General features: G+C 65.7%; 97 protein-coding genes and 2 pseudogenes (2 of these 99 running past the window's edge). 52 read left to right on the top strand and 47 right to left on the bottom strand.

Annotated elements, in window-relative coordinates:
* The 8 genes from murB to ACPXYO_RS15705 form a co-directional block, all read left to right on the top strand.
* On the top strand, window positions 1–194 hold the 3' portion of the coding sequence (murB, locus tag ACPXYO_RS15740) for a UDP-N-acetylmuramate dehydrogenase (RefSeq protein ID WP_423922488.1). It extends 766 nt beyond the left edge of the window; only the last 194 of its 960 coding nucleotides appear in the window; its start codon lies off the left edge, out of view; the stop codon is at window positions 192–194.
* Between the two features lie 2 nt (window positions 195–196).
* Window positions 197–949, top strand: coding sequence for a cell division protein FtsQ/DivIB (locus ACPXYO_RS15735; protein ID WP_423922486.1), 753 nt, complete (start codon window positions 197–199; stop codon window positions 947–949).
* Between the two features lie 140 nt (window positions 950–1,089).
* A complete protein-coding gene (gene ftsZ / locus ACPXYO_RS15730; protein WP_423922483.1) occupies window positions 1,090–2,166 on the top strand; it encodes a cell division protein FtsZ in 1,077 nt (358 codons plus the stop codon).
* A gap of 108 nt (window positions 2,167–2,274) precedes the next feature.
* Window positions 2,275–2,961: a polyphenol oxidase family protein gene (locus tag ACPXYO_RS15725; RefSeq protein WP_423922481.1), complete on the top strand. Its 687-nt coding sequence runs from the start codon at window positions 2,275–2,277 to the stop codon at window positions 2,959–2,961.
* The gene (locus ACPXYO_RS15720) at window positions 2,954–3,637 is read left to right on the top strand and encodes a YggS family pyridoxal phosphate-dependent enzyme (protein ID WP_423922478.1); all 684 of its coding nucleotides are present in this window, start codon (window positions 2,954–2,956) and stop codon (window positions 3,635–3,637) included. The genes ACPXYO_RS15725 and ACPXYO_RS15720 overlap by 8 nt, the downstream gene beginning before the upstream one ends.
* Before the next feature lie 74 nt (window positions 3,638–3,711).
* Complete coding sequence (locus ACPXYO_RS15715) at window positions 3,712–4,209, top strand: cell division protein SepF (protein ID WP_423922475.1); 498 nt, start codon at window positions 3,712–3,714, stop codon at window positions 4,207–4,209.
* 31 nt (window positions 4,210–4,240) lie between these two features.
* The gene (locus ACPXYO_RS15710; protein ID WP_423922472.1) at window positions 4,241–4,504 is read left to right on the top strand and encodes a YggT family protein; all 264 of its coding nucleotides are present in this window, start codon (window positions 4,241–4,243) and stop codon (window positions 4,502–4,504) included.
* A gap of 21 nt (window positions 4,505–4,525) precedes the next feature.
* Window positions 4,526–5,287, top strand: coding sequence for a hypothetical protein (locus ACPXYO_RS15705; RefSeq protein WP_423922469.1), 762 nt, complete (start codon window positions 4,526–4,528; stop codon window positions 5,285–5,287).
* A 41-nt stretch (window positions 5,288–5,328) separates the two neighbouring features.
* Here ACPXYO_RS15705 and ileS read toward each other — a convergent pair whose 3' ends face one another.
* Window positions 5,329–8,562: an isoleucine--tRNA ligase gene (gene ileS, locus ACPXYO_RS15700; RefSeq protein WP_423922466.1), complete on the bottom strand. Its 3,234-nt coding sequence runs from the start codon at window positions 8,560–8,562 to the stop codon at window positions 5,329–5,331.
* A 166-nt stretch (window positions 8,563–8,728) separates the two neighbouring features.
* Here ileS and ACPXYO_RS15695 point away from each other — a divergent pair, with 166 nt between their 5' ends.
* From ACPXYO_RS15695 to ACPXYO_RS15685, 3 genes are read left to right on the top strand one after another with little or no spacing between them, the layout of a single operon-like run.
* Window positions 8,729–9,412 carry a histone H1-like repetitive region-containing protein gene (locus ACPXYO_RS15695; protein WP_423922464.1) on the top strand — a complete coding sequence of 228 codons (684 nt, stop codon included), beginning with the start codon at window positions 8,729–8,731 and terminating at the stop codon, window positions 9,410–9,412.
* Window positions 9,413–9,423: 11 nt separating this feature from the next.
* Window positions 9,424–9,945 carry a signal peptidase II gene (gene lspA, locus ACPXYO_RS15690; RefSeq protein WP_423922461.1) on the top strand — a complete coding sequence of 174 codons (522 nt, stop codon included), beginning with the start codon at window positions 9,424–9,426 and terminating at the stop codon, window positions 9,943–9,945.
* Window positions 9,942–10,892, top strand: a complete 951-nt coding sequence (locus ACPXYO_RS15685) for an RluA family pseudouridine synthase (protein WP_423922458.1) — start codon at window positions 9,942–9,944, stop codon at window positions 10,890–10,892. Before lspA ends, ACPXYO_RS15685 begins: the two co-directional genes overlap by 4 nt.
* Before the next feature lie 69 nt (window positions 10,893–10,961).
* On the opposite strand, the gene ACPXYO_RS15680 is transcribed toward ACPXYO_RS15685, so the two are convergent.
* Window positions 10,962–11,414, bottom strand: a complete 453-nt coding sequence (locus ACPXYO_RS15680; protein ID WP_419553195.1) for an RrF2 family transcriptional regulator — start codon at window positions 11,412–11,414, stop codon at window positions 10,962–10,964.
* Window positions 11,415–11,461: 47 nt separating this feature from the next.
* Between ACPXYO_RS15680 and ACPXYO_RS15675 the strand changes: the two genes are divergently transcribed.
* The 6 genes from ACPXYO_RS15675 (at window position 11,462) to ACPXYO_RS15650 (ending at window position 16,656) form a co-directional block, all read left to right on the top strand.
* Window positions 11,462–12,595, top strand: coding sequence for an alkaline phosphatase family protein (locus ACPXYO_RS15675; RefSeq protein WP_423922454.1), 1,134 nt, complete (start codon window positions 11,462–11,464; stop codon window positions 12,593–12,595).
* 112 nt (window positions 12,596–12,707) lie between these two features.
* On the top strand, window positions 12,708–13,202 hold the full coding sequence (locus ACPXYO_RS15670; RefSeq protein ID WP_420623800.1) for a proteasome activator: 495 nt from the start codon (window positions 12,708–12,710) through the stop codon (window positions 13,200–13,202).
* 147 nt (window positions 13,203–13,349) lie between these two features.
* Window positions 13,350–14,015 (top strand): hypothetical protein, encoded by a 666-nt coding sequence (locus tag ACPXYO_RS15665; protein WP_423922450.1) that lies wholly within the window; start codon window positions 13,350–13,352, stop codon window positions 14,013–14,015.
* A 46-nt stretch (window positions 14,016–14,061) separates the two neighbouring features.
* Window positions 14,062–14,745 (top strand): nitroreductase family protein, encoded by a 684-nt coding sequence (locus ACPXYO_RS15660; RefSeq protein ID WP_423922447.1) that lies wholly within the window; start codon window positions 14,062–14,064, stop codon window positions 14,743–14,745.
* 164 nt (window positions 14,746–14,909) lie between these two features.
* Window positions 14,910–15,293, top strand: a complete 384-nt coding sequence (locus ACPXYO_RS15655) for a Zn-ribbon domain-containing OB-fold protein (protein WP_423923891.1) — start codon at window positions 14,910–14,912, stop codon at window positions 15,291–15,293.
* A 151-nt stretch (window positions 15,294–15,444) separates the two neighbouring features.
* On the top strand, window positions 15,445–16,656 hold the full coding sequence (locus ACPXYO_RS15650; protein WP_423922444.1) for a thiolase family protein: 1,212 nt from the start codon (window positions 15,445–15,447) through the stop codon (window positions 16,654–16,656).
* 228 nt (window positions 16,657–16,884) lie between these two features.
* On the opposite strand, the gene ACPXYO_RS15645 is transcribed toward ACPXYO_RS15650, so the two are convergent.
* Both ACPXYO_RS15645 and ACPXYO_RS15640 read right to left on the bottom strand, forming a co-directional pair.
* Window positions 16,885–17,772, bottom strand: a complete 888-nt coding sequence (locus ACPXYO_RS15645) for a TIGR03619 family F420-dependent LLM class oxidoreductase (RefSeq protein ID WP_423922442.1) — start codon at window positions 17,770–17,772, stop codon at window positions 16,885–16,887.
* Window positions 17,773–17,978: 206 nt separating this feature from the next.
* Window positions 17,979–19,814 (bottom strand): DUF222 domain-containing protein, encoded by a 1,836-nt coding sequence (locus tag ACPXYO_RS15640; RefSeq protein WP_423922439.1) that lies wholly within the window; start codon window positions 19,812–19,814, stop codon window positions 17,979–17,981.
* Between the two features lie 401 nt (window positions 19,815–20,215).
* Here ACPXYO_RS15640 and ACPXYO_RS15635 point away from each other — a divergent pair, with 401 nt between their 5' ends.
* On the top strand, window positions 20,216–21,133 hold the full coding sequence (locus ACPXYO_RS15635) for an IS5 family transposase (RefSeq protein ID WP_423922436.1): 918 nt from the start codon (window positions 20,216–20,218) through the stop codon (window positions 21,131–21,133).
* Here the strand turns inward: ACPXYO_RS15635 and ACPXYO_RS15630 are convergent.
* The 5 genes and pseudogenes from ACPXYO_RS15630 to ACPXYO_RS15610 all read right to left on the bottom strand — a co-directional run bounded on the left by ACPXYO_RS15630 (window position 21,090) and on the right by ACPXYO_RS15610 (window position 27,824).
* A pseudogene (locus ACPXYO_RS15630) lies at window positions 21,090–22,380 on the bottom strand (IS256 family transposase). The gene ACPXYO_RS15635 and the pseudogene ACPXYO_RS15630 sit on opposite strands and share 44 nt — an antisense overlap.
* Before the next feature lie 260 nt (window positions 22,381–22,640).
* Window positions 22,641–23,960 (bottom strand): IS1380 family transposase, encoded by a 1,320-nt coding sequence (locus tag ACPXYO_RS15625; RefSeq protein ID WP_423922434.1) that lies wholly within the window; start codon window positions 23,958–23,960, stop codon window positions 22,641–22,643.
* Between the two features lie 157 nt (window positions 23,961–24,117).
* Window positions 24,118–24,849, bottom strand: a complete 732-nt coding sequence (locus ACPXYO_RS15620; protein ID WP_423923889.1) for an SDR family oxidoreductase — start codon at window positions 24,847–24,849, stop codon at window positions 24,118–24,120.
* Between the two features lie 257 nt (window positions 24,850–25,106).
* Window positions 25,107–26,918: pseudogene (locus ACPXYO_RS15615) on the bottom strand (glutamine--tRNA ligase/YqeY domain fusion protein); the annotation flags it as partial.
* A 6-nt stretch (window positions 26,919–26,924) separates the two neighbouring features.
* Entirely contained in the window at window positions 26,925–27,824 is a 900-nt protein-coding gene (locus tag ACPXYO_RS15610; RefSeq protein ID WP_423922431.1) for an SCO6745 family protein, read from the bottom strand.
* A 158-nt stretch (window positions 27,825–27,982) separates the two neighbouring features.
* On the opposite strand from ACPXYO_RS15610, the gene ACPXYO_RS15605 reads away from it, so the two are divergent.
* The 7 genes from ACPXYO_RS15605 to ACPXYO_RS15575 all read left to right on the top strand — a co-directional run bounded on the left by ACPXYO_RS15605 (window position 27,983) and on the right by ACPXYO_RS15575 (window position 35,085).
* Window positions 27,983–28,453: an SRPBCC family protein gene (locus ACPXYO_RS15605; protein WP_423922428.1), complete on the top strand. Its 471-nt coding sequence runs from the start codon at window positions 27,983–27,985 to the stop codon at window positions 28,451–28,453.
* Window positions 28,454–28,771: 318 nt separating this feature from the next.
* Complete coding sequence (locus ACPXYO_RS15600) at window positions 28,772–30,826, top strand: choice-of-anchor R domain-containing protein (protein ID WP_423922425.1); 2,055 nt, start codon at window positions 28,772–28,774, stop codon at window positions 30,824–30,826.
* A 30-nt stretch (window positions 30,827–30,856) separates the two neighbouring features.
* Complete coding sequence (locus ACPXYO_RS15595) at window positions 30,857–31,894, top strand: choice-of-anchor R domain-containing protein (protein WP_423922422.1); 1,038 nt, start codon at window positions 30,857–30,859, stop codon at window positions 31,892–31,894.
* Window positions 31,891–32,433, top strand: a complete 543-nt coding sequence (locus ACPXYO_RS15590) for a choice-of-anchor R domain-containing protein (protein WP_423922419.1) — start codon at window positions 31,891–31,893, stop codon at window positions 32,431–32,433. The genes ACPXYO_RS15595 and ACPXYO_RS15590 overlap by 4 nt, the downstream gene beginning before the upstream one ends.
* A complete protein-coding gene (locus tag ACPXYO_RS15585) occupies window positions 32,358–33,212 on the top strand; it encodes a hypothetical protein (RefSeq protein WP_423922417.1) in 855 nt (284 codons plus the stop codon). The genes ACPXYO_RS15590 and ACPXYO_RS15585 overlap by 76 nt, the downstream gene beginning before the upstream one ends.
* A 22-nt stretch (window positions 33,213–33,234) precedes the next feature.
* Window positions 33,235–34,401 (top strand): choice-of-anchor R domain-containing protein, encoded by a 1,167-nt coding sequence (locus ACPXYO_RS15580; RefSeq protein ID WP_423922414.1) that lies wholly within the window; start codon window positions 33,235–33,237, stop codon window positions 34,399–34,401.
* An 87-nt stretch (window positions 34,402–34,488) separates the two neighbouring features.
* Window positions 34,489–35,085: a hypothetical protein gene (locus ACPXYO_RS15575; RefSeq protein ID WP_423922412.1), complete on the top strand. Its 597-nt coding sequence runs from the start codon at window positions 34,489–34,491 to the stop codon at window positions 35,083–35,085.
* Between the two features lie 180 nt (window positions 35,086–35,265).
* Here ACPXYO_RS15575 and ACPXYO_RS15570 read toward each other — a convergent pair whose 3' ends face one another.
* Window positions 35,266–36,348, bottom strand: coding sequence for an HNH endonuclease family protein (locus ACPXYO_RS15570; RefSeq protein WP_423922409.1), 1,083 nt, complete (start codon window positions 36,346–36,348; stop codon window positions 35,266–35,268).
* 328 nt (window positions 36,349–36,676) lie between these two features.
* Between ACPXYO_RS15570 and ACPXYO_RS15565 the strand changes: the two genes are divergently transcribed.
* Window positions 36,677–37,102, top strand: coding sequence for a DUF1761 domain-containing protein (locus ACPXYO_RS15565; protein ID WP_423922406.1), 426 nt, complete (start codon window positions 36,677–36,679; stop codon window positions 37,100–37,102).
* A 91-nt stretch (window positions 37,103–37,193) separates the two neighbouring features.
* Window positions 37,194–38,423, top strand: a complete 1,230-nt coding sequence (locus ACPXYO_RS15560; protein WP_423922403.1) for an ATP-binding protein — start codon at window positions 37,194–37,196, stop codon at window positions 38,421–38,423.
* Between the two features lie 87 nt (window positions 38,424–38,510).
* On the opposite strand, the gene ACPXYO_RS15555 is transcribed toward ACPXYO_RS15560, so the two are convergent.
* Both ACPXYO_RS15555 and ACPXYO_RS15550 read right to left on the bottom strand, forming a co-directional pair.
* Window positions 38,511–40,097, bottom strand: coding sequence for a phosphotransferase family protein (locus tag ACPXYO_RS15555; RefSeq protein WP_423922401.1), 1,587 nt, complete (start codon window positions 40,095–40,097; stop codon window positions 38,511–38,513).
* 46 nt (window positions 40,098–40,143) lie between these two features.
* Entirely contained in the window at window positions 40,144–41,040 is an 897-nt protein-coding gene (locus tag ACPXYO_RS15550) for a phytanoyl-CoA dioxygenase family protein (protein ID WP_423922398.1), read from the bottom strand.
* 136 nt (window positions 41,041–41,176) lie between these two features.
* Here ACPXYO_RS15550 and ACPXYO_RS15545 point away from each other — a divergent pair, with 136 nt between their 5' ends.
* Window positions 41,177–42,478 carry a dihydroorotase gene (locus ACPXYO_RS15545; RefSeq protein ID WP_423922395.1) on the top strand — a complete coding sequence of 434 codons (1,302 nt, stop codon included), beginning with the start codon at window positions 41,177–41,179 and terminating at the stop codon, window positions 42,476–42,478.
* 77 nt (window positions 42,479–42,555) lie between these two features.
* Here the strand turns inward: ACPXYO_RS15545 and ACPXYO_RS15540 are convergent, their stop codons facing one another.
* On the bottom strand, window positions 42,556–43,746 hold the full coding sequence (locus tag ACPXYO_RS15540; RefSeq protein WP_423922392.1) for a CaiB/BaiF CoA transferase family protein: 1,191 nt from the start codon (window positions 43,744–43,746) through the stop codon (window positions 42,556–42,558).
* A gap of 142 nt (window positions 43,747–43,888) precedes the next feature.
* Between ACPXYO_RS15540 and ACPXYO_RS15535 the strand changes: the two genes are divergently transcribed.
* From ACPXYO_RS15535 to ACPXYO_RS15500, 8 genes are all read left to right on the top strand, one after another.
* Window positions 43,889–44,215, top strand: coding sequence for a hypothetical protein (locus ACPXYO_RS15535; protein WP_423922389.1), 327 nt, complete (start codon window positions 43,889–43,891; stop codon window positions 44,213–44,215).
* A 123-nt stretch (window positions 44,216–44,338) separates the two neighbouring features.
* Complete coding sequence (locus ACPXYO_RS15530) at window positions 44,339–45,586, top strand: NAD(P)-dependent oxidoreductase (protein WP_423922387.1); 1,248 nt, start codon at window positions 44,339–44,341, stop codon at window positions 45,584–45,586.
* Window positions 45,587–45,634: 48 nt separating this feature from the next.
* Entirely contained in the window at window positions 45,635–45,946 is a 312-nt protein-coding gene (locus ACPXYO_RS15525; protein WP_423922384.1) for a helix-turn-helix domain-containing protein, read from the top strand.
* Window positions 45,943–46,476 carry a hypothetical protein gene (locus ACPXYO_RS15520; protein ID WP_423922381.1) on the top strand — a complete coding sequence of 178 codons (534 nt, stop codon included), beginning with the start codon at window positions 45,943–45,945 and terminating at the stop codon, window positions 46,474–46,476. Before ACPXYO_RS15525 ends, ACPXYO_RS15520 begins: the two co-directional genes overlap by 4 nt.
* A 135-nt stretch (window positions 46,477–46,611) precedes the next feature.
* The gene (locus ACPXYO_RS15515) at window positions 46,612–47,943 is read left to right on the top strand and encodes an IS1380 family transposase (protein WP_423915956.1); all 1,332 of its coding nucleotides are present in this window, start codon (window positions 46,612–46,614) and stop codon (window positions 47,941–47,943) included.
* Between the two features lie 465 nt (window positions 47,944–48,408).
* The gene (locus ACPXYO_RS15510) at window positions 48,409–50,979 is read left to right on the top strand and encodes a choice-of-anchor R domain-containing protein (protein WP_423922378.1); all 2,571 of its coding nucleotides are present in this window, start codon (window positions 48,409–48,411) and stop codon (window positions 50,977–50,979) included.
* Window positions 50,980–51,188: 209 nt separating this feature from the next.
* A complete protein-coding gene (locus ACPXYO_RS15505) occupies window positions 51,189–52,184 on the top strand; it encodes a choice-of-anchor R domain-containing protein (protein ID WP_423922375.1) in 996 nt (331 codons plus the stop codon).
* A 237-nt stretch (window positions 52,185–52,421) separates the two neighbouring features.
* Window positions 52,422–53,090 (top strand): hypothetical protein, encoded by a 669-nt coding sequence (locus tag ACPXYO_RS15500; protein WP_423922372.1) that lies wholly within the window; start codon window positions 52,422–52,424, stop codon window positions 53,088–53,090.
* Here the strand turns inward: ACPXYO_RS15500 and ACPXYO_RS15495 are convergent.
* The 6 genes from ACPXYO_RS15495 to ACPXYO_RS15470 form a co-directional block, all read right to left on the bottom strand.
* Entirely contained in the window at window positions 53,050–53,220 is a 171-nt protein-coding gene (locus tag ACPXYO_RS15495) for a hypothetical protein (protein WP_423922370.1), read from the bottom strand. The genes ACPXYO_RS15500 and ACPXYO_RS15495 overlap by 41 nt on opposite strands.
* Window positions 53,217–53,792 (bottom strand): HNH endonuclease, encoded by a 576-nt coding sequence (locus tag ACPXYO_RS15490; protein WP_423922367.1) that lies wholly within the window; start codon window positions 53,790–53,792, stop codon window positions 53,217–53,219. Before ACPXYO_RS15490 ends, ACPXYO_RS15495 begins: the two co-directional genes overlap by 4 nt.
* On the bottom strand, window positions 53,777–54,703 hold the full coding sequence (locus ACPXYO_RS15485) for a DNA cytosine methyltransferase (protein ID WP_423922365.1): 927 nt from the start codon (window positions 54,701–54,703) through the stop codon (window positions 53,777–53,779). The genes ACPXYO_RS15490 and ACPXYO_RS15485 overlap by 16 nt, the downstream gene beginning before the upstream one ends.
* Entirely contained in the window at window positions 54,700–55,662 is a 963-nt protein-coding gene (locus tag ACPXYO_RS15480; protein WP_423922362.1) for an IS1595 family transposase, read from the bottom strand. The genes ACPXYO_RS15485 and ACPXYO_RS15480 overlap by 4 nt, the downstream gene beginning before the upstream one ends.
* A 318-nt stretch (window positions 55,663–55,980) precedes the next feature.
* The gene (locus tag ACPXYO_RS15475; RefSeq protein ID WP_423922359.1) at window positions 55,981–56,811 is read right to left on the bottom strand and encodes a methylenetetrahydrofolate reductase; all 831 of its coding nucleotides are present in this window, start codon (window positions 56,809–56,811) and stop codon (window positions 55,981–55,983) included.
* The gene (locus ACPXYO_RS15470) at window positions 56,812–58,521 is read right to left on the bottom strand and encodes a formate--tetrahydrofolate ligase (RefSeq protein ID WP_423922356.1); all 1,710 of its coding nucleotides are present in this window, start codon (window positions 58,519–58,521) and stop codon (window positions 56,812–56,814) included.
* A 236-nt stretch (window positions 58,522–58,757) separates the two neighbouring features.
* Between ACPXYO_RS15470 and ACPXYO_RS15465 the strand changes: the two genes are divergently transcribed.
* Genes ACPXYO_RS15465 through ACPXYO_RS15455 form a run of 3 tightly spaced genes read left to right on the top strand, consistent with a single transcriptional unit; the run spans window position 58,758 to window position 63,078 of the window.
* Entirely contained in the window at window positions 58,758–61,280 is a 2,523-nt protein-coding gene (locus tag ACPXYO_RS15465) for an FAD-dependent oxidoreductase (protein WP_423922353.1), read from the top strand.
* Window positions 61,281–61,309: 29 nt separating this feature from the next.
* On the top strand, window positions 61,310–62,074 hold the full coding sequence (locus tag ACPXYO_RS15460; RefSeq protein WP_423922350.1) for an electron transfer flavoprotein subunit beta/FixA family protein: 765 nt from the start codon (window positions 61,310–61,312) through the stop codon (window positions 62,072–62,074).
* Window positions 62,071–63,078 (top strand): electron transfer flavoprotein subunit alpha/FixB family protein, encoded by a 1,008-nt coding sequence (locus tag ACPXYO_RS15455; protein ID WP_423922347.1) that lies wholly within the window; start codon window positions 62,071–62,073, stop codon window positions 63,076–63,078. Before ACPXYO_RS15460 ends, ACPXYO_RS15455 begins: the two co-directional genes overlap by 4 nt.
* A 7-nt stretch (window positions 63,079–63,085) precedes the next feature.
* Here ACPXYO_RS15455 and ACPXYO_RS15450 read toward each other — a convergent pair whose 3' ends face one another.
* Window positions 63,086–63,841: an IclR family transcriptional regulator gene (locus tag ACPXYO_RS15450; RefSeq protein ID WP_423922345.1), complete on the bottom strand. Its 756-nt coding sequence runs from the start codon at window positions 63,839–63,841 to the stop codon at window positions 63,086–63,088.
* A gap of 179 nt (window positions 63,842–64,020) precedes the next feature.
* Here ACPXYO_RS15450 and ACPXYO_RS15445 point away from each other — a divergent pair, with 179 nt between their 5' ends.
* From ACPXYO_RS15445 to ACPXYO_RS15420, 6 genes are read left to right on the top strand one after another with little or no spacing between them, the layout of a single operon-like run.
* Window positions 64,021–66,066: a molybdopterin oxidoreductase family protein gene (locus ACPXYO_RS15445; protein WP_423922342.1), complete on the top strand. Its 2,046-nt coding sequence runs from the start codon at window positions 64,021–64,023 to the stop codon at window positions 66,064–66,066.
* 49 nt (window positions 66,067–66,115) lie between these two features.
* Window positions 66,116–67,843, top strand: a complete 1,728-nt coding sequence (locus ACPXYO_RS15440) for an NADH-ubiquinone oxidoreductase-F iron-sulfur binding region domain-containing protein (RefSeq protein ID WP_423923887.1) — start codon at window positions 66,116–66,118, stop codon at window positions 67,841–67,843.
* Window positions 67,840–68,757, top strand: coding sequence for a 2Fe-2S iron-sulfur cluster-binding protein (locus tag ACPXYO_RS15435; RefSeq protein WP_420623830.1), 918 nt, complete (start codon window positions 67,840–67,842; stop codon window positions 68,755–68,757). The genes ACPXYO_RS15440 and ACPXYO_RS15435 overlap by 4 nt, the downstream gene beginning before the upstream one ends.
* 6 nt (window positions 68,758–68,763) lie before the next feature.
* Window positions 68,764–70,203 (top strand): MFS transporter, encoded by a 1,440-nt coding sequence (locus tag ACPXYO_RS15430; RefSeq protein WP_423922339.1) that lies wholly within the window; start codon window positions 68,764–68,766, stop codon window positions 70,201–70,203.
* Window positions 70,204–70,229: 26 nt separating this feature from the next.
* Window positions 70,230–71,054 (top strand): EamA family transporter, encoded by an 825-nt coding sequence (locus ACPXYO_RS15425; protein ID WP_423922336.1) that lies wholly within the window; start codon window positions 70,230–70,232, stop codon window positions 71,052–71,054.
* A gap of 54 nt (window positions 71,055–71,108) precedes the next feature.
* Complete coding sequence (locus ACPXYO_RS15420; RefSeq protein WP_423922333.1) at window positions 71,109–74,291, top strand: cell wall-binding repeat-containing protein; 3,183 nt, start codon at window positions 71,109–71,111, stop codon at window positions 74,289–74,291.
* A gap of 28 nt (window positions 74,292–74,319) precedes the next feature.
* Here the strand turns inward: ACPXYO_RS15420 and ACPXYO_RS15415 are convergent, their stop codons facing one another.
* The 6 genes from ACPXYO_RS15415 to ACPXYO_RS15390 form a co-directional block, all read right to left on the bottom strand.
* On the bottom strand, window positions 74,320–75,855 hold the full coding sequence (locus tag ACPXYO_RS15415; RefSeq protein ID WP_423922330.1) for a trimethylamine methyltransferase family protein: 1,536 nt from the start codon (window positions 75,853–75,855) through the stop codon (window positions 74,320–74,322).
* Between the two features lie 52 nt (window positions 75,856–75,907).
* Window positions 75,908–78,127, bottom strand: coding sequence for an ASKHA domain-containing protein (locus tag ACPXYO_RS15410; RefSeq protein ID WP_423922327.1), 2,220 nt, complete (start codon window positions 78,125–78,127; stop codon window positions 75,908–75,910).
* A 10-nt stretch (window positions 78,128–78,137) separates the two neighbouring features.
* On the bottom strand, window positions 78,138–79,073 hold the full coding sequence (locus ACPXYO_RS15405; RefSeq protein ID WP_423922324.1) for a dihydropteroate synthase: 936 nt from the start codon (window positions 79,071–79,073) through the stop codon (window positions 78,138–78,140).
* Entirely contained in the window at window positions 79,070–79,816 is a 747-nt protein-coding gene (locus tag ACPXYO_RS15400) for a DUF1638 domain-containing protein (RefSeq protein ID WP_423922321.1), read from the bottom strand. The genes ACPXYO_RS15405 and ACPXYO_RS15400 overlap by 4 nt, the downstream gene beginning before the upstream one ends.
* Window position 79,817: 1 nt before the next feature.
* A complete protein-coding gene (locus tag ACPXYO_RS15395) occupies window positions 79,818–80,540 on the bottom strand; it encodes a corrinoid protein (protein WP_423922318.1) in 723 nt (240 codons plus the stop codon).
* 230 nt (window positions 80,541–80,770) lie between these two features.
* On the bottom strand, window positions 80,771–82,483 hold the full coding sequence (locus tag ACPXYO_RS15390) for a proline--tRNA ligase (protein WP_423922316.1): 1,713 nt from the start codon (window positions 82,481–82,483) through the stop codon (window positions 80,771–80,773).
* Window positions 82,484–82,768: 285 nt separating this feature from the next.
* Here ACPXYO_RS15390 and ACPXYO_RS15385 point away from each other — a divergent pair, with 285 nt between their 5' ends.
* Together ACPXYO_RS15385 and ACPXYO_RS15380 are read left to right on the top strand one after the other, a co-directional pair.
* Window positions 82,769–86,341: an SNF2-related protein gene (locus ACPXYO_RS15385; protein WP_423922313.1), complete on the top strand. Its 3,573-nt coding sequence runs from the start codon at window positions 82,769–82,771 to the stop codon at window positions 86,339–86,341.
* Window positions 86,338–86,748, top strand: coding sequence for a hypothetical protein (locus ACPXYO_RS15380; RefSeq protein WP_423922310.1), 411 nt, complete (start codon window positions 86,338–86,340; stop codon window positions 86,746–86,748). The genes ACPXYO_RS15385 and ACPXYO_RS15380 overlap by 4 nt, the downstream gene beginning before the upstream one ends.
* A 68-nt stretch (window positions 86,749–86,816) precedes the next feature.
* On the opposite strand, the gene ACPXYO_RS15375 is transcribed toward ACPXYO_RS15380, so the two are convergent.
* Together ACPXYO_RS15375 and ACPXYO_RS15370 are read right to left on the bottom strand one after the other, a co-directional pair.
* Entirely contained in the window at window positions 86,817–87,533 is a 717-nt protein-coding gene (locus ACPXYO_RS15375) for a DsbA family protein (protein WP_423922307.1), read from the bottom strand.
* Window positions 87,534–87,544: 11 nt separating this feature from the next.
* Complete coding sequence (locus tag ACPXYO_RS15370; RefSeq protein WP_423922304.1) at window positions 87,545–89,281, bottom strand: N-acyl-D-amino-acid deacylase family protein; 1,737 nt, start codon at window positions 89,279–89,281, stop codon at window positions 87,545–87,547.
* Window positions 89,282–89,804: 523 nt separating this feature from the next.
* On the opposite strand from ACPXYO_RS15370, the gene ACPXYO_RS15365 reads away from it, so the two are divergent.
* The 3 genes from ACPXYO_RS15365 (at window position 89,805) to ACPXYO_RS15355 (ending at window position 91,226) form a co-directional block, all read left to right on the top strand.
* On the top strand, window positions 89,805–90,302 hold the full coding sequence (locus tag ACPXYO_RS15365) for a transglycosylase SLT domain-containing protein (protein WP_423922301.1): 498 nt from the start codon (window positions 89,805–89,807) through the stop codon (window positions 90,300–90,302).
* A 310-nt stretch (window positions 90,303–90,612) separates the two neighbouring features.
* Window positions 90,613–90,819 (top strand): type II toxin-antitoxin system VapB family antitoxin, encoded by a 207-nt coding sequence (locus ACPXYO_RS15360; RefSeq protein WP_423922298.1) that lies wholly within the window; start codon window positions 90,613–90,615, stop codon window positions 90,817–90,819.
* Complete coding sequence (locus ACPXYO_RS15355; RefSeq protein WP_423922296.1) at window positions 90,810–91,226, top strand: PIN domain nuclease; 417 nt, start codon at window positions 90,810–90,812, stop codon at window positions 91,224–91,226. The genes ACPXYO_RS15360 and ACPXYO_RS15355 overlap by 10 nt, the downstream gene beginning before the upstream one ends.
* Window positions 91,227–91,410: 184 nt before the next feature.
* On the opposite strand, the gene ACPXYO_RS15350 is transcribed toward ACPXYO_RS15355, so the two are convergent.
* The 3 genes from ACPXYO_RS15350 to ACPXYO_RS15340 form a co-directional block, all read right to left on the bottom strand.
* A complete protein-coding gene (locus ACPXYO_RS15350; RefSeq protein WP_423922293.1) occupies window positions 91,411–92,550 on the bottom strand; it encodes an AAA family ATPase in 1,140 nt (379 codons plus the stop codon).
* 158 nt (window positions 92,551–92,708) lie between these two features.
* The gene (locus ACPXYO_RS15345; RefSeq protein WP_423922291.1) at window positions 92,709–94,799 is read right to left on the bottom strand and encodes a DNA gyrase/topoisomerase IV subunit B; all 2,091 of its coding nucleotides are present in this window, start codon (window positions 94,797–94,799) and stop codon (window positions 92,709–92,711) included.
* A gap of 65 nt (window positions 94,800–94,864) precedes the next feature.
* Entirely contained in the window at window positions 94,865–97,312 is a 2,448-nt protein-coding gene (locus tag ACPXYO_RS15340; RefSeq protein WP_423922288.1) for a DNA gyrase/topoisomerase IV subunit A, read from the bottom strand.
* Window positions 97,313–97,679: 367 nt separating this feature from the next.
* Here ACPXYO_RS15340 and ACPXYO_RS15335 point away from each other — a divergent pair, with 367 nt between their 5' ends.
* Window positions 97,680–99,212, top strand: a complete 1,533-nt coding sequence (locus tag ACPXYO_RS15335; protein ID WP_423922285.1) for a hypothetical protein — start codon at window positions 97,680–97,682, stop codon at window positions 99,210–99,212.
* On the opposite strand, the gene ACPXYO_RS15330 is transcribed toward ACPXYO_RS15335, so the two are convergent.
* The 8 genes from ACPXYO_RS15330 to ACPXYO_RS15295 all read right to left on the bottom strand — a co-directional run bounded on the left by ACPXYO_RS15330 (window position 99,165) and on the right by ACPXYO_RS15295 (window position 106,353).
* On the bottom strand, window positions 99,165–99,569 hold the full coding sequence (locus ACPXYO_RS15330; RefSeq protein WP_423922282.1) for an NUDIX hydrolase: 405 nt from the start codon (window positions 99,567–99,569) through the stop codon (window positions 99,165–99,167). The two genes, ACPXYO_RS15335 and ACPXYO_RS15330, sit on opposite strands and share 48 nt — an antisense overlap.
* Window positions 99,569–100,066 (bottom strand): N-acetyltransferase family protein, encoded by a 498-nt coding sequence (locus tag ACPXYO_RS15325; RefSeq protein WP_423922279.1) that lies wholly within the window; start codon window positions 100,064–100,066, stop codon window positions 99,569–99,571. Before ACPXYO_RS15325 ends, ACPXYO_RS15330 begins: the two co-directional genes overlap by 1 nt.
* A gap of 27 nt (window positions 100,067–100,093) precedes the next feature.
* Window positions 100,094–101,716: an FAD-dependent thymidylate synthase gene (locus ACPXYO_RS15320; RefSeq protein WP_423922276.1), complete on the bottom strand. Its 1,623-nt coding sequence runs from the start codon at window positions 101,714–101,716 to the stop codon at window positions 100,094–100,096.
* Between the two features lie 67 nt (window positions 101,717–101,783).
* The gene (locus tag ACPXYO_RS15315) at window positions 101,784–102,413 is read right to left on the bottom strand and encodes a hypothetical protein (protein WP_423922274.1); all 630 of its coding nucleotides are present in this window, start codon (window positions 102,411–102,413) and stop codon (window positions 101,784–101,786) included.
* A complete protein-coding gene (locus ACPXYO_RS15310; protein WP_423922272.1) occupies window positions 102,410–104,848 on the bottom strand; it encodes a DEAD/DEAH box helicase in 2,439 nt (812 codons plus the stop codon). Before ACPXYO_RS15310 ends, ACPXYO_RS15315 begins: the two co-directional genes overlap by 4 nt.
* The gene (tatC, locus tag ACPXYO_RS15305) at window positions 104,845–105,690 is read right to left on the bottom strand and encodes a twin-arginine translocase subunit TatC (RefSeq protein ID WP_423922269.1); all 846 of its coding nucleotides are present in this window, start codon (window positions 105,688–105,690) and stop codon (window positions 104,845–104,847) included. Before tatC ends, ACPXYO_RS15310 begins: the two co-directional genes overlap by 4 nt.
* Window positions 105,687–105,998 (bottom strand): Sec-independent protein translocase subunit TatA/TatB, encoded by a 312-nt coding sequence (locus tag ACPXYO_RS15300; protein ID WP_423922266.1) that lies wholly within the window; start codon window positions 105,996–105,998, stop codon window positions 105,687–105,689. Before ACPXYO_RS15300 ends, tatC begins: the two co-directional genes overlap by 4 nt.
* An 85-nt stretch (window positions 105,999–106,083) precedes the next feature.
* A complete protein-coding gene (locus ACPXYO_RS15295) occupies window positions 106,084–106,353 on the bottom strand; it encodes a hypothetical protein (protein WP_423922263.1) in 270 nt (89 codons plus the stop codon).
* Window positions 106,354–106,467: 114 nt separating this feature from the next.
* On the opposite strand from ACPXYO_RS15295, the gene ACPXYO_RS15290 reads away from it, so the two are divergent.
* Complete coding sequence (locus ACPXYO_RS15290) at window positions 106,468–107,229, top strand: glycerophosphodiester phosphodiesterase (protein ID WP_423922260.1); 762 nt, start codon at window positions 106,468–106,470, stop codon at window positions 107,227–107,229.
* 47 nt (window positions 107,230–107,276) lie between these two features.
* Here ACPXYO_RS15290 and lepB read toward each other — a convergent pair whose 3' ends face one another.
* The 8 genes from lepB to arc form a co-directional block, all read right to left on the bottom strand.
* A complete protein-coding gene (gene lepB, locus ACPXYO_RS15285; RefSeq protein WP_423922258.1) occupies window positions 107,277–107,804 on the bottom strand; it encodes a signal peptidase I in 528 nt (175 codons plus the stop codon).
* Between the two features lie 80 nt (window positions 107,805–107,884).
* Complete coding sequence (locus ACPXYO_RS15280) at window positions 107,885–108,922, bottom strand: DUF3866 family protein (protein WP_423922256.1); 1,038 nt, start codon at window positions 108,920–108,922, stop codon at window positions 107,885–107,887.
* 74 nt (window positions 108,923–108,996) lie between these two features.
* Entirely contained in the window at window positions 108,997–110,355 is a 1,359-nt protein-coding gene (gene pafA, locus ACPXYO_RS15275) for a Pup--protein ligase (protein ID WP_423923885.1), read from the bottom strand.
* Window positions 110,356–110,376: 21 nt separating this feature from the next.
* Window positions 110,377–111,117 (bottom strand): proteasome subunit alpha, encoded by a 741-nt coding sequence (gene prcA, locus ACPXYO_RS15270; RefSeq protein WP_423922253.1) that lies wholly within the window; start codon window positions 111,115–111,117, stop codon window positions 110,377–110,379.
* A complete protein-coding gene (prcB, locus tag ACPXYO_RS15265) occupies window positions 111,114–111,959 on the bottom strand; it encodes a proteasome subunit beta (RefSeq protein WP_423923883.1) in 846 nt (281 codons plus the stop codon). The genes prcA and prcB overlap by 4 nt, the downstream gene beginning before the upstream one ends.
* Before the next feature lie 5 nt (window positions 111,960–111,964).
* Window positions 111,965–112,156: a ubiquitin-like protein Pup gene (locus ACPXYO_RS15260; RefSeq protein WP_423922250.1), complete on the bottom strand. Its 192-nt coding sequence runs from the start codon at window positions 112,154–112,156 to the stop codon at window positions 111,965–111,967.
* A gap of 97 nt (window positions 112,157–112,253) precedes the next feature.
* The gene (gene dop, locus ACPXYO_RS15255; protein ID WP_423922247.1) at window positions 112,254–113,762 is read right to left on the bottom strand and encodes a depupylase/deamidase Dop; all 1,509 of its coding nucleotides are present in this window, start codon (window positions 113,760–113,762) and stop codon (window positions 112,254–112,256) included.
* Window positions 113,763–113,841: 79 nt separating this feature from the next.
* Window positions 113,842–115,343 carry the 3' portion of a proteasome ATPase gene (arc, locus tag ACPXYO_RS15250; RefSeq protein ID WP_423922244.1) on the bottom strand. The gene runs 262 nt beyond the window's last position, so only the last 1,502 of its 1,764 coding nucleotides appear in the window; its start codon lies beyond the right edge, outside the window; it ends in the stop codon at window positions 113,842–113,844.

The raw sequence follows: 115,343 nt of genomic DNA, 5'->3' as shown, positions 1-115,343 counted from the left end.
GCGGCTTGCGTATCGGCACGGCCGAGGTCTCGCGTTTGCACGCGAATTTCATCGTCTCGGACCCCGGCGGAACTGCAGCCGATGTCGTCGCACTGATGGCCGAGGTCCGCCGCCGTGTCGCGGATTCGTCGGGCATCGTGCTGCAGCCCGAGATCCGCATGGTTGGTTTCGGTGCCGCACCGATCCCTACCTGAGCGTGCCTGGCGAACCTGCGGAGGCCGCCGCACCGGGAGGGAAAGGCCCCAAGCGTTGGGTGATCGGAGTTGCGCTCACAGCGCTCGTGCTCTCGATCGGCACGATCATTCTCGCCGCAGGCACGTTTGAGGTCGATCGGATCCACTTCAGCGGTCTGCATCGAGTGAGTTACGACGAGGCGTACCGGGCAGCAGGCATTCGCGCCGGTGACTTCATGGGAACTTTGGATACCGAACATGGAGAGCAATCGCTCGAGGAACTGCCGTGGATCGCCGACGCTCGGATCTGGCGGCGATGGCCCGCGACGGTGGAAGTGGACGTTGTCGAGCGAACGGCGGTGGCGTTGGCACTCGCCGCGCCCCGCAGCTGGGTACTCACCGATATTGAAGGCCGAATCCTCACATCACCGCTCGCAGCCCCACCCGAACTGCCGCGGTTGTCGGGGATTTCCGCTGCGCCGGAACCAGGCGGCTACCTCGCCAGCGATGCCGAAGCCCTGCTTGGGGTCCTCGACGCAGCGCGCGGCCAGCACGGTTTCACAGTCGTTGCGTTGTGGCGTGACGGGCGCGGGGACGTGAGGGCACGCGTCCGGCAACAACCGGGCGGTGTCGTGTTCGAGGTGGCGCTGGGAGACCAGTCGGCGATCAGTGCGAAGACGGCCGCAATTGCCGCAGTCATCTCCGATCTCGAGCACTCAGGTGACATCCTCGATGTATCGGTTCCGCATCTCCCGGTGGTCCGCGGAGCCAACTGATCGGCCAGGTCATCCCATTGCGCGGGTCTTGCCCATTAACGGAGGCATCGGTACTGTCGTGGATTGCGCTATTTTCCCTAGGAGGTGCCTGCCGACGGCACGATTGATGTCGCGGCCGGCCAGCGAACGCGAGGAGCCCTGTGGCCTCACCACAGAATTACGTGGCAATCATCAAGGTGGTGGGCGTCGGCGGCGGTGGTTCGAACGCCGTCAACAGGATGATCGATGTCGGCCTTGGCGGCGTCGAATTCATTGCCATCAATACCGACGCTCAAGCGCTGCTGCTCAGCGACGCTGATGTCAAACTGGACATCGGTCGCCAGCTGACGCGCGGACTTGGAGCGGGGAGCGACCCCGAGATCGGCACCCGGGCGGCCGAGGAACACCGGGATGAGATCGCAGAAGCAATGCAGGGCGCGGACATGGTGTTCATCACCGCTGGGGAAGGCGGAGGCACCGGAACCGGTGGTGCGCCGATCGTCGCAGAAATCGCCAAGGAAGTCGGTGCACTGACCATCGGCGTGGTCACCCGCCCCTTCGCCTTCGAAGGCAAACGCCGTCAGATCCAGGCTGAGCAGGGCATCGAACGGCTCAAGGAACGAGTCGACACCTTGATCGTGATCCCGAACGACCGGCTGTTGACGGTGGCGAGCGAGCACACGTCGATCATCGATGCCTTTCGGATGGCCGACGACGTGCTGCGTGAGGGCGTGTCCGGCATTTCGGGCCTCATCACGACTCCTGGCCTCATCAACACCGACTTCGCAGACGTGAAGGCGATTATGTCCAACGCCGGCACGGCGCTGATGGGAATCGGCCGTGCACATGGCGAGAACCGATCCAAGAACGCTGCTCGCCAAGCGGTGTCGTCATCGCTGCTCGAGGAGTCCATCGATGGAGCCCGCGGCATCTTGCTGAATATTGCCGCCGGACCCGAACTGGGGCTGTTCGAGGTCAACGAGGCGGCGGAAGTGATCCGCGAGGTGGCACACGCCGACGCCAACATCATCTTCGGCACGGTGATCGACGACTCGCTCGGAGAAGAAATCCGTGTCACCGTCATCGCGGCGGGCTTTGACCGATACACGCCGTCTCGCTCCGGAGGCACCACCCTCGGCGACTACGCAGGCTCCGAAGAAGCTGACGATTTGGCCGACCCATTCGGCGACCTCGACGAGGACGACGAATCGTTCGACGTACCCAGCTTCCTGCGGTGACGCCCCGGGCGAGGGTGCATCCCCGTCGAACGACGGCACAGCGATGCCGTGCGTTGACGTGGCCACGCGGCTGCGAAACGGCGTAAGCCGAACGGGTCGGCACTCGCAATGCTGACACTGCGCCGGCGCTGCGGGACCGGCACGGTGCGCATCGCCGTCACTGAACGCAGCGACGGCGACTGCGCCCCCCTGGTGGAATTCGGTCCCAGCGCGGTCACCGTCCTCAAGCAGACCCACGGCACGCAGATCGTCCGGGTTTCCCATCCTGGGGAGCATCGCGGCACTAGCGCCGACGCTGCGTGGACGATGACGCTTGGAGCGACCCTCGCAGTGCGCACAGCGGACTGTGTGCCGATCGCGCTGTACGGGACAGATGCGAGAGGTCGTGGTGCTGTTGCGACGGTTCACGCGGGATGGCGCGGTCTGCTCGGCGGTGTTGTCGAGGCGACGCTCGCGGAACTCGGACGTCACGGGATCCGCCACATCCGTGCGATCGTCGGGCCTCACATCTGCCGCCTGCACTACGAATTCGGGCCAGATGAACTCGACGCTGCCGTGAGTTCCTTCGGCCCCTCAGTGGCGAGCAGGACTGCGTGGGAAACGCCGGCGCTTGACCTTGGCGAGGCTGCCCGGCGGACGCTTCGCAGCGGGGGAGCGATTCTCGACACCGAGCTGGATCGCTGCACAGCCTGCGATGGTCGCTACTTCTCGCACCGGACTCGTGCCGAGAAGGGCCGGACTGCGCTGCTGGTCTGCCTGGACGCCGACGGAGCAGGAGACGAGTCCGGTGATTGATGCCGGACAGGTCCGCCAACGCGTCGAACGCGTCAAATACCGGATTGCTGACGCCGGGGGCGACCCAGCTCGGACCGGCATCGTGGCTGTGACGAAGGGATTCGACGCCTCTGCAATCGACGCCGCGGCAGCTGCCGGCTTGGGAATGATCGGCGAGAACTACGCCCAGGAACTGCAAGGGAAGTGGGATCAGCTGCTGCCGGAGACCAGGAGCACGATCGAGGTCCACTTCATCGGACGGCTGCAGTCCAACAAAGTGCGACCGCTGGCAGGTGTGGTGGATCTGTGGCAGAGCGTGGACCGGACACGGCTTGTCGAACAGATTGCACGGCACAGTCCCCGATCCGCGATCTTTGTGCAGGTCGATGTGAGCGGCACTGCCACCCAGGGCGGATGCCCGCTCTCCGAGGCTCCGCCGCTGGTTGCTGCCGCCCGCCAGTCCGGACTCGATGTTCAGGGCTGTATGGCGATCGGGCCTCAAGGCACGTCATCGCAGATCGAAGCAGCGTTTACCGAGGTCGCTCGATTTGCGGATCACCACGACCTCGAGCACCGCTGCATGGGAATGAGCGCTGACCTCGAAGAAGCAATCCGGGCGGGTTCGACGATGGTGCGCATCGGGACCGCCCTGTTCGGCAATCGACCGCCGCGGGCCGCCTCTACGCGGGGTGCCTGACCGTATCTTGGCGAGTCGGTACTCTTTGCAACCGAGACAGTCTCCAATCGAAGCTGCTCTTATTGAGGTACTGCATGGCTTCGTTCATGAAGCAGGCGATGAGCTATCTGGGCCTCGGCCCCGACGACAGTTATGCGCTGCCGGCCGAGCGCGCCCTGCCGGGCGAAATGCCCGCGCCGGATGCTTTCGCCGATCAAACGAGCCAGAGCGGCGTCACAGTGGTCGAACGACCACCGTCGGCAACACCGCACTCGGGGGCGCCCGTACCGACATCCGCTGTGCGCCGCGTGGCGACATCGGCAGTACAGCCGTTCGTGCTGATGCCCCGCATGTTCGACGACGCGCAGCAGATCGGCGACCGCTTCAAGCGCGACCAACCGATCATCCTGAACTTGCAAGGACTCGACCGCGACACAGCACGTCGGCTGCTGGATTTCGCCAGCGGCCTGTGTTACGCCCGCGATGGAGAGATGCGAAAGGTTGCGAACGCCGTGTACATGCTCGTGCCGGCAAATGTCGTGGTGAACGACAGCGAACATCAAACGGTTCCAACAGGGGGCGTCGACCGCTGAAACGCTCCAACCCGGGCCACCTGGCCGAACGATGAGAGGCCTGCTGTGCACGCTGACGAATTTGTACGTCTTCGCAGTCTTCGCTCGCGTTCTGTTCAGCTGGATCCCGCTGTCCCCTGACAGTCCAGTCATGGTGGTGCGGACCTGGTTAGTGCGGATCACCGAGCCGGTCATGGGGCCGCTTCGGCGGGCACTGCCTGCGATACGACTGGGCCGGGTTGCGCTTGATCTCTCGCCGATCGTGCTGATCATCGGATTGCAGGTGCTCGTGTCCGGCATGCTGCTGCGCTGTTGAGACGCTGGTAAATTCCGCGCCATGGCAAGCCCGACACCCCCACCCGTCGAAACCCCCAGCACCGAAGGCACTGGTGTGCTTGAGCGCCTCGGTGTGCAGATCGCATCTCTTGCGGCACAGGTCACTGAGATCGACCATCGCATGACCAGCGTGGAATCGGGATCGCCATCGCGTCCGGTGGAGGTTCAGCTCTCGCCCGAGACCGTCGCACAGATCGCCGAGGCTCTTGCGGAGCTCCAGGCAGCCGGTACTCAAGCACTGGATGACGTCTTCAAATCAGCGACTGACGATCTCACCGAGGCGCTGTCGGGTCTCGTGCGGGCCGAGATCTCCAGGTCGCTCTCCGACGCTGGCTACAGCGTTGACGTCATCGAAGCCGAGGAACCGGATATTGCCCTCGAGCCCTTCCCGGCGAGCACCGGAGCGACCGCTGGGACCGTCGAAGTCGAGGCCGACGAGGATGACCAGGCCGAAGAGGACTTGATCGGCCAGGATCTGCCCGATGTCGAACCCGTGGCGGCGTCAGTGCGCTCTGGCCCCGAGCCGGCCGCCATGCCATCCATCGTCGCACCGCTCGCCGCCAGTTCCGCTGGAGTTGCTGGCCGGACTGAGGCCGCCTACGAGTCGATCCGTGAAGCAGGTTCTGGGTTCGGCGATGATGACGTTGACGACGACGACGACGAAGATGTCGTCTTCGATGCGGACCGGCCGCCGCTCGCGCTCGCGGAACTCGACGATCCCTTCCTGGAGGCGCTGATTCGCAAGGAACCACTGTCGGCCTAGGCGACAGTCGGCCTAGGACACATCCGGCGCAGCCGGCAGGCCTAGGCGCCAGCAGCCTCTGCAAATACAGCGAGCTCAATCTCGGGCTCGTCCCCGCCGCTGAACCAGTCGATCTCTTCAGCGAGGACCGCAGCTGTCACCAAAAGCTCGTGACGACGAATGTCGTCCAAGTTCGGTGGAGTCCAGCGGATTTTCAGGCTGATCCGGTCGGTGACGTCGAGACCCGCTTCCTTGCGCGTTTGCTGAATATTGCGAATCAGATCGCGCGCGGCGCCCTCGGCTTCGAGTTCGGGTGTGACCGTGGTGTCAAGCACGACGACAAGCTGCTGAGCGTCGAGCACTGAGGTTGTGCTGGGGTCGGCGGGTTGCAGGCTCAACTGGAACTCGCCCTCGCGCAGCTGGTGCCTGCCTGCAACAACGGTGCCATCCGGTTCGGAACGCCAATCACCCGAACGAGCAGCGGCGAATACCTCTTGGGCTGCGCCGCCCAGTCGGGGCCCGAGCGCGGATCCCTCAGGACGCAACACGAGTGTCGCCACCGCGCCCAACTGGTCGCTCAGCACAACTTCTGCGACGTTGATTTCTTCCGCCAGCAAGAAAGCGAACGGTTCAAGCTGCTCGGCCCCCGCACCGGCCACCGTGACGCGCCGCAACGGCAACCGCACTCGCAAGCCTGCGTCCTCGCGTACCCGCAACGCAGCGGAGGCAGCAGCGCGCACAGCGTCCATGCGCTCGACCAGTGCTGGGTCCCACGGCAGCGTGGCCGGATCCGGCCAGTCGCTCAGATGCACGCTGTCGCCGCCGGTCAGCCCGCCGTAGATCTCTTCGGCGATCATCGGCAGCAGCGGGGCCGCCATGGATGAGAAGATCTGCAACACCGTGTACAGGGTGTCGAAGGCGTCAAGATCGCCGGTCGGCCGGCCGTCACCCACAGGCGAAGCAATCGCGGCCTCACCCCAGAATCGACCACGGCTACGGCGGATGTACCAGTTGTTGAGGGCGTCGATGAAGGCCTGCAGCTCGGCGGTCGCGCCAGGGAGGTCGTAGGCGTCGAAGCTGGCCGTGACCGACTCCAGCGTGGCTCTGGTCTTGGCCAGCAGGTAGCGATCCAGCACGTTGTCCGAATCGACACGGAACTGCGCCTCGTAGCCGTCCGCGTTCGCATATAGCGTGAAGAACGCGTACGCGTTCCAAATTGGGATCAGAACTTGACGGGCGACCTCATCGATGCCGGCGTCAGAAATGCGTGTGTCACCGCCGCGAACGATGTTTGTCGCCATCAGGTACCAACGCAGGGCGTCTGAGCCCTGGTTGGCGAAGATGTCGCTGGGTTCGGTGTAGTTCCGCAACCGCTTGGACAGCTTGTTGCCGTCAGCCGCCAGCAAGATCCCATGGCAGATCACGTTCTGGAACGCCGGCTGGGAGAACAGCGCTCCCGCCAGGACATGGAGCGTGTAGAACCAGCCGCGCGTCTGGTTGATGTACTCCACGATGAAGTCGGCGGGAAAGTTGTTCTCGAACCATTCGGAGTTCTCGAACGGGTAGTGCACTGCCGCGAATGGCATCGAACCCGATTCGAACCAGCAGTCGAGCACTTCGGGCACCCGCCGCATCGTCGAGCGGCCTGTGGGGTCGTCGGGATTGGTTCGCGTCAGCTCATCGATGAAGGGCCGATGCAGGTCAATCGGGCGCACGCCGAAATCAGCTTCAAGCTCGTCGAGGCTGCCGTAGACGTCAATACGGGGGTATTCGGGATCGTCGCTGACCCAGATCGGGATGGGCGAACCCCAGAATCGGTTGCGGCTGATCGACCAGTCGCGGGCGCCCGCCAACCACTGCCCGAACCGGCCGTCGCGAACGTGGTCGGGCACCCAGTTGATCTGCTGGTTGGTCTGCGCCAAGCGATCCGAGATCGCCGTGACCTTGACGTACCACGAACTGATGGCCTTGTAGATGATCGGCGTGTCGGTGCGCCAGCAGTGCGGGTAGTTGTGCTCGTAGCTGTCGTGTCTCAGCACCCGGTCGCGACTCTTCAGCTCCGTGATGATCTGCGGATTCGCCTCGAAGACGTTGAGGGTCGCCCACGGCGACACTGGCTCGGTGAAGCAACCGCGATCATCCACCGGGACGGCATCGCCGATCTCTATGCCGTCGGCTTCGCAGATGATCTGATCGTCCTCGCCAAAGCCTGGCGCCAAGTGAACAACGCCGGTGCCCTCTGAAGTGTCCACGAAGTCGCCGTTGAGCACCCGGAAGGCTTCGCTGCGATGGTCGAAGAACTCGAACATCGGCGCGTAGCGACGCCCCGCCAGCTCAGCGCCGCTCAGCGTTCCGACTACCGTGAACGGCTCAAGGTCTGCGGCATAGTGCTCGAGACAGTCAGATGCGAGCACGTAGCGACCAGAACCGAGCGCCGGAGATTCCACAACGGCATAGGTGATATCCCCGCCGACGGCGATCGCCAGATTGGAAGGCAGGGTCCATGGCGTCGTCGTCCACGCCAGCAGCCGAAGGGGCCCGTGTGTGGCGCTTGCGCCGGCTGCGCCCGCTGTGTCGCTGGCGCCGGCTGTGTCGCTTGCGCCGGCTGCGCCAGCCGTGTCACCGGCGTCATCAAGCTCGAACCAGACCGTGATGGCGGGATCCTGGCGTGGCCTTGTGGCGTCGTCGAGCCGGATCTCGAAATTGGACAGTGGGGTCTCGGCGCCCCACGAGTACGGCATGACCCGGAATGCCTGGTAGACGAGGCCCTGATCCCAGAGTCGCTTGAACGCCCACATGACCGATTCCATGTAGGGCAAATCCATCGTCTTGTAGTCGTTGTCGAAGTCCACCCATCGGGCTTGTCGCGTGATGGTCTTGCGCCATTCGGCGGTGTACCGCAGCACCGAGTCGCGACACTGGGCATTGAAACGCTCGATACCGAATTCGGTGATGGCGGCCCGCCCGCTCACGCCGAGTTCACGTTCGGTCTCCATCTCGGCGGGCAGCCCATGGCAGTCCCAGCCGAATCGCCGGTTGACACGGTGGCCGCGCATCGTCTGGTAACGGGGGATTACATCCTTGACGTAGCCGGTCAGCAGGTGACCGTGGTGGGGCAAACCGTTCGCAAAAGGAGGTCCGTCGTAGAAGACGAACTCGTCGTCCGTGGGGCGGTTGGAGATCGACGCCTCGAAGGTTCCCTCGTCCTGCCAGCGCGCAAGGATTCTCTCCTCGATTCGAGGGAAATCAGGTTGGGCAGATACACGTGGGTACAAGGTGTCAGTCGGCTCTCGCATCACCAGGGCCTCCTGCAGGCTGTGTCATCGTCCCAGCGATGGTGCGGGCTGGCCCACGAGATGGTGAGGGTACCCCTGGAACACGGAAATCGACGGAGCCCATATCCGCCACCCGCTTCGAGGAGTGGAGACCTAGACTGCCGCTTCGCTGAGCAGGGGAGGGGCCATGGCTACTGCGAAGAAGGCTGCTGCCCGCAAGACTGCCGCGAAGAAGGCTCCGGCACCCAAGAATGCCGCGAACCCTTCCGGCGCCAATGCTGCTGCAAAGAAGACTGACGCCCGCAAGACTGACGCCCGCAAGACTGACGCCCGCAAGACCGGCGCCCGTGAGGCTGACGCCCGCAAGACTGACGCCCGCAAGACCGGCGCCCGTGAGGCTGACGCCCGCAAGACTGACGCCCGCAAGACTGGCGCCGCCTCAAAGACAGCTGCGAAGAAGACCGCACCACGCCGCAAACCAGCGAAGCCGCGTTTTGGCGCAGTGTTCCTGGAGAAGCAGCACCAAGCGCTGCTGGCAGAGCGTCGCCGCTACACCGCGCACGCGGAGCGATACGAAGCCGAAGCCGAGCAGCTTGTCAACGAGCGCGAGCCCGGTGATGTGCAATTCGACGAGGAGTCCGGCGAAGGAGACTCCATCGCCGTCGAGCGTGATCGGGCACTGCAGATCTCTGCTCGAGAACGCGAGGAAATCGCCGAGATTGACGCTGCGCTCGCGCGTATCGAAGACGGCACGTACGGCATCTGCATCGTGTCGGGAAAGCCGATCCCCAAGGAACGCTTAGAGGCCATCCCGCACGCATCAATGCGTGTGGAGGTCAAGAGCAGCGGTCCGGCGTGGCGGCGGCCCTAGCTGGGCCCCAGGTGTTCGCGAACCGGCCGGCTGCCTCACCAGATCGCTTGGCGCGCAATTTCAAGGTCGTGATCTCCTCGCTCGTCGTTCTCTGTATTGACCAGATCACGAAAGCCTGGGCCGTCGTTGCACTCGACGATCGGATCATCGATCTGGTGTGGACGCTGCGCCTGCGACTCGTCCACAACACCGGCTTCGCCTTCTCGGCAGGGAGCGGTCTCGGTCCCGTACTGGCGCTGGCCGCCATCGTGATCATCGGCGTGCTGTGGTCGTCACGTCGGCGCGTCCGAGCAGGATGGGCTGCGAGCGGTCTCGGAGGGATCATTGGCGGGGCACTGGGCAATCTCACCGACCGCTTGTTTCGCGGGGCGGGCTGGGGTCGGGGTGCAGTCGTGGATTTTGTCGATCTTCAGTGGTGGCCGATCTTCAACCTGGCGGACGCCTCGATCACCGTCGGACTCGTCATCGTGCTGTTCCACCTGTATCGCACTGAGAGGCGTTCCCTCCGAACCCCGGAGGGGGCGCCTGAGTGAACGAGCGACGCCGCAGGTTCGAGATCCCCGCCTCCCTGGCAGGGGAACGCCTCGACCGGGCGCTGTCGCTGCTGACAGGGCGGTCACGGTCCGAGACGGCGAAGATGGTGGCCGACGGCTGCGTCCTCATCGACGGCGAGGTGTCGCCCGTGGGTTCGAGACGACTCGCGCCCAACGAGGTGGTCGAGGTGTTGCCGGAGCAGGCTCCCGATGCCGTCATCGAGCGGGAGCCTGAGATCGTCCCGTTCGATGTCCTCTATGCCGATGCCGATGTCGTGGTGGTGAACAAGCCGTCCGGCGTGGTCACCCATCCAGGCAGCGGTCATTCCCACGGAACGCTCGCTGACGCGCTCGTCACGCGGTTCCCCGACATGGCCGAAGTCGGTCAACCTGACAGGCCGGGCATCGTGCACCGGCTTGATCGGGGGACGAGCGGGGCTCTGGTGTGCGCCCGCAGCCCACTGGCATACGAAGGCCTTATCGAACAGATCTCGCGGCGAGAGGTTCGCCGGATCTACGCAGCCCTGGCACGCGGACACCCGCCCTCGCCCAGAGGCACCATCGATGCCCGCATCGGCCGAGATCCTCACAACCGCACGTTGATGGCGGTGATGGCCACCGGACGCGAGGCTCGCACGCACTACAGCACCGTTGAGCTCTTCACGTACCCCGTCGAGGCATCCCTGCTTCGCTGCCAGCTCTCCACGGGTCGGACGCATCAGATCCGGGTGCATCTGGCCAGTATCGGGTTGCCCCTGCTCGGGGACCTCGCCTACGGCGTGCCCGATCCCTTCGGCATCAGCCGTCCGCTGTTGCATGCATCGCAGCTGACATTCCAACACCCCGCCTCGGGTGCCGAGATGAGCGTTGCCGCTCCGATGCCCGCAGACTTCGTCGAAGCACTGCGAGAGTTCGGTTCGGACCCGTCGGCATTCTCGATGAACTGAATGTACGAACTGAGCGGCCGAACTGAACGGGCGAAATCAGCCGGCGAAATCAGCCGGCGAACTGAGTCGCTACGGCGTCTCGAAGGCGATTCCGGGCCACGGCGCGCGGCCGCGGGCCACCTCTGCCACAGCAGCGAGGCTGTAGGAATCGAGTTCGGCGCGCATGCGATGCCCGACTGAGTCCCAGATCGCGAGCAGCACGCATTGCCCCTCGTGGTCACAGGCGCCGTCCTGATGGGGCTGGCCGAAATCGCCGAGGGCGATCGGGCCGTCGACGGCCCGAACGATCATCCCGATCGTGATCTCGGAAGGGTCGCGTGCCATCACGTACCCACCTCCGACACCGCGCTTGGAGCGGACCAACCCGGCCCCCTTGAGCGCCAGCAAGATCTGCTCTAGGTACGGCTGGGGCAAACCGGTGCGCTCCGCGATGTCGCGCACAGACGTCGGCCTGCCGTTGTCGTTGAGGACCAGGGACAGCAACGCGCGGCTTGCGTAGTCTCCCCGCGTCGAGACCGCCACGGTGGCAGCGTAGCCCCGCCTCCGCGGGTGCTCCTAGGGTCGGCGCCATGGACAGTGCCCTCGGCAGCGCCATCGACAGCGAGCCGCTGGTACTCGAGCGTGTCCTTCCCGCTTACGGCGGTCGTTGCATCACTGAGGTGATGCCGGGTCTCCTCGCCGGCGTAGAGACGGAACTCATCGGCGATCCCGTCGCTTCGGCTCCCACCGTGGTCATGCTGGTGGTCGACGGTCTTGGATGGCATCAGTTGCGCCGCAACAGATCACTGGCCCCGGTGCTCGCAGCAGCTAGCGATCGCACGCCACCTATCACCACCGTTGCGCCGAGCACGACTGCGACGGCCCTGACATCTCTCACAACCGGTGCTGCGCCGAGTGAACACGGCCTTGTCGGGTATCGGGTGCCAACGCCGCTGGGACTACTGAATGCTCTTCGCTGGCGCGCCGGCGGCACCGACGTACGCGCTGCGCTGCCAGCCGACGAACTGCAACCCGTCGTGCCCTTCTGCGGTCAGCCGGCGGCGGTGGTGACGCGGGCGGAGTTTCGCCACAGTGGATTCACCATGGCTCACCTGCGGGGCGGTGCGTTCTGGGGCTGGCGCGAAGCGAACGACATTGCCGAATGCGTCTTGAGCGCAGTTGCCGCGGGATTTCGGCTGGTGTTCGCGTACTACGACACGCTCGACAAGATCGCCCACGAATTCGGACTGGGCGACCACTATCGAGCTGCACTCGCTGAGGTGGAACGCCTCGCCGTTGAATTGCGCACCGGACTGCCTGGCGACACTCCGCTCATCGTCACGGCCGACCACGGCTTCGTCGAAGTGCTCGAACCGCTCGTCATGATCGACCCTGAGGTGACCGAGCTCACTACCGGCTGGTCGGGTGAGGCCAGGATGCTGTGGCTGCACGCTCGCCCAGGTGCGGAACCTCAACTCGCTGGTGCGTGTGACCGATACGCCGCCCTCGCGGAGATCGCTCCCGTGAGCCAAGTGCTGGACGAACGTTGGCTGGGCAAACATGTCTCGAAGGCGGCCAGGGGCCGTCTCGGAGATGTCGCGCTCGTTCCCCGAGGCCTGCAGGCCTTCACCATGCCCGATGAAGACCAGCCGCATCATGGCCTGATCGGCCGGCACGGGGGCTTGACCTCAGAAGAAATGATGGTGCCCTTCGCACTGTTGTAGCCAGGCTCATAACCGGCTGCTGGCTGGCTCTGAAGCGACATGTGCCCAGTGTCTACGGGGCTTTCTTGAGCCTGCGCCGACGGGGATCGCGCCCTCGCCAGATAGCCTTTCGATGGTGGTTGGCGATTCGGTTCAAGACCCAGAACAGGGTGAACTGCTGAATAGCGGACCTCTCACGGAAGACGTCGACGACGAGCCCTTCGTTCCGGAACCGGCGAAGCTCATGCGTATTGGCGGCATGATTCGCAAGTTGCTCGAAGAGGTCCGCCATGCGGAACTCGACGAAGCAGGTCGCGATCGCATGCGCGACGTGTACCACCTGTCCGTCGAGGAACTGGCAACGGCGCTGTCCGAACCGCTCGCTGACGAGCTGAACCGGATTGCGCTGCCGTTCGAAGAGGACATCCCCTCTGGCCCTGAGCTTCGTATCGCTCAGGCCCAACTGGTGGGATGGCTCGAAGGATTGTTCCACGGCATCCAAGCTGCAGTGTCGGCGCAGCAGATGATGGCTGAGCGGCAACTGCGCAGTATGCGTGGCAATGCCCTCGAAGCCGGCGAGCAGCCCGGTCCAGCGAGGACGGCAGAGCGTGGCGGTGTCTATCTGTGATCGGGGCGAGGTCGGTCGGCGACGGTTGTCGCATGCCTTGCATCGCTGTGGCAGGAGGCGCGTCCGCGCACTGAGCTAGCACTGAAGGATTTGTCTGGCCGGCCGTTGGGGTTCGGTCAACGAGCACCACAGGGGGCGATAACCAAAATGGCGCTCGAGGTTGAGACAAAGGACTGCACCGCACTCAGCGATGCCGAGATCTCCGAGATGGCCGAATTGGTCACGGGTGAGAACGTTCACTTCGATGTCGGGCATCTCTCCAAGCAGCGGGATGCCTGGGTGCTCGTCACCCACGTGCGAGACGGCGTCAAGCTCGCCGCATATGGCTATTGCACACTCGAACGCGTAGGCGGCGATCCCACCGTGTTGATGGGTGCCGGTGCAACACGGCGCTCGGCCCGTCGTGACAGCGCACTGCGTGCGATGGTCACCGATCAACTTCGCCGTGCCGTGCTCGCGTTCCCCGACGAGGACGTGCTGGTGGCCTCCCAGATGGCCGACGCAGCTGCATTCACGGCGTTCAAGCCGCTGGGTCGGGTGGTGCCACGTCCCGGCTACGAGCCCAACGGCGAGGACCGCGCCTGGGGGCGGCGACTCGCAAAGCGATTCGAGGTTCAGGGCGAGTACAAGGCTCGAGAGTTCAAGGTCTATGGCGACGGCGGGCCCTCGTTCGTGCTGAACCACACCGCTCCACGGCCCGAGAAGGTTGATCCGGCGTTGATCGCACTGTTTGACGGCTTCGACACATCAAATGGTGACGCGCTGATCGCTTTCGGGTGGGCCACACGGGAAGATCTCGCGAAACTGCTGTAGCGCTCCCGGCCCATTGGGGTCCCGGGCGGGCTGAGCACTTGGTCCTGTGAGCGGGAATTTCGGCGAACTCGCCCGCCGACGGCGGATGACCCGGCACTTCATGCCGGACCCTGTTGACGATGTGCTCCTGGCGCGGGTCCTCGATGCGGCCCGGCGCGTCCCATCGGCCGGCAACTCGCAGGGTTTCGACTTCGTCGTGCTCAGCGGGGCCTCCCAGACGGCTCGGTACTGGGACGCGACGCTGCCGGCAGATCGTCGGGACAGCTTTCGTTGGGCCAGCTTGGTCGCCTGCCCGGTCCTGATCACCGTCTGGGCGGACCCAGGAGCGTACGTCGAGCGCTACGCAGAGTCCGACAAGGCACACACGGGGCTCGGCGAAGGCTCTGATGCCTGGTCGACGCCGTTCTGGACGGTGGATGCGAGCTTCGCTGCGATGGCGTTGCAGTACGCCGCGATAGACGAAGGTCTCGGAGTGCTGTTTTTCGGCATGTTCGAACACGCCGAAGCAGTTGCTGCGGCGCTCGGCGTCCCGCCGTCGCATGAACCCGTCGGTGTGGTTGCTGTGGGATGGCCTGATCGATCAGCTGAGGCCTCAAGCGGACCCGCAGCGAGCCAGGACAGACCTCGGCGTCCGCTCTTCGCCGAAGCGAACGAACCCGATCCCGAAGCGTTGAACGCGACGGTCGATCGCCCGCTGGTTCATCGGGGCCACTGGCTGGGGCACTGGTAAGTTGCTGCGGGGCGCTGTGCCTGCTCGGCGCCCGGCCCCTGCACTCACCTCGACTTGGGAGGAACGCTGACGTGGGCGAGCAAATCGCGCCGAACGAAGTTGCGCCGAACCAAGTTGCGCCGAACGAAGTTGCGCCGAACCAAGTTGCGCCGAACCAAATCTCCATGGTCGAGTACTTGCAGCTCGGCGACGACCCCCACCTGGTCGCCAACGTCTGCGATGCCTGTGGGGTCACCTACTTCGATCGTCGGAATGCATGTGCCGCGTGCGGGGCTCGCGAGTTTTCGACGACCCGGCTCGCCAACACGGGCGCGGTGCGGGCGTTCACGATCGTGCACCGCGCTGCGCGGGGAGTGCCGGCTCCGTATGTGTCCGCGGTGGTCGATCTCGACGGAGGCGGGCGCGTGAAGAGCAACATCGTCAATGTCGAACCCACGCCCGAGAACGTGAGCCTCGGGATGCGCGTGCGCCTCGCAACCTACGTGGCCACTACCGACGACGAAGGCAACGAAGCCGTTGCTTTTGGATACGAGCCTTCGCCAGCCTGAGGGCTCCAGCAGGGCCGCTGATAGCGACACCGATCCGACCGCATAGCGACCGCATTCGACACAGACAACATTCGACACAGACAACATTCGACACAGACAACATTCGACCCAGACAACCAACAGCACCGCCATTCATCACAGGAGAGCAGCCATGAGCAATCAGGACCCCGTCTGGATTCTCGGCACATCCATGACCAAGTTCGGCCGGTACGCCGACAAAGACCTGATCGACCTTGCAGCGCAAGCCTCGCTGGGAGCACTGGACGACGGCGGGGTGACCATGGCCGACATGGACGTCCTGGCGGCGGGCTGCCTCTACGAAGCCAACGGCGGCGTCGGACAGCGCCTCCAGAAGCAGATCGGCCAGACCGGCATTCCCGTCTACAACGTGGCCAACGCCTGCGCTACCGGCGCCACGGCGGTCCGCACCGTGATGATGGCGATCAAATCCGGTGAGGCGCAGATGGGCCTTGTTGTGGGCGTCGAGCAGATGGGCAAGATGGGCATGCTCGGTGGCGATCGGGCCGCCCGCTCCGACAAGAACGTCTTCGAGCGCAAGGGCCGCTTCGGCTCCGTGGTCGGTGTCGAGGGGCGCTTGGGCACCAACATGATGCCGGGCGTGTTTGCCCAGGCCGGCATGGAGTACGCCTACGAGAACGATGGCGTGGGTTTCGAGCAATTCGCCAAGGTGGCTCAGAAGAACCACGAGCACTCGACGCTGAACCCGCTGGCGCAGTACCGCAAGGCGTTCACGCTGGAAGAGGTCATGGGTTCTGAGGTGATTGCCTACCCGAACACGCTGTTGATGTGCTGCCCCACCGGCGACGGCTCTGCTGCAGTGGTGCTGGTGTCGGATGAGAAGCTGCGGACGCTGCCACTTGAGCAGCAACGACGCGCCGTCAAGGTCTCGGCTTCGGTGCTGACCTCAGATCCCTGGACCGAGGGCTGCCAGGTCCAGCCTGATGTCAACACGCTGACCCGCAATGCAGCCGACGCTGCTTACGAGGACTCGGGCGTCGACCCAGCCGATCTTGACCTCGTGGAGCTGCATGACTGCTTCGCGACGGCCGAGCTGCGTCACTACGACAACCTGCGCCTGTGCGAGCCCGGCGGCGCCGGCGAGTGGATCGACCGGGGTGGTCCGTGGCGTGATGGCGAGATCCCCGTCAACGTGTCAGGCGGCCTGCTGTCGAAAGGGCACCCGATCGGCGCTACCGGCGTGGCCAACCTGTTCGAGGTTGCCACCCACGTCCGAGGCGAGGCCGGCGACCGTCAGGTCCCCGATGCCAAGGTCGGTCTGGCCCACGTCATCGGCCTCGGCTCCAGCTGCGGCGTCCACATCCTGGAGCGCTCGGGCCTCTAGACCCAGCGCGACCATTGGATTCAGGCGCTCAGGCCTCTAGCCCGAACGCGCCCGTCAGCTACCGGCGCTCAAGCCTGCGCGGAATTCACTGGGTTCCGGCACGAGTGCGTCGCTACGTTCGCGCGAGGGCCAGCCTCTCCAGGTGGGAAGCGCCTTTCGGACTCGGCCACCACCCGGCTGAGGCTGGCCTCTTTGGCAAGCGTACTTCGTCGGGCCCGGTAGGGAGTCTCAGTTATTGAATGCTTCGAGCGTGGGCGTCAGCTCGTCGAGGTATTGCAGCGTCTCGTCTGCCGAGGGCAGGTCGAAGTTCACCGGCGTGAGCACGAATTGGCTGACTCCCGCTTCGGCGTAGGACTCGAGCCGGTCCAGACGCGGCCGTCCCCAGATGTAGAGCGTGATGGGAATGTCGTCGGCGTCGTCGCGCCCTGCTTCGGCGGCGAGTCGGCGGAATCGCTCGATGCCGCCGACCACGTCGGGCTTGCCGGTCACGTTCATCACGCCGACATCGATGGGACACCATTCATCTGCGTACTCCGCTGCGTGCCCGATGCCGAGTGGGCCCGCATTGCCGAGCGCGATCGGAACCGAGCCATTCGCCGGCTTGGGGTAGATCCACGACTCGCTGTGGCTGTCCCATCGGCCGTCCAAGGCCGGTACCGGATCGTTCCCCCAGATGGACCGCATGGCAGCCACACGCTCGCGCATGGCGCCGTAGCGCTGGCGGAACGGCATGTCGGGTCGATGATCGGCCAGTTCCTCGGAGTTCCAACCGACGCCGATGCCGAGCACGACACGCCCGTCCGACAGCACATCGGTCGACGCCACGGTCCGAGCGAGGTCGATGAGGTCGTGCTGCAGGATGAGGCAGATGCCCGTGCCCAGCTTGATGGACGAAGTCCGCGCAGCCGCGACACCCATGGAAACGAACGGGTCCATCATGTGGAAATAGGTCCCCGGCAGCTGCCCGCCATTGGGGTACGGGCTCTGGCGAGAGGTCGGGATGTGGGTGTGCTCGGGGTACCAGACCGAGTAGTAGCCCCGTTCTTCGAGCTCTTGGGCCAGATCGCCTGGGTCGATGCCGCCGTGATGATTGCCAGTGAGGTACCCGAATTTCATGGCGCGCAGCCTAAGGAGTCGCGCGGGTAGGCGGCCGATGGCGTCGCCAGACTCTGGACGACCGCCGGTTCAAGGTGTCCTCCGGCACCTGCTCGCTCGGGTCCTTGGGTGCCGTTACTGGAACTTGATGTAGCGGTTGCGGCCGAAGTCGCCGTTCATGTGGCCGTTTGAACCGCTGTGGGTTCGTTGGAGACGCAGGGGTTTGGTCATGGCGGGTTGCCTCCTCGCTCGGTGCTGTCGGGTTCGCCGCGGGGCCTTGCCGGGCTGGTGTTCTCCGCGGCGCCGTTTGCGCTGGCGGGTTCGCTGCGGGGTCTCGCCGGGCTCGTGTTCCTTATGGCCCCGTCGGTGCTGTCGGGTTCGCCGCGGGGTTCGGTGTCCCAGCGGCCGGTGGTGGGGTGTCGACGCAGTCGCTGGTTGTGTTCGTGCAGGCCGTTGTGGCAGTCGTCGCACAGTGCTGCGAGGTTGGGAGGGTCTGTGGTGCCGCCGTCGGCGTTCCATTCGTCAATGTGGTGGTACTCACAGCGATGCATCGGGGCGCGGCACAGAACACAGCCGCGGTCGCGTATGGCGACGGCGAGCTGTTGGGCTGCGGTGGCGAGCCGTCGGCTGCGCCCGAGCCACAGCGGCTGGCCTGCGGTGTCGAACAGTGCGCCGCTGATGCGTGTGTCGGGCGAGAGGTTGTTGAGGATCTCGGCCGGTACGGGCCCGACGCCGAGGGCTTCACATCGTCCGTGGGGTGTGGTGCCGTCGATGACGCCGATCTCGGCGACGATGACGAGCTGGTTGGGTGCTTGGGCAGGCCGCCAGCGCTGGATCGAGCGGCCCGCGGCGCCGACCGGCACGGTCTCGCTGTGTGTGGGGGGTGTCGCATCGCTGCGTTGCGGGCTGTGGTCGCCATCGCAGCGGTGTTCGTGCTCGCCGCGGCCATCACGGTCGCGCTCGCCATCGCTTGTGCCGCTGCGGTCATGTCGGGCATCGCCAGTACGCCCGGGATCGGCAATGTCACGGCCCGGGTCGGTGTCGGTGCTGTTGGGGGAGTGGTGCTGTGCCTGTGGCGTTGGGGCCGTGGGGTGGTCGATGGTGACCAAAGCGTTACGGTCGGTGAGCATCTCGAAGACGGCGTCCGCGAGGCGTTGTTTGTTGTCGCGGATCTGGTTGGGTGTGCCGTCGCGTCCGCCGTCTTGTCGCCACAGGGCGTTTTTGTAGTTCTCGACTGCCTGTTGGATCAACGCGAAGCTGATCGGGTCCAAGCGGGCGTTGAGCACTCCCATGCCGCTGGTGTGGTCGACGAACAATGCGGCGCTGCGTTCGCGGCGTTGGCGCGCAAGCACTGATCGCACCGCGTCGGGGTCATAGCGGGCGACGAAGTCGCGGGCGTCGCGGCGCAGAATCTCGGGCGGCACCGCAGCGGCGGTCCCGAGCAGGTCCGCGGCGGTGTCGACGGCATCGGGGCTGGTCTGTCGGGCCGCGTCCGCGAGCACCTCGGCATGCTCGACGGTGAGATCGCCCACCGCGAGGCCGCGCGCCACATTCGGCATCTGCGCGATCTGTTCGCTGTCTTGTGTGGTGCGCTTGGCGTTGCGGCTGCTCTGCCGTGCCCGCTCGCGCAGCGCCGAGCGGCCCGCTCCTGCCTGTGAGGCTTCCAGCGCGGCGGTGGCGCTCAGCAGCATCGCCTGAGCGGCCGAGCGCAGCCGTTCAGCCTGCTCGACCACCTGGGCGAGCGTGTCGCTGGATGCACCCTCGAGCGGGACCAGCGACGCCCGCGCCACTACGTCACGCGCTCCGCGCAGCACCGACAGCACCGACCCCGCCGACAACACCGGCCCCGACGCGGGTACCAGAGTTGGTGGCGTCGAATGGGCGGGCGGCACCGTCCCGGCCTCACGCAGCGACGCACCCACCGCCAGCACAGGTTCGACCGGCGACGCCGACTCGGCCGGCAACGACCTTCCCGCCGGCACGGCGGCTGCAGACTCGCCCGATGGCATCGAACCCGACGCCGATCCGGCCGCCGAATCGCTGCGAATGTCCGTGAACCTCATGACATGGACTGTAAACACACCCTGTTACACGAAAACTCAACCAAGGTCACCCCCGGCAGTTTCCACCAGACAACGAGCTCCGCAGCCGCCACCGACGCCAGACTCTGGGCGACCGCCGGTTCGAGGCGCCCTCCCGCGCCTACTCGCTCGAGTCCTAAGAGGCCGCGCGGATAGGTGACGTCTCGGAAAGTTGCTGTCACGCTGTCTGTGTGCAAATTTGCCGTCTGTGGCGGCATTTCTGCGCAGAGTCCAGGACATCGGGGCTGCCGGGCACTGCCGCCTATCCGCTAAGCCTCTAAGAGGCCGCGCGAATAGGCGACCATCCACCAGTCGTCGGGTTGGGCCCGCTGTGATGCGGGCTGCTGTTCCAACCGACGACATGGTGGAGGTGCCTGCTCATCATGCGCGCTCTGACAAAGGCAGTGGTGGATGTCATCTGGGCGGCAGTCGAGCCGCTTTTGCCCCGCTCGCCGGATCGTCACCCGTTGGGCTGTCACCGGCCCCGCGTGTGCGACCGATTGTGTTTGCGGGGGATCATCTGGCGGCTGGTATTGGGCTGCTCATGGCGGTCCGTGGAGATCCTGTTGGACAACGCGGTGTCCGACACGACGCTGCGGTCACGCCGCGACGAGTGGGTCGCTGCGGGCGTTTTCGACCAGATCGCAGCCGAGGCGATCGCCGCATGGGACCGCATCATGGGCCTGCGACTCGGTGATGTGTGCATCGACGGGTCCGTCCACAAGGCGCCCTGCGGCGGCCCCGGGACCGGCAAAAGCCCTGTCGACAGACGCAAATCGGGCTGGAAGTGGTCCCTCGCGGTCGACGCCGCAGGCGTGCCGGTCGCGTGGTGCGCGGACGGCGCGAACCGCAACGACATCATGCTGTTCGAGCCCACCATGGCCGAGCTCGAACGACAAGGACTGCATCACGACATCGACACCATCCACCTCGACCGCGGCTACTGGGGCGCCCGCGTCGACGCCGCCGCGGACGCGGCCGGGATCTGCGACTTGGCGCGGCCGCCCAAACGCAAACCCAGCGCCGGCCCTGCCGAGCCGGCCACCGCCCCGCTGGGGCTGCGCTGGCATGTCGAGCGCGCCAACTCATGGCTCGCCGGCTACGGGCAGCTCAGACGCAACACCGACCGCCGACCCGAGCACCGCCAAGCCCAGCTCGCCCTCGCCGTCACCTTGATCATCACCCTCAAACTCATCGACCACCACGACCGCGGCAACGGGCCTGTCAGATTTTTTGTGTATCTGGCTGTGGTGGTGTTCATCGGATGTGGTCGGCGATCCGGTCGCCGTAGTGGACGGTGAGTGTGTTGAGGATGGTTTTCCAGCCGTTGGTCTTGCCGATCAGGTTGCCTCCGGTTTTGCGTCGGGCGGTGGCGACAAGGTAGAGGATCTTCATCGCGGCCTGTTCGTTGGGGAAGTGCCCTCGGTGTCTCACGGCTCTTCTGAATCTGGCGTTGAGCGACTCGACGGCGTTGGTGGTGTACACGACGCGGCGCAGCTCGGGCGGGAACTCCAGGAACGGCACGAACTCGTCCCATGCGTGGCGCCAGGAGCGGATCATGGCGGGGTAGGTGTTCTCCCAGTCGTCGGCGAACGCCTCGAAGCGTGCCTCGGCGGCGGCGACGGTGGGCGCGGTGTAGATCTCGCGCATGGCCTTGGTGATCTGGCCCCAGTGCTTCTTTGACGCGTAGCGGAGGCTGTTGCGGACCATGTGCACAACGCAGGTCTGCACCGTGGCGTCGGGCCAGGTGGCCCGGATCGACGTCGGGGAGGCCCCGCAGACCGTCGCAGCACACGATCAAAGCGTCGGCCAGGCCGCGGTTTCGCAGCTCGGTGAGCATCGCAGCCCACTGCTTGGCGCCCTCCCCGCCGGCGGGGCCCAGCCACAGCCCCAGAACGTCGCGCTCGCCTTGAAGATCGACCCCGATGGCCACATACACGGGCCGGTTGGCGACCTGGGAGTCACGGACCTTCACGACGATCGCGTCGATCAGCAGCACCGGATACACCGGATCGAGGGGCCGGTTCTGCCACACCGCCATGTCGGCCACGATCTCGTCGGTGATCTTCGAGATCGTCTCCCGGCTCACCGACGTGTCATAGATCTCGGCCAGGTGCGCCTGGATCTCGCCGGTCGTGAGGCCCTTCGCGTACAGCGAGATCACGTTCCCCGACAGGCCCTCGAGCCGGCGCCGATGCTTGGGGACCGTCACCGGCGCGAACGTGCCCTCTCGGTCGCGAGGCACCGCCAGATCGACCTCGCCGATCTCGGTCTTGACGCGTTTGGGCGTCGACCCGTTGCGCGAGTTCGGCGTCCCGCGTCCCTCGGGGGCATGACGCTCGTAGCCCAGATGCTCGGCCATCTCGACCTCCAGGCCGGTCTGGAGCACCTGGCGCACCAGACCCGTCAGCAGCCCCCCGTCGCCGGTCAGCTCCACGCCCTCAGCACGCGCCCTGGCCACCAGATGCTCGGCCCAGTCCTTCATCGCCGCCTCGCCGGCAGCGTCGCTAGCCGGCAACGCGGACAGATTCTGATCAGTCACAGACATGATCCTTCCCGGCCCACAGCACACAGCTGCGGACCCTCAGACCACGCCCGATACACAAAATTCCGGACAGTCCCCTGGCAACCCCACTGACCCACCTATCCGCTCATCCTCTAAGCCTGAATCCACCGATTGGGTGTTGGCGCGGGTGTGGGTGGCTGGGTTGATGCCGGGTCGGGGTCGTGTGGGGCTAGGTGTCGGGGTCGTTTTGGGTTGTGTTGACGCTGGGTTTGTGTGGGGGCGTCAATTCCGGGGGGTGCGGGTCAGCCCGAGGGTCCGGGCAGGGCTCGCAGGGCTGTGAGGGTGGCTTGGAATTGTGTTGCCCAGGGCCAGCGGGCGGGGTATCGCAGGGTGGGTGTGCCCGAGCGGTTGACGAGCACGGCGGCGAGGGCGACGAGGCGTGTGCGGCGGCAGCGGTTCGTGGCTGGCGGCGCGGCGGCGAGGGCGGCGCTCCAGTGGCCGATGTTGTGGGCGAGGGCGGCGCAGGTGAGCCATGCGCAGTTCGCGCCGTAGTGGCCTGAGGGGACGTGTTCGAGGCCGGAGCCTTCTTTGAGGTCGCGGATGGCGAGCTCGACGACGGCGTGGCCGCGGTGGAACTCGTCCGCGGCGACGGTGCGGTGCTCGGTGTTGGTGATGAACGCGTGGTGCCGCCAGTGGGGCCACAGCCGTCGCTGGGCGCCCTCGGCGAGGCGGGTGCGGCGCACCACGAGACGAACGGTGCGTTTGCGGCGCTTGGTGGTGCCGCCGCCGGTGACATAGGCCGTCTCGGCGACCTGGGCGTGGCCGCCGTCGGTGTAGTCGATGTCGGCCCACGCAGTATCGGGGATCGCTTCGATCGCTGCGCGAACAGCGGATCCGAGCGTGACGGTGATCGACCACTTGGCGCCGTGGGCGTCGAGACGGTCGATCAGTTTCCAGGACCAGAACCCCGAGTCGGCGCGCACCGTGAGCGGCCCCGAAGCGCCGGCGCGCCTGAGATTGGCCACGAGTTCGTCGACGAAGCGCAGCACACCTCGCGCTGACCCGGCGGAGCCTTTGCGCATGCGGGCGGCGAGCACCTCGCCGGTGTCGGCGCGTGCGGCCAGCAGCGGGTGATAGCCCAGCGCTTTGGTGTAGCCGTACGCGGCGCCGTGCTTTTGCTTGCCGTGGACCTCGCAGATCGTGGAGTCCACATCGACCACCAGCGGCTCGGCGCCGGGGCCCGCTCCCAGCCGCCACGCCCGCGCCAGGGTGCGCGACAGCACCGCTTCGAGCTGGCGGACGTGACCGAACGTGAAGGTCCGCAAGAACGACCCCACCGTGGACGGCGCCACCGGCGTGAACCCCAGTACCGCACCGGTGCGCCCGGCGCGCAGCATCTCGACGTGATCGATGTGAGTGGCGCCCGCGACCATCGCGGCGACCAAATTGGCGATCTTGGGGCCCGGGTTCGCGGAACCGGTGCGCACCCACCGCTCGATCAGCGCCAGCAGACCCAAACGGGCCATCAGCGTGCCCGCCACGATCAGGCCCGCGTTGGCCACCAGGCCCTCATGGTCAAAGGTCGTTGCGAACCGGTCCAGACTGCGCGACGATGCAGACACAAAAAGTGCCTCCTGTTTTTGAGACGAACGTGAATATCGACATCACAATCGTCGCAGATCAGGAGGCCTTTTTCGCGGACGCGGCCACCCCCGCACACCCACCACACCGGTAGATTCAGGCTAAGTGCCACGCGGACAGGTGTGCCCGTTGACGTTCTCAGCCGCGGCCGACTAGGGGCATTCCGTTGGCCATCACCGTCATCGTCAGGACGTTGGTGTCGGCCGGCAGCTCCGCCATGTAGAGGACGGCGCGGGCCACGTGGTCGACATCCATCAGCGGTTCGGCCCGGATGCTCCCGTCGGCCTGGGGGACGCCGGTGGCCATGGCCGCGGTCAGGGGCGATTCGGCGTTGCCAATGTCGATCTGCCCGACGGTGATGCCGTGGGAGCGTCCGTCCAGCGACAGTGCTTTGGTCAGCCCTGTGATGGCGTGTTTCGTCGCTGAGTAGGGGGACGAATGCGGGCGGGGGGTTTGCGCTGAGACAGACCCGTTGTTGATGATGCGACCGCCGGAGGGCCGCTGGCGCTTCATCTGTGCGAAGGCCGCACGGGCGCACAGCCATGAGCCGGTGAGATTCACCCCGACGGTGGCCATCCAGTCCGCGACCGCCAGTTCATCAACCGGAACGGGACGGGTGCCCATGCCGGCGTTGTTGAACAGCAGGTCGACACGGCCGAACCGGTCTGTGGTCCCTGCGAACAGAGCATCGACCTGGTCCGGTTCCGAGACGTCAGCGGTGACGGCGAGTGCTTCATCCGCACACAGATCCACCACCTCGTCGAGCAGCTCTCGGCGACGGCCGCAGATGACCACCTTCCAGCCGGCCTCCGAGAGCGCCAGCGCGCAGGCCTTGCCGACACCGGTGCCGCCTCCGGTGATGATTGCCACCCGGTCACGGGTTCCGGCGTCGTTCGAGCCGGCATCGCCAGGAGCAGCGTCATTTGGAGCAGTTCCCGATTCGCCTGCTTGCGGTGCGTTCACGTGGCCTCCTTCTGCGGCTGCTCGCCGCCCTCTGTTGCGCCCTGACTGCCGCCCCGTTCGCCGCCCTGACTGCCGCCCCGTTCGCCGCGCTGACTGCCGCCCCGTTGGCCGCGCTGAGTGCCGCCTCGCTCGCCGCCGCCCTTGGAGCCCCGCTTGCCGCCCTGCTTGGCGGCTTGGGCCTGGCGCTTCTGGATGTTCGCCCACTCGTCTCGCAGCCCGACGGTGCGGTGGAACAGCGAGGCCCCTGGGCTGTCCGACACAGGGCCGTCCAACACAGGGCCGTCCAACACAGGGCCGTCCGACCCGGGGCTCTCCGACCCGGGGCCGTCGGCGCAGAAATAGCCGAGTCGCTCGAACTGCACCACGGTGCCAGCAGCAATATCCGCGATTGCCGGCTCTGCGACGCCGGCAAGAACTTCGCGGGAGTCCGGATGCAGGTCGTCGAGGGGATCACCGGTGCGGTCACCTGGCAGTTCGGCATCGAAAAGCCGCTCATACAGCGCGGCAGTGATGGGCACTGCGTGCTGTGCGCTGACCCAGTGAATGGTGGCCTTGACCCTTCGGCCGTCCGGCGCCTGGCCGCCTGAGGTCTGCGGATCATAGGTGCAGTGCACCTCGGTGACATTGCCCTCGTCGTCGGTCACCGCGTCGGTGCAACGCACGAAGTAGCCCGCCCGCAGCCGGACCTCCCGACCAGGCGTGAGCCGGAAGTACTTCGGCGGCGCGTCGAGGCGATAGTCGTCCTGCTCGATCCACAAGGTCCCGTTGAAGGGCACCTGCCGGGTGCCGGCGGAGGGGTCCTCAGGGTTGTTGACGGCTTCCCGATACTCGGTGACGGGCACGCCGTCGTCATCGGTAGGCCAGTTGGTGATGACGAGCTTCAGCGGCCGCAGGACGGCCATGCGGCGCGGCGCCACGGCATTCAGCTCCGTTCGCACGAACGATTCCAGCAGTTCGGGAGCATGACGGCTGTTGGTACGCGCAACCCCGATGGAGGCGCAGAACTCTCGGATGGCTGCAGGGGGATACCCGCGCCGCCGCAGGGCTCGCAGCGTCGGCAGCCTGGGATCGCCCCAGCCGTCCACATGGCCGCCCTCCACCAGCCGGCGCAGGACCCGCTTGGAGGTGATCGTCCGGTTCAGCTCCAGCCGGGCGAACTCGGTCTGGTAGGGCCGCTCACCGGTATGGCCGAGCTCATCGAGCGGCAGGTGCTCCAAGTACCAGTCATAGAGCGCCCGGTTGTCTCGAAACTCCAGCGTGCACAGCGAATGAGTGACGCCTTCGATGGCATCGCTTTGGCCGTGTGCCCAGTCGTAGGTGGGGTAGATGCACCATCGGTCGCCGCTGCGGTAGTGGTGTTCGTGGCGGATGCGGTACATCACCGGGTCACGCATCTGCATGTTCTCGTGCTGCATGTCGACGCGGGCGCGCAGCACCCGGCTGCCCTCGGAATGCCGGCCAGCAGCCATCTCCCGGAACAGGCGCAAGTTCTCGGTGACCGGCCGGTCGCGGTACGGGCTCTCCGTGCCTGCGCGGCCGAATCCTCCGCGCCCAGCCGAGATGGCGTCCGCGTCCTGATCATCGACGTAGGCAAGTCCTCGCTCGATCAGCAGCTCGGCCCATGCGTACAATTGCTCGAAGTAGTCCGAGGCGTGACGGATCTCGTGGGGCTCGAAGCCGAGCCACCTCACGTCGGAGACGATGGCATCGACGTATTCGGGGCTCTCGGTGGCCGGGTTCGTGTCGTCGAAGCGGAGGACGCAGCGCCCGCCGAATTCGGAAGCGACGGTGAAGTCGAGACAGATGGCCTTGGCGTGCCCGATGTGGAGGTACCCGTTCGGCTCCGGCGGAAATCGGGTCTGCACCCTTCCTGCGAACCGCGCCGAGGCGACGTCCGCGACGACAAGATCGCGAATGAAGTCGCGCCCGCTGCCGTCGTCTGGCTCAGGACTGATCTCGGCAGAGCGGGAGGGCACGGCTCCTCAGGCAGCGACAGTGACGTGCGGCGGTGGCCAGACGCCTGCGACGATGCCGGTCTCGACCAGGTAGCCCATGATGCGCTCGAGACGGCCCAAGAGGGCCTCAAGATCGCCCGCTGGCAGTGCGTCGGCCGCAGCGCAAGACAGCCGGTCCGTGTCGTGCTCGACGGCTCGACGTGCGGCGTTGCCTTCGGGTGTCTGCTCGCCGTCGGCCGTGATCCAGCCGCGGTCGATGAGCCGTTGGCAGGCTGCGGTCCACTCGTCAGCGCTCCAGCCACGGATCTTCTGGATGGTGGCGCCGTTTCCGTGGCCACCAGTGGTCATCATGACGTGGCACTCGACGGGATCCAGATTGCCGGCTGCGAGCGCAATGTTGTGTCCGTCGAAGCGGAATTCACGCAGCAACGTGCAGCCGTGCCAAAGGTCCATGACATCCCCGCCTCCGGTGCTGTCGCTGGGCCACGGTTCCGAGGCCCACCCTGCGTAGAGCGGTCGTGCGCCCGTCGGCAGGTCGCCCGCAAAACTGCGCAGGGCGGACGCTGCGGCTGAGATGTCGCCGGGATCCGGATACTCGCCCAAGGCCCGTTGCATCGAGGCGGTCGTGAACTCCAGCTGCCTGGCTCGAACTGCGTCGGGCTCCATGATGTCCCAACATCCTGGCATCGCTCGCTCGACCATCCGGGGAGCGAAGTTGTAGAAGACCGCCGTCACGGTGGCGGCGCCGACTCTGCCCATCGGGGCCGAGCGGTATGCGAAGTAGGCGTGCCACCAGCCCTTAAAACCGTCGTCGTTGAATCCGTAGATCTCCGGTGAGTAGTAGGCCACCGTGTGGATCGGCTCGACCGTGCGGCCCAGGCGCCGGATCGGGCTGCGTCGGTCCTCGGTGCGTGGAATCTCGCCCATTGACGCTCCTGGTGTCTGTGCGCTCGTGCCGGTACAGGCTGGGTGGGACCGCTCGCGGTCGCCGCCATGGTATGGCTCGGCGGGCCTGACCGCAGTGCCCAAGACGCATCACAGGCGGCACCATTCGCAGGCACGGGTGCGGAACTACGGTTTCGCCCATGACCGTTCACCAAATGCACCACGAAGCCACCGTCGAAATCGCCGCTGCGCCCGACACTGTGTACGGATTGGTCTGCGACGTGCCGCGCATGGGGGAGTGGAGCCCCGAGAACGCCGGAGCAGATTGGACCAGCGGCACGCCAGGCGCCGAGGGTTCCACATTCGAAGGGCACAACCGCATCGGCGAACGCGAGTGGAGCGTGCCGTGCACGGTCACCACAGCCCAGCCGGGCGCGTGCTTCGAGTGGGTGACTCGCCCTGAGGATCCCGAAGGCCCCTATGTGCGATGGACCTACCGCATGACGCCCAATGAAGGTGGCGGCACGTCGCTGACCGAGATCTGGGATGTCGTGACCCTGCCGCCGACGTTGCGATCGCTGAGCTCAGAGCAGTTGGCGGCGCGTGCCGATGATGTCCGTGCCGGCATGGCCGCAACCCTTGCCGCCATCAAGGCCGCCGCCGAGTCCTAGCGGTGACAACCTGAAACGTTGTACCTGGTGCGCGAGTTGCGGTGACTCCTGAGGGAGGATGCGGGCTGCCAGTCCCCGATCCCCATCAGGACATTCTGATGGCGCGGGATCAGTACATCTGGCGTGTCACCGAGAGAACGTCATATATACTCATGAGTTCGTGAAATTCACTCATGACTATGTGACACATCGCCAAGCAGCCGGCGAGCGGCACGAAACACCGGGCACCTCCACCGGCAGGGTCGATGTGCTCGAACGTGCCACGCAAACGCTGACCTCCCCCCCGGACCTTGGCGCTCGGCTTGCGGGAGGTAGGTCGTGACCGCCTCCCGGCGTCTTGCGACGCTCCCGCTGCAGCTCATTGGGCTGGCGGTCATTGCCGCCTTGGCGAACGCCCTCTGGTTTGCCAGCGCCCAGACTCCCGCCCACGCCCAGACTCCCGCGAACCAGGGCGCCACCGGCCGGCCGGTAATCCTGGCTTCCGCGGAAGGCGCCCCCATCCTGTTTGCCGACACTTTGGGCATTGCCGACGGGAACGGGCTCCCCTTTTCCGGGAGCGTGGGGTCGAACATCGAGTTCGTCTACTCCTACCAGTGGATCCAGGTCGACGGCGGGACCGAGACCAATATCGGCGCCGACTCACCCAGCTACCTGCTCGTCGACGCCGATATCGGCAACCTGATCAAGGTGCAAGTCTCGTTCACGGACCAGGACAACTACTCGGAGACTGTGACCAGCCTGCCGTTCGGCCCGGTCGCCGAACCGGCAGGCCCGTCGCGGCCCGCAACGACGCTGGTCAGCAACACGGACCGGCCGGCGTCGGCCACGGCGAATATCACCCAGCAGTACGCCATGGAGTTCACGTTGGGCAGTCACGGCCAAGGCTACGCGCTGCCGAGCGTCTCGATCGAGCTGGCGGCGGTCCCGTCCAGTCTGACCGTCTCGCTGTGGATCGGCGACCATTCTAGTCAAAGCTCGGTCCCGGAAACCAAGCTGTTCGACTTTGAGAACCCGTCCCCGTTCGTCGTCGGTATGAACAAGTTCACGGCTCCGGCGGGCGTGCTCGCGTACCCCAGTGTCCATTACTACATCGTGCTGTCGGATTTCGGCTCCTCGCTGTCGATCAAGGAGACGACGTCCGACGGTGAGCATGGGGGCGGCGAGCTCGGGGACAAGGCGCTTGTACGAGCGTTGAATTCGACTGGACGCTGGGGTACTTCCAGCTCGCGCGACAGCGTGCTGCGCCTGGCCGTCGAGGGATGGAGGCGGGCCAGCGGCATCCTGGTTTCGACCTACGCGCAAGACGTGGCTGACTCAATAGACCAAGAAACCATCTCGGTTGGCGACGAATGCTGTTTCCGCATGGGTGTCGGAGCAGCGGATCGCTACCTCATCCGCGGTTTTTCCTGGAGATCGGACGACTCAACACCAGCAGGCGGCGGCATTCTCAACCCGTGGGACCTGCGCGACGGCACGAGTTCCTCGGCCGCCAAGCTGTTCAGGCTGATCAATACACGTGAGGTAGCCGGCATAAATGAATGGACGGCTCCGCAAGGCGCAACCGTGGTAGGAGGAAGCAGCAAGACATACACCTTCAAGCAGGATCTCTCTTTCTTCGATTATCTTGGTTCCCGCACGAGATTGGGCGGCGTCTTAACCCGCATATTTGGCACCGCAGCCGATGGCTATGACGCGCCGACGGCGCCGGGCGTGACCCTCTCACTACACGGGGCTATTGAAGTCGGCTCCGGCGGCGGCAATCCGCTGCTGGCCGTTCTCGGCGTGCCGCTCTACGCGATGGTGCAGAACCTGGGCCAGACCGACGACGGCTACCGCGGCGTCGGCAGCGCCACCGTTAAGGCGTTGACGCAGGGGTTCACGACCGGTCCCGACTCGGACGGCTACCCGTTGCAGGGCATCGGCGTCAACATCGAAGGCTCCGACAGCAAGTTCCCTGACGGGCCGTTGTCGGTGTCGGTGGCTGTGCACGCCGATTCGGGCGGCAAGCCGGGCGCGAAGCTGTTCGACCTTGTCAGTCCCGGTCTGTTCGGGGCGGGTCACAGCTTTTTTGAGGCGCCGCCGGGAACGACGCTGGCGCCGAGTACCTCTTATGTGGTGGTGTGGAGCCACCTCGGCGGCACCGTGCACAGGTTGCGGAAGACCTCGAGCCATAGCGAGGGCTCGGGCGCGCTGACCGGTTTCAGCATGGCGAATGCGTTCTATCAAGGTGTCGACTTGGACAACCTGGCCGTGGACACGGGCAGCGATGTGTTGGAAATGGCGGTGTACGGCAGAGCCCCGAGAACTGCCACCTGCGCGCCGACCGTGCTGGCTTCCGCGGAGGACGCCGGCGTCTTGGCTGTGGACACTTAGCGTATTGGCGACCCCGACGGGATCTCCATTGTGGATTCCCAGGTTTCGACGGGCATCCTGCACGATTTCTCCTACCGGTGGATCCGGGTCGACGGCGACACCGAGATCGTGGTGGGCGTCGGCTCGGCCCGCTACCGGCGTGTCGACGCTGATGTCGGCAAGCTGATCAAGGTGCAGGTGTCGTTCTTCGACAACGTCGGCACCTTCGAGACTGTGACCAGCCTGCCGTTCGACCCGCTCGCCAGACCGGCGCCGTCGCTGTTCGCGTCGACGCTGGTCGCCAACACGGGCCAGTCGGCGTCGGCCACGGCGATGATCACCCGGCGGTACGCCATGGGGTTCGAGTTGGGCGATCACGGCCAGGGCTACGAGATCTCCAGCGTCTCGATCGAGTTGGCCGCGGTGCCGTCCAGTCTGACCGTGTCGCTGTGGATGGGCCACGCTCCTGGGCGGCCCGGCTCCGGAGGTGCGACAACCAAGCTGTTCGACTTTGAGGACGCGGACTCCTTCAAGGTCGGCCTGAACACGTTCACGGCTCCCGCAGGGGCGTTCGCGTACCAGAACGTCGACTACTTCATCGTTCTGTCGGATTTCGGGTCGTCGCTGTCGATCAAGGAGACGACTTCTGACGATGAGGATGCGGGCGACGAGACGGGAGCGACGCTCGGGAACAGCGTGGACTCGCGCTCCGGCGTGCTGCGCCTGGCCGTCAAGGGCTCGAAGCGGCAAAGCGGCATCCTGGCTTCGACCTACGCGCAAGTCTCCGACGAGCAAGAAATCGTCTCGATCGGCGACGAGCTCGGTGTCGGAATCACTGTCGGAGCAGCGGATCGCTACCTCATCCGCGGTGTGTCCTTCAGCGGGGACAACTCAGCACGCAAGGGGCTCTTTACCAACCCGTGGGACCTGCTCGACGGAACTGACGAGCTGTTCAGCATGACCAATACACGTCAGATAGACGGCATAAACGAATGGACGGCTCCCCAGGGCGCAACCGTGGCAGGAAGCGACTCATACGAGTTCTTTCAGGACATCAAGTCGGTGGACCGCATGGGGGGGTCACGTTGAGCCGCCATTTTGGCACTACATCCACTGCCGAGGACACGCCGACGGCGCCGGGCGTGACCCTCGACAGCACTACTGGGGATTATGCAGGCACCTCAATGCTGATGGCCGTTTTCGGCGAGCCGCTCGACGCGATGGTGCAGAACCTGGGCCAGACCGACAACGGCTACGTTTCCGTCGGCGGCGCCACCAATAGGGTGTTGTCGCAGGGCTTCGCGACCGGTTCGAACGAGTTCGGGTACCGGCTGCAGGGCATCGGCGTCAACATCGAAGGCTCCAACAGCAACAGCAACGCCCAAGTTCCTGACGATTCGGTGTCGGTGTCGGCGGCCGTGCACGCCGATTCGGGCGGGAAGCCGGGCGCGAAGCTGTTCGACCTCGTCAGCCCCACCCAATACGCGGCGGGCCACAGCTTTTTGAGGCGCCGCCGGGAACGCATCTGGCGCAGGACACGTCTTATGTGCTGGTGTGGCGCTACAACAGCGGCACCTGGCACAGGTTGCATCGGACCTCGAGCGACAGCGAGGACACGGGCGCGCTGACAGACACCAGCATCGCGAACGCGTACTACCTGGGCGCCGACCTGAGCAGCCTGTCCGAGGACCCAGGCGGCAATTCGTTGGAGATCGCGGTGTACACCGTGGTCAAGGATAAGGCCCCATTCGTGCCCGGCGGTCACCCGGTGACCAAGAGCTGGCTCCACATACCGCAGGACGTCGAGGTGGGGTACCAGTTCAGGGTGCTCTTCGTCACACATCGCGGAACGCTTCCCACCTCGGGGAACATCAACGATTACAACAAATTCGTCCAGTTTGAAGCCGAAGGCCTCACTGAACGGGATACAGCAGCCAAGCCGTACACCGATCCGGTCATCCAGAGGGTCGCCGATGAGTTCAGGGCAGTGGTCTGCACCGCTGGGGCCGACGCGGTGACGAACACCGAGATGACGGGCGCCGGGGTGCCGATCCACTGGCTGGACGGCGGCTGGCAGAATCGCCCCACCCTGATCGCCAGCAGCTACACCGGCTTCTACAGCGCCGAGTGGGACAACACCGAGTACGGCGCCTATGTCACCGGGAACTCCGCCTACTTCCACGAGAACGCCATGGTCTGGACCGGGTGCGACGCCTCTGGAGTCGCGCATCCGCTGTACCCCATGGGTGCGGACAATTTGGTCGCCGTGGGCACACCGAGGGATCCGGCGGCCAATAACGCTCCTGTTGGCGCCGTCGATGTCGATTCGGGGTACGTCACCGGCAGCATCGATGGATACAGGCCGCTGTATGCGATTTCGCCGATCTTCACGGTCGTCGGCGAGTAGAGGTCGGTGAGAGATGATGTCGATGAAACGCATCAATTCGAGCGGCCCCACCCTTGCAGGGAAGGCGCTCGTTGGCCTGTCTCCTCGGGGCCGGTCTTTGAGCAGCTTGGGGGCGGTGGTGCTGGTGGGCGTGGCCTTGTGGTCGGCGCCTGCGGACGCGGGAGAGCCCGCGGAGCCGCTCTGGTCGGCCGACATGACGGTGACCGAATACAGCAGCGTCTCGATCGGCGCGGCCAGCGCGGATCTGTTCTCCAATGCAGGCGGGAGCGGGGACCTGCAGATCAAATGGCTTTGGTCCTACATAACGGGCCGCGATCTTCGCCTGGCATTCGACCAGGACGTTCCCGACGCCGCGGACTACACCCTCCAGGTCGGCGACCTGTCTTTGGAGTTCCCGCAGGACAGTTCGGGTGCGAGCAGCTTCAAATGGAACGACTTGGACGTCGACTGGCAGGACGGCCAAGTCATTCGTGTGCGCATCGTCCTCACTGCCGACATCGACGCTCTGCCAGCCAACACACTGGACACAGGTGTCCCCGCCGACAGCGAGACTGTGACCAGCACCCCGACGCAGGACGCAGGCAACGACGAACACACGCCGCAGTTGCTGGTCGCCAACTTGGGCGTCAACCCCACCGTGGGAATCATGCGCCCGCTCAGCACCGCTCGGTCAGGGTTTGCTCAGGCATTCACCACGGGCACCAACACCACCACGGGCACCAACACCGACGGCTGGGCCCTGGGTTCTGTCGGCATCCAGATCTCGCACTTTTTTGACGCGTCGACTGTGGGGGACCACCTCGGGGTGACGATCAACAGCGTCGCCAGCGACGGCGAGCCGGGCGACGCGCACTGCACCTTGACCAACCCGTCAACCTTCACCGCACCAGGCGTGATCGCCTTCGAAGCGCCCACAGGTGAAGGCTCCTGCCCGCAACTGGCAACCGAGACCACCTACTTCGTCGTCATCGAATGGGCCGATCCGAGCGGAACCGACGCGTTCGCACTCATTCCCCAGACCTATCCCACCGAGGACACAGCCGCCACCGAAGAAGACCCCGGCAGTGCGCAAGGCTGGTCAATAGCCGATGTGTCCTATTACCTCGCCGTCAGTTCTGACGCTCGGACTTGGACCGCCTACGACGAGACGGCCAGCTTCAAGATAAAGGTGACCGGAGGAATCTCGTAACAGACCACCGAGACCGACACGGAGACTGATACCGAGCCTGAGAACAACTCGCCCACAGGAGCGCCCACCATCACCGGAACACCCGAGGTGGAACAGACCCTCACGGCCGACACGTCGTCCATCAACAACGCCGACGGGCTGGACGACGTTTCCTACCGCCACCAGTGGATTGTCCATGACGAAACAGAGGACGCCGACATCGAGGGTGCCACGGACTCGACCTACTCCCCTTCGGTCAGCGACGTTGGCAAAACCATCAAGGTCCGGGTGAGCTTCACCGACGACGCCGACAACGACGAAACCCTCACCAGCGAGGCCACGCAGGCGGTGGCGGCGGCACCGGTTCCCCTCACAGTCAGCGTGACGGTCTCTGCCCCGACGACCCACGACGGTTCGTCGGAGTTCACCTTTGAGCTCGACTTCAGCGAGGAGTTTGGCCTGAGCTACAAGACCCTGAAGCTCCGCGCCTTCAACGTAACGGGCGGATCCGTAAGGAAAGCGCAAAGGACCGACAGGCCCAGCAACATCTCCTGGCGCATCACGATCAAACCCGACTCCACCGGCGACGTCACCGTGGTACTGCCGATCCCCAACGCCTGCGACGACACCGGCGCCATCTGCACCGACGACGGCAGGAAACTGTCCAACCGTCTGGAATTCACGGTCAGCGGCCCAGACCAATAGACCACCCACAGATCTCGGCGCTGCTTCTTGGCCGGCCCTGGCGTGCTGAAGGGCTACGAGATTCGATGCGAGCGCTGTATCGCGTTACTTCCAGAGAGTCCCGTGTGTCTGGGACCGATGAACGAGTGTCCCACCCTTGCTGCCATCAAAGCGGCCGCAGAGGGGTAGTACTCAGGCTGCCTATGACTGGCAGCCGACGCCGTTGCCGTCCCGGTCGAGGCGGTATGGGTCCTCGCCGATGACTTTGACCACCACCGGCTTCTGCGAGGCCGTCAAGTCGCCACAGTTGATCGCATCGCCGGGAAGGTTCGGCAGGCACGGTTCGTAGGCGGGATGGCAATCGTTGCGGGCATCGGCGCTCGCGGCGGCGTCCGCCGATTCGCCCTCGCCCGCTTCGTTCTGGTTCGGCTCGCCCTCGCCCGCTTCGCCGACATCTGCTTCTCCTTCGTCCGTTGCGGTGTCGTCGGGTTCCGGCGTCAGTGATGTCGTGGCTGCCGTCTGCGGGTTGCTGAATTCGAACTCGCCTCCGGTGCACGAGTCGAGTGCGTCATCGAGAACTCGTTGCTCCACGGAATCCACAGCGAGATCCCAACGAGACTTCACTGTGACCCAATCCGCTGCGTACTGGCACCGGTAGGCGTCCTCGGGAGGCCACCACTGTGCAGGATCCCGAGCGCTCTTGCTGCGGTTGGATGACGCCGTGACGGCAATGAGCGAGCGGGGATCGCCGAGGTCGTTGGCGAATCGGGTCCAGGTGTCGGCAGTCCACCGATGCCCGCCGGATTCCCACGCCTCGGCGAGGGGCACCATGTGGTCGATGTCGAGGTCGGCGGCAGCGGTCACGCTGACGTTGTCGTACAGCGACAGCCAAGTGCCGTCGGGGCGCCGTTCCGCTCCGAGGACTCGGTCTCGGGTTGAGCGTCCGTTGCTGTAGAGCCAACCGCCAAACACGGCATCGCGGTCGTAGCCCCGACGTTGCTCAGCTTCGACTCGTAACCGCTCGAACAGCCCGATTACGCTCCGGCGGCGTGCGAGATCCGCAGCTTCGGCCTCAGGGTCCCGAATGCTCGCATCTGGAAACGTGACCGGTGGCAGCACCTGTGTGTCGTCGTCACCTGAGGCCGCGCCTTCCTCGCCCGTGGCCGCGCCTCCCTCGCCTGAGGCCGCGCCATCCTCGCCCGTGGCCGCGCCTCCCTCGCCTGAGGCCGCGCCATCCCCGCCTGTGGCCGCCGAGCTTGAACCCGTCGAGTCAGGATCCGCCAAGTCCGGACTCGTCGAATCGGACGCGGCACTACCACCCTTAACTTCGTCGGATGGACCCGTCGCGAGCGGCGCGCGTGCCGTGGTCGACGCACGTGACAGAGTCTCGGCAGGACGCTCTGCAGCTGACGGATCCTGGATCGGAGTCGTGGAGGCGCACGCTGCCGCGAGAGCGAGCCCGGCAGCCACGAGACCCCACCGATGCAACCTGACGCTGATCGCCGCGTGGATCGGGTGACGGCACCGCATCTGGCCCGAAATGTAGGAGCCACCGGAGTCTCAGTGCCGGATGCCGATTCGAGCTCGAGCAGATGACACCTACGCTTCGGAAATGGACGGCATGGACTTCGGCAGCTTGAACTACTGGGCGATCATCGTGGCGGTGATTTTCAACCAGGTGCTGGGTGCGGCGTGGTACAGCACGCTGGCCAAGCCATGGATGGCCGAGGTGGGCCTTACCGACGATGACATGACTGCGATGAAGGGAACCCCTCGGCAGTGGTACCCCTACGTCGTCGCCATCGTGCTGGCGGCCGTGTTCACGTTCGCTCTGGCGCTGCTGGCGCAGGGATTGGACGCTGACACCTTCGGCGAAGGGCTCGGCCTTGGTCTGCTGGCGGCGATCGGGTTCGTGTTCACGTCCCATGGCGTCAACTACACCTTTGAGGGTCGCAGCGTGCGCCTGCTGGCGATCAACGTCGGCTACCCGCTGATCTCCTACTGCGTGATCGGCGTCCTGCTCGCCCTCTGGCGATAACTGATAGCCCCAACGAGATGCGTTCATTGGCGACTCACACAAACGACTAATTGAATAGCTATTTAATGGATAACCGATTAGTCTTTTGTGCATGGAGTACTTGCGACGGCATGCGGATGCACGGTTGGCACGTCTGCTGTCCATCCATCCAGCTTGTGTGATCGAGGGCATCAGAGGCGTCGGAAAGACCAGCACGGGCGCGCGTCTCGCCGCTTCGACGCTGCGGTTGGACCATCCGCCAACGGCAGCGCTAACAGCAAACGATCCGGAGGCGGCGTTGGCGGGGCTGCCGAATCCGATTCTGATCGATGAATGGCAGCGCGTCCCGACCGTCTGGGATGCCGTCCGTCGCATGATCGACGACGATCGCACACCTGGCCGCTTCATCCTGAGCGGTTCATCGAGGGGAGCGGTCACCGCCGACATCCATGCCGGCGCCGGTCGCATCATGCCGTTGCGGCTCCGGCCGATGACGCTGTGCGAGCGGCGCGGAGTGCCGCCAGTGATCCCCTTGGCCGACATCGCCAACGGCGGGATCGACGCCGCGCGAGGGGCACAATCGCCAGTCTCTACCGCCGAACAGGTCTCTTCGACGACCGATTCAGGTCTGCCCGGATATCTGGGCCTGCCTACTGAAGACCAGCAAGATGCCGTACGTTCGTACCTGGACCTGGCCGTCTCTCGTGACCTTGCCGAGATTGCGCCCGGCGCACGCCATACGCGAAAGCTGCGCCGGTATGTCCAGGCGTACGGGGCCGTGATCGGCACCGGTGCCGAGCATGCGTCCATCCATCGTGCTGCCGACATCGCGAAGGCGACGGCTGAGACGTATCACGATCTGCTTGACCGGATGGGCCTCATCGAGGAGCTGCGTGGCTGGTCGCACAACCGGCTCAAGCGCCTGACCAAGCGGCCAAAACGGCACTTCGTCGATGCCGCATTCGCAGCCGCCGATCACTTCGAGACTGCTGCGGTGCTCGCGGGCGACCGCCGTCGGCTGGGCGAGTTGTTCGAGAGCGCTGCGGTCGGACAGATACGTGCCACTGCTGAGGCCGAGAGATTGGGCTGGCGGTTCGGCCACTTGCGTTCGGCCGGCGGCGACCATGAGGTCGACCTGATTGCCGACCTGCCCGAAGGCGGATTCATCGCTTTCGAGATGAAGCTGTCAGGGGCGGTACAACCTGCTGACGCGAAGCAACTCGTGTCGCTGCGCGAACGAGCGGGCGATGCCTTCCACGCCGGTCTCGTCGTTCATCCAGGGACGACGGCGTACCAGCTCTCGGACCGGATTGCCGCAGTGCCGCTGGGCGTACTAGTGTGAGGGGACGACCGCAGACGTCCTGCTCGCCCTCTGGTGCTGAGGCTGCGAACCGCGGACGCGACGAGTCCAGAACTCGGCGGCGACGGGCTACTCGCTGGCCTCCGCGGCGAGAAAACGGAACGCCGAGTATTTCGGCTGATCGATCGCGACCTGATGGGCCACTGAGGTCCGCAGGTACTCGGCGAGCCCGTCCGTGTCGAGCGCCATGGTTCCGTCCCGCAGCCGATGCACGAGCCGCCAGCGCAGTTCGATGACCTGCTCGGCAACCTCGGCGTCAGCCACAGCCATAGGCACGCCGGTACCTCTCTCTGCGGGGGAGCCCACCAGCGAGGTCAGCCGAGCCAGTTCGTAGCGATGCAGCTGCGGGCCAATCAGCCGCTCACGCAGCGCAATGTCGATGGAGTTGCCCGCCACGAGCGCCAAGAAGCTCGTTCGGCCCTCGGTGGCCTGCCGTACCTCCCCGTGCAGGAAGTCCCGAACACTCTCGAGGATTTCGTCGACACGGGGCATGTCCCCGGCCGCAGCGTTCGCCTCCGCGCTCGTCATACTGCCCCCGAGTGCTGACACCTCCCCAGTCCGACGGCCGAAATCGGACCGAAGCAGCCCCAGCGAATGCACCGCAGGCAAGAACTCGACCGGTCCCGGAATGATGAGATGCGCACAGTCCAGCTGGCACTCGGAACTGCGACGGCCGATGGCCGGGCGCTCGACGGTGGCGTCGGAACCCTGGCGGTACCGATCGGCCATCCCCAGGCACCCCACGGCCCACCAGAACGACCCGAACACCTCCCAGTACTGCACCCGTTCGGGGTCGACCGGCACCCCGGCCACATCCTCGTAACCCGCAAACAGGTCCTCGTAGCGCCCGAAGCCGCCAACCGGCAGATGCCGCTGCCCGAACCGCCACGAATTGGTGCACATCCAGCCAAGATCTCGCATCGGATCGCCGATGTGGGCCGTTTCCCAGTCCAGCACCGCGACAAGCCCAGCTTCTGGGTCCACCATCACATTGCCATTGCGGAAATCGTTGTGCACCAGCGTTAGCTCGACCGGATCCTGTCCCTCAAGCTGGGTGGCCAGCCAGCGGGCGGCGTAGTCGATCATCGGCTGTGGCGTCGGCAGCTCCCTGTAGCGATCCCAGGTCTCGGTGAGATACTCGCTGGGCTGGGCGCGCCGCAGCACATCGCCCAGGCCGGTCGCGCCCACATCGATCCCATGAATGCGCGCCATTTCCTGCCCGCAGCGAAATGCCAGCTGCGACCGCACCCCTTCAAGCTCGGCAGCCCGAGCGATGCGAGCACCGAGCGTGACCCCGTCCAGCCATTCCATGATGAAGCCCGCACCGACGCCGTCCCCCGGGGCCAGTACGTAGAGCACCTCGGGCTCTGGCACGCCCGCCAGACGAGCCGTGCTCATGCAGAGGGCCTCGGCTTCGACGCCGGTGACGTTGTCGCCCTCGCGGTCCATGCCGTCAGGCCCCCGCCGCAGGCAGATGTCGAACACGCCGTCGGGGTCCGACGCTCGCAAGCACCGAAGCCGATACGTCTCCATGCTCGCCCCGCCGCTGAGCCGCTCGGCGTCGATCAGCCCGTCGCAGTCGTCGATCTCGCGCCGCACGACAGCGTCGAGCGCTTCGACGAACTCGGGCAGCACGTGCTGGCGGTCATCGCTCATGTCTGGGCGAACCTCTCGGCGGCGGCGTATCCGGCGCTGCAGCGACTCAGTCGTCCTTCTGCTGGGAGCCGAAGATGGTGGGCGGACCCTTGCGTGACCAGTCGGGCGCGACATGCATCGCCCGTCCCTCGATCGTGAGCTCCTGGGTGGCCTCCCCACCGCAGATCCGCCCGCCGTTGCGACCGGTGACACCGTTCACACCGCAATTCGCAATCGGATATGACTCCAGCGCCGAGTACGTCTGCAGCAGCAGCGGCCGGGGCCGTGGCGAGTTGTTCGGCATCGAGCCATGCACCATGCAGCAGTTGTGAACCGTGACCGAACCCGCCGGACCACCCAGATACTCCATGGCGTCGAGGTCGAGCCCGGCAGCGTCGTCGTCGCTCATCGCCCCGGCCCAGCTTCCGTCGGACCCATACAGGTCATACAGCGACCCCAGATGGCTGCCCGGAAGCACACCCATCGGCGACATCTCCGGATCGACGTCTGAGAGATACACCCCGATCGTCAGCGGCGTGAAGTCGGTGTGCGGCCAGAACTGGATGTCCTGGTGCCACTTCACCTCCTCGCCGCCGTCGGACCATTTGAAGTTGAGTTTGGAGTGGTGGTAGCGCACCGGGCCGCCGAGCAGCGCAGCAGCCAGTTGCGCCGGCGGCCCTTCGAACGTGAACCGGGCGTACGTCGGGTGCTGGTCTACCGGCGAGATCAGGCGCCGCAGCCTCGGTGCGTCAGCCGTGTGCGTGGGTTCGAGGTCGAAGACCTTGCCAGGCGTGGTCTCCGCCCGGCTGGCCTCGATGAACTCCGTCGTGACGGCCCGAAGCTCATCGAGCCAATCGGCGCCGACAAAATCAGGCAAACACAGGTAGCCGTTCGCCTCGTAGTCGGCGCGCTGGGCGTCCGAGATGAGTTCGCTTGCTGTCGGGCGTGCGTCTGCGAGCGTCATGACCGAAACCGTACCGGGTGAGGCTGTCTCGATTCTGTGTGCAATTTTGCCGCCACAGACGGCATTTTTGCGCACAGACTGCCGGACACTTCGCCGCTCACGCTGTGACCGTTCCGCTCAGGCTTAGGGTGAGGCGGTGGCAGCCGATCTGGTGATCTCGGGCGGGTGCCTGGTCGACCCCGAGCGTGTGACCCAGCCAGTCGATGTCGTCGTCGAGGACGGGCGCATATCGACAATCGTGCCGGCCGGGGAAGGACCACCTGCCCGGCGGACGCTGGATGCCTCGGCTGCGTTGGTGATGTCCGGCTTCGTCGACATCCAGGTGCACTTCCGCACTCCTGGCGGGACCGACAGCGAGGACATCGCCTCGGGAGCTGCCGGAGCTGCCATGGGAGGCGTGACCGCGTGCGTGATGATGCCGAACACCACCCCTGCGATCGACACGCCCGACATGGTCCGAGAAGTACTGGCGCTGGCAACCGGAGCGCCATGCGATGTCCGAACCTCGGCAGCCATCACGGTCGGTCGCGCGGGGGAGCGGCTCACTGATTTCGCGGCGCTGTACGACGCCGGCGTGAGAGTCTTCACCGACGACGGTGACTGCGTGGCCGACGATGCTCTCATGGAAGCAGCGCTCGCCGCCACCGTCGGCCTGCCCGGCTCGGTTGTCAGCCAGCACGCCGAAGACCCGCAGATGGTTGCCGGGGGAGTCATCAACGAGGGTCTCGTGGCGCGGCGGCTCGGCGTCCGGGGCCGTCCGGCAGCTGCGGAGGTGTCGGTGGTGCGGCGTGACATCGAACTGGCCAGGCGCACCAGCGGCCGTTACCACGTCCTGCACCTCTCCACCGCTGACGCCATGGAGCTGGTCGCACAGGCCAAGCGCGACAACGTCGCCGTCTCCGCCGAAGTGACGCCACAGCATCTGGTGCTCACCGAGGACGATGTCGAGCGCCTCGGTACGACCGGCAAGATGAATCCTCCGCTGCGCCTGCGCAGCGATGTCGAGGCGCTGCGCCGCGCCATCGTCGACGGCACTCTCGACGCGGTTGCCACCGATCACGCGCCGCATCACGCCTCGCTCAAGGACACATCGCTGCGCGATGCCGCCCCGGGCATGACCGGTGTCGAGACGATGGCGTCGGTGATCTGGTCAGAGCTGGTGGCGACGGGGGCAATGTCGCCCGCCCGATTTATTGAGGTGGTCTCGATGGCTCCGGCACGCATCGCCGGCATCGCCGAGCACGGTCATCTCGTCGAAGCCGGGATGCCCGCCAACCTCGCTGTGTTCGATCCGACCCAGCGCTGGACGATCCACGCCGACGGGCTTCAGTCACGCAGTCGCAACACGCCATGGGCGGGTCGCGAACTCACCGGCAAGGTGCGTCACACTGTGCTGGCTGGCCGCCCCGTGGTATCCGGCGGTGAGCTCTGCGGTTAAGCGGAGGGCCCGTCCTCGACGACGCGGCCGCGGCTCAGCTGTGCCTCACACCGCTACCAAGCACCTGCCTCACACCGCTACCAGGCACCCGCCTCACGCCACTGCTCGAGTTCCTCCCACTCAGCGCCGGCCTCGAGCAGCACCTCCTCGGTGTGCTGTCCGAGCTCGGCCACCTGGTTGCTGAACCGCGTGGGCGTGTCGCTCATGGTGATGGGGCAGCCCACCCAGGTCTGCTCGCCCCACTCGTCATGGTCGGCCTTGCCCAGGTAGCCGTTGGCATACGGCTGGTCACTGGCCACCACTTCGGAGTGCGAGCGGACCGGGCAGAACCTCTGCTCCTCGGCTTCGAGCCGCTTCGACCATTCCTCGGTGGTGCGTGTCTCGAACACCTCGATGAAGAACGCCCGCATCTCGGCGGCCACTTCCCGGCTCACGAAATAGGCGTTGAACGTCGGATGGTCCACCATGTCGAGACGCTCGATGGCCCTGCACATGCCTGGCCACAGGTGCTCTGGGCAGCCCGCCATGGCGATGTAGCCGTCGGCAGTGGGGAAGATGCCGTACAGCGCATGGACCAGGGGATGCCCGCCGTTCGAGCGCCCTGCCTCGTTGCCAGTGAGCAGCAGATGGGTGTACTCGACCGCTTGCAGCCAGATCTGCCCGCCCAGCAGGCTGACGTCGACTCGCTGGCCCAGGCCGGTGCGCTCCCGGGCGTACAGCGCGGCAATAACCCCGGTCTGGAGGTTCTGCGAGCCGCAATGGTCGGCCACGAGCGAGCCATAGGTCGACAGCGGCCCGCCGTCATACCCGCTGGAGGCAATCACGCCGCCTGAGGCCTGTCCTGCAATGTCGGCACCCTCGCGCTGGGCGTCAGGCCCGACGGGGCCCAAGAAGCTGCCTGCCGCCCAGATGATCCTGGGGTTCACTTCGGCCAGTTCGTCGTAGCTCAGGCCCCACTCGTCAAGCGTGCCCGGCTTGAAGTTCGACAGGACCACGTCGGAGGTCTCCACCAGGCGCAGGAATGCCTCCCGCCCCGCCTCGACGCGCAGATCGAGCGTCACCGATCGCTTGCCCCGGTTGCAGGCAATGAACACTGACGTGTGGCCGAAATCCTCGAGCATGTCCACGTGGCGGCCCACGTCGCCGATGCCCGGCAGCTCGATCTTGATCACCTCGGCGCCGAGGTCGTGCAGCATCTCGGCGGCTTGGGGACCCTGCACCAGCGTGGACAGGTCCAGAACGCGAATTCCGTCAAGTGCACCGGCCATGCTTCCCCCTGAGTCCGTGGATTGCCGATGATGGTAGTGGCGCTTCGCCAACCGGCTGCCAGCGTCCCGGCGGCACCCCGGCAGCCTGTGGCTGCTGCAACCTGGGTGGTGACGGGGGGACGGGCTGCGAGAATGGGCCACCGTGACCGGAACCGCTGCAACCGCAGCTTCAGAGCTCGATGAGGCCAGCGCCCGATCGCTGCGGTTCTCGATTCTGATCTCCGCGATCCGCTGCACGCTCGCCTACGTGATCCTCCCGTTCGTCGCACCGTTTATCGGGCTGGCGCCGGGCGTCGGACCTGCCGTGGGCATTCCCATCTCGCTGGTCGCACTGTGGGCGAACGTCGCCAGCATCAGGCGGCAGTGGAACTCCGATCACCGTTGGAAATGGCCCGTGAGCGTGCTCAACGCCGGGATCATCGTGCTGCTGGTGATCCTGCTTGTCTTGGACGTGGGACAACTGTTGTAGAGGCCGAGCGGCCCGTGAGCACAGCGGGCAAGAGGAGGAAACACAGGTGTCACCGCGCAGGGCCGCGCGTTTGGCACACTGGCTAGACATGCGGGTACATGTCCCGGCCGCTGCGGCGGCGCTATGACCGCGAACCCTGTCCCAGCGGTGACGCCGATGCACATTCTCTTTGCCGACAATATCGATACCGGCCGTCTCGGCCGGCTCGAGGCTTCGGGCCACCACTGCATCGTTAAGCCCGAGCTGACCGCCGAGGAACTTGCCGAGCACATCGAGGGCGTCGAAGTCCTGGTCGTGCGCAGCACCGAGGTGAAGCGGAAGGTGTTCAAGGCTGCCGATCGGCTCGCCATGGTGCTGCGCGCCGGCGCCGGAACCGACACGGTCGACTGCGACGGGGCCAGCAAGTTCGGCGTGTACGTCTGCAATGTGCCAGGGCGCAACGCCGTGGCGGTTGCCGAGCTGACGATGGGCTTGCTGCTGGCCATCGACCGCCAGATCCCCGACGCCACCTCGGACCTGCACGAGGGCCGCTGGAACAAGGCCCAGTACATGGGCGCCTCTGGCCTGAAGGGTCGGCGAATGGCCGTCGTGGGCATGGGCGACATCGGCATCGAGGTAGCCCGCCGTGCCGTCGCGTTCGGCATCGAGGTGTCGGCGCTGTATCGCTCGGATCGCTCGAACGCTTTGCTCGCCGAGATGAAGCGGCACGAGATTGAGGTCGTTCCCGACTGGGACAGCCTGCTGGCCGGAGCCGACATCGTCTCGCTGCACCTGCCTGCCAACCCCGAGACGTGCGGCCTCGTGGATGCAGAGTTTCTGGCGAAGATGCCCGACGGTGCGATCCTGCTCAACACATCCCGCGGCGAGATCGTCGACGAGGGGGCGTTGCTGCGGGCACTCGATGAGCGGGGCATGCGGGCAGGGCTCGACGTCTTCCAGGGGGAGCCCTCTGGAGCCGAGCCGAACTGGCGCTCGCCGCTGGCGTCGCACCCAAGTGTGACCGGCACGCATCACATCGGGGCCTCCACTATGCAAGCCTCAGAGGACATTGCCGACGGTGTCGTGGAAGTCCTCGAGGCGTTCTCGACCGGCGAAGTGCTGAACTGCGTGAATCGTGCGGAGCGGCCCCTAGGTCGCAGCACCATCGTGGTTCGACATCGTGATCAGGTCGGTGTGCTCGCAGGCATTCTGATGGCGTTGAGGGCGAGCGGGATCAACGTCTTGCAAATGCGCAACGAGATCTTGGCCGGGCCGAAGCACCATGCAGCCGTTGCCACCATCCGCGTGTCGCGCCAGCCGCCACGCAAAGTGCTCGACGAGCTGCGCGAAATGGAAGCCATCTACGGGCTACGCCTCATCAAATCCTGCTGAGTGTCTCTGTATTTGGTTCTTGGTATCTGATCAGATACCATTATGGAGGTGAATGCGGCCCAAGTGATCCGTTCCGCCCGATCTCGAGCCGGTCTCACTCTGCGAGAGCTGGCTGCCCGCGCCGGAACCTCACACTCGGCGATCGCCGCTTACGAGTCGAGCGCCAAGTCACCGTCGGCCTCCACTGTCGATCGCATCGTCGAAGCCGCCGGGTTCGCCCTCGACCGGGAGCTCAACCCTCGGATGCGGGGCGACGGCCGGCTGGGCAGGGGTACCGAGTTGGCTGCTGTCCTGGAGCTGGCCGCCGAGTTCCCATCTCGCCACTCCTCGAAGCTCAAGTTCCCTGTGTTCGGACGATGAATCTGGTCGAGCGTGTCGTCGCTCTCCATCGTGCCTTGGACGAGGCCGACATACCCCACGCGTTCGGTGGCGCGCTGGCCCTCGCTTGGTGCACCCAGCAGGCCCGGGGGACCATCGACATAGACGTGAATCTCTTCATCAGCATCGACCACATCGAATGGGCGCTGACGGCTCTCCCCGCAGGTGTGGCGGTGACTGACGACAACCGGCGTGAACTGAGCGCCGACGGTCAGAGCCGGCTGTGGTGGGACACGACACCCCTGGACATCTTCTTCAACACCACATCGTTCCACGAGGCCGCCGCAGGCCGAGCCCGAATTGAGCAATTCGGCGGCGCCGACATCCCCTTCCTTGCCTGCCGGGACCTGGCCGTGTTCAAGGCTTTCTTCGACCGGACCAGAGACTGGGCCGATCTCGAGGACATGAATTCGGCCGGCACGCTCGACCACGAGGCCGTGCTCGGCGTGCTCGTCCGTTACCTCGGCGGTGACGACCATCGGGTCGCGCGTCTGCGAGCCCTCGCCGTCTAGCCCTGATTTTTCATGAGTCTGGTGGGCTTGGGTGTGTGAGTCCGCGGAAAAGCCCCTCTGATCTGCGACGATGCGTGTTGTCGAGGCACGCGGTCGGCAGTTCAGGGGGGCATCTCCGAGGTGAAACTTAGCAGTGTGACAAACGCGCGTCTGGCAGGCGGCGGGGATCGGGTGGTGTGGGGTGCGGGGCTGTTCGCTTTGGGCGGTTTCGCGGACCGGGTCGGGCTGACCGAGGCGCTGTCGGCGGCGGTGCCGCGCCGCGGCGAGCGCGCCCCGGTCCATGACCGGGGCCGGCTGTTGACGCATTTGCTGTTGGTGCTCGCCGGCGGCGGTGAGGCGTGCACAGATATCGAGCATCTGCGGTCTCAGCGGGAGCTGTTCGGGGCGGTGGGGTCGGACTCGACGCTGTATCGGGCGCTGCGGGGCATCGACGCCTCGGCGCTGGGCGGGCTGTGGGCAGCCGCGGCCGAGGCGCGTGAGCGAGTGTGGTCCCAGCGCCGCGGTTCGGGTCCGTTGGTGGTCGACATCGACTCGACGCTGGTGGAGGTCCACTCGCCCAACAAGGCGGGTGCGGCGCCGCATTTCAAGGGCGGGTACGGGTTCCACCCGATGATCTGCTCGACCGCGGACGGGGAGCCGTTGTGGGCGAAGCTGCGCCCGGGCAACGCGGCCGCGAACAGCATCGCCGATCACGTCGAGGTGCTCGACGCTGCGATATCGGTGCTGCCCGACGCTGACGCGGCAGGCCATCGGGCAGGCGACGATCTGGCGCTCGCAGGACGCGAGATGGTGCTGCGCTTGGACTCAGGAGGCTGTTCGGCGCGTATCGCCGCGGCGTGCAGGGACCGCAACGTGACGTTTTTCATGTCCGCCCGGGCCACAGCAGGCATCGACGCCGCGATCGCTGCGGCCCGCTGCGACCCAGGGCGGTGGACGCCGGGGGTGCCGAACCCCAAACAGCGGCATCCCAAAGCGCACGTCGCCGAGCTCACCGACCTGGTGGACCTGTCGGGCTGGCCAGCGCGGACACGGCTGATCATCCGACGCGAGCCCTTGCATCCGGGCGCGCAGCGCAGCCTGTTCGCGTCCGAGAACTTCCGCTACTGGGGATTCCTCACCGACGCTGCGGGCAGCCCCGCCCGGCTCGACCGTCTCATGCGCAAGCACGCCGACGTCGAGGACGCCATAGCCCGCCTCAAAGACAGCGGACTGGCCCGCATGCCCTTCACAGCCTGGGACGCCAACTGTGCATGGGCAGCGCTGTGCATGATCAGCGCCGCGCTCGTGCACTGGTTCCAGACACAGCGCCTTGCCGGACCGCTCAAACGCGCGGCACCCAAACGGCTCCGCTGGCAGCTGTGGCACCTGCCCGCGCTCGTATGCGAAACCGGCCGACGCACCTGGCTGCGGCTCCCCACCGCACACCCCGGCACCCGAAGCCTGCTCGCCGCCCAGCACCCCAACTGAGCACCCCGCACCCCCAGCCGCCAACAGCGCCGCTCACGCGGCGGCCGACCCGTCGCGCCCACACACCCATGTCAGGGTCCAACACCGGCCCTGCGACCACCCCAGCGGCACCAAACAACACCCACCGGGTCCCGTCAAGCCGACAAACCCGCCCGACACACCAAAACACAACCCATAAACCCTGAACAGGCATTCTCGTGAATAATCAGGGCTAGCTGATCGGCCGCCCAAGACGCTCATCCAGTAGGCCGAAGTCGCACACGTCCATTGCCAGAACGGCATGATTCTGACAGGGGTCCCTGATTTGGATCCGGCTGGACCAAACTAGCGGGGCCCCGTCATGAGCCTTATGCGCTAAATTCAGATATTCATGATCATGTGTCACACAGTGTGAACGCCTCGGCCCAGATTGCGCGGGCGTCCCCCCCCGACTTATGGAAGATGTCGGCAGGCCGGGTGTAAGTCGTGACCGGCTCGCGGCGCCTGGCGCCGCTCTCCATGCTGCTCATCGGGACGGCGGTCCTCGTCGCCCTGATCGGCCCGGGAGCAACGGCCCAGGCCCAGGCCCAGGACGAGCGCACGCCACCCTCCAACCTTTTGGCCCGCTTGGTGCAAGGCGGGGTGGAGCTCACGTGGGACCGGCCCACCGAGAATGACGAATCCGTGGACGGCTACGAGATCCTGCGCCGCCGGCCCAACCGGGGCGAACAGACGCTCACGACGCTGGTGTCCGACACCGGCACGACCGATACCACGTACTTCGACGCCACGGCCACGGAGCCCGGAGTGCGCTACAACTACCAGGTACAGGCGATCAGGGATGGGGTGACGAGTCGCTCGTCCAACGCCGCCACGGTGCTGGTGCTGCTGTCCGTACCAACCACGCGGCTGGTCAGCAACGTTGGCCAGTCGTCGGCGTTCGAGTCGGATATCACCCAGCAGTACGCCATGGGGTTCAGGCTGGGCAGTCACGGCCAGGGCTACGAAATCTCCAGCGTCTCGATCGACTTGGCCGCCGCGCCGTCTGATCTGACCGTCTCGCTGTGGATCGGCGGCCCTTCTGGGACGATCGTTCAAGGCGCTTCGAGTGTGCAACGCGAGCTGTTCGAGTTCGACAGCCCGGCCTCCTTCGGGGCCGGCCTGAACAAGTTCACGGCTCCTGAAGGGGCGTTCGCGTACCCGAATGTCAACTACTTCATCGTGCTGTCGGGTTTTGGCTCCTCGCTGTCGATCATGGAGACGGCATCGGACGGTGAGGATCCGGGCGGCGAGCCGGAGGCCGTCCTCTTCAACAATGCGATGGTGCGAGCGCTGGGTTCGACCGGACGCTGGGATGGTCCCGCGACGCGCGGCGGCGCGCTGCGCCTGGCCCTCGAGGGCTCGAGGCGGGACCGCGGCGTCCTGGCTGCGAACTTCACGGGATTCACGGGTGACCAAGAAATAATCTCGGCAGGCGACGACTGCTGCTTCGAGATGACTGTCGGATCAGCGGACCGCTACCTCATCCGCGGTGTTTCTGTGACGGCGGACGATGCAGCAGCTACGGGCGGCTTCTTTGGCATCCCGTTCGACCTGCAAAACAGCTCGGGCGACACGCTGTTCAGCCTGCCCTATGCATCTGCCCAAGGAGACCTGGTGGATGCCCCGCTGAGCCTGGCTTCCCCGGCTGGCATGTCTGAATGGGCGGCTCTCCAAGGCGCAACCGTGGCCGGTAGCAGTTCATACGTCTTCGACATGACCGTCCAGAGCATTGTTGGTGACACCCCGGCTCATACACGGGGAGGCGTCACCCTGTCCCGCATAGTTTGCTCCGAAGTAGCCAACTACACGGACACTCCGTCGGCGCCAGGCGTGACCCTCTCAGCTCATGGGGATGTCGCATGCCCCACGCCGGTGATGGCCGTCGACGGGGAGCCGCTCGACGCGATGGTGTCGAACCTGAGGCAGGCAGACGACAGCTACGCCACCGTCGACTCCACCAATGACGTGGTGTCGCAGGGCTTCACGACCGGACCCAGCACGTACGGGTACCGGTTGCAGGGCATCGGCGTCAACGTCGAAGGCTCCGACGACTCGAACAGCAACGCGCAGATACCCGACGGATCGTCGTCGGTGTCGGTGGCCGTGCACGCCGATTCGAACGGGAAGCCGGGCGACAAGCTGTTCGACCTTGTCAGCCCCGACGGATACGCGGCAGGGGAGCTCAGCTTCTTCGAGGCGCCGACGGGAACGAGGCTGGCCCCCGGCACCTCCTACGTGATGGTCTGGACCCACCGCAGCGGCGAGGGGCACAGGCTGCAGCGGACCTCGAGCGACGACGAGGATCATCCCGAGACGCTCAACGGCTTCGGCCCGGCGGAAGCGTTCTATAGCGGCGCCGACCTGAACAGCGTGTCCGTGTCCACAGATAGCCACGCGCTGGAGATCGCCGTATACGGCGAGGCGGTTGAGGGCAGCTTCGTGGGCAGCGTCAGCTTCGTGAGCGGCGGATACCAAGTGACCCCAGACTGGCTCCACACACCGCACGACGCCCGTGTCGGGGACCAGTTCAGGGTGGTCTTCGTCACACACCACGCAACGGGCGCCATGTCCGGGGACATAGAGGAATACAACGAACTTGTCCAGTTCGAAGCCTCTGGCCGGAGTAAACGGGATGAAACACGGGGGCCATTCACCGATCGGGTGATGCGGAGCGTCGCTCCGGAGTTCAAGGCGGTGGTCTGCACCGCTGCGATCGACGCGCGGACGAACACCGGGAACACCGCCTACTTCTACCCGAGCCACTTCTGGAGCGTTGACAGGAGCCACACGATCTGGACCGGGTGCGACGCCCAAGGCGCCTCGCATCCGGAACTCCCGATGGGCACGAACTCGCCCATGGAGATGGTCGCCGTCGGCACGCCGAACGATCCCAACGACAACTACGCCCCTATCGGTGCCGTCGACGTGAGTTCCGGGTACGTGGCGCGCCCTCGGGAGACGCTGCTGTCGCTCTACGCGATCTCGCCCGTCTTCACGATCGTCCCCAAGAGGTGACCTGGGTCGTCGGCATTACCGCGCAACCGACCTTACGAAGCCCTTGAGAAACCCTTCCCCCAAGGACGATTTGATGACATCAAAGATACGTATCAATCGGATCGGCTCGGCCTCCAGGGTTGCGCCTCTCCTTGAACCGTCGACCGGGGCCCTGAGCACTCACAGGGGCATCGTGGTGGCCTTGCTGGCGATGGTGCTGGCGGGGGCGCATGGCCGTCTGGGCGACGCCGGCGTCGGCGGACGCGGAGGAGCCTGCAGAGCCGGTCTGGTCGGCCGACATGGCGGTGGTGGAGTACACCAACGTCTCCATCGGGGCAGCTAGCGCCGACCTCTTCTCCAATGTCGGCGGAAGCGGGAACCTGCAGATCAAGTCGCTCTGGTCCCACACACCGGACCGCGATCTGCGCCTGGCATTCCAGGAGGGCGTTCCCAACGCTGCGGACTACACCCTGCAGGTCGGCGACCTCTCCCTGGAGTTTCCCGCGGGGAGCTCCGGCGCCAGCAGCTTCAAATGGCACGGCGTGGACGTCGACTGGGAAGACGGGCAACTCATTCGCGTACGCATCGTGCTGAGGTCCGAAATCGACGCTCCACAAGTCGACACCCCGGCCACGGGCGTCCCCACCATCAGCGGTACGGCCCAGGTGGGCGAGACGCTGGCGGCGGACACCTCGGGCATCGCTGACGAGGACGGGCTGGACAGTGTTTCCTACCACTACCAGTGGATACGCAACGATGCCAGCATCGCGGATGCAACCGATTCCACCTACACGCTCACCGACGACGACCAGGGCAAGACCATCAAGTTGAAGGTGTCATTCATCGACGACAACGGGAACAGCGAGACGCTGACCAGCGCCGCGAGGGAGGAGGTAAGCAAGAGGCCGCAGTTCCTGGTCAGCAACCTGGGCGTGGGGACCGAAGGCGCCGGCGGGATTCAGCGCACCCTTAATGCGGCTCGATCAGGGTTTGCCCAGGCATTCGCGACAGGCTCGAAGACCAACGGGTACGCACTCGGCGCCGTCGACATCGGGGTGTCGCACTTCTACGATGCGTCGAACGCGGCGGACCAGCTTCGGGTGACGATCAACGGGGTCGCGAGCGAAGGCGAGCCAGGCGACGCGCACTGCACCCTGACCAATCCGTCGAGCTTCTCGACACCGGGGGTGATCGCCTTCGAGGCGCCGACGGGTGAAGGCTCCTGACAGCAGCTGGCGACGGAGACAACCTACTTCGTCGTCATCGAGTAGCTCGAGCCGAGCGGCACAGACTCATTTGCAGTCATTCCGCAGACCTATCCCACCGAGAAGTCAGCTGCCACTGAAGAGGACCCGGGCGGTGCGGAGGGCTGGTCGATCACCGACAAGTCCTACTACCTCTCCGTCAGCTCCGACGCTCGGACCTGGACTGAATACGATGAGACGGCCAGCTTCAAGATCAAGGTGAACGAAGGCGCGGCCACGGAGGCAGTAGCGGCCAAGTCCAACACCGCGCCCACCGGCCTGCCCACCATCAGCGGGACGCCCCAGGTGGAACAGACCCTCACGGCGGACACGTCGTCGATCGACGACGCCGACGGGCTGACCAACGTCTCATATGAGTACCAGTGGACGGCCGGCGGCACCGACATCGCGGGAGCCACCGGTTCCACCTACGAGCTCACCTCCAGCGAGCAGGGCAAGACCATCCAGGTACAGGTGAGCTTCACCGACGACGCCGACAACACCGAGACCCTCACCAGCGAGGCCACGCAGGCAGTGACAGCGGCACCGGTTCCGTTCACCGTCAGGGTGACGTCCGCTGCCCCGACGACCCACAACGGCTCGACGGAGTTCACCTTTGACCTCGACTTCAGCGAAAATCTCCGCCTGAGCTACAGAACCCTCAAATTCCACGCCTTCAACGTGACAGGCGGATCGGTCAAGAGAGCGCAAAGGACCGACAAGTCCAGCAACATCTCCTGGCGCATCACGATCAAACCCGACTCCACCGACGACGTCACCGTCGAACTCCCGCCAACCACCGACTGCAACGCAAGGGGATTACATCGGATAGTGCCAAAGCGGGGCGCTAGCTCTCATCGGGCCATGTGGCATCAGCGGGCGGTGTGAATCCGAGGATGCGTTCAGCGACCTGTTCGGGGGTGTAGTCGTGAGCGCCTTCGAGCTGGACCGGTTCCTCTAGCTCGGCGTGTGTCGGCTCGTAGGAGCTGTCCCAGATATGCGGATGCGGTTCTCTCACGACGGTTCCTCCGTGAACTTGGTGCTGAGCCAGTCGTACGCAGCTCGCTGATCGTGTTCTGACGCTCGCCGTAACTGCGCCAACAGCCACAGCCATGTGGGCGGCTCTTGAGTGATGTTCTTAGCACCTTGATTGCAGCGGCTGCACAGCGCCCGCAGGTTCTCGCGTGTGTCCTTGCCACCTTGGCTCTTGGCCATGATGTGGCCAAGGTGTAGACGGGCCTTGCGGCCGTTGTCGTCGAGTTCGCCGGCAGCAATGCCGCACATCTGGCAGGTGTGACCGTTGCGCTCAAGCACTTCGGCCCGGAGGCGTGCCGAGATGCCGCGGGCGAACTGAGGCGGCGGCGGCGCGGGAGGTGGCCCAGCAAGCCGGTACTCGCCGGGCTTGAGGTCCGCAGCATCATTGTGCGACTCGATCGGCCAGCCTTCCTCGTCGCGCAACTCGCGGAGCCGCCGCCCGTATTGCACCTGGTTGCCGCTTGCTTCGCGAATAGCCTCCGTGTCCACGATCACGCCGACGCGCTCCAGCAGGAACGCTCGGATACCGGCTTTGCCGGTCAGCCGTTCAGGCACTGGGCGACTGCGGTCGCGACCGCAGCGGCAAGGCTGGGCGGCAAAGCGTTGCCGATCTGCCGGTAGCGCTGTGTCTTACCGCCCACGAACCGCCATCCGTCATCGAAGCTCTGTAAACGTGCGGCCATCTCGACCGTGAGTCTGGGTATTCCGCAGAAATCTGGACCGGGTGCGTGATCGGCCATGCCGCGTCCGTCTACGCCGAGCTTCGCCCACGTCTCACGGGCGCGCGTGGGGCCGAGGTCGGGACCGCCGTGGCGACGCGAGCCACCCACGATGGTCGGTGCCGGTTCCTGCGCTCCTGCTGCCCACGCATCAACACCATGCCAGCCTCGGGCACCCATGAGGTCTTTGATCGCCCCGGCAACCGTGCCGCCGCCGGCTGCATCAGGTGTCGGCCACTCGAATACAGCACCGACCGGCACAGCGACCAAAAACGAGCGAGTGCGGTGCTGCGGTGTCCCGTAGTCGTGAGCATCAAGCACCCCCCAATGCACTACGAAGCCCGCTGCTTCAAGACGCGCCTGCACCATCTGACGGTAGGTATCGAAACGGCGCGACATCAGCCCGCGCACGTTCTCGACGACTACAGCCCGCGGTGCGGTCTCGGAGACGATGCGCAGCAGCACTGGGAATAGGTCGCGGTCGTCGCCCGCTCCATCCTGATTGCCTGCGACGCTGAACGGTGGGCACGGCAACCCTGCTGCGACGACATCGACGCCATGCCAGTACCTCACCTCGAAGCGAGACAGATCGGCCTCGATCACATTCCAGTGCGGTCGGTTAGTGCGCAGCGTCACGCAGGCATGACCGTCGTTGTCGATCAGCGCCTCATGCTCGAAACCCGCCCGCTCGAAGCCCAATGCCTGCCCGCCAGCGCCAGCACAGAGTTCTAGCGCTGTCAGGGTCATGCGGCGATCAGGTCGTCGTAGCGGAGACGCTTGCCCACCATGTCCACCACGACGGTCCCCATCTGACGTTCGGTGCCCATCTCGCGGACATTGTGGCGACCGGTGAACTCGTTCACATAGCGGCCCAGATGAACCTCAGACATGCGGTGATACGTCCCGACGTAGCCCCGTTTGAACATCGACCACAGCGACTCGATGCCGTTCGTGTGGACCGGGCCGCGCACGAACTCGCGTGCTGAGTGAGCAACCGCAGCATGGGCATATCCCAGTGATGCGAGCGGCTTGTAGGACCGGTGCCCGTCGGTGAACACATCGGCACCGTCAGCGGTCACGCTGTCCACGATCCCCGTCAGGGTGCGGGCCGTGGTGTCGGCCACCGGACCGGCGACCACTGTGTTCGTCGCGCGATCCAACACACCGACGACAATAGCCTTGTCCGCTCCGCCCCTGCCGGTAATGCGCCGCTCACGGTCCCGCTGGTGCATGTTCTTGGCTTTGCCGCCGACGTAGGTCTCATCGGCTTCGACGGGTCCGGCGAACGGTTCCCCAGCGGTATGCGCCCATGCTTCGCGGATGCGATGCAGCATGAACCACGCCGTCGGCTGAGTCACCCCCAGGTCACGGTGCAGCTTCATGCTGCTGATCCCCTTGAGGTTCGTGAGCACCAGATAGACGGCGACAGCCCACAGGCGACAGCCGATATTGGAGGCTTCCATGACGGTGCCGACCTTGACGCTGAACCGCTTGCGGCACCCGTTGCGGCGGCACCGGTACGGCATCGTCTTGTGCGCACAGCCCGTCTGCACATCATCGTGACCGCAGTGCGGGCACGACGGGCCGTCCGGCCAGCGCTGAGCGGCGAACCACGCCTCAGCAGCGCGGTCGTCGGGGAACATGTCGAACAGCGCGGCGAGGGTGAGTCCCTGCCGGTAGTGCTTGCCAGGTGCGTTCTTTGCCATGTGCCCATAGTGGCAGGGGGGTGTTACACCAAAACCGGTGCTGACCAGCAGCTTGGCACTACCCCGTATAACCCCCCAACGCAACAGGCGCCATCTGCACCGACGACGACAGGAAACTGTCCAACCGTCTGGAGTTCACGGTCAGCGGCCTAGACCTGTCGGCCACACTCGGATCTCGGTACAGCCTCATCCCAAGTGGCCGTTAAGCGGGCGTCGCTGACCTGCATTTTCTGGTGTTGCTCGTGTTCGCAGGAACTGGACTGGCCGATGACAGGGGTCTCTGACTTGGGTCCCGGTGGACCAACTAACGGGTGCCCATTACCCCCTCAAGGCGGCGTCGCGCCAGGCGACGGTGTCGGCGATCGCGTTGAACGTGAAGACATGGAGGCCGGCTACGTCGAGCCGCTCTGCGTGCGGAGCGATCTGGTCGACCAGCCCGCCCGGGTCGTAGCCGCCGGGGCGCAACAGGCGTGCAATCGCACCAGTGTTCTTGCGCAGGTAACGCAGTGACGCGCCGACCCCCAAGCGTGTGCCGATTCGCAGAAGTCGTGCCGCTTCGACGGCCCCGGGTATGCCCAAGTGCACGGGCAGCGAGAATCCGCTGTCCCGCTCGGCGGCCAGCCATTCCACGATGGCCTTCGGGTGAAAGCACATCTGGGTGGATGCATGGCCCTCGATGCCCGCCTCGGCCAGCAGCACCTGTTTGACATGCAGCGCTTCATGCAGCACGGCGTCAGTGATGAGCGCATGCCCCTCGGGGTAGGACGTGACGCCGATGTGGATGAGCGAATGGGTGACCTCGCGCAGCGCTTCCAGCAGCCCGACTGCGCTGTCGAATGGGCCGGCGGGGGAGGTGACATCGCCGCCGACCAGGAAGATCTCGCTGAGGCCCATCGATTCGATCCGGCCCAGCAGCTCTTCGAGGTGATCACGACTGGCGACCATGCGAGCAGCAATGTGGGGCACCGGGCGATGGCCCAGCGAACACAGCTCCGCGGTCAGGTCCAGCGTGTCTTCGAGCGTCTTCGAGGCCGAAGCGGTCACCGACACCGGCGACTGGGGCGGAAGATGCGGCAGCTGTTCGGCGAGGTTCCGCAGCGGGATGAGCTCCCACTGGGCTTCAGCCAGCAGCCTACGGCGTGCCTCCATTCAGCTCAGGCCGACGATCTCACCGTCGGCATCGAGGTCGATGTGACGGGCGGCCGGGTCACGGCCGAGGCCGGGCATGGTGCGCATGTCGCCGCAGATTGGGTACACGAAGCCGGCGCCCACCGATGCACGCACCTCGCGCACCGGCAGTGTCCAGCCCGTCGGCGCACCCTTCAGCGACGCATCCGACGAGATCGACAGGTGGGTCTTCGCTATGCACACGGGCAAGTTGCCGAAGCCGTTTCGCTCGTAGCTGTCGAGTTCACGGTTCGCCCGGGCGGTGTAGCTCACGTCGTCGGCGCCGTACACGTTGGTCGCCACGGCCTTGATCTTGTCCCGCAGCGAAATGTCGTCGGGATAGAGCACGGCGAAGTTCGTCGGCTCCTCTGCGGCTTCGGCCACTGCGGTGGCGAGCTCGGCTGCGCCTGCTCCGCCATTCGCAAAGTGGGTGCACCGGGCCGAGCGGGCACCGTATTCGGAAGCGATCTCCGCGATGGCGTCCAGATCCACCCCGTGATCACCGGGGAACTCGTTGATGGCCACCACCGGTGACACCCCGTGCATCCGCACGTTCTCGAGCTGCTTGCGCAGGTTGTCGCCGCCGGCGTGGACTTCGTCGGGGTTGGCTTCGAGCAGGGCCGGGGGCAGGGGCCGCCCCGCGACGATGCGGTGGTTGCCCGAGTGAGCCTTGAGGCCCCGCACGGTTGCGACGATGACGGCCGCGTCGGGGGAGACGCCCGAATAGCGGCACTTGATGTTGAAGAAGCGCTCGCCGCCCATGTCGGCGCCGAATCCGGCTTCGGTCAGCAGGAATTCGGACGTGTGGATGCCGATGCGGTCGGCCACGATCGAGGAATTGCCGGTGGCGATGTTGCCGAAGGGCCCCGTGTGCACGAGCGCGGGGGAACCCTCCAAGGTCTGCATCAGGTTCGGCTTGATGGCCTCGCGCAGCAGCACCGCCATCGAGCCGGCTGCGCCGATGTCCTCTGCGGTCACCGGTTCGCCCGAGCCGGTGTAACCCAGCACGATGCGGCCGAGCCGCGCCCGCAAGTCCTCCATCGAGGTGCACAGCGCCAGGGTCGCCATCACTTCGGACGCAGCGGTTATGTCGAAACCGGATTCGCGCGGGATGCCGTCGAGGCGCCCGCCGAGCCCGATCGTGATGTTGCGCAACGCCCGGTCGTTGACGTCGAGCACCCGGCGCCAGGTGATGTTGTGGATGTCGAACCCGGCTTCGTTGCCGTGGTAGAGGTGCGCGTCCAGCATGGCGGCGCAGAGATTGTGAGCGGCGGTTACGGCGTGCATGTCGCCGGTGAGGTGCAGGTTGAACAGGTCCATCGGGACCACCTGGCTGTAGCCGCCGCCGGCGGCACCTCCCTTGATGCCGAAGGTGGGCCCCATCGACGGCTGTCGGATGGCAATCGTGGCGGTGCGGCCGATGTGGGCGAAGGCCTGCCCGAGACCCACGGTCGTCGTTGTCTTGCCCTCGCCAAGAGGCGTCGGCGTGATGGCAGTGACCACCACATAGCGCCCTCGAGGCCGGTCGGCCATTGCTTGCGCTGCCTCCAGCTTGATCTTGGCGACGCCCGTGCCGTACAGCTCGAGGTACTCCGACGGAATGCCCGCCTCGTCTGCAATTTCGGTGAGCGGTCGGATTGTCGCCGCTGAGGCGATCTCCAGGTCGCTCGGAAATTCACTGGCTGCTGTCATGGCGCGCGCCCCTTGTGCCGTGCTGACGGATGCGGCCCCTCAGCCGCTTCACGTTCCCTCAGTGTCGCTCATCAGCGCGTTCCTGAGTTACCCTTCCGCGCTAGTCTGTTCCACTGAGCGGAACTGTTCCATCATACAGAACAGCAGTGGCCGGATCGGTCACTCTCGCATGTCGTACTCTGGCGGCGCCCAGGGCCGAATATCGGTTGCATGCTTGTCTGTTGGAGGGGGTTGGGATGAGCGAGTTTCCCGAGAGGGCCGACTGTGTCGTCATCGGCGCAGGAATCGTCGGCAACTGCCTAGTCGGCCATCTCAGCGACCTCGGCTGGACCGACATCGTGCTGCTCGACAAGGGTCCCCTGCCCAATCCTGGGGGCTCGACGGGGCATGCATCGAACTTCATCTTCCCCGTCGACCACTCGAAAGAAATCGTCGACCTCACGATCGAGAGCCAGCGGCAATACGAGGCCCTCGGATTGCAGAACACCTGCGGAGGGCTCGAGGTGGCCCGCTCGCCGGAACGCCTCGAAGAATTCCGCCGACGCATGACCTCTGCCAAGTGCTGGGGGATCGAGTCCAAGCTGCTCACCGTCGACGAGGTCGTCGAGCTGGTGCCCTTCATCGATCCGAGCGTCATTCTGGGCGGCTTCTATACGCCCAGCGTGTCCGCGGTGGATTCCCTGGAGACGGGCACGCAGATGCGCAAGCGTGCCCAGGATGCCGGGCACCTGTCGGTGCATGCGAACACCGAGGTGCTCGACATCGAGACCGCCCCGGGTCCCAACGGTCCTCGGATAGCGGCCGTCGTGACCGACAAGGGACGCATCGAATGCTCCACGGTTGCGATCGCCTGCGGCGTGTGGAGCCCGAAGCTCGCAGAGATGGCGGGGGCGACGATTCCATTGACGCCTGCCGTTCACCAGATGGTCGACGTCGGCCCCTTCGATGTCTTGGTGGAAACCAATCAAGAGTTGGCCTACCCGATCGTCCGTGACATGGACACGTTCTGCTACGAGCGGCAGTCCGCTGGCTCGATGGAGGTGGGCAGCTACGCCCATCGACCGATCCTGCATCGCGTCGAGGACATCCCCTCGAACGAGGAAGCGGCCCTCAGCCCCACGGAGCTGCCATTCACACCTGACGATTTTGACGAGCAGCTCGAAGAGGCCATCGAGCTGATGGAGTTCCTGGGCGACGGCGAGATCAAGTACGCCATCAACGGCCTGCTGTCACTCACACCCGACGCAGGCCCACTGCTCGGACCCACCGTCGAAGTAGAGAATTTGTGGTCGGTGGCCGCAGTCTGGGTCAAGGAAGGCCCCGGCGTCGGCCGTCTGGTTGCTGAATGGATGACCTACGGCTACCCGCGGCTGACCGACCCGCACAGCTCGGACGTGACGAGGTTCTACAACCCGGATCGCAACGTCCACCACATCGAAGCCCGCGCCGACGAGCACTTCAACAAGACCTACGGAATCGTGCACCCACGAGAGCAGTGGGCAACTCGACGCAACGTGACGTGCGGCCCTGCGAAGGCCCGCACCGATGAGCTGGGCGCCTTCTACTTCGAGGCCGGCGGCTGGGAGCGACCGCATTGGTACTCCTCGAACGCCGACCTCGTCGAGCACTACGGCATCGGAGGCCGCACTCACGAGTGGGACGCCCGCTGGTGGAGCCCCATCACCGATGCCGAGCATCTGCACCTGCGCGAACACTGCGGTCTGGTGGACATCTCGCCCTTCCAAGTATTCGAGGTGTCGGGTCCCGATGTCGTGCCCTACATCGAGAGGATGGTCGTCAACAAGTGCGACCTGCCCGTCGGGCGGTCGATCTATACCCCTGTGCTCACACCAGACGGCGGCTTCCGTTCGGACCTCACCATCGTGCGCCTCGCGCAGGACCGGTTCCGCATCGCCACCGGTGCGTTCGACGGCGGCCGCGACGAGTACTGGTTCCGGCACAACCTGCCCACCAGCGGCGTGGCCTTCGAGAATCGCACCGAGGCCCTCGCCACCTATGGCGTGTGGGGTCCCAACGCTGTCGCGCTGCTGGCGACCCTGACCGAGACGGACCTGTCCCAGGAGGCGTTCGGTTACGGGCAGGTGCGCAACGCGCTGCTGGCCGGGATCCCGGCGCAGATGTTCCGTATCTCCTATGTCGGTGATGCCGGCTTCGAGATCTACTGCGCCACCAGCGCCGGTCTCGCTTTGTGGGATGCCATTGCCGAGGCCGGGCAAGACTTCAACCTGCGACCGGTCGGAGCGGGTGTCTACGGCACCACCGGGCGACTCGAGAAGGGTTACCGGCTCATGGGCGCTGAGCTCGAGAACGAGTACAACCCGGTGGAGGCGGGCCTGGCACGGCCCCGCGTGAAGGCCACAGACTTCATCGGCAAAGAGGCTTACCTTGCAGCCCGCGAGGCACCGCCCGTCGCCCAGCTGGCAATGCTGCGCTTCGAGAACCTGCGCTGCGCCGAGGGCTACGACCGCTTCCCGATGGGAGCCGGCAACGAGCCGGTCCTGACGCCGGCGGGCGAGCGGATCACCGACTCGCACGGCAGGGTGAGCCGCGTGACGACCGCTGGCAACGCGCCGTCGCTCGGCGCTTATCTGGCGATGGCATACCTGCCAAGCGAGCTGGCGACGGCGGGCACCGATCTCTCGGTGATGTACCAGAACGAGCTGTATCCGGTGACGGTGGCGGCCACCGGATCGAACCTCGCACTGTTCGATCCCGATGACAGCCGCATGAAGGCCTGAAGGGCACGCCAGTGCGCATCCTGGTTTGTGTGAAGCGAGTTCCGGCGGTGGGCTCGCGCATCAACGTGACCCCCGACAGTCAGCAGGTCGACACAGCGCACCTGGGTTTCACCACCAGCCCCCACGAGGAATGCGCTGTGGAGGAAGCCGCGCAGATCACCGAGCGGCTCGACGGCGACGACCATGCCGTGGTGGTGCTCACCCTGGGACCCGAAGAATCGACCGAGCAGTTGCGCTACGCAGCCAGCGTCGGAGGCACCGCACTAGCGCTGGTGACTGCCCCCGGCGGACTTGACTGGGATCCCCAGCGCACTGCAGTCGCCATCACCGACGCAGTGCGGGTACTCGAGGCGGCCGGCGGGCAATTCGATCTCATCCTGTTCGGCAACGAGTCGGCTGACGGCGGGAACTTCCAGGTCGGCATCCGTGTCGCTCACGCGCTCGGCCGCCCGATCGTGAACGGCATCAAGGGCATCGACATCGCAGAGAACGGCTTTGTAGCTCGCCGCGAGACCGACGCCGGCTATGAGGTGTACGAGCTGGACGCTCCCTGCGCCATGGGCGTCAAGGAGGGCATCAACCTGCCCCGCTACCCGACGATGAAGGGACGGTTGGCGTCACGCAAGGCGCAGATCCAGTTGCTCGAGGGTGCGCAGGACGCTGCAGCGGGAGGGCAGGCCCGGGTGCGGCTGCACCGACCGCCCGAGCGTGCCAGCACCACGGTCGTGCTTGGGGACAGTGCCGCAGCTGCTCCCGCCGTGGTGGACCTGCTGGACGAACTGGGGGTGCTGTGAGCGGCGTCGCTGTGCTCATCGACCACGACCGTGGTGTGCCCTCCGGCGGTGCCCTTGAGGCCCTCACCGCCGCCCGGGCATTGGCTTGTGATCTCGGCGTAGCCACCGAGGCAGTCGTGTTGGGCGACGTGACGCTGTTCGAGTCCCACGACGCCGAGCTCACCGCTGCCTGCGCGGCTTACGGCGCAACGACGGTGCATTGCGGCCGCCACGAACTGCTTGCCGACTACGGGCCCGACGCCTGGGGCGCTGCGTTGGCCTCATTCCTCGATACCGCACAGCCCGCTGCGGTGGTCGCGGCGGGCACTGATCGAGGGGCCGAAACGATGGCCCAACTGGCGGCCCGAGCCGACCTGCCGCTCGTGGCCAACTGCGTGAGCGTGTCGGCTGGAAGCGAACCGTGGCAGATCACCCGGATCCAGTGGGGCGGATCGCTGCTCGAGGACGTGACGCTGGACACGACTCTGCCGTTGTTGACCTACGCCCAGCACGCCATCGAGGCCGAACAGACACCCGGCGGCGACGTCGCTCCCGACATTGTCGACTTCGAGCCCGAGGTGGGAGCCGAAGCGCGGCGCACGCTGGTTCGCGACCGGGTCACCCTGACCGAAGGCATCACGCTGTCGACCTCGCCGGTCGTGGTGTCTGGCGGCCGCGGCGTCGGCTCCGCGGAGGGATTCGCCCAGCTCGAAGAGCTTGCCGAGCTGCTTGGGGGTCGGGTCGGCTGCTCTCGTGCTGTCACCAACAACGGCTGGCGGAATCACGCCGATCAGGTGGGCCAGACCGGCACCCGTATTGCTCCGCAGATCTACATCGCGTGCGGCATCTCGGGCGCCATCCAGCATTGGGTGGGTGCCATGGGATCGAAGAACATCCTCGCCATAAACATCGACCCCGAAGCCAACATGGTTACCAAGGCGGGGTATGCCGTCATCGCCGATCTGCACGAAGTCGTGCCGGCAATCTCCGACGAGATCCGGCGACGCCGCGACCGCCCCAGCTAGCCCGGCTTCACATCGACAGGGGTGCCCGGCCGGCGAGGTGCTCGGCCAGGTTCGATGCTGCCGTGATCAGCATGAGGCCGATGTCGTGGGTGCGGTTCGGATCGGGAAACCGGTAGGCGGGGCCATGCACGTGCAGCGCCGCCACCGCGGTGCCTTCCTCATTCAGCACCGGTGCCGCCGCCGAGTTGATGCCGACGGCGAACTCCTCGTACACCCAGACATAGCCCGCGCTGGCGATCTGTGCCAGCCGGGTCCGCAACGCGTCTGGGTCGACCACGCTGTTCACGGTCGTCGCTTCGAGGCCGCCTACGAGGTACTCCTCCAAGGACTCGGGACTGAGATGCGCCAGGTAGACCAGTCCCGAGGGCACCAGGTGCAATGGGCAGTACTCACCGATCCACGAGCGCACCTGCACTTCAGATTCGGGTTCGACCTGGTCGAGGTAATAGACCGTCCGGTCCGCACGAACGCTCACTCCCGCCGTCTCACCGACCTGGTTGACCAAGCTGTGCAGGTGTGGGCGCGCCGCAGCCAGCAGACCTCGGTCGTCACCAGCAGCACCGATGATGTCGATGAGCCCTTGCCCGATCCGGTAGTCGCCACCGGTGTCGTCCTGGGCGACCGCACCGACGGCTTCAAGCGATGTCAGCAGCCGCGCCACCGTGCTCTTGGGCAGTCCGACGCTGTCCGCAACGTCGGTGACGCCCTGCGGCCCGACGGCCAGCGCGCGCAGCACCGCAAACGCACGAGAGATGGACTGCACTCTCACCACCGTACCCCGCGTGCGACACAGGCCCGTCTCCTGACCGCCATTTTGTACCGTATTGTGGAACTGTTCTGCTCTGTGGAACAAATCGGGACACAGGTGACGGACGGTGACGTGTCCGCGTCCTACTATCGGGGCCGAGCGCGCGACGGGGTCATCCATTGGGGGGAAGGCTGATGCCACAGCGGATCAACTCACGATTGAGGAACCGCAACCGATCGTTGCCCCGGCTCGACACGCCGCTGGTTCGCGACGGCGGCGTCCTGCGGCCTGCGAGCTGGAGCGACGCACTTGACCGTGCCGCGACGGGCTTGGCGGCGGCCACTCAGCAGCACGGTGCCGGTGGCGTCGGCATGTTCTCATGCTCGAAGAGCACCAACGAGATGAACTATGCAGCCCAGAAGTTCATGCGAACGGTGCTGAAGTCCAACAACATCGACTCCTGTAATCGCACCTGACACGCGCCTTCTGTCGTCGGTCTGGCGACGGTGTTCGGTCTCGGAGGCGGGACAAGTTCCTACCAAGAGATCCACGAGGCCGATGTGATCCTGCTGTGGGGATCGAACGCTCGCGAGGCGCACCCGATCTTCTTCCACCATCTGTTGCGAGGCCTCGACAACGGAGCCGAAATGTATGCGGTGGATCCCCGCCGCACCTCCTCGGCCGAGTTTGCGGACGTGTGGCTGGGTCTCGACGTGGGTACCGATATCGCTCTGGCGAATACCGTGGCCCGCGAGATCATTGCCCAGGGCCTGCACAACCAGTCCTTCATCGACCATGCGACCACGGGCTTCGATGCCTTCGCGGCATCGGTCGAACCGTTCACGCTCGACGAGGGCGAGCGGCTGACTGGCGTGCCGGCTCAGGCCATCGCAGAAATGGCACATGCATACGCCACTGCTCCCCGAGCGCAGATCCTGTGGACGCTGGGCATCACCGAACATCACACAGCGGTCGAGAACGTGCTCTCGCTGTGCAACCTGGCTCTGCTCACTGGTCACGTCGGTCGCCGCGGCTCGGGCCTCGTGCCCTTGCGAGGCCAGAACAACGTTCAGGGCGGCGGTGACATGGGCGCGTTGCCAGACCGTCTGCCCGGGTTCCAGCCGCTCGTCGATCCGCAGGCCCGGGCGAAGTTCGAGAGCACGTGGGGCTGCGAGCTGAACCCTGTACCCGGCAAGCATCTCACTTTGATGTTCGAAGCCATGGAAGAAGGTGAGCTTCGAGCCCTGTACGTCATCGGGGAGAACCCAGCCGACTCTGAGGCCAACGTGGCACACGCCCGCAAGCTGCTCCAGGGGCTCGATCTGCTCATCGTGCAGGATATCTCGCTGACACATACCGCCCGCATGGCCGACGTGGTCCTGCCTGCGGCAGCGGGCTGGGCATCCAGCGAGGGCACGGTGACGTCCTCGGAACGCCGTGTCCAGCGGGTGCGAGCCGCAGTGCCGCCGCAAGGTGATGCACGCGACGACGTGCGGATCATCAGCGACTTGGCGTTGCACATGGGGGCGCAGTGGCCCACCACCTCGCCAGAAGGACTTTGGGACGAGCTGCGGTCGCTGTCGCCGCTGCATGGCGGCATGAGCTGGGAGCGGCTCACCGAAAGCGGCGGCCTGCGGTGGCCGTGTCCCGACGAGGACCATCCGGGCACGGAGTTCCTCCACGAGTGGCTCTGGGAGCCAGATCTGGGGGGTCACGCTCCTGCGCCGTTCTCGGTCGTCACACATCGCCCGCCCGCCGAGGTATTGAGCGAGCAGTTCCCGCTGCGCCTGACCACCGGCCGGGTCCTCGACTCGTACAACACGGGCGCGCAGTCAGCCGGTTATTCCTCGCCGATCCGATCCGGCGACGCGATCGAAGTGAGTCCCGCCGACGCGGCAGATCTCGGGATTGCCGAAGGCGATGCGGTCCGGGTGAGCTCGCCCCGCGGTTCGGTGGACATGGAGGTGCACGTCACCGATCGCCTGCCCACCGGCTTGGTGTTCACGACGTTCCATTTCCCGGATCTGGTCGATTCGAACCTGCTCACCAATGACGCCTGGGACGCGCGCAGCGGGACAGCCGAATTCAAGGCTGCAGCGGTACGCATCGACCCGCTGAGATCCGGCCCGGACGCCGCAGGCGGCGCATTGAGCGCGGACGCCGTAGGCGGCACATTGAACCCAGCCGTCGCAGGCGACGCATCAAGCCCAGCTGCTGCGGCAGGTGGCGCTGGTGGCTGACCTGTTCTTCTCCGATGCGGAACCCACCGCATCGGAACGACGAGCGGTAATGGCCGCGCTCAGCGTTACCGATGTCGGCGATGGAGCCGTCGTGGTAGATCACCCCCGTCTCGTACGGGGAGGCACACGCCGCCGCAAGCAGATACGGCACCTGTTGCTGCCCGCCCTGCATGCCCTTCAACGAGAGGCGGGGTGGATCTCGCCGGGCGGTCTGAACTTTGTGGGTCGCACGCTGGGTGTGCCGCCGGCTGAGGCCTACGGGGTGGCCACGTTCTACGAGATGTTCCGCACCGACGCCCCGGCTCACGAGCTGAGTGTTCGCCATGTCTGCGTGGATCCGATCTGCGCTCTCGCCGGCGCAGCACCGTTGGCGGAGCATCTCCGCTCTCAGGGCCACGCGGTCCACGAAGGGCCGTGCCTTGGGCAATGCGAACGTGCTCCGGCGGTGTTCATCCAGGGTCGCCGTGAACCCGATCGAGTGCCGGCTGACGACGGCGGACCTGACTCGCTGCTGGTGAGCGTCACCGCTTCAACCCCTGAGGCGCCCAGCTTGCTGCGACACCTGGTGGGACGCCATTGGGGCCCAGATGAGTTCACCTCGATGGAGGCCTACCAGGACCGCGGTGGGGGTGCAGCACTCGACGCAGCGCTGCGCCTCGGACCTGACGAGGTGATCTCACAGGTCAGCGCCGCTGGGCTGTCCGGCCGGGGCGGAGCGGCGTTTCCCACCGGCATCAAGTGGCGGGCGGTGGCTGACGGGGACGGCCCCAAGCACGTCGTGGCCAACATCGACGAGTCCGAGCCCGGCACGTTCAAGGATCGCTTGCTGTGCGAACTGGACCCCCTGGCAATCGTGGAATCCATCACTGTCGCCGGCTTAGTCGTGGGCGCTGAGCAGGGCTGGATCTATATCCGGGGGGAGTACCCGCTGGCCACGCAGCGTCTGCGGCACGCCATCGCGCAGGCTCGGTCCGCGGGCTGGCTGGGCGACGATGCGGCGGGATCGGGCCAGCGCTTCGACATCGACTTGCGCCGAGGTGCCGGTGCCTACATCTGCGGCGAGGAGACCGCTCTGTTCAACTCGCTCGAGGGATTCCGGGGAGAGCCTCGCAACAAGCCACCGTTCCCCACCACGCACGGGCTATTCGGCCGTCCCACGGTCGTGAACAACCCTGAGACGCTGCTCAACGTGAGCGAGATCCTGCGAATCGGCCCCGAGGCGTATCGCAGTATGGGAACCGAGGGTTCGCCGGGGACGAAGCTGTTCTGCCTGTCCGGACACGTCGGCAGACCAGGGCTCTATGAAACTCCCTTCGGGATGACCCTGGGTGAATTGCTGACGCTGGCCGGTGGCGTGCAAGGCACGCTGCAGGCAGTCCTGCTGGGCGGCGCTGCGGGCAGCTTCGTCGGACCCGACGCCACCGATCTACCGCTTTCGCTGGAGGACACGCGTGCCGCGGACACCACGCTCGGCTCAGGCCCGGTGATGGTCTTCAACGACACCGCCGAGATGGGCGCCGTGATCGAGCGACTGGCCAAGTTCTTCCGGGATGAGTCGTGCGGCCAGTGCGTGCCGTGCCGCGTGGGCACCGTCCGTCAACACGAGTTGGTGACGCAGATCCGCGTGGCTGGCGCGCCGACGGACCCCCAGCGCGAGCTGCTGGGGGACATCGCCACCGCCATGGGCGATGCGTCCATCTGCGGTCTCGGCCACACGGCGGCTTCCGCGGTGCTCTCGGCGATGCGGCTCGGTCTGCTAGGAGACGATCAAGCATGAACGCATCCGGTGAGAACGTTGATGAGACGCCTGTCACGCTGAGCATCGACGGCCGTGAGGTCACGGTGCCCGCGGGTGAGACGATTCTGGCCGCCTGCACCGAAGCCGGCGTGGAGACGCCCACCATTTGCTGGGCCCCCAATCTGACCCCGGTCAACGTCTGCCGTGTCTGCGTCGTGGAACTCGAGGGGTCGCGCACATTGGTGCCCGCCTGCTCTCGACCCGCCGAAGACGGCATGGCGATCAGCACGGACTCCGAGCGGGTGCGTCACAGCCGGCGCATGGTGCTGGAGTTCCTGGGCTCTGCCAACGACCTCAGCCAGGCACCCGAGATCAACTCATGGTCGCAGCACTACGGCGCCGACCCTGGTCGGTACAGCTCGGCTCTGGGAGACGACGCCCCCTCGGGACCCGCCCATGTCGACGATCCCGTCCGCATCCAGGACGACCTGTACATCCGCGCGTACGACCGCTGCGTGCTGTGTTACAAGTGCGTCGAAGCCTGCGGAGACGACGCCCAGCACACCTTCGCCATCGCCGTGGCCGGGCGTGGCTTCGATGCCCGTATCCGTACCGAGTACGACGTCGAATTACCCGAGAGTGCGTGTGTCTATTGCGGCAACTGCGTTGCGGTGTGCCCCACCGGGGCGCTGCAATTTCGGAGCGAGTTCGATCTGCGTGCCGTGGGGGAGTGGCGACCGGACGACCAGTCCGTCACCCGCACCGTGTGCTCGTACTGCGGCGTGGGATGCAATCTCGAACTGCATGTACAAGACAAGCAGATCGTCAAGGTGATGTCGCCCGCGGATCACTCGGTGACGAGCGGCCACCTGTGCATCAAGGGTCGATTCGGCTGGCAGTACGTTCACGCGCCGGCCTTCGAGCCACCGACGACTGACACAGCGGAGCACTAGCCACAGGTGTCGGCGAACGAGCCGACCCCGGCCGCCGAAGGCGGCGCATCCGGTACAGGCGCCGAAGGCGGCGCATCCGGTACAGGCGCCGAAAGCGGCGCGTCGACGACGGTACGGATCAGCCGCCGCGAACGTGCCCTCCACCGCGCACATGAGATGGCAACTGGCCATGTTCCCCAGATCGCCCGCGCAACAGTCGCCGAACCCCACGTGGGCGGCCCGGCTCTCGCTTCACACGCCGCCCGCAGCACAGCCCTCTTTGCCGGCATCGCGCTCCTGATGGCCGGCAACGGACTGCAGAACACCTTGCTGGGAGTTCGGGCCACCTCGGAAGGCTTCGGTTCGACCGTTGCGGGTCTGGTCATGGCGATGAACTTCGTCGGCTTCCTGGCGGGCTCCGCGTTAGCTCCTCATTTCCTGGGGCAGGTCGGTCACGTACGCGTTTTCGCTGCGGGGGCATCGGCTGGCAGCAGCGTCGTGCTCGTGCAGGCGGTCTTCGTCAACCCACTGGTCTGGGGTGCATGTCGCTTTATGTGGGGGGTGTGCTTTGCCGCGTTGATCGTCGTTGCCGAGACGTGGCTGAACGAGCTGGCGACAAACGAGAATCGCGGTCGGATGGTGGCCCGCTACATGGTCATCACGATGGGCGCCATTGCCGCGGGCCAGCTCTTGGTGGCCGTCGCCGACACCAACGGCTTCGCCCTCTTCGCGGTGGTCTCCGTGCTGGTCTCGCTGGCGCTCGTGCCGATGTCGCTGTCCGCATCTGCCAACCCGCCGGTGATGGTGCATGAATCAGTCGGCCTCCGGACGCTCATGGGGACCGCACCCACCGGCGTGGTGGTGGCCTTCCTGATCGGCGCCGCTCTGGGATCCATTTCCGGCATCGGATCGGTATACGCCGCGTCGAGGGGATTGTCGCCGCTGCAGGTCGCGTTGTTCGTGGCAGCCCCGATGATCGGCAGCTTGTTCGGGCAGATCCCGCTCGGCCGCCTCTCAGACCGCGTGCCTCGGCGCATCGTCATCGTGGCGGCAGCTTCGATTGCCGGCGCTGCCTGTCTCGTCATGCTCGCTCTCGACGAGCGAGGCTTCGCAGGCATCGTCGTCATGGGAGTGATGGGAGCGTTCGCCTACCCGATCTATTCGATGGCAGTGGCACAGACAAACGACTGGCTTCGGGGTTCCCAGCGAGCCGGAGCCAGCGCCGTACTGGTGCGCATGAACGGGGTCGGCGCCACGGTGGGACCGATCTGTGCCGCAATCGGGATGTCCCTGACGCTCAACGCGTTCTACTTCGTCATGGCGGCGGCGTATGTCTCGGTCGCAGTGTTCGTCGCTGCCCGCATGCTGCTCGTTGCCGGTCCGACCGTGGCACAGCAGGGCCAGTTCCTCCCGATCCCTGCACGGGCCTCCGCTGCGGTGGCTGCGCTGCTGCGCCGGCGCCGGTGATGGCGCAACGGCCCTAGGCAGGATCGATGGGGGCACTGTTCGGTCTGCTCACCTCAGTGAGCATCGGCACCAGCGACCTGTTCGGACGCCGTGTGGTGATGCGGTGCCACGTCCTCTCGGCGATGATCACGTTTCAGGGCACCGCAGCGATCATCTCGCTCGCAATCGTGCCCTTCGTTCCAGGATCGTTCGCCAGCGACGACTTCCTGCGCGGCCTGGTCTCGGGCGTCGGCTTGGGCACGGGCCTTGCCTGCTACTACACATCGCTGGATCGGGCCGGGTCGGCAGTGGCTGCACCGATCGTCGCCACGCTGTCAGCCGTCATCCCGTTCGCCTACACCACGCTGAGGGGCCACGATCCGCCGCTCATCGCCATCATCGGCGCGGCGGTGGCTTTCGGAGGCCTTGGACTGGTGACCGCCGGGGGCACCCGCGGCACTCACGTGGCGACCGGAACGGCATGGGCACTGGTGTCGGGCATCGCGTACGGGGTGGGACTCGGGATCCTGGTGGACCTCTCCGAGAGCTCAGGTGCCTGGCCGGGAGTCGGGCAACGGCTCTCCTCGGTGGCGGCCATGGCTGCGCTGGTTGCGATCCGCCGCCTGCCGGCACTGCCTCCGCCCGAGGTGATGGGCTACGCCGTGCTGACGGGAATCGCTAGCGCCGGTGCCACCATCTTCTACATCGTCGGCATCTGGTTCGACGCACCGGCAACTGTCGTGGGCGCGTCCATGTTCCCGGTGATGAGCGTCCTCGTCGGCCGGGCTGTCTACAACGATCCCATCAACGTGCGCCAGGCCATCGGCATCGCCGCGGCCGTGGTAGGCGTCACCGCCGTCGTCGTGTCCTGATGAGCAATCGGTAGACGAGGCGCCGCTCTGCCTCAACACAACTACCATGGTCCTGTGCGTGCCGCCTGGAGAGCGCTCGCTGCAGCAATTATCTGCCTTGTTGCCATAGCGGGCATCCCGACAGCGGCAGCCTCGCAGGCCGCCGACCCCGAACTCGCGGACGTGACGCCGTACCGCTACGGCGGCGCAGATCGGTATTCGACATCGCTGCTGGTTGCCGAAGCCGTGGCTGCAGATGCAGATGGCACTCTCGACTGGGCTGTCATGGTGTCGGGACGCAGCTGGCCCGAAGCCGTCGTAGCGGCGTCGGTGGCAGGCGCTCTCGATGCGCCGATCCTGATGACGCCTCCCGACCATCTTCGAGCAGATGCCGCTGCGTTTCTTGTCACGACCGGCGTGTCACGCGTGCTGATGATCGACTCACAGGACCCCGCAGCAGGAACCGACTCCCAAGTCGGCGAAGCTGTCGTCGACGGTCTCGAAGCCCTCGACATCACAGTTGAACGCGTGAGTGGTGCCGACCGGTATGACACTGCCGCCTTGACTGCCAGCAAGCTGCGCCGGCTGCTGCAAGCTCATCACAGCGACACTGGCCACGTAGGCGTCATGCCAGGGCTGGGTCGAACGGCGATCGTGGCCAGTGGCGAAGTGTTCGCCGATGCTCTCGTGGCCGGGCCGATCTCGGCTCGGGGTCATCACCCTGTACTGCTCACCACCCCTGACGAGCTGCATTCCAGAGTCGCTTCGTACCTGCGACAGGCGCCTGTGGACCACGTAGTTCTCATGGGCGGTACGGCCGCCATCAGCGAATCGGTCGAGGTGTCGCTGCGCGAGCTCGGCGTAGCAATCACCCGGCTCGCCGGCACGACGCGCTACAACACGGCCGTCAAGGCCGCCGAGTTGGCGCATGGCCGCTACGGCTCCGGATCCGACGCTTGCTTCGGACACGCGAGCATCGGCATTGCCAGAGCGCGTGTGCCCTTCGATTCATTCAGCGCGGGGCCCCTGCTGGCGCGGCTTTGCGCACCGCTGGTGCTCGCCGATCCCGGGCAGATCCCCACCGACACCGCCGCCTACCTCGACGGCGTCCGTGCCACAGCACGTGACGCCGGTACCCAGGCAGTCAACCTGCAGATCTTCGGCGGCGACGCTGCCGTATCTGATGCGGCATTGTCGGAGTACCTCGGTCGAACGATCAGCACCACAGCTCCCGCCGATGACACAGTCACTCAGGATTCCGGGACTGCCAGCACCGTCTCACCCGCTCTGGCACCTGGTACATGCGGTGGCAACTCGGACGATCCGCCGCGTGAGCTATTTTCCGGTGTGAACGCGTCGTATCCAGCGTGGTCGCCGGATTGCCAGTACATCACTTACTCGGACGGCGGCACCATCTGGATTTCGCGCATCAACGGGAGCGATCGGCGGAAGCTCGTGGCCGACGGGACCGGTGGTTCCTACGACCCGGCATGGTCTGCCGACGGCTCCAAGATCGCCTATATGCACGAGCCGTACGCCACATCGAAGTGGGACGCAGGCATCTGGGTCATCAACGTCGACGGCACGGGAAGGAGACAGCTCACCGATGCCACCTACCACGACCGCGGTCCTGCTTGGTCACCTGACGGCACCACGATCGCATTCCGGCGTTTCGCCGAGAGCGAGCACTCCAACGCCATCTTGACGATCGACGTCACTGGCCAGAACCTGACACAGCTCACCTCGTACGCGACTCCCGACTATTCCCCAGTCTGGTCACCCGACGGCTCCACGATCGCATTCGTCTACAACGGCTCTGAGATCGCCCTGATGGCTCCCGACGGATCTGACTTCCGGCCAGTGGGAGGGGACGTCAACAGCAGCATCAGCTGGTCGCCTCGAAGTGACCGAATCGTCTTCGTCACCCACCATGAGGACAGCACCACGATCAGCACGATTCGCACCGACGGCCTGGGCCAAGAGACGGTTGCGGTAGTCGCAGGCCAGGCCCACTCGCCGGACTGGTCGCCCGACGGCGACCGGATCGCGTACTACCTCAGCGACGACCATGCCCACGCAACGGCGTATGCCGTCGGCTCTCAAGGCACGCCTCTCGAGGCTTCCCTTGACTGCAGGCCAGAAGGTCGCTCGCACACCACCGCAGGCTTCCCGCTGCCCGACTGGGCACCTTCAGCGGTGGGAAAGGTGCGCGTTGCGGTGTTGTTCGTCGACTTCCCCGATGCGCCGGCAGCCCACTCCACAGGCGAGGAGGTCGCGAGCAGCCTGCCCTATATGGAGCAATACCTCGAGGAGGCGAGCGGGGGGCGGCTCGATCTGCGTTTCAGCGTGCTGCACGAATGGCTCCGGGCTGAGGAGGGCTTCGACACCTACATTCACCACGACGCTCTCAGTACCGAGGCGAGCCAACTCTCTGCGAACTTGGCCTCCGGCAAGCTCGACTTTTCCGAGATCGATGCCGTGATGACGGTCTTCCCGAGCGATCAGTTCTCGATCGCAACTGCGACCGGCAACATCGACGTCGACGGCAGGACCATTCCGACGCTGCGCATGAACGTCTTGCACCGTTCGGTGAATCGCGAAGTCACTTCGAACGGCTGGGCCGCAGCGCACGAACTCCTCCATGTGTTCGGCCTCACCGATCTCTACAACACCGGGGGCGTCTCGCTGCGTCCCGATCGCAAGGCCGGATCGAGGCTCACTGCTTCCAATTTCGGGATCATGGGCCTGGGCGTCTACCACTTCATTGACGAGCACGACCGGATCTTGAACGACACGCCGCCGCTGCCGTCCGACCACTACCTAGTGGACCACTGGATTCGCTTCAGCGAGATGCTGGCTTGGAGCCGCTACCAGCTCGGGTGGTTGAGCGCTGATCAATTCAGCTGTATTACTCAGCCTGACACGGTCCTCTCGCTCGCCCCAGTGAGTCGCGATGGCAGTGACCTACGACTGGCCGCAGTGCCTGTCGCGCCTGCCAGAGCGATCGCTGTCGAAGTCCGTCGCAACATCGATAGGGACCGTTGGACCCCATTCGCCAACCAGGGCATCCTCGTGTACACGGTTGATGCCAGCAAGAGCGATCGACCGCTCAAGATCGGCAACGACAGCGGAAGCGAACTGATTGAGCAATTTCCCTTGCTTGGCGTCGGAGATGAGTTGACGGTGTGGGGCTACCGGATCGAAGTGCTCGCCGAGCGCGACGAGAACTACGTGGTGCGCATCCGGCAAGTTTCCTGAGCACCGAGTGAGCCTGACTGGGCGACCGCTACACGAGGGCGTCGGGTTCGGTGGCCTTGCGGCGGGCGATGTAGTCGCGGAGCTCTGCGTCGATGGCGTCGTCGATCGGCGGCGGCTCGTAGTCGGCCAGCATCTGCTTCCACACCGCATTGGCGCGTTGGGCTGCGTCGAGCGAGCCGTCGTCTGACCAACGCTCGAAGCTGTTGTTGTCAGCGATGGAGGACTGGTAGAAGGCCGACTCGAAGTTCTCCAGCGTGTGCGGGTGTCCCAGGAAATGGTTGCCGTGAGGGTTCGTGAGGAACGCTTCGAGGGCCTGCCCGTTGGGCGACATGTCGATGCCCTTGGCGTAGACCTCCATCATTCCGAGCTGGTCGGCATCCATGATGAGCTTCTCGTAGCTCAGCGCCAGGCCGCCCTCAAGCCAACCCGCTGCGTGCAGCACGAAGTTCACGCCCGCTGCCATCGTGGGCAGCAGCGTGGATGCCGATTCGTAGGCAGCCTGTGCATCGGGAGCCTTGGACGACGTGAACTGCCCGCCTGAACGGAAGGGCAGTCCGAGGCGCCGGGCGAGCTCCGCCATGACGTAGATGGCCAGACCTGCCTCGGGCGTGCCGAAGGTCGGGGCTCCGGTCGCCATCGACATCGACGAGGCAAACGTTCCGAAGATCACCGGTGCGCCCGGGCGCACCAGCTGGCAGAACGCCATGCCCGACAACGCCTCGGCCAGGCACTGTGCCGCGAGCGCGGCCACCGTCACCGGCGACATGGCCCCGGCCAGGATGAACGGCGAGATCACGCACGCCTGGTTGTGCTGCGCGTAGACCTCCGCTGCACCGAGCATGGTGGCATCCCAGCGCAGGGGCGACGATGCATTGATGAGGCTCGTCAGCACCGCGCGGTCGCCCAGGTCGCCGCCGAACGCAATACGGCACAGCTCGACCGAGTCCTCGGCTCGCTTGGCCGCGGTGACCGAACCCATGAGCGGCTTGTCGCTGTACCGCAGGTGGGAATACACCATGTCGAGATGGCGCTTGTTCACCGGCACGTCCACCGGCTCGCACACGGTGCCGCCGCTGTGGTGCAGGTGGGGGAGCATCCACGTCAGCTTCACCACGTTCTCGAAGTCTTCGAGCGTGGCGTAGCGACGTCCTTTGTCGAGGTCGGTCACGAACGGCGATCCGTAATTCGGGGCAAAGACCGTCGCATCGCCGCCGATCGGCACGGATCGAGCCGGGTTGCGGGCGTGCTGAATGTATTCCGAGGGCGCGTTGTCCTGAACGATCTGCCGGCACAGACCGCGTGGAAAGCGGACGAGCTCCCCATCAACATCGGCACCCGCGTCGCGCCACAGCTCTAAGGCGCGAGGGAATTCCTGAAAGGCGATACCAACCTCGGACAGGATCGTCTCGGCATTCGCCTCAATCTGGGCCAGACCTTCGGAGTCCAGCACACTGACCGGGGCCAGCCTGCGGGTCAGGTGGGTGTACGTGACTTGGTCACTGGCCGCCCGCAGAGCCTGGCGGGCCGCCCGCCCGCCTCCTCGCCGTCGTGTTCGTTCAGTCATCGTTGCTTTTTACCTTCCACTGCAGAACCTTCTACTGCAGACCTACCTTCACTCATCGCCGCCGTCGCTGCCGGGAGCGGCGTGGGGATCGATCAGAGCGTGCGCCACCGGAGGCACCGGGGTCCGTTCGTTCCGGCAGCTCAATGACCGTCGAGAGCCTCGGAGAGGGGGCTGTGGCGTGGGGGAGCGCCATGGCTGCCACGAAGAGCTCCTGGAATCGGGGCTCGGTAGCGGTCTCGATCTTGCGGATGTCGCGGACCACCCGTTCCATCTCGGCGCGTTGACTGCCTGACAGCAGCGCTCGAACTGCCCCCGTGCCCGCAGCGTTCCCGACAGAGCACACTGCGCCCGGGTCGCAGTCGCCGATGAGGCCGAGCACCATCGCCCGCACCGGATCGATGTGTGCGCCGAACGCTCCAGCGAGCTGCACACGATCGGGTGCTGCGATGTCGGCACGCTCACACAGCAGATCGATGCCGGCGCGCAGTGCTGCCTTTGCCAGCTGGATCGCCCGGACATCGTTCTGGGTGATGGTGATGGTCGGGCCGCCGGTGCCTTCGGGCGGCTCGTACAGCACGAACGACGACGTGCGGCCCTCGGAGATCACCCGGGTTGCCCGCTCGCCCTCGCTCGGCGGTGCCGCGATGACCCCATCGGCGCAGAGCACGCCCGCGAGATACATCTCGGCGATGACTTCGATGATCCCGGAGCCGCAGATCCCAGTCACCCCTGCAGCAGCACTGCGAGAACCGGCGGCCACCTGCCGCTCGATCGCCTCGGCGAAGCCGGGTTCGTCGGACCACAGGTCGCAGCCGATGACGCGCACGCGGGGCGTCCACGTCGTCGGATCGATGCGTACCCGTTCGATCGCCCCCGGTGTCGCTCGCTGGCCGCAACTGATCTGCGCTCCCTCGAACGCGGGACCGGTCGGGCTGGAGGCTGCCCACAGTCCGTTCGAGCTGCCCAGCACGATCTCGGCGTTCGTGCCCACGTCCACCAGGAGCGTGATTGCCTCATCTCGGTGCGGTCCGCCGGCGAGCACCGCTGCTGCGGTGTCCGCGCCCACGTGCCCGGCGATTGCCGGCCCGACGTAGACCCGAGCCGCTGAGCATGGCAGGTCCAACTCGGATCCGTCGAGCTCGACGGCGGCGTCGGTCGCCAGGGTGAACGGAGCCTGCCCGAGCGGGGTCGGGTCGATGCCGAGCGCTATGTGGATCATGATCGGGTTGCCGACAAGCACGACCTCCAGCACCGAGGCCGGCTCCAAGCCGGCGTCTGCGCACAACTCGGCGATCAGCGCTGCGAGGGCGTCGCGAACGAGCGCGGTGAGCTCGGGCGCCCCTCCGGGGTTCATCATCACGTACGACACCCGGCTCATCAGGTCCTCTCCCAGGCGTATCTGGGGATTCATCCGGCCTGCCGAGGCCAGCACTTCGCCGCTGTGAAGGTCGGTCAGATGGCCCGCGACGGTCGTCGAGCCGATGTCGATGGCGACACCGAGTGCTGCGGTCACGACTCCGGGCCAGACCGCTGCCACCATTCCGTTGCGCTCCGACGGTTCTGGCCCGCTCCAACGAACGGCAACCGTGACCAGCCGGTTGCCGGCATCGTCGGGAGTGCCCGCGGCGACCGACGCGTGGAGCTCCGCAAGCGCCCCGGGCAGGATCCCAGCGAGGCGAACACCCCATTCGGCGGCCACACAGTCGATCACGATCTGAGCGAGACCACGGCGCTCGTCCAATGTCGGCGGCGGCACGGTGACCGCGTGCAATGTCGACAGCGGGTCCAGCGCAATATCGCCGACATCGATCGATTTGCGCACCACAGGGCCGTGCAGCTGGCTCTCAGGCGGCACGTCGACGACGAGGTCGGCGCACACACGGGCCTGGCAACCGAGTCGGGCATCGGCACCCAGCGGTCGACGACCCCCATAGGCAGTCTCAGTTGCGCCCGGCGAGCTGAGAGCGTCGGCACGGGCCGTGATGGCCCACTTCGGGAATGAGCCCATCGAGGGGACGACCTGGCAGCGGCCGCAGATGCCGCGCCCGCCGCACACGCTGTCGAGATCCACACCGAGGTCACGAGCTGCGTCGAGCACACTTGTGCCTGCGCTCACGGTGCCTGCTCGGCCTGAGGGGGTGAACACCACCTTGCACCTCAGGGTCTCAACGCCAGCCTCGTCACTCACCGCTTCGCCCACTGCGATCACCCGGTCGGCGTCAATCACCGAACCTGGGCCGAGGTCGGCGGGCGGGAGCGGGCCCGGTGGCATCGGGACCTCGCTAACCGGTGCGAGCGCGACGTCCGCCCTGCCGGCGAGGACGGTCGCCGGCGCCGGCTCGGCCGTCGGCAACGTTATTCGCCCCCATGGCACTGCGATCTCGGTGCTCGGAGATCCACGCCGCGCAATTCTGATCGTTACCCGCCAGGACATCGCCGGCCATCACGGCTGCCTTCACTTCGGCGTGGAGCGGGTTCATGATGGCTGAGGTCAGTCCAGCACCGATAGCCATGGACAGGAAGGTGCCGGTGATGACGTTGCGGTTGGGCAGGCCGAAGCTCACATTCGACGCGCCGCATGTGGTGTTCACGCCGAGCTCGTCTCGCAGGCGTCGCACAAGCTGGAACACCTGCCGACCCGCGGTCGCCATGGCACCGATGGGCATCACCAGAGGATCCACCACCACGTCGTGACGCGGGATGCCGTAGTCGGCCGCTGCGTTCACGATGCGTCGCGCCACCTCGAAACGAACATCGGGATCTTCACTGATTCCCGTCTCATCGTTGGATATCGCGACAACGGCTGCCCCGGCTCGTGCTACGAGCGGCAGGATGCGCTCCATGACCTCGACTTCACCGGTCACCGAGTTGATGAGCGGCTTGCCGACGTAGGCATCGACGCCCGCTTCGAGCGCCTCGATCACCGAGGAATCGATGCTGAGGGGCACGTCGGTGACGGACTGGACCAGCTTGACCGCAGCGGCGAGCATCGCCGGTTCGTCGGCCAGCGGCACCCCGGCGTTCACGTCGAGCATGTGGGCACCCGCAGCAACTTGAGCGAGCGCATCGGCTTCGACCCGGCTGAAGTCGCCTGACAGCATTTCCTCTGCGAGCATCTTGCGGCCGGTTGGATTGATGCGTTCGCCGATCGTCACGAAAGGGCGATCGAAGCCGATGACGACTTCACGCGTGGCGGAGCTGACGACGGTTTCGGTCACGCGGGCACCTGGGCAATCACAGAGCGGCCCCTCGGTGCTGCGACGTGGATGAGCGCGGTCTCAAGGTCGCCATAGCCGGTCTCGACGATCTCCAGCGGAAGTCCCAGACGCTCCGCTCCCGCACGTGCGAACTCGGTGATACGTGCCCGCTCCGTGCCGTCAGGCGTCTGCGTCAGCAGGACAACCCGCCGGTAGTTGCCGAAGTACAACTCGGCAAGCTCAGGGTGATCGGCGATGCCGAGACCTCGCCACACGAGCAGGTCGAAGTGCCGGGCGAGGTAATCGGTGAGATAGAAAGTTGCCGGTTCGGCCTCAGACATCTCGGCGAAGCGCTGAGCAGTGGCAAAGAACTCGTAGCAGTGGGCGCCCTCGATACGCGACATCGCAGGAGCACCGCCCGTCGCAGACTTCGCCGTGAACTCTTCGCACAGATCGTCGAGAGTGCCAGCGGTGCCGCAGTCGGCATAGCCGAGCAGCACCTGCTGATAGGTGCGACCCGTGGCCTGCAGGCGGGCGATGCGCTCGCGCACGGCTCCAGCTATGAGCGAGGGCCGGTTGTGCAGCTTGGCGGGCAGGCACTCCACATCCACATGGTCGAGACCGTGGACGCCGACGATCGCTTGCAATTCGTTGACGAGCGCACCACAGGCGAGCACGAGGATGCGCTCGGCCGACGCATGCACGCCGCTCGCAGCAGGTGAACTGCTGCTGGGAATCGCTGCGGGAGCGCTGGGGGTGGCCATCTCAGGCCGCGGCCGCCCGCCGGACGCGAATCAGGTCAGTGGCGGTCTCTGACGCAACTGCCGCATCGCGGCAGTAGGCATCTGCACCGACTGCCTCACCGAATTCCTGGTTCAGCGGGGCGCCGCCGACGATCACGAGGTAGTCGTCGCGCAAGCCCAGCTCGATGAGCGTGTCGATGACGACCTTCATGTACGGCATCGTGGTGGTGAGTAGTGCCGACATGCCCAGGATGTCCGGCCGGTGCTCGTCGAGAGCAGCGAGGAATTGGTCGACATCGGTATTGATGCCCAGGTCGATGACCTCGAAACCCGCGCCTTCGAGCATCATTCCCACGAGGTTCTTGCCGATGTCGTGGATGTCGCCCTTGACCGTGCCGATGACAATCTTGCCGATGGGCTCGGCACCGGTCTCTGCGAGCAGGGGCCGCAGCACCGCCATTCCGGCCTTCATCGCATTCGCCGCGAGCAGTACCTCGGGGACGAACAGGATCCCGTCGCGAAAGTCGATGCCGACGATGCGCATGGCCTCGACCAACGCTTCGTTGAGAACCTTGTCGGCTCCCCAACCGCGCCCGAGCAACAGCTCGGTGCCCTCCAGGATCTCGGGCCCAAGCCCGTCGTAGAGATCGTCGTGCATCTGGGCGATGAGATCGCCATCGTCAAGGGCTGCGAGATCAATCTCTTCATCAGCATCGTCGGTGTCGACGGTCGCCGCGTCAGCCATGCCCTGCCCCCCTCGCCATCGTCATGACGTGTGCCGGGCACCCCCGTCCCGGTCGCCTGTCTCACATCCAGCGTGGAGTCCTGCGGAAGGGTTGTTCCACCTAGTGTTTGTTCCGCATAGTGGAACTGTGCCGCAGAACGGTACAGCAGTACGGTATCACGTACCTTGCGCAAACGTCGACATACGGCAACATCGCGCCGGGCTCAAACAGAGCCGTCGGCCGGCAGATCTCAGCGGCGATTGGCGCGGATCTTCCCAGCGAGTTCGGCACCGGCGACTGCAAGCACTGCCAGTCGCGTGTCACGGGACGAGCGTTCAGTGATCTCCACGTTGCCCTGCGCCAAGCTGCGCGCTCCGATCGTGACGCGGTAGGGGATGCCCACGAGCTCGGCATCGGCCAATTTCACGCCGGGCCGCAGCGGCCGGTCGTCGTAGAGACAGTCGACACCGTGGTCGCTCAGCGTCCGGTAGACCTGCTCGCCAGCCTGCGACTGCGCATCATCAGACGGGTCCAGGACGGTGACAACAGCCTCGTACGGGGCGACGGCGACGGGCCAGTACAGGCCCCGCTCGTCGTGGTGCGTCTCGGCCACGGCGGCCATCGCCCGCCCGATCCCAATGCCGTAGCTGCCCATGATGGGGGTCTGGGCGACACCATTGGTATCGAGCACCGACACGCCCATCGCTTCGGAGTACTTTCGGCCGAGCTTGAAGATGTGTCCAGCTTCGATGCAGCGCACAATCTCCAACCGAGCGCCGCAGGAGATGCACGGTTCACCTGCCGACACCTCGCGCAGATCGGCCCAACGCGGATCGATGATGTCGCGCTCGGGATCCACGCCACGCAGGTGCCAGTCGTCTTCATTGGCTCCGGTCGTCATGGACCGACGGCCGCGCAACGCTTCATCTGCATAGACCGGCAGATCGTCGACGCCGACTGCACCGAGACTTCCGGGGTTGGCGCCGAGCTGAGCAAGCGTCTCGGGTGCAGTGGCGGGTCGCACATCGGTGGCGCCGCTGCAATCGGCCAGCTTCTGCAGGTTGAGCTGGTGATCGCCCCGCAGGGCCACGAGGGTGAGCTGATCGTCGAGGACCATCACCATGGTCTTGATCTGCCGGTCAGCCGGCGCGCCGCCGTCGAAGGAGGCGAGCGCATCGATCGTGCGAACCCCTGGAGTGGGAAAGCGTTCGGGTGCGGTGACCGACGGCGGGTCGGTGACGGTCGGCACCGCCGCGAGGGCTCGCTCCACGTTGGCCCGGTACCCGCATGAGCTGCAGCGGGCCACGTCGTCCTCACCTACGGGCGACGCCACCATGAACTCGACACTGGCATCGCCGCCCATGGCGCCCGAGGAGGCCTGCACGGTCATCACCTCGAGATCGAGACGCTCGAAGATCCGCAAGTAGGCCTCGCGGTGTGCCTCGAACGAGACGTCCAGACCCGCTTCGTCCATGTCGAAGCTGTAGGAGTCCTTCATCATGAACTCGCGCACGCGCAACAGTCCGCTGCGCGGGCGCGGTTCGTCACGGAACTTGGTCTGGATCTGGTACCAGGTCTGGGGCAGTTCCCGATACGAGTTCATCTCCGCCGCGAGCGTTGCGAAGACTTCCTCGTGTGTCATGCCCAGCACGACATCAGCATCGTTGCGATCGCGCAGGCGGAACATCTCCGAGCCCATGAGCGCCCATCGACCGCTGCGTCGCCAGAGATCGGCGGGATGCATCGCCGGCAGCAAGAACTCCTGCGCGCCGATGGCGTCCATTTCTGCCCGCACGATGTCGGCCACCTTGGTGTGCACTCGCAGACCGAGCGGCAACAGGCTGTAGTGCCCCGAGTGCAGCTGACGGATGAAGCCGGCCCGGATGAGGAGTTGATGGCTCACGGCCTCAGCCTCTGCGGGCGCATCACGCAGCGTCGGGATAAACGAATCGGACCATCGCATCCGACGCAGCGTAAGCGTGCGACCCGTCACATGCTTTGACCACTTCGCAGATTCGGGGCCCTAGCGGCGCTGAGGGTTGCGTTGCGATGCGAAGCGTGTCCAGTACCCTCACCCTGCCTAGCCACGACTGCACATCAATCGTGCAGTCTCGGCAGCGGACCGGGGCCACAGTGCCGACCACGGTGACTGTGCCCGCAGCGGGTCCTGCATCGACAGCTCGGACCAAGCGCGCAGCGCAGTCCGGACGGGCGGCGTAGTGCACCTGTTGGTACCCCTCATGACGCAATGAGCGACGAAGACTCACAGACACTGGTTCCGAACCATGGCGCGGCGGCGCCTGCGGTCCTCACGCGCGCCACAGCTGCTGTCAGCAACGGTGGCGTCACCGTGGCGGCAGCCGCAGAACTCCGCAATGGCGCGACGGTCTCTGCCTTGGCGTCGATGCGCTGGGAGCAGATCGCTCGTCTTGTGTGGGCAGAGGCGCATGGCACCGCCGGGCTGGCAGAGGTCGCCACGCTCGAGACCGATCCGCAGCGCTGGGAACGGGTCCTGCTGGACCTGCTCGATCAAACGGAGACCTCCCTGTCGGGGGCACGCCGTCTGCCGCGTCCGATTCGGCGGCAGGTGGTACGAGATTTCGAGGCCGACTTCAGTGAGCTTGCCGCCGCCTACGAACGCCTGACAGGTCTCGACGCCACGCATGCACCGGATGACACCCCCTCCGGCACGGCCAGCGACGATGCCCCCGGTGCCGCTGCGGGACCGCTGCGGGAGCCAGCGGCGCTGCAGCTGTCGTGGCAGCCCGGGCGGATCGTGGCGTGGGCTGCGGGGGCTGGCACCGAACCCGACGCCACAGAGCGAGTCATGGACCGTCTCGTCGCTACAGGCGCGCCGGACAGCGTTTGGCGCCCGCATCCGAATATCAAGCTGCCCGAGGGCACCAGCGCCGAGGCAGTCGTGGCCGATGTCAGCGACGTCCTGGGCTGGCTGGTCGGTCTCGACGGACCCGTCACCAGTCCTGGGGCGGCATCTCCGGAAGCGGCCGAGACTTCCTCTGCCGTCATCTCCGAGAACGGTCTGGGGAACGACGACGAATCCCTGCACGGCAATGAGCATCTCGACAGAACCGTCGGCGACCCCAACGACGATCGCCTCCTCAGTGCCAGCGCGCTGTGGATGCGGACCACTGCCCGCATGGCGGTGGAACTGGTGGCGGGGGGACGAACGGTGCCGCGGCTGCACCGGGTTCGAAAGCGTCGCAATCGCAAGCGGCCCGACACGGCGGAATTCTCGGTTCAGTGGCAGCCGGCTTCGGCCGAAGCCGACCGGTTGGCAGCGCTCATCGACCGCTTGCCGGGTGCAGTCTCGGCTCCCGAACCGAAAGCAGAGCCGCGCACGACGGTGCAATCGGCCCTGGCCGGCATGGTGGACGCCATCGTGACGAGCGCCGCAAAGCGCCTTGACGTTCCAGCAGCATCTCCGGAGCCCCGCAGCCGGGCGGAGATGGCAGAGGCCTTCTTGGCCTACCTGGATGGCACTCGCTTCGTCGGTTCAGCTACTCAAGGCTCGGATCTGGCCCGGCGTATCGAGCTGTGGGCCAGGCCGGTGACCGCCGCCGCGCGCCAGTCGCTCGTGGTGCGGCTCGACGAGCCTGATGACGCCGGAGCCTGGCATATGGAAGTGCTGGCCCTCAGCCCCGAGGGCACGGCCGAGCCCGTCGAGGTGGCGATGGTGAGCGGCGTCAGCTCGCATCGCACCGAAGTACGCGACCAGCTCGCCCGCCTTGAACGGCTGCTGCCGGTGTTGATGCGCCCTGGCGGCAAGCGACGCGGGGAGGTCGTGCTCAGCCAGGACGAGGCGTGGGAACTGATGTCTGTCACCGGCCCGGCGCTGCAGTCCGCGGGCTTCAAGGTGGAAGTCCCGAACCTCTCGCGTGAGCGTCCGGCTCCGTCGCTGCGTCTCACCGCCACCGAGGCCACTGACAGCGCTCTGGGCGCGCAGCAGCTCACCGCAGTGAGCTGGACCGCTGTTTTTGGAGATGTGGAGCTCACAGCGGATCAGATTCACGAGCTGGCTTCACAAGCACGACCACTCGTACGAGACCGGGGCAAATGGATCGCGCTCGATCATGCCGACCTGGCCGAAGCGGCTGTTGCGCTTGCCGAACGAGCAGACGTCACCGCACTCACCGGTTCGCAGATGCTGCGCCAGGTACTGGGCCTCGAGGGCCCGACGGTACGTGGCGGCGTCACCATCTCAGGAGGCGGCTGGGCGGCTGACCTGCTGCGCTCCGCAGCTGAGATCTCCGCTGCGCCGCGGACCAGCCCCGAAGGTTTCGTCGGCGAGCTGCGCAACTATCAAGCCGAAGCGGTCGCGTGGCTGGAGTTTCTCGACGGGGCTGGTCTTGGGGGTTGTCTCGCGCTGGACATGGGTCTGGGCAAGACCCCAACAGTGCTCGCTCGCATCGCGGCAGACCAGCGTCAAACGCCGGCACTTGTCATCGCGCCACCGGCGGTCGTCGGCAATTGGGCGGCTGAGACAGCACGTTTCACACCTGGGCTGTCAGCGATCATCCACCACGGTCCGGCTCGGCGCGAACCCGCAGAGCTGGTACGCGCGCTGCGTGACGGCAGCGAACAGATCGATGTGGTGATCACGACGTACGGCACCGCAGTGCGCGACATCGACGCACTCGAAGAGGTGACGTGGGACCGCATCGTGGTCGACGAGGCACAGGTCATCAAGAACCACACCAGCGAGACTGCCAAGCAGCTTCGGCGGTTGTCTGCTCGCATCCGTGTGGCGTTGACCGGCACCCCGATCGAGAACGGGCTTGGCGATCTGTGGGCGATCCTGGACTTCTGCAATCCGGGCTTGGTGGGCTCAAGGACGCCGTTCATCGCTCAGCTGCAGCAGCCCGGTGACGCTCGAGGAGCTGCCGAATCAGCCCTACATGCACTCAACGGCGTGCTGGTGTTCCGCCGCACGAAGGTGGAGCCCCAGATCGCCGCTGAGCTGCCCGACCGAATCGACGAGCTCGCGCACTGTGCCATGACACCCGAACAGATCGGCTTGTACCAGGCAGTCTTGGACCAGCTGATCGTCGACACCGCGGCGAGCGAGCAGGCAGGCGAAAGGCGCAAGGGGGCCGTCTTGGCGGCCATCACCGCGCTCAAGCAGATCTGCAACCACCCGCTCAACTACCGCCCCGACGACATCAACAGCCAGATCGCCGGACGCAGCGGCAAACTCGACCGCTTGCACGAGATTCTCGAGGCAGTCTTCGCGGCGGGGGAGCGGGCGCTGGTATTCACGCACTTCGCCACCTGGGGCGAGCGCCTGGCGACCCACCTGACGCGACGGACCGGACAGCAGATCGACTGCTATCACGGCGGTCTGGGTCGCACAGCCCGCGACCGCATGGTGCACCGATTCCAGACCGAGGACGGTCCTGGGGCGATGGTGCTATCGCTGAAAGCAGGCGGCATGGGACTGAACCTGACCGCAGCGAGCCATGTGGTGCTCTACGACCGCTGGTGGAACCCCGCGGTGGAGGATCAGGCCCGCGACCGGGCGTGGCGCATCGGCCAGACGCGCACAGTCATCTGCCACCGCCTGGTCTGTCCAGGCACCGTCGACGAACGGGTGGAAGAGGTTGTGGCTGGCAAACGGCGCATCGCCGACATGGTGCTGCCGAAGTCCAGCTCCATCGGCGATCTCGACTCTGAGCAACTCCGGCACGCCCTGGGCATCGATGCCGATGCTCTGCTCGCCGACGACTTCGACGGAATCGATGCCGACACGCCGGAGATCGCCGAGCTGGTGCCCGCCGGTGCCTTAGTTGCAGGTGGGTCATGAGCAGCCGTCGCCGCCGCAAGACCTCGCGCACCCGGCGCCTTGACGGTGCCGAAGTCCAGCAGCGGCAGGCTGCTGAGGCGAGCGCAGCCTTCTGGCATGGCTCAACCAGAGCTGCGATTTCGCCGGAACACGCTGATGCTGCCGCCAGTTCGGCGGCGACGACGGCCAGCGCCGAAGACGCTGCGGTTCCGCACGCCGATATCGGTACCGAGGCGCGCCGCATCTCGGTCACGACCGACCCGACCTCAACGGTGCGCTCGCTCGGCAAACCGCCGCTCGCAGGACGCGAGACGGTTGCGGGGCACTATTTCGAAGCCGTCTATAAGCGCGCCGTAGCCATGGCGGGTGCCCTCGCCGCAGCGGGTGGGCTGCTCGCTCCCGACGGCGAGGGGCCCACGGCGTTCTGATCGTCCCTGAGCGCTTCTGAGCGCTCGTGAGGGCCGCATTTCACGTATCCAGCGGCGTGCGACCGGGTTCAGCCCGCCGCCTGAGGCGCGACGCCGACTACCTCGCCGCGGTTGATGGTCACCCAGTCGCGTGCTTCGAGATACGGCCTGAAGGTGTCGAAGATCTTCTTCTCGTCGCGAGGTATGTGCTGGATCTCATACAAGTGCGGGAATTCCAGCCAGCCGAGGACCAGGTCCCACATGCGCAGCGCAGCATCTCCCGTGGGCGGATCGAGCAGCACCGGTCCGAAGATCGCCGTGTCGCCGAAGTACAGGGTCGGCACCCCGAAGCCACCTGAATCGATGACTCGCTGGTGCTCGGCCTTGATCTCGTCGTGGGTGCTCGGGTCTTCGATGGAGAGGTCGACAATCGCTGGATCTGCGCCGATGTCGGACAGCAAGTGCCGAGCCACGTCGGGATTGTGGGGACGGTTGCCGTCGACATGCAGGGCTCTGCCCGACACCGCGTACCACTGGTCGAGCAGGTCCATGGAGTCACGCCGGAGAATCGCTCCGATGCGCATCATCGACCAGCCGTAGCTCCAGTCGCGCTCCCACGGGTGCTTCTTGCCCTCGCGCAAGTTCACCTCTTCGAGGCTGAAGAACTTCCAGTTCACCTGCAACCCCAGCCGGTCGCGGACGTCTCGCATCCACAGCGACGTCTGGTACGCCCACGGGCACATCACATCGAAATGGAAATCCACTTCGGTGGGGCCGGTGTAGTTGTCTGCATTGATTGTGCTCATGAGGCTTCCCTCTAACCGCGGCCGTGGCGCAGCAGCTGGCCAGGGGTGGCGCCGGTGCAATCGCCGGAGGTGAACGTGACCTCGCCGTTGACGATGATGTGGTCGTATCCCTTGGCCCGCTGGATACGGCGCCATTCGCCGCCCGGCAGGTCGTGCTCGACGTTGCCGATCCAGGGCGGGTCGATCTCGAGCTCCTCCATGTCGTAGACCACGACATCTGCCGCAGCGCCCTCTCGCAGCGTTCCACGGTCCTTGAAACCTGCCGCGTGCGCTGCGAGCGCCGAAAGCCGGTAGTGGGCCTCTTCGAGCGTCACAGTGCCCTCGTCACGCACCAGCCACGTCAGGAAGTCGGTGGTGTAGGAGCCGCCGCTGAAGAACTTGGTGTGCGCGCCACCGTCTGATACGCCGGGGATGGCGTACGGCGATTGCATCATCTCGCCCATGAACTCGGCATTTGAGCCCTTGTCAGGGCCGAGGAACTCCACGTTGAGATCGCCCTGGAGCGACAGGTCCAGCATGACCTCGATGGGGTGCTTGCCCTGTTCTTCGGCGAGGTCGCCGACAGAGCGACCCACGTACTGCTGCATGTCAGCTTGGCGGTTCACGCCTTGTACGACGAGACCCTTCGGATTGCCGCCCACACCGGCCTGGATGACCTGCAGGCGGCGGTCTGCCTCGGCGGCCTCAGCCACGAGTGCGGCGCGCAGCTCGGGATCGGACATCTTGGCGATCTTGTCCTCCTTGGTGCCCGTGGTGACCGTACGCCAAGCGGGGGAGGCGTCGTAGAGGTTCCAGTGCTCGAGCGTGAAGGCAAAGCCTGCGCGACCGGTCCCGCACTGCGCGTAGATCGGCAGCTCGGCAGACCAGCACCCCTCGATCCAACGCAACGGACGGCGGTGCACTTCAGGGTCCTTGCGGGCAGGCACCACCACGTTGTGCAGGATCGGCCGCTGGGCTGTCGCTGCAAGGACCTCGAGGAACTTGATGTCGGCCCGGATGTCGCCGGTGCCCTGGGTGATCTGGATGAAGCCCTCGTCCCGTTCCGCCAGCACACGCGCCAGGTTCAAGATGTCCTCGTCGCACATGATGTCGGTGACCATGGGGGAGCCGTCGTAGTCGGCCTGCACGCTGTCGGGACCGAGTCGCTGGATGGAGAAGCCGCACAGCCCGGCATCCATGCCCTCGTGCAACAGGCGCGCCATCTCCTTGCGCTCTGCGGTCGATGCCGGCTCGCCGGCCTTGGCCTTCTCGAGTCCCATCACGTAGGTCATGAGCGAGGCCGTGGGCATGTACTGGATGACGTTGACGCCCTTGGGGGCCCGCTCGAGCGAATCCAGGTATTCCGGGATGGTCTCCCAGTCCCAGTTCATGCCCAGCCGCATGGACTCATACGGGATCGCCTCGGTGCGTGTCATGGTCAGCATGGAGCGGTCGCGGAATTCCGGCTTCACCGGCGCGAATCCGAAACCGCAGTTGCCCAGCACTACCGACGTCACGCCGTGATAGCCCGAGATCGTGCACCACGGATCCCAGCGAATCTGGGCGTCGTAGTGGGTGTGAAGGTCAACGAAACCGGGGGCGACGATCTTCCCCGTGGCGTCGATCACCCGCTCCGCAGTGCCTCGGGGACGACCGCCGAGCTGGGCCACTTTGCCGTCGGAGATCCAGACGTCGCCCTTGTAGCGCGGCACTCGCGTGCCATCGACGATCGTGCCGCCCTTGATGTGAATGTCGTACTCGCTGCTCATTGCGCGCCCCCGCATCATCCGAACTGGCCACAGGCACGCAAATAACGCGCCAAAGCCGCATATTCAAGGTACTCGCGCACTGGGGTGCTCGCCGGAGCAATGACAACCAGTTGTCACCTGCGCCCCATAGCCTCCGACCCGTTTGGCAACAGCGGAGTGGTGCATGCGGGGTACTGGCCAAAGGAGACACGTTCCGGCCAATTCCTTGGTGACCTCAGCGGTCGCCTTGGTCGTCCTCATTGTATTGCTGGCTCTGAGCCTTGGCGCCACCACCCGAGCCGAGCGTTCCCCCGCAGCACATCCCTACACCCAACAGCCGACGTTCCAACCCAGGGCTGATTCGGTCAGGGCCACCAGCAGTGCCTTGACTCAGCCTCCGGTCCTCTTCGACAGCTCCGGGCCCGAGCTTCCCCGCCGAATCGGGGTTCAGGGGGATGCGGTTGGAGAGCATCCAAATCTGCACCCGTCGCCGATCGCCACCGCCCACGTCGTTGTTGAACCCGGAGACCAGTTTCGCCGCACCGTGGCTCCAGGCGTTCCCATCGAATGCGATCGTTACCGACCCTTGGTGGCCGACACCGGGGACTGGGATCCCGATGTCGTTCTCGCTTTGATCTGGCGGGAATCGTTCTGCAATGAACGCGCCGTCTCACCGACCAACGACTGGGGGCTGCTTCAACTCAACGCAACCTGTTGGGCCGGAAAAGGCATCGATGGACTTCCTCGTGTCAGACACCTGCCCGATGGAATCGACCCGCCCGATCTCCAGTGCGATGGCGCCACTGATGCCACACCCACCGCGCAATGGTGCTTCCACGCCAAAGAGGAAGCCATTGTCACCGGCCGCCGACCGCCGTCACCCTGCGATGCCTGGCTCAACCCTGCGACAAACCTCGAGACCGCGTATGAGATCTGGCGTATCCAGGGCTGGCGGCCCTGGTGCTTTGACGACACCAGCAGATCCACACCAGCGTGCCAAGCCGCAGCTCTGGTTCCCGATGCCGAACAGAAGCAGCTCTAGCCGCCGCACGTTCACTTACCGCTCCTACGAACAGCCTCCGCACACCTGCATCCGCCTGGGGGACTTCCTCACAGTTGCGGCCGTGGGCCCATAAGGTCTTAACTTTACATAATGTCTATTATCGGCGTTGACACAACAGCAGGTTGTTGCAGGGCACCATCTTGGCAGCCACAGGCGGAGAAGGTTCCCGACGGAGCGTCCGTCTGGCCTAACGCGTTGCTGCCCCGGCAGATGACCTCGTCGCGGTCACCTGCCGTCGAAACCGACTGGCGTATATCTAGTTACTAACGATATAGATATACTCCGACGTGTGACCAAACGGTTGATCGACATCGACGACGCGCTGCTTGCGGAGACCCGGCGAGTTACGGGTGCCTCCACTATGAAAGCAGCCGTCAACGCCGCACTGCGACACCTTGTCGAGAGCGATCTGCGCCTGCAGCACGTGCGTCGACTCTCAGATCTTGCGGGCACTGACATTGCCGACGACGAGGTCATGACAGCTGCATGGCGCTGAGTCCGCAGTTCATCGCCGACAAGAGCGCTCTGGCACGGCTCCACCATGCTGAGGTAGCCGAACTTCTTGCGCCGCTGATCGTGGAAGGCCGGGTTGCCACGTGCCCGATTGTTGACCTCGAGATGCTCTACAGCGCCCGTTCACACGCTGACTACGAAGCGATTCTGGCCGAGCGCCGTGCGATGCCGTCGGTTCCCATCAACACCGCAGTCACGTCCCGGGCAATTGAAGTCCAGCACCAACTCGCACGCCGCGGCCACCATCGACTCGCGCTTCCCGACCTGCTCATCGCAGCCGCAGCCGAACTCAACGACCTCACTGTCATCCACTACGACGCCGACTACGACCGAATCGCCGAAATCACCGGTCAGCCGACGGACTGGGTCGCTCCCCGCGGCTCGCTCTAAGCGACAGTTGCAATCTTGCCGATCGACAGATTCGATGTGGACTACCTGGCCACTCTCGCCGACGTCGCGATCAATGTGGCTGCCACGTGGCCCGCCGCTGCGTCGCCTCGGCACCACCGAAGACTCCGGCATCGACCTCTGACGGACCCCTAGTCGACGAATGGTCGGTTGTGGTTAGGCGATCTCAGCCGCTCCCGGGTTCGGTCCCGCCTTCGACTCTGCGGGTGCGTATCCAGTCGCGCATCACCGGCTGGGCGAACCGCAGATAGCCGTGCCGGGACGGTGCCGCGATGCCTGCGTCGATGAGGCGTTGCCTGTATACGCCCGCGTAGTTGCTGCTGACATGGCAGCGGTCGGCGAGCGTGCCTAGCTTGGACTCGGAGTCGTCTTGCGACATCGCAATGGCGAATTCGCGGTCCTTGTCGGACAGCGACCGCCACATGGGCTCGAACAGGTGCGTGACGATGGTGTTTTCCGCTGTCGCGATGCCCGCCCGCAGGTCGTCCACCGTGATCTCCCGATCCGGCTGCCTCGCATGCTCCCAAGCATGGAAGCCGACCAATTGGATCATGTACGGGTGCCCGCCAGTCGCGCTGGCTGCAATCCGGATCGCGTCGGCACTGACATGAACGCCTCGATCGACCAGCGGCCGTCGCAGGGCGCTCTGCGCTGCGGGCTGATCGAGCTGTGCGACCGTCTGGCGATTCATGCGCTGCAGAAAGGTAGGCACGCTGTGCTCTGCCAGCAGATCCTCGATGTGTGGCAGCGCAGCACCCAAGAAGACGACTCGATAGCCGTCTCGACGCAGCAGCTGTAGGACAGCACCGAACTCTCGCAACGAATCGGCGTCGGCACTGTGAAATTCGTCAATGCTGATGAGCAGGCCGCTATTCCGCTTCGCCATGGACTCGCAGAGCTCCTGCATGACGAACAGCAGGCGCGCATCCTCCGTGCGCTGCCCTTCGGTCGAGATATGAACGCCAGTGCCAGCGACCTGGACACCGCTGACACGCCTGAAAATCCTGCCGCTCTGTGTCTCTGGTAGAAGATTGAGCGACATCGCGGTGATGTCGTCGAGCCAGCCACCGATGCTGGCGTCATGCTTGATCACTGCCCACTTGCGTGCTTGAGCCGCCTCTTGAGCTGCGTTGAGCACCGCTGTCTTGCCAGCACCCCTGAAGCCGACGATGATCTGCGCGGACGCAGGATGGCTCGACGGTGACGTCAAGGCCGTCTCGATGCTCGCCATCACACCGTCCCGCCCCGCGAGCGTCGGCGGGGAAGCACCGAAACCTGGTGTGAACGGATTCGTGGAAGCCGCCATAGGAACCTCGCGACGTGAGCGTGTTTAGCATTGTATGTGATATTTTGTTTTGTTTATAGATTTTTGTTTCCTATGTAAATCGCCCGTGGGGTCGCCACACGACACAACACATCGACACGGGTGCCGGTGGCACGAGTGCCGCCGGATGACCCTCGGGCTCAGATGTCGAGGGCTTGGCCGTAGTTTCGGCTGTGCTCGATGATGAAATCTCGTCGAGGTGCGACGTCGGCGCCCATCATGACGGTGAAGGCGTCGTCTGCGCGTGCCTGAGCGCTGTGGGCTTCTCCAAGGCTGATCTTGCGCAGGACCCTGGTCTGCGGATTGAGCGTCGTCTCGAACAGCTCGTCGTCGTCCATCTCGCCGAGACCCTTGAACCGTGTGAGCCGGTACCTCCGGTTTGCTGCATCAAGCTCATCGACAAGCGCTGCCCGCTGTGCCTCTGAGTACACGAACTTCTTCTGCGTGCCGATGCTGAACGCATGCGTCGGCGGCTGCGCTGCGTACACCCGCCCGGCGGCCAGCAATGGCCGCATGTAGTGGTAGATGAGCGTCAGGACAAGGCACCGAATGTGGCTGCCGTCCACATCGGCGTCGGCGAGCAGGATGAGACGTTCGTAGCGGCATGCATCGAGGTCGAAGGCAGCACCTGAACCCGCACCGAGTGCCGTGAACAGCGCCGTGGCCTCTGCGTTGTCCAGAACCGCCTTCAGAGTTCCCTTGCTGGCATTGACGACCTTGCCTCGCAACGGCAGCACCGCTTGCCACGCGCTGTCGCGTGACCGCTTTGCCGGGCCGGCGGCGGAATCGCCTTCCACGATCAGCAACTCGCCGGCCGGATGCAGCCGGCAGTCAGCCAGCTTGTCCGGAAGTCCGTTATTGCCCAGTGATGCCGCCTTGCGCTTCTGATCGAGGGCTCGACGCGACTCCACACGGTTCACGACCGCATTGGCGAACTTGTCGATCAGCGCTCGCACATGGACCTTCTTCGAGCCCGCCGCGCTGCCGTCGAACCATGCACGCAACCCTTCGCGCACCACATTGGCCACGATCCGCTGCACCTGCGGAGTCCCCAGCTCGCGCTTGGTCTGGCCCCGGAACTGGGGTTCGGGAAGAGTGGCCCGCACCACGGCGACAAGCCCCTCTTGCGCATCCTCTCGCTGTGCACGGGCATCGTCGCGCAGGCGCCTCAGCTTGCGCGGGTCGGCCTCGGCCAGCGCTGCGTTCACCGCTGTCGTGAGTGCTCGTTCGAATCCCGCGATGTGCGTGCCGCCCTCGGGTGTCGGGATCGTGTTCACGAACCCGACAATGCGGCTGTCGTAGGCCTGCGTCCAGCGCAGTGCCACCTCGACATCGCACTGGCGCGTGACGTCGGTGAGCTTGCCGTCCACGGGCACCCGCTCGGTGAATTCCTCCGAGCCGGTCAGGCGGATGAGCCCGGTCACCGGTGCGTCATCGCCGCACAGCTTGTCGACGAAGTCTGCCAAGCCACCCGCTGAGACAACCTGCTCGACGACCGGCGGATCCGCCCGGCGGTCGGCCAGGGTGATCTTGACCTTGGGCACCAGGAAGCACACCTGTTCGATGCGTTCGCGCACCTCGTCGAAATCCACGACAGCCGACGGGTCGAAGATCCCCGTGTCGGGCCAGAACCGTACGCGAGTGCCCGTGCGTCCCGCCGACACCCGTCCGACCCGCTTGAGCTTGTGCCCGGCGCGGAAGCGGCCGGCGCTGTCGGTGTGTCCGGCAATTCGATCCTTGAATTCCAGGCGGTGGGTGACGCCCTTGCGGTTCACATCGACAACGAGGTGGCTCGACAGTGCGTTCACGACCGATGCTCCGACACCGTGCAGACCTCCCGAAGACCCATACGCCCCAGTGCCGAACTTCCCCCCGGCGTGCAACTCGGTGAACACCACTTCGAGAGCGGTGATGTTGTCGTGCTTGACGCCGACGGGGATCCCTCGACCCCGGTCGACGACCTCATAGGAGCCATCATCGTGCAGAGTGATCTCGATGCTGCGACCATGGCCAGCAGCAGCCTCGTCGACGGCATTGTCGATGATCTCCCACAGAAGGTGCACGAGACCTGTCGAGCCGGTGCTGCCGATGTACATCCCCGGCCGCTTGCGCACGGCTTCGAGACCTTCGAGCACCTCGATCGAGCTGGCATCGTAGGCAGCTGTGGCGCTGGGATCGCCAGCGGGTGCAGGGGGCTTTGACCTGGCATAGCGATCAGCTTCGTCTGCCATCGTGCGGGACGTTCCTTCCGTCGCTGCGCGGGAGTCTGTGCCAACCGGTGTGGGGGCCGCGGCCATCAGAATCGGTACTCCCCCAGCGTCACGATCCGGGTCTGCGCCCCTCGGGCTGCACCGTTGCGACGGGTCGACTCCAATTGCGGCCGCACTGGCGTCGGATCGGGCGACGAAATGTCGCCTTGGGGTGCCGTGATCGCCGCAACTTGCCGGTTCACGCCCACCCACGCGTAGGCCACTTGTGTCTCGAACCCTGACAATCGAACCGTCGGCGAGCCTGAGGTGCCTCGGCCGCGGGACGGGATGTCGGACATCTCCGTGACTTTCAGTGCCCCCTCATCGGTCACCTCCGCCACCAACGTGCCAAAGGCGATCGGCGCAGCCGCCAGCACCGTGGCCCCCGGCCGCAGCTTCATGCCCGTGACCCCGGCAGCGTTCGGCCCTCTCACCGTCACAGAATCGGCGGCGAATCGAAGCACGTGGCCCGTCGAGGCCACCATCGCGACTTCCCCTCCGTCCGGTGCCCCGAAGCCAGCCACGACGCGGTCCCCCTCGTTCAGCGAGATCACCGTGTTTCCACTGCGAATCGAGCCGAGTACAGCCGCATCGAGGCGCTTTGCGACGCCCCCTCGGGTGATGATCGCAATCGGTCCGCTGACATCGCCGAACAGTGCGACGGGTTGCTCGCCACGCGCCAACGAGAACATCTCGCGAACGGGCGCTCCCCTGCTGCCGCGCAGCATCTCAGGCACCGCTCGCACCTCCGTGCGAAGCACACGACCACGGTCGGTGATGAGGTGCACCGCATCGAGATCTGAAGCCGCCGCGGTGGCCACCAAGACGTCGTGGCGACCGGGCTTGGCGCTGAGCGGGTCCTCGGAATGGCGCCGACCAAGCAGGCCCGATGTCGAGAGCGTGATCACGCTCGTTCGCTCGGCCGTTTCGCGCTCTCCGTCGAATTCGAGCGCGCCTGCGGCATCGGCGTGAGGGGATGGCGGCACGAACTCAACGAGGTCGTCACGGTGCCGGATCTCTGTGCGACGCGGGATCGCGAACTCCTCCACCAGCTCGTCCAGCTCGCGCTCGACAATCGTCCGGCGTCGTGCGTCTGATTCGAGAATCCTGCGGTGCTGGGCAATAGCATCGCGTAACTCCCCCAATTCGTCCCGCAAGCGCTGGGTCTCGAGCGCGGTCAGCCGCCGCAGCTGCATGTCGAGGATGTGATTGGCCTGGATCTCGGTCAGGTCGAGACGGGCCATCAACTCAGTCCGTGCTGCAGTGACATCGGAAGCAGAGCGGATGATGGCGATGACCGTGTCGATGTTGTCGAGCGCGATGAGCAGACCAGCCACGATGTGCTCGCGCTCGAGCGCCCGGTCCAGCCGGTGCTGCGTCCGGCGGATGATGACATCGAGACGGTGCTCGATGTAGTGCTCGCACAACGCCCTCAGCCCGAGCTGGCGAGGCACGCCGTCCACCAGTGCCACGTTGTTGATGCCGAAGGTGTCCTCGAGCGGCGTGAGCGCCCAGAGCTGCGAGAGCACACCCTGGGCGTTGACACCAGGTCTGCATTCGATGACGAGGCGAAGCCCGTGGTTGCGGTCAGAGAGGTCGTTCACCGCTGCGACGCCCTCGATCCGGCCGCCTGCGGCCAATTCGCGGATCTTGGCCTGCACACGCTCGGGACCCACCATGTAGGGCAACTCGGTCACCACGATGCCGTCCCGCCTCGAGGTGATCGGCTCGATGTGAGCTTTTGCCCGGATCCGGATCGTGCCCCGGCCCGACTCGTACGCCTCGGCGAGGCCGTCGTCGACGATGACAGTGCCACCCGAGGGGAAGTCCGGTCCGCGAACCAGGCTCATCAGCTCTGCGGTTGTGGGCTTGGGCCGGCGTTGGCGCAGGACCAGCTTGATCGCCGACGCCACTTCGGCCAAGTTGTGCGGCGCCATGTTGGTGGCCATGCCCACGGCGATGCCGCTGGCGCCGTTCACGAGCAGATTCGGCAGCAGCGCCGGCAAGCACACAGGTTCGGTGCGCTCGCCGTCAAAGTTCGACACGAGGTCGACCGTGTCCTCATCGATGCCGGCCACCATCGTCATTGCCAGGGCGCTCAGGCGGGCCTCGGTATAGCGGTACGCAGCAGGCGGGTCGTCGAGGCTGCCGAAATTCCCTTTGGGCTCCACCAGCGGGGCGGACATCGCGAAGGCCTGGCCCATGCGGACCATTGCCTCGTAGATCGCGCCGTCGCCGTGAGGGTGGTACTTGCCCATCACCTCCCCCACCACACCGGCGGACTTGCGAAACGGCGTACCGGGGCGCAAGCCCAGGTCGTCCATGACGTACAGGATCCGGCGCTGTACCGGCTTGAGACCGTCGTGGACGTCCGGAATCGCCCGGGCTGTGGTGACCGAGAGCGCATAGGGCATGAACGAATCGCGCATCTCATCAGCGACATCCACGTCGTGGACCTCGCGGGCGATTGACGTTGGAGCAGTCGGACCGGCCATCAGCACCGATTCCTTTCTGTGGCTGGCCTTGCAGCGACTTGGGTGTTCTCGCGCGGCGAGCGCGCGACATCGCGGCCGAGGCGATCTGATTTGTCAGAGGACCATTTCGGCCGGCACTTGCGAGGGTACGACCCCTGTGCGTCTGCGCTGAGTCAATTGCGCTGGATCGGCTCAGTCGAGGCCCGCCTCTCGCTCTCATTGCCATTGGCGAGCCAGCAAGGACTACCCTCCGGCACGTGTCGGTGAGGCCTGCGGCGGGATTCGCTGCCCCCACGCAACGCTGCGTCGCCGGCACGCTGGCCGTGCCATCACCACAGCCGGTGCCCCCGCTGCGCACAGCGCAGGATGCCCGACGTGCGGAGCGACGATGAGCCGACGCATCGAGGTCGAACTGACAAGTCGACGCGACGACGGCTCGTGGACATGGCGCGCTGCGGGAGCCAAGCAGCCCAAAGGAACCCTCAACGGCGAACTGGTGCCGGCGGGCATTGCTGCGGGCGATGTCGTGCGGGTCGATGCCGACTTCGAGATCGACGGGATCACCGTCACTGCGGTGCTGCCGCCCAAGACCCGAAGCGGCAAGCCGGAATCCGAGCGGATCGAGTTGCTCGGACCGCCCGAGCGGGGAGGCGGCTCGGGCACGACATCCGGCGTGGGTGCGCGCCGAGGCGGCCGCAAACGCGATGGGGAGCGAACCGGTCAACGTGATGGCGATCGCGGACCACGCGCGCGGCGCAAGCCGCGCGGCGAGCGCTCCGATCGTGACGGCGCTCCCGAGGGGGCCACCGCGAAGCGCGGCAGCGCGCCAAAGCAACGCCGCCAGCGTGACAGGGACAATCGAGCGCCCCGGGGCCGATCCGCGGATCGCGCCAAGAGATCCGAGCGCTCCGCACCGAAGCCCGAAACCCCTGATCGCCCGCCTCGTCCCAAAGCTCGCAAGCTGCGTCCCGGCCGCAAGCATCGGGGTGCGCTGATTGCCTCCCTGCCTGCCGAGCAGCAGGTCGTAGCCGAACAGGTGGCGCGGGGAGGGCTTGCGGCAGTACGTACCGAAATCGACGCGCAGAATCAAAAAGCTGCGGCTGAAGGAAATCCAGAGGTCCCGGCCGAAGGCTTGATTTCGTTGGCAGAATCCCTCATCGGCCCGCTGCAATCTGCGGAGTGGCGCGACCGCGCCGACGCTGCAATCAGCCAGATCGAACAGCTCGACCTGCGAGATCTTCGCTCTGTTCTCGTCGCTGCGGAGGACTTCGCCCGAGACGCTGAGGCTCGCGAACTAGCAGACCGAATTCGAGACGGTCTCCACGATCGGCTCGAACGCAGTCAGCGTGAATGGCATGACGACCTGCGCTTGACGCTGACCGAAGGCCGCGTTGTGCGTGCACTGCGGCTGAGCTCTCGTCCGCCTAAGGCCGGTGCGCCCTTGCCGCCCGAGATCGCACAGGAGCTCACGGCCCAGGCCAACGCCGCGCTCGGCTCTGGGGCCTCGCAGCACCGGATCGCCGTGGTGCTCGAGGCAGTTGCTTACTCACCCATTCGGCCCTACGTCGTGCTCCCGAACATTCCAACCGAACCCGAGGCCGAGCTGCTCGAAGTCGTGCGCAGGATCGCAGACCGGCTGCCCGAAGTCGCCACGGCGCTAGGGATCGACCCCACGGCCGCTCGTCGGGGTGGCCGGCCACGCCGCGGCTCCAAGAAGCAGGCAGCCGCCGTACAGTCCAAGAAGGCCGACGCAGACCAACCCGAAGCCGACCCAGAGCACGCCGAACAAGCCGTAACAGACGCCGCCGAAGTTCCGATCGGCGACGCTTCTCCAGAGTCGAATGACACCCCACCGGAGGGGTCGGACGACGACTCAACTCCTGATGACGTGGCGGTCGAGGAAGTCGCGCATCCCGCCTGAGAGCGGGATCAGGCCGTCGCTGATCTCGTCAAAGCTGACGAAACGCGCATCTGCGGCGTCATCGCCGGCAATGGGCATCGCGTCAGGCTCGCAGCGAACGGCGTAGTCCAGGATCACGAAATGATTCGTCGCGCTGACGTGCTCAGTGGCACCGACAAGGTCACCGCACTCCACCGTCAGCCCCGTTTCTTCCGCCAGCTCTCGTTCCACGGCGGTGCGCAGGCGCTCCCCAGGCTCGACACGCCCCCCGGGAAACGCCCACATCCCAACCGCGGGCGGCCGGGCTCGCTCGACGAGCAGCACCGAGCGGCCCCGCACTGCGATGCCCCCGACGCAGATCTCTGGTCTTGGGCCCATCACTCCCCCGCATTCGCGGGCGGTTCACCTTCCAGCTTTCGGTGCAACACGAGAAGACGGGCAGTGAACCCGAAGGTCTCGAAGAAGTTCTTCGTGGCTCGGTTTCCCGGCAACGCCAACGCATCGATGCCGACACAGCTGTGTTCACCGCACCAGCCGAGAACTTCTGAAATGAGTGCCTCGCCGACTGCGACCTCTCGCGCACCTGGAGTCACGTACAAGTCAAGCACCCGACCGAGGAGCTCACCGGTTTGCAACACCTCGATGGCGGCGGTGGCATAGCCAACCGCAGTGCCGTCGATCGTGCCGATCCAGAGTTGCTGATCCGGGTCGCTCAAGGCGGCCTCAAGACTCATCTCGAACGGGCGAGGACGCACTTCCCGGCGCGACCAGACCCAGCCGCCACGTGCATCGACTTGCTCGGCAACGGCATCTGCGGCAAGACCAGCGAGCGCTTGGAGATCTCCCCGAACGGCGAGGCGGGCCGCTATGTCCATGGTGGCGGGCTCATGTGGCGCGGTCCATCAGGCGGGTTCGGCGGAGCGGCGGCGCACGGTGGCCTCCTCGGCGCCGAGACGCCCCAGCACGCCTTGCGACAGATCCACATGCGACAGCATCGCGGCGACGGCGCGATGGCCTGCCACTTCGGCGATCTGGCGGTACATCTCGGTCACGATGCGCCGGTAGTCGGTGTGCCCCTGCGGCTGGGACCGCAACTCGATCAGGTGCATCGCCTCGCGCGCGTTGAACTGCATGCTGTAGCGCACCCGGTACGCCATGGCAACTGCGTAGGAGGCTTCCAGCGGCCCTGCTGCTTCGACGAGTGCGTTGTACAGCTCCGTCGACAGCTCCATGACCTCGTCGTAGGCCTCTCCCCCGCCGACAGCGTCGACGAGGCTGGGCACGGCGTATCCGTGACGAGGTCCGAGCGGCTGCCATTCGATCGTCAGCAGGCGATGCCGCTGCAGGTCACGGAAGCTGCCGTAGTCGCCGAGCACGTCGAACCGGTAGTCGATTCGCTCGAGCGCCCGGCTGGGCCGGTGGCGGCGATTTGTGCGCTCACCGACATAGCGCTGCACCAGTTCCAGGCGCTGGGCCTCGGTCATCTCCCTCACTCGGGCGGTGATCTGTGTTTCGGGCAGGTCTGTGTAGGGGAACAGCATCGCCGCGAGCATCTTGTCTTCACCCACAGGGTCCCAATCGGTCAGGACAACCTCGGGCACCGGCCCGGGCGTCTCATCGGCGAACAGCTCGGCGGTGAATTCATCCATCGCGATGCGATTGGTCTCCAGGTAGTCCGACCACACGATCCCCCGGTCGGGCTGGTCGACACGGCGCAGGAAAGACGGGATGACCTTGCGAAGCTCCGTCAGCATCAACTGGGCGTAGCTGCGAGCCTCGGGCAACGGATGGGCTCTCATCCGCAGCAGCAGCGCCTCATAGGCCTGCCCGCTCCCGAAGATGCCGACGTTGGACAAGCTGGCCGCGGGAAGCAGCCCGCGGGCCGCGTCGAAGGCCTGCGCGCGGATGGCCCGGCGACGTGCCAGGTCGCCGCCCGCACCTGCGACGCTTGGCGAAGCGTCGTGATGGTCGGTCAGCCATGCGGTCATCCGGCGGACCATGTCGCCGTAGGCGTCGAACATGTGGTCGACGTCACCGATGTAGCGGGTTCCGGCGGACGATGTCATGACGCCGGGTGGCCGGTGATACCGGTACCGACCTTGGACACGCTCGTCGTAGGCGAGGTAACGGGTGGATTGCTCGAGGTACGACATCAGCCGTCCACGTTCGAGAATCTTGGTGAGCAGGTTGGAAGCCTGTTCGCACGCGAGATGCACAGCGCCGAGCTGAGCCACCGAATCGTCGCCATATTCCACGAACACGCGCTGGTAGAGCTGTTCGGCTCGTTCAACGCCGACGGTGGCGTCGATGGTCTCATCGCCGGAGATGTCGAGATCGTCGACAAACTCATCGAGGAGGAGCCGTCGCAAGGTCTTGTGCGTCCTCGAGTAGCGCGCGAACAGCGCCCCCTTCACCACCTCGGGAAGGTTGACGAGCGCGAAGACCGGCTGGCGCAGGTTGGTGACATAGCGCCGCAAGACGTCCTGCTCCCCAGGAGTGAAGGTCTCGGCGGTGTAGTGGATCACCGGCAGGTCCCGTCGCGTGGCTGCACTGGTGAGTGATGGTATGGCGCGCAGGACGGATGCCCGCGGATCAGAACACGATCACCGCAGCGTCTGGCCGGATCGAGACGGTCAACTCGCGGCATCTGCCCACTCGCTCACCGTCGAGCCACAGCCCCAACGGCCGGCCGAATCGGAATTCCGCGGTCACCAGACGTCGCATGGTGATGGCCGGATGCGGCAGGTGGGCTCCCGACCGCAGGCGCCGCCGCGCCAGCACTCGTTGTGCCAAGCCCAGCGCCGGTTGATCGATTCCCGTGGTGAGCACGTGCAGTCTCCCGTCGTTGGGATGGGCAGCGGGCGCGAGACGAAACTTCCCAGCAAGCTCGGCGCTCATTGCCGCTATGGCGGGTCCGCGCCACCACGAGTTGCGTGCAATGGCGTGAGCGCACGCCCAGCGGACCACCTCATCGGCCACCACCTCGATGAGGTCGATCGGTGCAGTCCGGGCGAACTCAGAACGCAGGCGTTCCGCTCCGCCCGCTGGTGCGCCCACCACTCGCCACAGGTCACCGCCGGTCACGCCGATCGGCGACGGTGGGCGATCCGCCGCTCGCTGGCAGGTGATCAACCTGCGCAGTTCCGCGTTGCTGCGGGCGATGGGTGCCCCCTCGGACAGCGTTGCGGCCGTTCCCCACGGCTGGTTGCGCTGAATCGTCATGGGAGCCTGCGGGTCCGGGTCAACACAGGAGCTGGGACGAAACCCTCTCCCGACGCCGCAGCAGCTGGCGTGCCCACGGGTTCGTCGGAGACCCGCGCCGCTGCTGCGACCACCCCGCGGTCGAGCGCCGAGCGTGTGTCAGCCGCTGTGCGTCGTGTGGCGCCGTTCGAAGCAACGTCTGCGATTCTGTCCACCAAGTCGATCAGCTGCCGCATCTGGCGAACGAAGTCACCTCCAGCAGGCGCGTCGCCGCCGGAGAGATCGCCCTGCCACAGCTCAATGTAGGTTGCGCCGGCCGCCCAAGCGTGTGCCGTTGCGAAGAACGAAGCGTCAGGCGGGCGAGAGGCCACCAGGTTGTGCTGGCGTTCGGCGCGGTTGATCTGTGCCGCCAGCTCAAAGATGAGCGCCGCCCGATCCCGGCACTCGTTGTCCGGATACCGGGGAGCAGGCGGCGGCAAGCTGCTTCGATGCTCGTAGATCAGCACCGAGACCAGGCCGGCCAGTCGAGCCGGTGCGACACCGTCGAACACGCCCTCACGCAGGCACAGCACCGTCAGCAAGTCCGATTCATGGAACACGGATTTCAAGCACTCCCCCGCCGGGGTGAGCGCCCAGCCGTCCGCGCAGCCGAAGATGTTCAATACCTCGTTGGTGGCATCGAGCTGCCGGGCCAGGCCCCCCTTGGCGAGATTGATCCGGTCCTTCAAGCGGCTGACCCGCGCTCCGGTTCGCTCGGCTTGTTGCTCTGCGTCGACAAGCGCTCGGTCCACGCGCCGGTCGGAGGGTTTGCCGCGTCGATGACGATGACCGCCCCGCGACCCTCCGCGCTGCGGGGCTTGTGTCTGCGGGCGAGCGCGGCCGCCGCCCATCGACCGCAGTCGTGCACGGGCTTCACGCAGCTCCCGGCGTTCGACTTCAAGCGCAGCGGTCCATTCGCCGACCCGCCGATCTGCCCGCCACTGGGCAAACGACCGTTGCAGCATCTCGACTGCCTCGTCGCGTGTTCGGTTGGCGATGAGGTTGGCAACCATGTTGTACGTCGGCCGGAACGAGGACTCAAGTTCGAAGTCGTTACTCGCAGCCAGGCGAGCCGTCTCGCCGAACGCCGTGTGCGGGTGCCACAGCGTGTAGGCGTAGCCAACCTCGTCGATCCCGCGGCGACCTGCACGGCCGGTGAGCTGGGTGTACTCGCCCGGCGTCAATGCGGCAAAGCCCTCTCCACGGAAGCGGCTGAGCTGGGAGATCACCACGGATCGGGCTGGCATGTTCACACCAACCGCCAGTGTCTCGGTCGCGAACACCACCGCGAGCAGCCCGGCAGCGAAACAGTCTTCGATTGCCTCCTTGAAGGCTGGTATCAGACCTGCGTGGTGGGCTGCGACGCCTGCGGTGAGGCCCTCGAGCCATTCGTCGTAGCCGAGCGCGTCGAGGTCGCCTGGTTCCAGGGACGCAGTGTGGGCTGCAGCGATCTGACGTACCCGGTCCTGCTGGGAAGCATCCAGAAAGGCCACGCCCTCTGCAGCGAGCGCCCGTGCGGCATCGTCGCAACCTTGGCGCGAGAACACAAAGATGATCGCGGGCAGCTTTGCGGTTGCGGCAAGGTGTTCCACGATCTCAGAGCGCCGGGGTCTCGCCGGTCGCACACCTGCCGCACGATGGCGACGGTGGCCTCCCGAACGGGAACGAGCCCGTTCCAGTAGCCGTTCGATCTCGGGATTGGAGTGACCATCCCGCAGGGTGGGCAAGTCCACGAGACGCCGACTGTGCCGCTCGAACAGCAGGTAGCGGTCTTCGAGGGGCACCGGCCGCTGCGTGCACACGACCGCCTCGCACCGGCCGGCAGTCGCTCCGATCCACGACGCCAGCTCGTACGCGTTGCTGACCGTGGCCGAGAGGCACACCAAGCGCATATGTGCAGGAATGCTGATAATGACTTCCTCCCAGACCGCCCCCCGGTACGGATCCTGCAGGTAGTGCACCTCGTCGAGCACCGCCACGCAGAATTGTGCGATGTGCGGCGAGCCAGCGTAGATCATGTTGCGCAGCACCTCAGTGGTCATGACGACCACGTCGGCTTCAGGGCGAACCACGTTGTCCCCGGTGAGCAGCCCCACACGTTCTGATCCCAACCATGAGCGCAGCTCGCGCAGCTTCTGGTTCGACAGGGCTTTGGTTGGCGTCGTGTACGCCGCACGCTTGCCGGCTTGCAGGGCCGCCGCGATCGCGTATTCGGCGACCAGCGTCTTGCCCGACGACGTCGGTGCGGCCACCAGCACCGAGTTGCCCCGATCAAGCGCTTCAAATGCCTCGATCTGAAAGCCGTCCGGCGAGATTCCCCGCGCCGCCAGCAGGTCGGCGAGCGGCGGCCGCTGCAGTGGCTTGGTGGCTTTGAGGCGTCGCCCGGCTAGATCCGCTTGATCGCCTGTTGCGCTCACGGGGAGGGGTCCGTGACGCCGGCCGCCTCTGTCTCGGATTCCTGTGCTCGACGGCGACCAAGTCGCCACCCCACAGACCCGCTGCGGCGTCGCACGATCAGAAGGCCAACCAGGATCGACAGCTCGTAGAACACGTAGAGCGGCACCGATAGTGCAGCGAGCGTGACAGGGTCACCAGACGGCGTGATGATCGCCGCACCGGCCACGATGCCGACGATGGCATAGCGACGAGCCCGGTTCAGCTGTCGCGGCGTCACCATGCCCGCCATCTGGAGGAAGACCAGCACGATCGGGAACTCGAAACCGATGCCGAAGGCCAGCATCATGAAGGTCACCAAGCCGAGGTACGAGCCAGGTCCGAGCAGCGGGTCGACGGCGTCGCCACTGACGGCGATCAGGAAGTCCAGCGCCCGCTCGAAGGTGAAATAGGCCAGCAGGGCACCGGCCGCAAAGAGCAGGAATCCCGCTATCACGAACGGCACCGCCCAGCGCTTCTCCCGGCGATCGAGTGCAGGGGTGATGAACCGCCACAGGTGCCACAGCAGCACCGGCATGGCCAGCACCACACCGAGATAGACCGACACCTTGATACGGGTACGAAAGCCCTCCAGCGGCGTCGTGATCACCAGGCTGCACGGACGATCGATCTCCTGAGCCTCCAGCACATTGCAGTACGGCGGCAGGAAGATCTCGGTAAGGAGCCAGTCGTAGACGATGAGCCCCGCCACCATGCCCACGCCGACTGCAACGACGCTCCAAATGAGCCGATTCCGCAGCTCACCGACGTGATCCCAGAAGCCCATCACCGCCGGCCGAGGCCGGCGCCGCCGCCAGAGCCTCACGCAGAGCCGTCGCTGGTCGAGCGATCCGCCGCCGGATCGGCCGCGTCGGGCTGGGAGGACTCGCCCTCACCCTGCCCACCGGGAGCCTCGGCTGGGTCTGCAGGCGTCGGCGGATTGGGCGACGATGCAGGTTCCACCTTCGGCGGCGACAGCGTGGCGTCCATCTCCTGACTAACGGTCGTCGAGAACTCCCGCACCTGCCGGAAGACGCGACCGATGCTGCGGATTGCGCCCGGCAAACGCGTGGGCCCCAGCACAATCAGGGCCACGAACGCGATGATCAGCACCTCGTTGGGCTGCAGGCTCACGGCTCGATGGTAGAACCCCGGCCCTGCGCGGCGGTTCTGCTTCGCTGCCGAGCGCACAGGCGTGGGTGGTCCCGGCGGCAGCGTTTCAGAACGGCAGCATCCGGCGGGCCGCCCACCGCACCACCATGCCGAGCGCGCGCTCGGCCGTGGCTTCGCGTACCGACGGCAGGTCCAGGCTGTCGATGGCGGTTCGAGCCCGAACGACGTCGGCGCGCACCGAAGCAGTTGTCTCGGTGATGGATGCCAGCCCCTCAGCGGTGGCTCGCAACTCGGCGGCCAGCCGCCGGATCATGAGCGTGCTGACGACAACGAGTACGCCGAACGCGACGGTCGGCAGCAGCCAGATCACCACCATGAGCCGAACCCTACGGCGCGACAGGCGACGGAAACGTTCGTCGTAAACCGCAGTACATCGGCCACATCTGGTGAGTTCCGCTGCACGCGGTATCCAAATTGGCACGATAGAGATGTGCTCCCGCAGCCGTTGCCGTCATTGCGCACGCCACCGATCACGTTCGCGCACCGGGGCGGGCGTGCTCATGGCCCCGACAATGCGCTTGAGACGTTCGCCTTGGCCCTGGACTTGGGAGCAACGGGCCTCGAGACCGACGTCTGGATGAGCCGGGATGGTCATCCGATGCTGGACCACGACGGTGTCGTCTGGCACCGGGGTGTTCGCCGTCCCTTCAGCTCATTCACCCGTGAACGCATCGGTCCCGACATCGGAACGCTCGCAGACATGTATCAGTCCTGCGGCACCGATTTCGAGCTCTCGGTTGACTTGAAAGACCCCGCGGCGGCTGACGCAGTCATCGAGGCCGCCCGATCCGCCGGGGCAGAAGACCGCCTGTGGCTATGCCACGCGGACTGGGAGCTGCTTGCCGAACTGCGCAACCGCACCACTGCACACATCGTCGACTCGACCCGGGTGCGACGAATGAAGGAAGGTCCGGAGCGCCGGGCGGCGGCAATGGCCGACAGCGGCATCGACGCCGTCAACCTCCCCGCCAAAGACTGGACCGGAGGACTCGCAGCGCTCTTCCACCGCTTCGAACGCCATTGCTTCGGGTGGGATGTCCAGCACATCCGCCTGGCCGCAGCACTGCGCGACATGGGCCTCGACGGCCTGTACGGCGACCACGTCGACCGGCTGCTCGCCGGTGTTATTTCACCGAGCGAACCAGCGGAAACGGCACCGGACGGCGACATCTGCGAGGCACAACTCGCCTGATCAGCCGCGCTGCCGGATCGGCCCCCCTCAACCCTGCATAGGCGGTCTTACAAACCACCGAACCGAGTGGGCGGCCAGAAGCGCGCGAACGCCCGCCCGACGATTTCGTTCTCGGGGATCGGTCCGAAGAAGCGACTGTCCTGGCTCGAGACCCGGTTGTCACCCATGACGAACACGTACCCAGCCGGAATCAGTCGCTGCGTGAAGCTGCTGGTGTACGTATCGGCCGGGAGGTAGTCCTCTGGCACCCGAACGCCGTCAACGATGAGCTGCCCACCTTCGGCCTCGATCGTCTGACCGCCGACAGCGACGACTCGCTTGACAAGTTCAGAGGTCTGCGGATGCCGCATCGCCTCGGGAGTCCGGAACACCACGATGTCGCCAGGGTCGGGCTCGCCGATGCGGTAACTGAGCTTGGATACCAACAGCCGGTCGCCGATCTCGAGCACCGGTTCCATCGACTCGGACGGGATGTAGAACGCCGCAATGAGAAACGTTCGCATCAGCAATGCGAGCGTCACCGCAGCCAGCAGGACCCACGCCCACGACAACAGGTTGCGTGTACGTCGGCTCATGGCCCGCCGGATACGCGGTTGGCGACCTCGTGGCCTCAGGCCGTCAGCTGGGTCGCAATCGCCGGGTTCGCCCGCAACGCTCATGGTGACGTCGCCAGCCAGGCTGCCGCCGCGCCCAGCCACTCGCACGCTTGGTGATCGCGTTCCAATGGGCGACCCATGGAAGTGACGCTCAGCCCGCTGCGGGCAAGCGCTTCACCGACCGCGGCCGGCTCCATGTTGATCGCCCGCTTTCCCAAAGTCTCAACCCATGCGGCATCACGTTTCGCACGGCGCGCCGGAACCGGCACGACGGTGCGTTCGGGTGCCAGCGCGGCCATGGCGCGGGCGTGATGGCTGACGCCGCGGTGCCGTTCTCGCTCGTCGGCCGATGATGCGCGCACTGCCAGCGCGGTCGCTGCGCCAAGACCCTCCAGCACGGCGGCGTGACCAACGAGATCCAGCGCCGAGAAGCCCAGGGGGCTCGCGGTGCCGAGATGTCCAGGTCCCGGCGCGACGACGATACGGTCGATGTTCTGGCGCGCCAATGCTGCGACCCCGGAGGCAACTGTGACCGACTCGATCGGCGCACCGAAGGCCTGCCCGGCGCTCACAGCTGTCGCGATCGTGCCCCGCTCAAGGCTCGCGGCCGCAAGATCGCTCAGAACGAACGGCAGCGCCCCGCCGTCGGTCATGACATAGCCCGGTGCAACGCCGACGGCATCGCGCACCGTGGCGGCCAGCGCCAGTGCATGGCTGTGCAGCACGCACAGCACGACCCGGACGCCAGCCAGAGACGGCAGCACGGTCACGTCAAGGTGATCGGGAGCAATGCCCGCAGCTTCCTCGAACGCATCGACCGGCATCTGCTCGGCGAGATACCGGGCTTTCATGACCCGGCCCGGGACGTCAGTACCGGCATAGGGCGCGCTCAGGTTCGTGTGGACGACATGCGCCCCCCCGCTGCCGAGGTCCAACTCCAGCGCCGAGGCATTCACGAGCAACTCATCGCCGACCCCCACCGGGCCGCACAGATCAGTGAGGGCATACGCCTCGCTGCCGTCAGACAGGGTCATTCGCTGCAGCCCGGGTCTCACATCACGCACCTCGGTGGCTCGCAGGCGCGCAAAGCGCGGCATCTGCTGCCCTCAGCCAGCTGCGTGTCGGCGCGGGACTGCGTTGCAGCGCGGATTCTGGCGGGCGACAGCGCTCATCACAGCGATTCGATCAGCTTGTCGACGCGTTCGTCGTGGGAACGGAACGGGTCTTTGCACAAGACAGTTCGCTGAGCTTGATCGTTGAGCTTCAGGTGCACCCAGTCGACGGTGTAGTCCCGGCGACGGGCCTTGGCCTCGCGGACGAACGCCCCCCGCAGGCGCGCCCTGGTCGTCTGCGGGGCCTCCTCAGTGGCTCGGCGGACGTCGGCGTCATCGAGAACTCGCTCGATGAGTCCGCGTCGCTGCATCAGATAGAAGACGCCGCGCGTCGAATGGACGTGGTGGTACTGCAGGTCCAGCAGTGCGATGCGGGGGTCGTCGAAGCCAACTTCGGCACGGTCGGCGTAGCTCGTGAGCAGTTTGTGCTTGATGACCCAGTCCACCTCGCGGTCGAGCAACAGCGGATCGTCACCGATCGCCGTCATGGCGTGCTCCCACATACCCAACGCCCGCGATTCCTCTGCAGTGAGGTCGTTCGTCTCGGCAAAACGCAGTGCCCGCTCAAGATACTCCGATTGGATGTCGAAGGCGCTCACTTCACGCCCGTTGGCGAGGCGCACCTTGCGACGGCAGGTGATGTCGTGGCTGATCTCACGGATCGCACGAATCGGGTTCTCGAGCGTCATGTCCCGCAGCACCACCGCAGGGTCTTCGAGCATTCGCAGCATCAGCGCAGCGGCACCGATCTTGAGGAATGACGTGTATTCGCTCATGTTCGAATCGCCGACAATGACATGCAAGCGTCGAAAGCGCTCGGCGTCAGCGTGCGGCTCGTCACGAGTGTTGATGATCGGGCGGCTGCGCGTGGTCGCGCTCGACACGCTCTCCCAGATGTGCTCGGCGCGCTGGGTGATGCAATACCGCGCGCCCTTGGCGGTGTTGAGCACCTTGCCCGCACCGGCGTAGATCTGGCGGGTCACGAGGAATGGGATCAGCACCTCGGCGTAGTTCGAAAAGTCATCGGCGCGGCTGGTCAGGTAGTTCTCGTGGCACCCGTAACTGTTCCCGGCCGAGTCGGTGTTGTTCTTGAACAGGAAAATCGTGCCGTTGAAGGCTTCTTCGGCCAGCCGCTCGGTCGCGCTGGCGACGAGCTGTTCGAGGATGCGCTCGCCAGCGCGGTCGTGGCACACCACGTCATAGACGGAGTCGCACTCGGGTGTGGCGTACTCGGGATGGCTGCCCACGTCGAGGTACAGGCGCGCCCCGTTCGCGAGGAACACATTGCTGGATCGCCCCCACGAGACCACCCTGCGAAACAGGTAGCGCGCCACTTCGTCGGGGCTCAGCCGGCGCTGGCCTCGCAGCGTGCACGTGACCCCGTACTCGTTCTCGAGACCCATGATGCGCCGCTGCACGGCGCTCACCGTAGTTCCGATCTAGGAATCTTCCTGCTCAGAACCGTCCTTGGGCTGTTCTGCATCGTCGCCGAGGGCAACTTCCACCTCGGCATCGTCCATGCGCCGGAAGCAACGCCGGCGATGGGTGCCATCCGGCACGATCGCTTCGAGCAGTGCCACCTCGAGATCCGCTGCAAAGATCTCGCGTTCCGGACCTGCTAGCGCTCCCCGAGCCAACCGGATGGCGCCATCGGCATCGAGTTCGCGGTCGTAGCCGTCCGCGACACGCTCGCGAACTGCATCGGCATCGCCCCCGATGCAGCAATAGGCCTCCTCGTCCATGACGGTCCCGTCGTACTGGATCCGGTAGAGCTGGTTGGTGTCGTCGCCGATCCCCACTTCGACCACCACGATCTCAACTTCAAGCGGCTTGAGCTCGTGAGTGAAGAACTGCCCCAGCATCTGCGCGTACTGGTTGGCGAGGCTGCGGGCCTCGACGTCCGAACGCGAGTACTGGTAGCCCTTCAGCTCGGCGTGGCGAACTCCGGCGACGCGTAGCTGATCGAACTCGATGTACCGGCCCACACCGCCGAATGCGATCCGATCGTAGATTTCAGACACTTTGCGGAGCGTCGCGCTAGCGTTCTCGGCCACCAGCGCAATGCCACCGTCGTATTCCAGCGTCACCAGCGAACGACCCCGGGCGATGCCCTTGCGGGCATAATCCGCCCGATCCTGCATGAGCTGTTCGGGGCTGACGTACAGCCCGGGCATGCTCATCGTGGTGCCTGGCCTAGATTGGCGTTTGCCGCTCCCCCGCTCCCGCCGGCGGCGAGATCAGCTTGCAGCGCTGCAAAGACCGCCCCTGAATCGGCATCGCTCAGTTGGCGGAAACCACTGGCACCGATTGCAGCGAGCACCGGGTAGATGCCGCGCACCGGATCGGGCCCTCCGGTGGCGCTGTCGGAATCAGCCGCGTGCCACAGGGCCTGAACGCTCAGCGCCAGTGCATCGGGCTCGCTCAAGTCGTCACGGAAGCCGAGCTTCAGCACGGTTCCTGCGTGCAGGCTTCCCGAGCCAGCCGTGGCGTAGTCCTGTTCCTCGTAGCGGCCGCCGGTCACGTCGTACTGAAAGAGTCTGCCGCTCCCGTCGCTGGGGTCGTAGCCGGCGAAGATCGGCACCACTGGGAGGCCGAGCATCGCTTGGGGCAGGTGCGCTCGGAGCATTTCCGCCAGTTGGTTCGCCTTGCCTTCCAGACTTAGCGGCTTGCCTTCGATCTTCTCGTAGTACTCCAGCTGCAGCTGGAAAAGGCGAACCATCTGCACTGCGGGGCCCGCCGCGCCGGCAATGGCAACCGCCGAATAGGAATCAGCGGGAAACACCTTGCGCATGTCGCGATGGCTGATGAGATGACCGCTGGTGGCGCGCCGGTCGCCAGCCACCACCACACCCTCGGCAGTCCGCACGGCGAGCACGGTGGTGGCGTGGGATCCCTCGAGGAGCCCGAAGCCGCCCTCAGCGGCAGAGATCGGGGCGAACCCGGCGAACGGTTCGCTGCCGATGCGTCGCAGCAGTTCGAGGAAGCTCGCCCCTGGGTCTTCACCTGGAGCGAAGAACGGCATGGGGGTCACTCGCCGCCCTTCTGCACGTAGTTCTTCACGAATTCCTCGGCGTTGGTCTCGAGCACGTCGTCGATCTCGTCGAGCAGGTCGTCGAGCTCCGCCTTCAGCTCGGTCGCCCCTTCGGCCGATGCGCCCTCGGGCGCGGTGCTCTCAGTCTCCCTTGGAGACGATCGTCGCATCTGGGAGCGTTCTGCCATTTCGGGCCTCCTCCGGTCTCGATTGCCTGGGTATCGAATGCGTGGGCGTTCCGATTGCCGCCTGCGGATACGCCGAGTTTGCCTTCTTGGTGGCCGGCTAGTTGCCCAGCCGGCGCAGCAACTCGGCTGCGTCGCGGCATTCGTCCAACAAGTTACCCACGTGGTTCCGGGTTCCTCGCAGCGGTTCGAGCATCGGCACTCGACGCAGCGGATCCGTCCCGATGTCAAAGACCATCGAGTCCCAGTTCGCCGCGACGATCTCATCGGAGAACTTGTCGAGGCAGCGGCCTCGGAAGTACGCACGTGTCGTCGAAGGCGGCACCGACACCGCTTCATTCACCTCGTCGTCAGTGGTGATCCGTTCAAGGCCCACGCGTCGCGCCAGCGACTTGGACGGCCGCAGGTCGTGATATTGCAGGTCCAGTGCGGCCAGCTTCGGATCTTCCCAATCGAGATCGTGCCGCTGTGCGAAACCCTCATACAGACGCAGCTTGGCAACCCAGTCCAACTGCGTCGCAAGGCTCATCGGATCGGACTCGAGCACGCCGAGCACCGACTCCCAGCGATCGAGGATGTCGTTGCCGATGTCGTCGCCGCCGACGGCCTCCAATCCGTGGCTCTGCGCGTACTTGCGGGCCAGATCCAAGTACTCCCACTGGATCTCGATGGCCCGCATGTGTCGGCCGTCGACAAGCTTGATCAGTCCCGACAGGGAGGTGTCGAAGCTCACCTGGCGCAGTGCTGCGACCGGCGCGAGAGGCGTCAGCGGCTCGGACGTGAAGTCGTCGTCGATCATCGCCAGCACCAGTGACGTCGTGCCCAGCTTGAGGTAGGTCTGGACCTCGCTCATGTTGGCGTCGCCGATGATCACGTGCAGGCGCCGGTACTTGCGCGTATCCGCATGCGGCTCGTCGCGGGTGTTGACGATCGGCCGTTTGAGCGTGGTCTCTAGCCCGACTTCCTCCTCGAAGAAATCAGCACGTTGGCTGATCTGAAATGGCCTGTCCCCAAATGGCGTCGAGGACCGGTCCGGCATCGGCACTTCCATGCCCAGCTTGCCGGCCCCGCAGAAAATCTGGCGGGTCACGAAGAACGGCAAGATGTGCGTCACGATGCGGCCGAAGGGAACGTCGCGGTCCAGCAGGTAGTTCTCGTGACAGCCGTAGCTGTTGCCCTTGCCGTCGCTGTTGTTCTTGTGGATCACCAGCTCCTCGCCGTCAGGCAGGAGGTTGTTCGCGGCCTCCATGGAGCGGATCAGGATTTCCTCGGCGGCCCGGTCGTAGATGACGCACTGGCGCGCGTCCGAGCACTCCGGTGTGGACAGTTCAGGGTGCGCGTGGTCGACGTAGTAGCGAGCGCCGTTGGTCAACACAGCGTTGACGAGATGCGTCTCGATCTCGGGCGCGAGGGCATCGAACTCGTTGAAGCCCCTCGCATCGGTGCCCGGCTGCTCGTCCTCGAAGTCCCAGCTGACGCGCTGGCACAGGAATCCGTTGACGTAGGCGTTGATGATCATCGACGACGCCGCTACCGGATTCGAGTCGCCGTTGCAGCGATGGATAATGCCGAACTCGGTCTCGATGCCAACGACTTTGTGAACCGCCACCGCCCCGGACCCTAGCTGTCAGGCCTGCGAACAGGACAAGCGAGACTCACCCGCTCAGCGCCCGCCGGACCTTCAGCGCTCAGAGGTATTGGCTGGTCTGGACCCGCTCGATCGCCCGGCCGCCCAGCGCATCGCTGTCGTCGGAGTCGACGAGCGTGCGGATGAAGACGATCCGCTCGCCCTTCTTGCCGGAGATCTTGGCCCAGTCGTCCGGGTTCGTCGTGTTGGGCAGGTCTTCGTGTTCGCGAAACTCCTGCCGGATCGAGCCCATGAGATCGTCGAGACGGATGCCGCTGCTGCCGGTTGCGAGCGACCGCTTGATGGCGTTCTTCTTAGCCCGACGCACGATGTTCTCGATCATCGCCCCGGACGCAAAGTCCTTGAAGTACATGACTTCCTTGTCGCCGTTCTGGTAAGTGACTTCCAGGAAGCGATTGAGGTCGTCGGGGCGGTACATCTCGTCGACCGTGCGCTCGGTCATGATCCGAACGGCCTTGTGGGGGTCTCCGCCGCCGATATCGGCGACTTCCATCGGGTCGATCGGCAGCTTCGGCGTGAGGTAGGTGCTGAAGATGGACAGCGCCGCCTGCTCATCAGGTCGGTTGATTTTGATCTTCACATCGAGGCGACCGGGACGCAGGATCGCCGGATCGATGAGGTCTTCCCGGTTCGAGGCGCCGATCACGATGACGTTGCGCAGGCCCTCAACCCCGTCGATCTCCGCAAGCAACTGCGGCACCACTGTGGATTCCATGTCGGAGCTGATGCCGCTGCCGCGGGTGCGGAACAACGACTCCATCTCGTCGAAGAACACGATCACCGGCCAGCCCTCGGAGGCCTTCTCCCTGGCTCGTTCGAAGATGCGCCGGATCTGTCGCTCGGTCTCACCCACGTACTTGTTCAGCAGCTCAGGGCCCTTGATGTTAATGAAGAAGCTGCGCGCGCCCTGCTGACCGGAGACCTCGCCGACCTTGGCAGCAAGGGAGTTGGCCACTGCCTTGGCAATCAGGGTCTTCCCGCAGCCGGGCGGGCCGTACAACAAGATGCCCTTGGGGGCCGGCAGGTCGTAGGTGCGGAACAGATCCTGGTGCAAGTACGGCAGTTCGACCGCATCAGTGATCAGCTCGATCTGGTTATCGAGCCCGCCGATGTCGTCATAGGTGACGTCGGGCACTTCCTCGAGCAGCAGATCGTCCACTTCGGGCCGAGGCAGGCGTTCCAGCACGATGTTGGAGCGGACATCGAGCAGCAGGTTGTCACCCGACCGCAGCGGCTCACCTCTCAGGTCGCCCGCCAGCTCCACGATGCGTTCCTCGTCGGCGCGGCCAGTGACCAGGGCACGGAAACCGTCTTCGAGCACCTCATTCAGCGTGACGACTTCACCGGAGATCTCGGGCCCACGCGCCAGCACGATGTTGTAGGACTCGTTGAGAACGACTTCGCTGCCCTCGACGAGTTCAGTCTCGGCCAGGTCTGGATGCAGGGCGACCCGCATCTTGCGACCGCTCGCGTGCACGTCCGCCGTGCCGTCGTCGTTGCGGGACAAGAACGTTCCGTACGCCGAGGGCGGTTGGGTCAGCT

The organism is Candidatus Poriferisodalis sp. (assembly GCF_965237655.1).
In the GTDB taxonomy this organism is placed as follows: Bacteria; Actinomycetota; Acidimicrobiia; order Acidimicrobiales; family Poriferisodalaceae; genus Poriferisodalis.
Note: the sequence above shows the minus strand (reverse complement) of the source record. Positions and strands in the feature narration are given on the sequence as shown.

What these genes read in the sequence shown, in the direction of transcription:
- ACPXYO_RS15550 (WP_423922398.1), bottom strand. Translation starts at nt 41,040, where the DNA reads ATGACGCTCGCAGACGCACGCCCGACAGCAAGCGAACTCATCTCGGAC.
- ACPXYO_RS15485 (WP_423922365.1), bottom strand. Translation starts at nt 54,703, where the DNA reads ATGACCCTGACAGCGCTAGAACTCTGTGCTGGCGCTGGCGGGCAGGCA.
- ACPXYO_RS15475 (WP_423922359.1), bottom strand. Translation starts at nt 56,811, where the DNA reads ATGGAGGCACGCCGTAGGCTGCTGGCTGAAGCCCAGTGGGAGCTCATC.
- ACPXYO_RS15395 (WP_423922318.1), bottom strand. Translation starts at nt 80,540, where the DNA reads ATGGCTGACGCGGCGACCGTCGACACCGACGATGCTGATGAAGAGATT.
- ACPXYO_RS15440 (WP_423923887.1), top strand. Translation starts at nt 66,116, where the DNA reads ATGGCCGCGCTCAGCGTTACCGATGTCGGCGATGGAGCCGTCGTGGTA.
- ACPXYO_RS15640 (WP_423922439.1), bottom strand. Translation starts at nt 19,814, where the DNA reads ATGAGGTTCACGGACATTCGCAGCGATTCGGCGGCCGGATCGGCGTCG.
- ACPXYO_RS15675 (WP_423922454.1), top strand. Translation starts at nt 11,462, where the DNA reads ATGGACAGTGCCCTCGGCAGCGCCATCGACAGCGAGCCGCTGGTACTC.
- ACPXYO_RS15655 (WP_423923891.1), top strand. Translation starts at nt 14,910, where the DNA reads ATGGTCGAGTACTTGCAGCTCGGCGACGACCCCCACCTGGTCGCCAAC.
- ACPXYO_RS15705 (WP_423922469.1), top strand. Translation starts at nt 4,526, where the DNA reads ATGGCAAGCCCGACACCCCCACCCGTCGAAACCCCCAGCACCGAAGGC.
- ACPXYO_RS15435 (WP_420623830.1), top strand. Translation starts at nt 67,840, where the DNA reads ATGAACGCATCCGGTGAGAACGTTGATGAGACGCCTGTCACGCTGAGC.
- prcA (WP_423922253.1), bottom strand. Translation starts at nt 111,117, where the DNA reads ATGAGCATGCCCGGGCTGTACGTCAGCCCCGAACAGCTCATGCAGGAT.
- ACPXYO_RS15260 (WP_423922250.1), bottom strand. Translation starts at nt 112,156, where the DNA reads ATGGCAGAACGCTCCCAGATGCGACGATCGTCTCCAAGGGAGACTGAG.
- ACPXYO_RS15565 (WP_423922406.1), top strand. Translation starts at nt 36,677, where the DNA reads ATGGACGGCATGGACTTCGGCAGCTTGAACTACTGGGCGATCATCGTG.
- ACPXYO_RS15345 (WP_423922291.1), bottom strand. Translation starts at nt 94,799, where the DNA reads ATGGCAGACGAAGCTGATCGCTATGCCAGGTCAAAGCCCCCTGCACCC.
- ACPXYO_RS15540 (WP_423922392.1), bottom strand. Translation starts at nt 43,746, where the DNA reads ATGGCCGGTGCACTTGACGGAATTCGCGTTCTGGACCTGTCCACGCTG.
- ACPXYO_RS15555 (WP_423922401.1), bottom strand. Translation starts at nt 40,097, where the DNA reads ATGAGCGATGACCGCCAGCACGTGCTGCCCGAGTTCGTCGAAGCGCTC.
- ACPXYO_RS15480 (WP_423922362.1), bottom strand. Translation starts at nt 55,662, where the DNA reads ATGGCAAAGAACGCACCTGGCAAGCACTACCGGCAGGGACTCACCCTC.
- ACPXYO_RS15400 (WP_423922321.1), bottom strand. Translation starts at nt 79,816, where the DNA reads ATGGCCACCCCCAGCGCTCCCGCAGCGATTCCCAGCAGCAGTTCACCT.
- ACPXYO_RS15380 (WP_423922310.1), top strand. Translation starts at nt 86,338, where the DNA reads ATGAGCAGCCGTCGCCGCCGCAAGACCTCGCGCACCCGGCGCCTTGAC.
- ACPXYO_RS15670 (WP_420623800.1), top strand. Translation starts at nt 12,708, where the DNA reads ATGGTGGTTGGCGATTCGGTTCAAGACCCAGAACAGGGTGAACTGCTG.
- ACPXYO_RS15425 (WP_423922336.1), top strand. Translation starts at nt 70,230, where the DNA reads ATGGGGGCACTGTTCGGTCTGCTCACCTCAGTGAGCATCGGCACCAGC.
- ACPXYO_RS15410 (WP_423922327.1), bottom strand. Translation starts at nt 78,127, where the DNA reads ATGCCACCGGGCCCGCTCCCGCCCGCCGACCTCGGCCCAGGTTCGGTG.
- lepB (WP_423922258.1), bottom strand. Translation starts at nt 107,804, where the DNA reads ATGAGCCGACGTACACGCAACCTGTTGTCGTGGGCGTGGGTCCTGCTG.
- ACPXYO_RS15280 (WP_423922256.1), bottom strand. Translation starts at nt 108,922, where the DNA reads ATGCCGCGCTTTGCGCGCCTGCGAGCCACCGAGGTGCGTGATGTGAGA.
- ACPXYO_RS15530 (WP_423922387.1), top strand. Translation starts at nt 44,339, where the DNA reads ATGACCGCGAACCCTGTCCCAGCGGTGACGCCGATGCACATTCTCTTT.
- ACPXYO_RS15375 (WP_423922307.1), bottom strand. Translation starts at nt 87,533, where the DNA reads ATGAGCACAATCAATGCAGACAACTACACCGGCCCCACCGAAGTGGAT.
- ACPXYO_RS15635 (WP_423922436.1), top strand. Translation starts at nt 20,216, where the DNA reads ATGCGCGCTCTGACAAAGGCAGTGGTGGATGTCATCTGGGCGGCAGTC.
- ACPXYO_RS15610 (WP_423922431.1), bottom strand. Translation starts at nt 27,824, where the DNA reads ATGGGCGAGATTCCACGCACCGAGGACCGACGCAGCCCGATCCGGCGC.
- ACPXYO_RS15350 (WP_423922293.1), bottom strand. Translation starts at nt 92,550, where the DNA reads ATGGCGGCTTCCACGAATCCGTTCACACCAGGTTTCGGTGCTTCCCCG.
- ACPXYO_RS15665 (WP_423922450.1), top strand. Translation starts at nt 13,350, where the DNA reads ATGGCGCTCGAGGTTGAGACAAAGGACTGCACCGCACTCAGCGATGCC.
- ACPXYO_RS15715 (WP_423922475.1), top strand. Translation starts at nt 3,712, where the DNA reads ATGGCTTCGTTCATGAAGCAGGCGATGAGCTATCTGGGCCTCGGCCCC.
- ACPXYO_RS15710 (WP_423922472.1), top strand. Translation starts at nt 4,241, where the DNA reads ATGAGAGGCCTGCTGTGCACGCTGACGAATTTGTACGTCTTCGCAGTC.
- ACPXYO_RS15605 (WP_423922428.1), top strand. Translation starts at nt 27,983, where the DNA reads ATGACCGTTCACCAAATGCACCACGAAGCCACCGTCGAAATCGCCGCT.
- ACPXYO_RS15390 (WP_423922316.1), bottom strand. Translation starts at nt 82,483, where the DNA reads ATGCGATGGTCCGATTCGTTTATCCCGACGCTGCGTGATGCGCCCGCA.
- ACPXYO_RS15465 (WP_423922353.1), top strand. Translation starts at nt 58,758, where the DNA reads ATGAGCGAGTTTCCCGAGAGGGCCGACTGTGTCGTCATCGGCGCAGGA.
- ACPXYO_RS15325 (WP_423922279.1), bottom strand. Translation starts at nt 100,066, where the DNA reads ATGGACATAGCGGCCCGCCTCGCCGTTCGGGGAGATCTCCAAGCGCTC.
- ACPXYO_RS15520 (WP_423922381.1), top strand. Translation starts at nt 45,943, where the DNA reads ATGAATCTGGTCGAGCGTGTCGTCGCTCTCCATCGTGCCTTGGACGAG.
- ACPXYO_RS15580 (WP_423922414.1), top strand. Translation starts at nt 33,235, where the DNA reads ATGAAACGCATCAATTCGAGCGGCCCCACCCTTGCAGGGAAGGCGCTC.
- ACPXYO_RS15470 (WP_423922356.1), bottom strand. Translation starts at nt 58,521, where the DNA reads ATGACAGCAGCCAGTGAATTTCCGAGCGACCTGGAGATCGCCTCAGCG.
- ACPXYO_RS15415 (WP_423922330.1), bottom strand. Translation starts at nt 75,855, where the DNA reads ATGACTGAACGAACACGACGGCGAGGAGGCGGGCGGGCGGCCCGCCAG.
- ACPXYO_RS15340 (WP_423922288.1), bottom strand. Translation starts at nt 97,312, where the DNA reads ATGGCCGGTCCGACTGCTCCAACGTCAATCGCCCGCGAGGTCCACGAC.
- ACPXYO_RS15650 (WP_423922444.1), top strand. Translation starts at nt 15,445, where the DNA reads ATGAGCAATCAGGACCCCGTCTGGATTCTCGGCACATCCATGACCAAG.
- ACPXYO_RS15335 (WP_423922285.1), top strand. Translation starts at nt 97,680, where the DNA reads ATGAGCCGACGCATCGAGGTCGAACTGACAAGTCGACGCGACGACGGC.
- ACPXYO_RS15295 (WP_423922263.1), bottom strand. Translation starts at nt 106,353, where the DNA reads ATGGTGGTGATCTGGCTGCTGCCGACCGTCGCGTTCGGCGTACTCGTT.
- ACPXYO_RS15315 (WP_423922274.1), bottom strand. Translation starts at nt 102,413, where the DNA reads ATGACGATTCAGCGCAACCAGCCGTGGGGAACGGCCGCAACGCTGTCC.
- ACPXYO_RS15355 (WP_423922296.1), top strand. Translation starts at nt 90,810, where the DNA reads ATGGCGCTGAGTCCGCAGTTCATCGCCGACAAGAGCGCTCTGGCACGG.
- ACPXYO_RS15505 (WP_423922375.1), top strand. Translation starts at nt 51,189, where the DNA reads ATGGCCGTCTGGGCGACGCCGGCGTCGGCGGACGCGGAGGAGCCTGCA.
- ACPXYO_RS15370 (WP_423922304.1), bottom strand. Translation starts at nt 89,281, where the DNA reads ATGAGCAGCGAGTACGACATTCACATCAAGGGCGGCACGATCGTCGAT.
- ACPXYO_RS15645 (WP_423922442.1), bottom strand. Translation starts at nt 17,772, where the DNA reads ATGAAATTCGGGTACCTCACTGGCAATCATCACGGCGGCATCGACCCA.
- ileS (WP_423922466.1), bottom strand. Translation starts at nt 8,562, where the DNA reads ATGCGAGAGCCGACTGACACCTTGTACCCACGTGTATCTGCCCAACCT.
- ACPXYO_RS15330 (WP_423922282.1), bottom strand. Translation starts at nt 99,569, where the DNA reads ATGGGCCCAAGACCAGAGATCTGCGTCGGGGGCATCGCAGTGCGGGGC.
- ACPXYO_RS15385 (WP_423922313.1), top strand. Translation starts at nt 82,769, where the DNA reads ATGAGCGACGAAGACTCACAGACACTGGTTCCGAACCATGGCGCGGCG.
- ACPXYO_RS15695 (WP_423922464.1), top strand. Translation starts at nt 8,729, where the DNA reads ATGGCTACTGCGAAGAAGGCTGCTGCCCGCAAGACTGCCGCGAAGAAG.
- prcB (WP_423923883.1), bottom strand. Translation starts at nt 111,959, where the DNA reads ATGCCGTTCTTCGCTCCAGGTGAAGACCCAGGGGCGAGCTTCCTCGAA.
- ACPXYO_RS15725 (WP_423922481.1), top strand. Translation starts at nt 2,275, where the DNA reads ATGCTGACACTGCGCCGGCGCTGCGGGACCGGCACGGTGCGCATCGCC.
- ACPXYO_RS15560 (WP_423922403.1), top strand. Translation starts at nt 37,194, where the DNA reads ATGGAGTACTTGCGACGGCATGCGGATGCACGGTTGGCACGTCTGCTG.